The organism is Pseudomonas sp. M47T1 (genome assembly GCF_000263855.1).
In the GTDB taxonomy this organism is placed as follows: Bacteria; Pseudomonadota; Gammaproteobacteria; order Pseudomonadales; family Pseudomonadaceae; genus Aquipseudomonas.
The window spans coordinates 1-115343 of record NZ_AJWX01000012.1; the positions used below are offsets into that span (position 1 = coordinate 1).

The 115343-nt window shown below is 64.3% G+C and carries 89 protein-coding genes and 2 pseudogenes (1 of these 91 running past the window's edge); 49 read left to right on the forward strand and 42 right to left on the reverse strand.

Going from position 1 to position 115343, the window contains the following annotated elements; translation table 11 throughout:
- Nucleotides 1-403: pseudogene (locus PMM47T1_RS14090) on the forward strand (hypothetical protein); the annotation flags it as partial.
- Here PMM47T1_RS14090 and pseH read toward each other — a convergent pair.
- From pseH to PMM47T1_RS14130, 9 genes are all read right to left on the reverse strand, one after another.
- On the reverse strand, nucleotides 372-920 hold the full coding sequence (gene pseH, locus PMM47T1_RS14095) for a UDP-4-amino-4,6-dideoxy-N-acetyl-beta-L-altrosamine N-acetyltransferase (protein ID WP_085989344.1): 549 nt from the start codon (nucleotides 918-920) through the stop codon (nucleotides 372-374). The pseudogene PMM47T1_RS14090 and the gene pseH sit on opposite strands and share 32 nt — an antisense overlap.
- Complete coding sequence (locus tag PMM47T1_RS14100) at nucleotides 920-1498, reverse strand: TetR/AcrR family transcriptional regulator (RefSeq protein ID WP_008369933.1); 579 nt, start codon at nucleotides 1496-1498, stop codon at nucleotides 920-922. The genes pseH and PMM47T1_RS14100 overlap by 1 nt, the downstream gene beginning before the upstream one ends.
- Nucleotides 1499-1535: 37 nt before the next feature.
- Nucleotides 1536-2474, reverse strand: a complete 939-nt coding sequence (gene panE, locus PMM47T1_RS14105; protein ID WP_008369936.1) for a 2-dehydropantoate 2-reductase — start codon at nucleotides 2472-2474, stop codon at nucleotides 1536-1538.
- A gap of 116 nt (nucleotides 2475-2590) precedes the next feature.
- Nucleotides 2591-2815 carry a DUF6555 family protein gene (locus PMM47T1_RS14110; RefSeq protein ID WP_008369939.1) on the reverse strand — a complete coding sequence of 75 codons (225 nt, stop codon included), beginning with the start codon at nucleotides 2813-2815 and terminating at the stop codon, nucleotides 2591-2593.
- A 77-nt stretch (nucleotides 2816-2892) separates the two neighbouring features.
- The gene (locus tag PMM47T1_RS14115) at nucleotides 2893-3450 is read right to left on the reverse strand and encodes an ATP-dependent Clp protease proteolytic subunit (protein WP_043301062.1); all 558 of its coding nucleotides are present in this window, start codon (nucleotides 3448-3450) and stop codon (nucleotides 2893-2895) included.
- 61 nt (nucleotides 3451-3511) lie between these two features.
- Entirely contained in the window at nucleotides 3512-3703 is a 192-nt protein-coding gene (locus PMM47T1_RS29105; RefSeq protein ID WP_081492653.1) for a KGG domain-containing protein, read from the reverse strand.
- A 176-nt stretch (nucleotides 3704-3879) separates the two neighbouring features.
- Nucleotides 3880-6021, reverse strand: a complete 2142-nt coding sequence (gene egtB, locus PMM47T1_RS14120; protein WP_008369943.1) for an ergothioneine biosynthesis protein EgtB — start codon at nucleotides 6019-6021, stop codon at nucleotides 3880-3882.
- A 65-nt stretch (nucleotides 6022-6086) separates the two neighbouring features.
- The gene (locus PMM47T1_RS14125) at nucleotides 6087-6512 is read right to left on the reverse strand and encodes a DUF1810 domain-containing protein (protein ID WP_043301065.1); all 426 of its coding nucleotides are present in this window, start codon (nucleotides 6510-6512) and stop codon (nucleotides 6087-6089) included.
- A 224-nt stretch (nucleotides 6513-6736) separates the two neighbouring features.
- Nucleotides 6737-7372: a histidine kinase dimerization/phospho-acceptor domain-containing protein gene (locus PMM47T1_RS14130; RefSeq protein WP_008369947.1), complete on the reverse strand. Its 636-nt coding sequence runs from the start codon at nucleotides 7370-7372 to the stop codon at nucleotides 6737-6739.
- 387 nt (nucleotides 7373-7759) lie between these two features.
- Here PMM47T1_RS14130 and PMM47T1_RS14135 point away from each other — a divergent pair, with 387 nt between their 5' ends.
- A complete protein-coding gene (locus tag PMM47T1_RS14135; protein WP_008369950.1) occupies nucleotides 7760-9031 on the forward strand; it encodes a serine/threonine transporter in 1272 nt (423 codons plus the stop codon).
- A 181-nt stretch (nucleotides 9032-9212) separates the two neighbouring features.
- Here the strand turns inward: PMM47T1_RS14135 and PMM47T1_RS28680 are convergent, their stop codons facing one another.
- Nucleotides 9213-10313, reverse strand: coding sequence for a GlxA family transcriptional regulator (locus PMM47T1_RS28680; RefSeq protein WP_008369953.1), 1101 nt, complete (start codon nucleotides 10311-10313; stop codon nucleotides 9213-9215).
- A gap of 223 nt (nucleotides 10314-10536) precedes the next feature.
- Between PMM47T1_RS28680 and PMM47T1_RS14145 the strand changes: the two genes are divergently transcribed.
- The 11 genes from PMM47T1_RS14145 to PMM47T1_RS14195 all read left to right on the forward strand — a co-directional run bounded on the left by PMM47T1_RS14145 (nucleotide 10537) and on the right by PMM47T1_RS14195 (nucleotide 21400).
- Nucleotides 10537-11253: an XRE family transcriptional regulator gene (locus tag PMM47T1_RS14145; protein ID WP_008369955.1), complete on the forward strand. Its 717-nt coding sequence runs from the start codon at nucleotides 10537-10539 to the stop codon at nucleotides 11251-11253.
- A 147-nt stretch (nucleotides 11254-11400) separates the two neighbouring features.
- Nucleotides 11401-11901: a Csu type fimbrial protein gene (locus PMM47T1_RS14150; protein WP_008369957.1), complete on the forward strand. Its 501-nt coding sequence runs from the start codon at nucleotides 11401-11403 to the stop codon at nucleotides 11899-11901.
- Nucleotides 11902-11923: 22 nt separating this feature from the next.
- Nucleotides 11924-12649, forward strand: a complete 726-nt coding sequence (locus PMM47T1_RS14155) for a fimbrial biogenesis chaperone (protein ID WP_008369959.1) — start codon at nucleotides 11924-11926, stop codon at nucleotides 12647-12649.
- On the forward strand, nucleotides 12646-14931 hold the full coding sequence (locus PMM47T1_RS14160) for a fimbria/pilus outer membrane usher protein (RefSeq protein ID WP_008369961.1): 2286 nt from the start codon (nucleotides 12646-12648) through the stop codon (nucleotides 14929-14931). Before PMM47T1_RS14155 ends, PMM47T1_RS14160 begins: the two co-directional genes overlap by 4 nt.
- Before the next feature lie 10 nt (nucleotides 14932-14941).
- The gene (locus tag PMM47T1_RS14165) at nucleotides 14942-15382 is read left to right on the forward strand and encodes a spore coat protein U domain-containing protein (protein WP_008369963.1); all 441 of its coding nucleotides are present in this window, start codon (nucleotides 14942-14944) and stop codon (nucleotides 15380-15382) included.
- Between the two features lie 17 nt (nucleotides 15383-15399).
- Complete coding sequence (locus PMM47T1_RS14170) at nucleotides 15400-15903, forward strand: nucleoside 2-deoxyribosyltransferase (RefSeq protein WP_008369965.1); 504 nt, start codon at nucleotides 15400-15402, stop codon at nucleotides 15901-15903.
- A gap of 14 nt (nucleotides 15904-15917) precedes the next feature.
- Nucleotides 15918-16415, forward strand: coding sequence for a hypothetical protein (locus PMM47T1_RS14175; protein ID WP_008369966.1), 498 nt, complete (start codon nucleotides 15918-15920; stop codon nucleotides 16413-16415).
- A gap of 6 nt (nucleotides 16416-16421) precedes the next feature.
- The gene (locus PMM47T1_RS14180; protein WP_008369968.1) at nucleotides 16422-17162 is read left to right on the forward strand and encodes an AraC family transcriptional regulator; all 741 of its coding nucleotides are present in this window, start codon (nucleotides 16422-16424) and stop codon (nucleotides 17160-17162) included.
- A gap of 164 nt (nucleotides 17163-17326) precedes the next feature.
- Nucleotides 17327-18781 carry an efflux transporter outer membrane subunit gene (locus tag PMM47T1_RS14185; protein WP_008369971.1) on the forward strand — a complete coding sequence of 485 codons (1455 nt, stop codon included), beginning with the start codon at nucleotides 17327-17329 and terminating at the stop codon, nucleotides 18779-18781.
- Nucleotides 18778-19908 carry an HlyD family secretion protein gene (locus PMM47T1_RS14190; RefSeq protein WP_008369973.1) on the forward strand — a complete coding sequence of 377 codons (1131 nt, stop codon included), beginning with the start codon at nucleotides 18778-18780 and terminating at the stop codon, nucleotides 19906-19908. Before PMM47T1_RS14185 ends, PMM47T1_RS14190 begins: the two co-directional genes overlap by 4 nt.
- Nucleotides 19898-21400, forward strand: coding sequence for a DHA2 family efflux MFS transporter permease subunit (locus tag PMM47T1_RS14195; RefSeq protein ID WP_008369975.1), 1503 nt, complete (start codon nucleotides 19898-19900; stop codon nucleotides 21398-21400). The genes PMM47T1_RS14190 and PMM47T1_RS14195 overlap by 11 nt, the downstream gene beginning before the upstream one ends.
- An 86-nt stretch (nucleotides 21401-21486) precedes the next feature.
- Here the strand turns inward: PMM47T1_RS14195 and PMM47T1_RS14200 are convergent, their stop codons facing one another.
- On the reverse strand, nucleotides 21487-22377 hold the full coding sequence (locus tag PMM47T1_RS14200) for a LysR substrate-binding domain-containing protein (RefSeq protein WP_008369977.1): 891 nt from the start codon (nucleotides 22375-22377) through the stop codon (nucleotides 21487-21489).
- A gap of 482 nt (nucleotides 22378-22859) precedes the next feature.
- On the opposite strand from PMM47T1_RS14200, the gene PMM47T1_RS14205 reads away from it, so the two are divergent.
- The 4 genes from PMM47T1_RS14205 (at nucleotide 22860) to PMM47T1_RS14220 (ending at nucleotide 26448) form a co-directional block, all read left to right on the forward strand.
- Nucleotides 22860-23726, forward strand: coding sequence for an alpha/beta fold hydrolase (locus PMM47T1_RS14205; protein ID WP_008369982.1), 867 nt, complete (start codon nucleotides 22860-22862; stop codon nucleotides 23724-23726).
- Between the two features lie 26 nt (nucleotides 23727-23752).
- The gene (locus tag PMM47T1_RS14210) at nucleotides 23753-25024 is read left to right on the forward strand and encodes a glycosyltransferase (RefSeq protein ID WP_008369984.1); all 1272 of its coding nucleotides are present in this window, start codon (nucleotides 23753-23755) and stop codon (nucleotides 25022-25024) included.
- 103 nt (nucleotides 25025-25127) lie between these two features.
- On the forward strand, nucleotides 25128-25853 hold the full coding sequence (locus tag PMM47T1_RS14215; RefSeq protein WP_008369986.1) for an autoinducer binding domain-containing protein: 726 nt from the start codon (nucleotides 25128-25130) through the stop codon (nucleotides 25851-25853).
- Between the two features lie 19 nt (nucleotides 25854-25872).
- Nucleotides 25873-26448: an acyl-homoserine-lactone synthase gene (locus tag PMM47T1_RS14220; protein ID WP_008369988.1), complete on the forward strand. Its 576-nt coding sequence runs from the start codon at nucleotides 25873-25875 to the stop codon at nucleotides 26446-26448.
- On the opposite strand, the gene PMM47T1_RS14225 is transcribed toward PMM47T1_RS14220, so the two are convergent.
- Complete coding sequence (locus PMM47T1_RS14225; RefSeq protein ID WP_008369990.1) at nucleotides 26445-27890, reverse strand: flavin-containing monooxygenase; 1446 nt, start codon at nucleotides 27888-27890, stop codon at nucleotides 26445-26447. The genes PMM47T1_RS14220 and PMM47T1_RS14225 overlap by 4 nt on opposite strands.
- A gap of 197 nt (nucleotides 27891-28087) precedes the next feature.
- Between PMM47T1_RS14225 and PMM47T1_RS14230 the strand changes: the two genes are divergently transcribed.
- The gene (locus PMM47T1_RS14230; protein ID WP_008369992.1) at nucleotides 28088-29701 is read left to right on the forward strand and encodes an ArnT family glycosyltransferase; all 1614 of its coding nucleotides are present in this window, start codon (nucleotides 28088-28090) and stop codon (nucleotides 29699-29701) included.
- Between the two features lie 124 nt (nucleotides 29702-29825).
- Here the strand turns inward: PMM47T1_RS14230 and PMM47T1_RS14235 are convergent, their stop codons facing one another.
- From PMM47T1_RS14235 to PMM47T1_RS14245, 3 genes are all read right to left on the reverse strand, one after another.
- Entirely contained in the window at nucleotides 29826-30485 is a 660-nt protein-coding gene (locus tag PMM47T1_RS14235) for a histidine phosphatase family protein (protein WP_008369993.1), read from the reverse strand.
- A gap of 150 nt (nucleotides 30486-30635) precedes the next feature.
- Nucleotides 30636-32003, reverse strand: a complete 1368-nt coding sequence (locus tag PMM47T1_RS14240; RefSeq protein ID WP_008369995.1) for a sensor histidine kinase — start codon at nucleotides 32001-32003, stop codon at nucleotides 30636-30638.
- Nucleotides 31981-32673, reverse strand: coding sequence for a response regulator transcription factor (locus tag PMM47T1_RS14245; protein ID WP_008369997.1), 693 nt, complete (start codon nucleotides 32671-32673; stop codon nucleotides 31981-31983). Before PMM47T1_RS14245 ends, PMM47T1_RS14240 begins: the two co-directional genes overlap by 23 nt.
- A gap of 153 nt (nucleotides 32674-32826) precedes the next feature.
- Between PMM47T1_RS14245 and PMM47T1_RS14250 the strand changes: the two genes are divergently transcribed.
- From PMM47T1_RS14250 to PMM47T1_RS14280, 7 genes and pseudogenes are all read left to right on the forward strand, one after another.
- Nucleotides 32827-33516 carry a response regulator transcription factor gene (locus tag PMM47T1_RS14250; RefSeq protein WP_043301073.1) on the forward strand — a complete coding sequence of 230 codons (690 nt, stop codon included), beginning with the start codon at nucleotides 32827-32829 and terminating at the stop codon, nucleotides 33514-33516.
- A gap of 150 nt (nucleotides 33517-33666) precedes the next feature.
- Nucleotides 33667-35070, forward strand: a complete 1404-nt coding sequence (locus PMM47T1_RS14255; RefSeq protein ID WP_081492655.1) for an efflux transporter outer membrane subunit — start codon at nucleotides 33667-33669, stop codon at nucleotides 35068-35070.
- The gene (locus PMM47T1_RS14260) at nucleotides 35067-36239 is read left to right on the forward strand and encodes an efflux RND transporter periplasmic adaptor subunit (protein ID WP_008370003.1); all 1173 of its coding nucleotides are present in this window, start codon (nucleotides 35067-35069) and stop codon (nucleotides 36237-36239) included. Before PMM47T1_RS14255 ends, PMM47T1_RS14260 begins: the two co-directional genes overlap by 4 nt.
- On the forward strand, nucleotides 36236-39316 hold the full coding sequence (locus PMM47T1_RS14265) for an efflux RND transporter permease subunit (protein ID WP_008370005.1): 3081 nt from the start codon (nucleotides 36236-36238) through the stop codon (nucleotides 39314-39316). Before PMM47T1_RS14260 ends, PMM47T1_RS14265 begins: the two co-directional genes overlap by 4 nt.
- A 23-nt stretch (nucleotides 39317-39339) precedes the next feature.
- A pseudogene (locus PMM47T1_RS14270) lies at nucleotides 39340-40161 on the forward strand (histidine kinase dimerization/phospho-acceptor domain-containing protein); the annotation flags it as partial.
- Nucleotides 40162-40378: 217 nt separating this feature from the next.
- Complete coding sequence (locus tag PMM47T1_RS14275; protein ID WP_008370009.1) at nucleotides 40379-41089, forward strand: response regulator transcription factor; 711 nt, start codon at nucleotides 40379-40381, stop codon at nucleotides 41087-41089.
- Between the two features lie 152 nt (nucleotides 41090-41241).
- Nucleotides 41242-42117, forward strand: a complete 876-nt coding sequence (locus PMM47T1_RS14280) for a Kdo hydroxylase family protein (RefSeq protein WP_008370012.1) — start codon at nucleotides 41242-41244, stop codon at nucleotides 42115-42117.
- Between the two features lie 15 nt (nucleotides 42118-42132).
- Here the strand turns inward: PMM47T1_RS14280 and PMM47T1_RS14285 are convergent, their stop codons facing one another.
- Nucleotides 42133-43311 carry an aminotransferase class V-fold PLP-dependent enzyme gene (locus PMM47T1_RS14285; RefSeq protein WP_008370014.1) on the reverse strand — a complete coding sequence of 393 codons (1179 nt, stop codon included), beginning with the start codon at nucleotides 43309-43311 and terminating at the stop codon, nucleotides 42133-42135.
- Between the two features lie 44 nt (nucleotides 43312-43355).
- The gene (locus PMM47T1_RS14290) at nucleotides 43356-44900 is read right to left on the reverse strand and encodes an ArnT family glycosyltransferase (RefSeq protein WP_043301075.1); all 1545 of its coding nucleotides are present in this window, start codon (nucleotides 44898-44900) and stop codon (nucleotides 43356-43358) included.
- Nucleotides 44901-45143: 243 nt separating this feature from the next.
- Between PMM47T1_RS14290 and PMM47T1_RS14295 the strand changes: the two genes are divergently transcribed.
- Together PMM47T1_RS14295 and PMM47T1_RS14300 are read left to right on the forward strand one after the other, a co-directional pair.
- Complete coding sequence (locus PMM47T1_RS14295; protein ID WP_008370018.1) at nucleotides 45144-45746, forward strand: phosphatase PAP2 family protein; 603 nt, start codon at nucleotides 45144-45146, stop codon at nucleotides 45744-45746.
- Between the two features lie 87 nt (nucleotides 45747-45833).
- Nucleotides 45834-47261: an ArnT family glycosyltransferase gene (locus PMM47T1_RS14300; protein WP_008370020.1), complete on the forward strand. Its 1428-nt coding sequence runs from the start codon at nucleotides 45834-45836 to the stop codon at nucleotides 47259-47261.
- 134 nt (nucleotides 47262-47395) lie between these two features.
- Here the strand turns inward: PMM47T1_RS14300 and PMM47T1_RS14305 are convergent, their stop codons facing one another.
- Genes PMM47T1_RS14305 through arnB form a run of 8 tightly spaced genes read right to left on the reverse strand, consistent with a single transcriptional unit; the run spans nucleotide 47396 to nucleotide 56192 of the window.
- The gene (locus tag PMM47T1_RS14305; protein WP_008370022.1) at nucleotides 47396-48757 is read right to left on the reverse strand and encodes a UDP-glucose dehydrogenase family protein; all 1362 of its coding nucleotides are present in this window, start codon (nucleotides 48755-48757) and stop codon (nucleotides 47396-47398) included.
- Between the two features lie 10 nt (nucleotides 48758-48767).
- Entirely contained in the window at nucleotides 48768-49169 is a 402-nt protein-coding gene (gene arnF / locus PMM47T1_RS14310) for a 4-amino-4-deoxy-L-arabinose-phosphoundecaprenol flippase subunit ArnF (RefSeq protein WP_008370024.1), read from the reverse strand.
- The gene (gene arnE / locus PMM47T1_RS14315) at nucleotides 49166-49510 is read right to left on the reverse strand and encodes a 4-amino-4-deoxy-L-arabinose-phosphoundecaprenol flippase subunit ArnE (protein ID WP_008370026.1); all 345 of its coding nucleotides are present in this window, start codon (nucleotides 49508-49510) and stop codon (nucleotides 49166-49168) included. Before arnE ends, arnF begins: the two co-directional genes overlap by 4 nt.
- Entirely contained in the window at nucleotides 49507-51156 is a 1650-nt protein-coding gene (gene arnT, locus PMM47T1_RS14320; RefSeq protein ID WP_008370029.1) for a lipid IV(A) 4-amino-4-deoxy-L-arabinosyltransferase, read from the reverse strand. Before arnT ends, arnE begins: the two co-directional genes overlap by 4 nt.
- Nucleotides 51153-52037, reverse strand: coding sequence for a 4-deoxy-4-formamido-L-arabinose-phosphoundecaprenol deformylase (gene arnD / locus PMM47T1_RS14325; protein WP_008370031.1), 885 nt, complete (start codon nucleotides 52035-52037; stop codon nucleotides 51153-51155). Before arnD ends, arnT begins: the two co-directional genes overlap by 4 nt.
- Nucleotides 52037-54028, reverse strand: coding sequence for a bifunctional UDP-4-amino-4-deoxy-L-arabinose formyltransferase/UDP-glucuronic acid oxidase ArnA (gene arnA / locus PMM47T1_RS14330; protein WP_008370032.1), 1992 nt, complete (start codon nucleotides 54026-54028; stop codon nucleotides 52037-52039). Before arnA ends, arnD begins: the two co-directional genes overlap by 1 nt.
- Nucleotides 54025-55047, reverse strand: coding sequence for an undecaprenyl-phosphate 4-deoxy-4-formamido-L-arabinose transferase (gene arnC, locus PMM47T1_RS14335; protein ID WP_008370034.1), 1023 nt, complete (start codon nucleotides 55045-55047; stop codon nucleotides 54025-54027). The genes arnA and arnC overlap by 4 nt, the downstream gene beginning before the upstream one ends.
- Nucleotides 55044-56192 (reverse strand): UDP-4-amino-4-deoxy-L-arabinose aminotransferase, encoded by a 1149-nt coding sequence (arnB, locus tag PMM47T1_RS14340; protein ID WP_008370036.1) that lies wholly within the window; start codon nucleotides 56190-56192, stop codon nucleotides 55044-55046. The genes arnC and arnB overlap by 4 nt, the downstream gene beginning before the upstream one ends.
- A gap of 455 nt (nucleotides 56193-56647) precedes the next feature.
- Between arnB and PMM47T1_RS14345 the strand changes: the two genes are divergently transcribed.
- On the forward strand, nucleotides 56648-57952 hold the full coding sequence (locus PMM47T1_RS14345) for a sensor histidine kinase (RefSeq protein ID WP_008370038.1): 1305 nt from the start codon (nucleotides 56648-56650) through the stop codon (nucleotides 57950-57952).
- On the opposite strand, the gene PMM47T1_RS14350 is transcribed toward PMM47T1_RS14345, so the two are convergent.
- A complete protein-coding gene (locus PMM47T1_RS14350; RefSeq protein WP_008370040.1) occupies nucleotides 57949-58614 on the reverse strand; it encodes a histidine phosphatase family protein in 666 nt (221 codons plus the stop codon). The genes PMM47T1_RS14345 and PMM47T1_RS14350 overlap by 4 nt on opposite strands.
- Before the next feature lie 210 nt (nucleotides 58615-58824).
- On the opposite strand from PMM47T1_RS14350, the gene PMM47T1_RS14355 reads away from it, so the two are divergent.
- From PMM47T1_RS14355 to PMM47T1_RS14395, 9 genes are all read left to right on the forward strand, one after another.
- The gene (locus PMM47T1_RS14355) at nucleotides 58825-59091 is read left to right on the forward strand and encodes a DUF1652 domain-containing protein (RefSeq protein WP_008370042.1); all 267 of its coding nucleotides are present in this window, start codon (nucleotides 58825-58827) and stop codon (nucleotides 59089-59091) included.
- 151 nt (nucleotides 59092-59242) lie between these two features.
- Nucleotides 59243-60565 (forward strand): OprD family outer membrane porin, encoded by a 1323-nt coding sequence (locus tag PMM47T1_RS14360; protein ID WP_008370044.1) that lies wholly within the window; start codon nucleotides 59243-59245, stop codon nucleotides 60563-60565.
- Between the two features lie 123 nt (nucleotides 60566-60688).
- Nucleotides 60689-61189, forward strand: coding sequence for a thiol peroxidase (tpx, locus tag PMM47T1_RS14365; RefSeq protein WP_008370045.1), 501 nt, complete (start codon nucleotides 60689-60691; stop codon nucleotides 61187-61189).
- 324 nt (nucleotides 61190-61513) lie between these two features.
- Nucleotides 61514-62818, forward strand: a complete 1305-nt coding sequence (locus PMM47T1_RS14370; protein ID WP_008370047.1) for an MdtA/MuxA family multidrug efflux RND transporter periplasmic adaptor subunit — start codon at nucleotides 61514-61516, stop codon at nucleotides 62816-62818.
- On the forward strand, nucleotides 62815-65988 hold the full coding sequence (locus tag PMM47T1_RS14375; protein WP_008370050.1) for an MdtB/MuxB family multidrug efflux RND transporter permease subunit: 3174 nt from the start codon (nucleotides 62815-62817) through the stop codon (nucleotides 65986-65988). Before PMM47T1_RS14370 ends, PMM47T1_RS14375 begins: the two co-directional genes overlap by 4 nt.
- Nucleotides 65985-69092, forward strand: a complete 3108-nt coding sequence (locus tag PMM47T1_RS14380; protein WP_008370052.1) for an efflux RND transporter permease subunit — start codon at nucleotides 65985-65987, stop codon at nucleotides 69090-69092. Before PMM47T1_RS14375 ends, PMM47T1_RS14380 begins: the two co-directional genes overlap by 4 nt.
- A complete protein-coding gene (locus PMM47T1_RS14385; RefSeq protein ID WP_008370054.1) occupies nucleotides 69089-70588 on the forward strand; it encodes an efflux transporter outer membrane subunit in 1500 nt (499 codons plus the stop codon). The genes PMM47T1_RS14380 and PMM47T1_RS14385 overlap by 4 nt, the downstream gene beginning before the upstream one ends.
- Nucleotides 70589-70806: 218 nt before the next feature.
- On the forward strand, nucleotides 70807-72897 hold the full coding sequence (locus tag PMM47T1_RS14390) for a putative bifunctional diguanylate cyclase/phosphodiesterase (protein ID WP_008370056.1): 2091 nt from the start codon (nucleotides 70807-70809) through the stop codon (nucleotides 72895-72897).
- Nucleotides 72898-72992: 95 nt separating this feature from the next.
- Nucleotides 72993-73739 carry an SDR family oxidoreductase gene (locus tag PMM47T1_RS14395; protein WP_008370057.1) on the forward strand — a complete coding sequence of 249 codons (747 nt, stop codon included), beginning with the start codon at nucleotides 72993-72995 and terminating at the stop codon, nucleotides 73737-73739.
- 257 nt (nucleotides 73740-73996) lie between these two features.
- On the opposite strand, the gene PMM47T1_RS14400 is transcribed toward PMM47T1_RS14395, so the two are convergent.
- Nucleotides 73997-75376: an MFS transporter gene (locus PMM47T1_RS14400; RefSeq protein WP_008370060.1), complete on the reverse strand. Its 1380-nt coding sequence runs from the start codon at nucleotides 75374-75376 to the stop codon at nucleotides 73997-73999.
- A gap of 345 nt (nucleotides 75377-75721) precedes the next feature.
- On the opposite strand from PMM47T1_RS14400, the gene PMM47T1_RS14405 reads away from it, so the two are divergent.
- Nucleotides 75722-78568, forward strand: a complete 2847-nt coding sequence (locus PMM47T1_RS14405; protein ID WP_008370062.1) for a sensor domain-containing phosphodiesterase — start codon at nucleotides 75722-75724, stop codon at nucleotides 78566-78568.
- Nucleotides 78569-78585: 17 nt separating this feature from the next.
- Here the strand turns inward: PMM47T1_RS14405 and PMM47T1_RS14410 are convergent, their stop codons facing one another.
- On the reverse strand, nucleotides 78586-78825 hold the full coding sequence (locus tag PMM47T1_RS14410; protein WP_008370064.1) for a DUF3203 family protein: 240 nt from the start codon (nucleotides 78823-78825) through the stop codon (nucleotides 78586-78588).
- 253 nt (nucleotides 78826-79078) lie between these two features.
- Between PMM47T1_RS14410 and PMM47T1_RS14415 the strand changes: the two genes are divergently transcribed.
- From PMM47T1_RS14415 to PMM47T1_RS14430, 4 genes are all read left to right on the forward strand, one after another.
- Nucleotides 79079-82261, forward strand: a complete 3183-nt coding sequence (locus PMM47T1_RS14415) for an efflux RND transporter permease subunit (protein ID WP_008370065.1) — start codon at nucleotides 79079-79081, stop codon at nucleotides 82259-82261.
- A 1-nt stretch (nucleotide 82262) separates the two neighbouring features.
- Entirely contained in the window at nucleotides 82263-83450 is a 1188-nt protein-coding gene (locus tag PMM47T1_RS14420) for an efflux RND transporter periplasmic adaptor subunit (RefSeq protein WP_008370067.1), read from the forward strand.
- Nucleotides 83443-84864 carry an efflux transporter outer membrane subunit gene (locus PMM47T1_RS14425; protein WP_008370068.1) on the forward strand — a complete coding sequence of 474 codons (1422 nt, stop codon included), beginning with the start codon at nucleotides 83443-83445 and terminating at the stop codon, nucleotides 84862-84864. The genes PMM47T1_RS14420 and PMM47T1_RS14425 overlap by 8 nt, the downstream gene beginning before the upstream one ends.
- Nucleotides 84865-85375: 511 nt before the next feature.
- Nucleotides 85376-85879, forward strand: coding sequence for an MgtC/SapB family protein (locus PMM47T1_RS14430; RefSeq protein WP_008370070.1), 504 nt, complete (start codon nucleotides 85376-85378; stop codon nucleotides 85877-85879).
- A gap of 168 nt (nucleotides 85880-86047) precedes the next feature.
- On the opposite strand, the gene PMM47T1_RS30115 is transcribed toward PMM47T1_RS14430, so the two are convergent.
- A complete protein-coding gene (locus PMM47T1_RS30115) occupies nucleotides 86048-86209 on the reverse strand; it encodes a hypothetical protein (protein WP_008370072.1) in 162 nt (53 codons plus the stop codon).
- Nucleotides 86210-86397: 188 nt separating this feature from the next.
- Between PMM47T1_RS30115 and PMM47T1_RS14435 the strand changes: the two genes are divergently transcribed.
- The 3 genes from PMM47T1_RS14435 to glgB are packed head-to-tail and all read left to right on the forward strand — an operon-like array spanning nucleotide 86398 to nucleotide 93971.
- Entirely contained in the window at nucleotides 86398-88416 is a 2019-nt protein-coding gene (locus PMM47T1_RS14435; protein ID WP_008370074.1) for an alpha-1,4-glucan--maltose-1-phosphate maltosyltransferase, read from the forward strand.
- 14 nt (nucleotides 88417-88430) lie between these two features.
- The gene (gene treS / locus PMM47T1_RS14440) at nucleotides 88431-91748 is read left to right on the forward strand and encodes a maltose alpha-D-glucosyltransferase (RefSeq protein WP_008370077.1); all 3318 of its coding nucleotides are present in this window, start codon (nucleotides 88431-88433) and stop codon (nucleotides 91746-91748) included.
- A 3-nt stretch (nucleotides 91749-91751) separates the two neighbouring features.
- Nucleotides 91752-93971: a 1,4-alpha-glucan branching protein GlgB gene (gene glgB, locus PMM47T1_RS14445; RefSeq protein WP_008370079.1), complete on the forward strand. Its 2220-nt coding sequence runs from the start codon at nucleotides 91752-91754 to the stop codon at nucleotides 93969-93971.
- Between the two features lie 129 nt (nucleotides 93972-94100).
- Here the strand turns inward: glgB and PMM47T1_RS14450 are convergent, their stop codons facing one another.
- From PMM47T1_RS14450 to PMM47T1_RS29110, 13 genes are all read right to left on the reverse strand, one after another.
- Nucleotides 94101-94808 (reverse strand): autotransporter domain-containing protein, encoded by a 708-nt coding sequence (locus tag PMM47T1_RS14450; RefSeq protein WP_008370081.1) that lies wholly within the window; start codon nucleotides 94806-94808, stop codon nucleotides 94101-94103.
- Nucleotides 94809-95109: 301 nt separating this feature from the next.
- Complete coding sequence (locus tag PMM47T1_RS14455; RefSeq protein ID WP_157213020.1) at nucleotides 95110-95841, reverse strand: endonuclease/exonuclease/phosphatase family protein; 732 nt, start codon at nucleotides 95839-95841, stop codon at nucleotides 95110-95112.
- Between the two features lie 323 nt (nucleotides 95842-96164).
- Nucleotides 96165-96764, reverse strand: coding sequence for an SAM-dependent methyltransferase (locus PMM47T1_RS14460; RefSeq protein ID WP_008370085.1), 600 nt, complete (start codon nucleotides 96762-96764; stop codon nucleotides 96165-96167).
- Nucleotides 96761-97519, reverse strand: a complete 759-nt coding sequence (locus tag PMM47T1_RS14465; RefSeq protein ID WP_008370086.1) for a PIG-L deacetylase family protein — start codon at nucleotides 97517-97519, stop codon at nucleotides 96761-96763. The genes PMM47T1_RS14460 and PMM47T1_RS14465 overlap by 4 nt, the downstream gene beginning before the upstream one ends.
- Entirely contained in the window at nucleotides 97516-98523 is a 1008-nt protein-coding gene (locus PMM47T1_RS14470) for an acyl-CoA dehydrogenase family protein (RefSeq protein ID WP_008370088.1), read from the reverse strand. Before PMM47T1_RS14470 ends, PMM47T1_RS14465 begins: the two co-directional genes overlap by 4 nt.
- A complete protein-coding gene (gene glgX / locus PMM47T1_RS14475; protein ID WP_008370089.1) occupies nucleotides 98520-100679 on the reverse strand; it encodes a glycogen debranching protein GlgX in 2160 nt (719 codons plus the stop codon). Before glgX ends, PMM47T1_RS14470 begins: the two co-directional genes overlap by 4 nt.
- Before the next feature lie 145 nt (nucleotides 100680-100824).
- On the reverse strand, nucleotides 100825-101169 hold the full coding sequence (locus tag PMM47T1_RS14480; protein WP_008370091.1) for a DUF2934 domain-containing protein: 345 nt from the start codon (nucleotides 101167-101169) through the stop codon (nucleotides 100825-100827).
- A gap of 14 nt (nucleotides 101170-101183) precedes the next feature.
- Nucleotides 101184-103967 carry a malto-oligosyltrehalose synthase gene (locus tag PMM47T1_RS14485; RefSeq protein WP_008370093.1) on the reverse strand — a complete coding sequence of 928 codons (2784 nt, stop codon included), beginning with the start codon at nucleotides 103965-103967 and terminating at the stop codon, nucleotides 101184-101186.
- Nucleotides 103964-106045, reverse strand: coding sequence for a 4-alpha-glucanotransferase (gene malQ, locus PMM47T1_RS14490; protein WP_008370095.1), 2082 nt, complete (start codon nucleotides 106043-106045; stop codon nucleotides 103964-103966). The genes PMM47T1_RS14485 and malQ overlap by 4 nt, the downstream gene beginning before the upstream one ends.
- The gene (treZ, locus tag PMM47T1_RS14495) at nucleotides 106042-107814 is read right to left on the reverse strand and encodes a malto-oligosyltrehalose trehalohydrolase (protein WP_008370097.1); all 1773 of its coding nucleotides are present in this window, start codon (nucleotides 107812-107814) and stop codon (nucleotides 106042-106044) included. The genes malQ and treZ overlap by 4 nt, the downstream gene beginning before the upstream one ends.
- 17 nt (nucleotides 107815-107831) lie before the next feature.
- Nucleotides 107832-109400, reverse strand: coding sequence for a glycogen synthase GlgA (gene glgA / locus PMM47T1_RS14500; RefSeq protein ID WP_008370099.1), 1569 nt, complete (start codon nucleotides 109398-109400; stop codon nucleotides 107832-107834).
- Between the two features lie 1225 nt (nucleotides 109401-110625).
- A complete protein-coding gene (locus PMM47T1_RS14505; RefSeq protein WP_008370101.1) occupies nucleotides 110626-111069 on the reverse strand; it encodes an SgcJ/EcaC family oxidoreductase in 444 nt (147 codons plus the stop codon).
- A 140-nt stretch (nucleotides 111070-111209) separates the two neighbouring features.
- Nucleotides 111210-111395: a DUF6026 family protein gene (locus PMM47T1_RS29110; protein ID WP_081492657.1), complete on the reverse strand. Its 186-nt coding sequence runs from the start codon at nucleotides 111393-111395 to the stop codon at nucleotides 111210-111212.
- 331 nt (nucleotides 111396-111726) lie between these two features.
- Between PMM47T1_RS29110 and gnd the strand changes: the two genes are divergently transcribed.
- The 4 genes in view from gnd to PMM47T1_RS14535 are tightly spaced (at most 27 nt apart) and all read left to right on the forward strand, a layout consistent with a single transcriptional unit that may run on beyond the window.
- Nucleotides 111727-112704 (forward strand): phosphogluconate dehydrogenase (NAD(+)-dependent, decarboxylating), encoded by a 978-nt coding sequence (gene gnd, locus PMM47T1_RS14520; RefSeq protein ID WP_008370105.1) that lies wholly within the window; start codon nucleotides 111727-111729, stop codon nucleotides 112702-112704.
- Nucleotides 112701-114209 (forward strand): glucose-6-phosphate dehydrogenase, encoded by a 1509-nt coding sequence (zwf, locus tag PMM47T1_RS14525; RefSeq protein ID WP_008370106.1) that lies wholly within the window; start codon nucleotides 112701-112703, stop codon nucleotides 114207-114209. The genes gnd and zwf overlap by 4 nt, the downstream gene beginning before the upstream one ends.
- Nucleotides 114206-115039, forward strand: a complete 834-nt coding sequence (locus PMM47T1_RS14530; protein ID WP_008370108.1) for a Cof-type HAD-IIB family hydrolase — start codon at nucleotides 114206-114208, stop codon at nucleotides 115037-115039. Before zwf ends, PMM47T1_RS14530 begins: the two co-directional genes overlap by 4 nt.
- A gap of 27 nt (nucleotides 115040-115066) precedes the next feature.
- Nucleotides 115067-115343 carry the beginning of a glycoside hydrolase family 15 protein gene (locus tag PMM47T1_RS14535; RefSeq protein ID WP_008370110.1) on the forward strand. 1517 nt of this gene lie beyond the right edge of the window, so the window shows 277 of its 1794 coding nt (coding positions 1-277); its start codon is at nucleotides 115067-115069; its stop codon lies off the right edge, out of view.

Below are 115343 nucleotides of genomic sequence, written 5' to 3' on the forward strand. Positions count from 1 at the left end.
GGGCCAGCAACGCGAGGCCGGCCCCGAGGCGCTTCGCGATGCGGCGCATCAGGCGCTGGAGTGGGCGTCCCTGCCTGCCAGTGCCATCGAACGAGTGTGGCAGACGGGTGTGGACCCGCGTCGTAGCCTGTGCCTGGCCACTGTGCTCAGTGACGCCGGGCTACCGCAGGCCCATAAGGGTGAAATGTGCAAACTCAATGCGCTGCTTGGCCAGGTAGGGAACGCGTCGCCGTGGCTGGGGATCGCTGCTGCGTCGCAAAAAATCAAGGAGGGGGCCGGGCCGCAGTTCATGTTCAGCGGCGACGGCGGCGTTGAGGACGGGCTTTGGTGCACGGTGCTGACGCCGGCTCCGCCGCTGTTGAAACAGGGGGTCAGCGCGGCAGGCGCGCCAGACGTTCGATGATCTGTGGGCGGTGGGCGTGCCATTCTTCGGCGGTGATGCCCAGCAGCATCACGCCCAGGCGCTGGCCGTCCTTGAGCACGTTCTGCCGTCGCACGCCTTCCAGGGTGAAGCCGAACTTCTGATGCAACCGCACCACGGCCGGGTTGCTGGCCAGTACTTCGCAGTTGAGCTTGGCCAGCCCCACGTCGTTGAAGGCATGGTCCAGCAGCCAGCATTCCACCTGGCTGCCCAGGCCCTTGCCCTGCAACTCGCTGTCCAGGTAGAAGGCCCAGTCGGCGCTGCCATGCTGCAGGTTGATGGCGTTGAGCGAGACCAGGCCGCAGGCGATGCCGTCGACCATGACCACGTACACCGCCTGACGCGCGTTGCCTTCCAGGCTGGCGAGCCAGGCCTGGTGCTCCTGGGGGCTGATTTCGTGGTCGGTGTACATGAAACGCCGCACCTGGGGCTGGTTGCGCAGTTGGCGCACGCGCTCGCGGGTTTCGGCGCTGGTGGCCAGGATGGGCTCGAAGGCGATCATGTCAGGTGCTCCCGCACCGCGTGCAGTATTTCGTCGGACAAAGGGTCGCCCTCGGTGGCGCGGGCCAGGGTGATGGCGCCGACCATCAAGGTGTACTCCACCAGCGCGGCCTGCCGGCGTTGCTCGGCCTGTGGCGGGTCCATGACCGCTTCGTAGTCGTCGAGCAATGCATGCACGCCTTCACGGTAGGCCTTGCGCAAGGGACTGTCGGCAGGCTCGCGGCACACATCGCCGGCAAAGCCCACGGTGGGGCAGCCTTCGCCTGGCAGGTCACGGTTGTTGTCGGCCAGGTAATTGTCGATCAGCGCCTGCCGCGCACCCTTGCGGTCGCGGGTGGGTGCGGTGCGCTCGGCCCAGCGTTGCACCGACTGCGCGAAGGCTTGGCGGCACGCTTGTGCGGCCAAGGCTTCCTTGGAATCGAAATGGCCGTAGAAGCCACCGTGGGTGAGGCCGGCGGCGCTCATCACGTCGGCGACGCTAAGGCCCTTTAGACCGCGCTCGCGGAACAGCCGGGTGGCCACTTCCAGAATGATTTCGCGGTTGCGTTCGGTTTGCTGGCGGGATACGCGGGGCATGATCGATCTCGGTGTCACAGGGTCGAAAAAGGGCGGTTCACTGGTGCTCGCGCTTGCGGCGCGCGGCGTAGGCACGCAGATGCGTGTAGGCCAGGCGCAGCACTGAACGGTCCGGGGTTTCCACTTCTTCGGGCAGGCGCCGCTCCAGCAGGTCGCCCACTACATGGTCGGCCTCGGCAGGGTCGCCGCGTTCCACGTCACGCAACATCGAGGCGGTCAGCGCCGAGCCTGGCTGGGTCAGTACTTGCAGGAACGCCTCGCGGGCTGGCTCGCGCGGGGGGTAACCGGCCTGGCGGGCGATGGCCGAGCATTCTTCGTACAAGTCGCAGATCAGGTCTACGCCATCGGCCGCCACCACGTCACCCACGCTGGCACGCATTAGGCAGGTGATACCGCCGGCGGTGGCGATGAAGGTCCATTTTTCCCACATTTCCTGGGTGATGTCTGGGCTCAGTTGCGCGGCAAAGCCGGCATTGTCCAGGGCCTGGGCCACTGCCTGCAGGCGCCCGCTGTCCTGGCCAACTCGCGCGCCGAAGGCGAGGTCGTCACGCTCGTTGAAGTGCACGATGGTGCCGTCGTCGAGCTTGTCCAAAGACACAAAGCACTTGCCGCCCAGCACCTTGTCGGCACCAAAGCGCTCGTCCAGCCGGTCCAGGTGGCGCATGCCGTTGAGCAGGGGCAGGATCAGCGTATGCGCACCCACGGCGTGGCGCAGGTCGTCCATGACCGTGTCCAGTTGGCCGGCCTTGCAGCTCAACAGGATCAGGTCGAAGGGGCGGTCGATGGCCGAGGCCTGTACCCAGGGCACGGCGGGCAGGTTGATGTCCCCCAGCGGGCTGCGTACGTGCAGGCCGTGTTCGTCCAGTTGCCGGCCGCGACCGGCGCGTACCAGAAAGGTCACGTCCCGCCCGGCGGCCAGCAGGCGGCCGCCGAAATAACCGCCGACCGCGCCGGCCCCCACGATCAAAATCCGCATGATCTCGCTACTCCCTGAATGATGAAGGGCCGTGACCGCAGCCGGGCGGCAGCGGGTACACGCTGAAAATATAGGCTGTTTCCCACGATTGTAATAGAGGTTGATTAACCTTTATTTTATGCCAGTCGCCAACTCACTCCCTCGATACCGAATTTCTCTGCCAGGGGTTTGCTGGTCTTCTTGACCCGTTCACGGCCAAACCGGCCGATCCTCCCCACGCCTGCATCACAACTTGCCCAATGCCACGCCTCACCGTTGTCCATGGTGTCTGCGCGGATGATGAACGACTTCGCTTCGCCATGAAGGGTGTAGTCAATGACGTAGAGTTTTGCACTGTTCATAAAGCTGAATATCCTCCCTGTGACCTGTAACTGATCCTGGCCCCGGAAAAAAATTCAGTTGGATTGTCGGACAGGGTCTACTCGCCGCTGACGGTCCAGTGCACGGCGTCCTTGGGGAACACCACTTGCTCGAGACGGTGGGCGATGCCACAGGTGAGGGAGTCGTCGGCGGCGATGACTTTCTCTTCGGCCGACAGGCACTTGAAGATGTCCAGTTTCTGTTCCGCGTCCGTGGTTTCATCCTTGAAGATGGTGACGTAGCGTTCCAGGTCATTGTTCAGGCTGGAGAGGTATTCGCGCAGGCGTGAATGGTCGACGGAGCTCTGGCTGAAGTACCAGTTCATGGGGTGGATCAGGAAGCGTGATTGTGGCGCGGCGATGCGTTCGGTGCCGGCCAGGTAAACAATGATGCCCATGGATTCGATGTTGCCTGAATTGATGGTGCGTACCGGAATGCCCAGCGACTTGATGAACGTATAGATGGTGAACCCGAAATTGGTACTGCCGCCCGACGACGACATGTTCAGCCACAACGACTGGGCCCCCGCCTTCAATGCCTCCAGGCAGCGGTCGCGCAAGCGCTCGTGGGTGCTTTGGTCAATCTGGCAATGGAAATGAACAATGTGTTGGGTCACCGTCATGTCCTTGGGGTCGTGTATGCAGGCCGGGGACGCCGCCCCGGCCCTGACTCAGCGATTAGCTGCGGCCGCCACCGTGGCTGCCTTGACCGCCTTTTTTACTGCTGTCGGGGGTTGCTTTGCTCCGCTCATTTGGCATTTTGCCTGCAGTCGAGCCGGAGGATGCCTGACCGCCTTTTTTCCCGGCGTCAGATGCCTTTTCACGATCATTGGAGAAGTTTCCTGGGTTCGACTTGCCTGTGTTAGCCATGATTCTCTTCCTCTGTTTTATCGGATGTGCAAGGCCAGTGACCCTGCACTAACTGTGAAAGGCAAAGCCGATAAAAGTTTATTGATTATAGAAAGCCGAGACGGGCGGTCTTAGTGTTTTTGGTTTGAATATTTAGCACCAAAACGACTGTCGCCCCGGCCTTCGTCACCCCCGTGTCAGCACAGGCAGAACAACGCCACCTGCGGTGCAGCGCTGAGCCACTGGTGGCAGACGCGCCAGCCGCCGAGGGCGGCCATTTCAGTGAACGACTCCACGGTGAACTTGTGCGAGTTCTCGGTGTGCAGGCGTTCGCCCTCGGCAAAATGGAAGGCTTGGCCTGCAACCTGTACCACCTGTTCACGGCGGCTCACCAAGTGCATTTCCATGCGTTGCAGCTCGGCGTTCCAGAGCGCCAGGTGGCTGAAGTCATCGATCACGAAATTGCCCCCCAGCTCGCGGTTCATGCGCTTGAGCAGGTTGAGGTTGAAGGCAGCGGTCACCCCCTGGGCGTCATCGTAGGCAGCTTCCAGCAGCGCCGGCTCCTTGACCATGTCGACGCCGACAACAAAGAAGGCGTTGCGCCCCAGCAGCGTGTGGGCCGAGCGCAAAAACTGCACGGCTTGTGGCCGGGTGAAGTTGCCGATGGTGGAACCCGGGAAGAAGCCCACCCGGGGCCGGCCCTTGACGGCCGCCGGAAGGTGCAGGGCACGGGTGAAGTCGTCTACCTGGGGCGCGATCTCAAGGTGTGGGTAGCGCTCGCGCAGGCTACTGGCGGCGGTGTCCAGGGCGTCCTGGCAGATGTCGATGGGCACGTACACGCCGATCTGCGGCGCTGCGTCCAGTAACAGGCCGATTTTGTCGCTGGCACCGCTGCCGAATTCCACCAGTGCCGCGTCATTTGGAATCACGGCGGCGATCTGGGCAGCCACGTCGACCAGCAGGCTGGTTTCGGCGCGGGTAGGGTAGTACTCGGGCAGGGTGCAGATGTCTTCAAACAGCTGGGAACCGGCGGCGTCGTAGAAGTACTTGGGTGACAGGCTTTTGTGCGGTGCCGACAGACCTGCGATTACGTCGCGGGCAAACTCGCTGTTATGCGCGCCTTGCTGGCAGGCATCACGCGCCAGGCGCAGGCCGCTGAACATCCAGCGCAGGCCCGGGGTGAAGAAGTTGCGATAGCTGGGCCGGCAGTGGTCGGGGCTGCTGATGCTGGCGCCGCCGCGCAACACCATCTGGTTGACCATGAATTTGCCGTTGTACTCGCCCACCGCCGACGGTGCCGGGTGGAAGCCTGGGTACGCGCAATAGGCGCTCTGAGTCCATTGCCACGCCACATCGTCCACCTGTTCAAGCAGGCCTGTGGTGGCCGCCAGCTCCCATTCGGCTTCGGTGGGCAGGCGCGCCTCGGCCCAGGCGGCAAAGGCGCAGGCCTCGTAATAGCTGATGTGGGTAACCGGAGCGTCCGGGTCCACCGGCTTGAGCCCGGCCAGGGTCATGACCTGCCATTGCTCGCCGTGCTGTTGCCAGTAAAGCGGCGCCTGCCAGTCCTGATCGCGGGCCATGGCCCAGCCGTCGGACAACCACAGGCCCACGGTCGAATAGCCCCCGGCGGCCATGAAACGCAGCCATTGGCCGTTGGTCACCAGGCGATCGCTGATCTCGAAGGGCGCCAGGTATACCTTGTGCCGCGGGCCTTCGTTGTCGAAGGCAAAGCCATCGCCGTCATGGCCAATGTCCACCAGGCCGCCGTCCAGCGCCTTGAGCTGGCCCTCGCGGCCCGGCGCATCGGCCGGCCAGGCTGGGTCGTAAGCTGGTTTGAGCGCCGACAGGCTGAACAGGTGCAGGATATCCATGAGCAGCAGTTCCTGGTGCTGTTGCTCATGGGCCAGGCCCAGTTCCACCAGCGCCAAGGTGGCGGCGTCCAGGTCCATGGCCAGCAGGCTGCCCATGTGCAGGTCCACGTATTGCCGGTAGGCCATGACCTGGTCCAGCGCCGGGCGGGTCATCAGCCCGCGCTGGGGGCGTGGCTGGCGCGGGCCCATGGCCTCGTAGTAGGAATTGAACAGGTAGGCGAAGTCGGCATCGAACGGCCGGTATTCGGGCAGGTTGGGCGCCAGCAGGAAGGTTTCAAAGAACCAAGTGATGTGCGCCAGGTGCCACTTGCCGGGGCTGGCGTCGGGCATCGACTGCACCACCATGTCCTCGGGGCTCAGCGGGCTTGCCAGCCGTTCGCTGTGGCGACGAACCTGGCGGTAGCGTTGCAAGCGTTCATCGGCCAGGGTGGGCAGGGTTTCCAGTGCGTGGCGTGGCATAAGGTTCATCAGTCATGGCTCCGCGGCTTCGTCGTTGGCGACGGCAGTTGGCGAGTTGACTGCCCGGCAATGGCCTATAGGCCCAGGGCGTCGAGTGTCTTGGCATCTGGCTGGCCGTCGAAAAACGCGTCCAGCACCTGGTTGAATGGCAGTGGGTCATCGGCGACATTGGCAAATAAGGTCATGCACGAGCGTAGCTTGAGGTCATCGGGTGGGGCGAGAATCTGGCTGATCGGTCGCCCCTGAAACCTCGCCACGGCTTCGGTGGCTTGCAGCAAGCGCGGTCCCAGCGTGGAGTGTTGCAGGTAGGCCAAGGCCTCGCCGGCGCCACTTATGGCGAAGTGGCGTGCGGTCTCGGTGCGGCCCAGGCCCTGGATCTGCGGAAAGATGAACCACATCCAGTGGGTGCGTTTCTGCCCGTCTTGCAGTTCGTGCAAGGCCTGGTCAAAGACCGGTCGCTGCGCTTCCACGAAACGCTGGAGGTTGTAGGTGTCCATGATGCTCACCGAGAGGGGCGGTCTTCTGATGACCGCCCTGCGCGCGGTGAGTTCTATTGGCGGGATGACCGTGACGCGGACTGGCGGCGCTGCTACAGAAATCCGGTCCCCTGTAGCTTGCCGCCAGGCTGCGAAAAGATCCGCAGGACCTTCGGCGTTGTCATGTCGATCGCGGGGCCGCTGTGCGGGCCTTCGCAGCCTGCGGCTGCTGCGGGGCTGCGTCAGGCTTACAGGGTTGGCGGGCCGCCTGGGCGCTCGTGGACCAGTGCCAGGGTGGCGTCCAGCAGCTTGACCATTTCGTCGATGTCCTGGCGCATGTCCATGTGCTCCCGGGCTTCGTCGTACAGCTCCAGGCGCAGTTTGAGACGCGACAGTGGCGTGCGCAGGTCGTGGGACACGGCGCCCAGCAGGTAGCCGCGCTGGCGCAGTTGCTCGCGGATGCGCCACTGCATGTGATTGAAGGTCTGGGTGGCCTGGCGTGCTTCCAGCAGCCCGTACTCGAGCACCGGCAGGGGCGGGCTGTCGAGGTCGTCGCTGAGGCGTTCGGCGGCGGCGCTGAAACGCTGTATTGGCCGTGACAGGAGCTTGGCGCCATACCAGGCCGCCGCCACCAGGCACGCCATCTGAATCACCAGCGGTACCACCGGCCCGCCAAACAAAGTGTGGGGCGGCGGTTGCAGGGGCTCGCCCGCTTGCAGTTCGCGCAGGTGTTCCACCTGCATCCTGGCATCGTCATGAGCCTTGCCGTACGCCTGGAACCACACGAACGCCAGGCAATGGGCCAGCACAATGGATATCACCGAAATGCCAAACAGGCGAGCGAACAGGGAGTGGGCGAAACGCGGCAGGCGAAGGCTGGGCATGCAGGAGGCTCTTGGGCCGGATGGTTCTGAAGGGGCAGCATCGCGCCGGGTTGTGTCGCGTTGATTTCACGAATGTATCGGCGAATATGTCGCATTTGGCGAGTGCGCGTCGCCGCTGCCACCAGGCTGCCGTCGCTGTGAAGCGTGCTGAACGCAGTCCCCGAGAAAAAGCCCGACTGCCGGTAGCGCAGGTCGAAACTGACCGGGTTGCGGCAAACTGCCACGCTGAAAACTCTGCGTATTGGCGACCGTTGCTCAGCTAAGTCTTTGCTTCTGAAGCACAATCCCGGACAATCGCCCCCCCTTTTATGGCCGGGGCGCTGCCTGCTTCATGTTTCATCCCGTCTCGGCCACGTATGAATAACCGGCAAGCGGAGATTCGACCGGATGAATGAACAGGCCAACAGCCTCGACCAACACTATGCGGCGCCACAAGCGACGCTGAGCCGTTGGAACCGTCACGACACTACCTGGATGCTGGGCCTGTTTGGCACAGCCATCGGCGCCGGAACCCTGTTCCTGCCGATCAATGCGGGTCTGGGCGGTTTCTGGCCCCTGCTGATCCTGGCCGTGCTGGCCTTTCCGATGACCTTCTATGCGCACCGCGGCCTGACCCGCTTCGTGTTGTCGGGCCGTGAAGGCGCCGACATCACCGAGGTGGTCGAACAGCACTTCGGCGCCCGCGCCGGTGCCTTGATCACCCTGCTGTATTTCTTCGCCATCTTCCCCATCCTGCTGATCTACAGCGTGGCGCTGACCAACACCGTGGGCAGCTTCATCGAACACCAACTGCACCTGCAACCGCCACCACGTGCCTTGCTGGCGCTGGTGCTGATTGTCGGCCTGCTGGGCGTGGTGCGCTGCGGCGAGCGGGTGATCGTCAAGGCCATGAGCCTGATGGTGTACCCCTTCATCGTCGCTCTGTTGCTGCTGGCATTGTTCCTGGTGCCGCACTGGACCGGCGGCATCCTTACCACCGTGCACGACGTGCCCGAGCCTTCGGCCTTCCTGCGCACCTTGTGGCTGGCCATTCCGGTGATGGTGTTTTCGTTCAACCATTCGCCGATCATTTCCGCGTTTGCCGTCGACCAAAAGCGTCGCTACGGGGCCAACGCCGAGCAGCGCAGCTCGCAGATCCTGGCGCGCGCCCACGGCCTGATGGTGGTTATGGTGCTGTTCTTCGTGTTCAGCTGCGTGCTGACCCTGTCGCCGGCACAACTGGCTGAAGCGAAGGCGCAGAACCTGTCGATCCTGTCGTACCTGGCCAACCACTTCAGCAACCCGACCATCGCCTTCGCCGCCCCGCTGATCGCGTTCGTGGCCATTGCCAAGTCGTTCCTGGGCCACTACATCGGCGCCAGCGAAGGCCTCAAGGGCCTGATCGTCAAGAGCGGTCGCCGCCCGGCTGCCAAGACCATGGACCGTGTGGTCGCCGCCTTCATGCTGGTGGTGTGCTGGCTGGTGGCAACGCTCAACCCGAGCATCCTGGGCATGATCGAAACCCTGGGCGGCCCAGTGATCGCGGCCATCCTGTTCCTGATGCCTATGTACGCCATCCGCCGCGTGCCGGCCATGCGCGCGTATGCGGGCAAGCTGTCCAACGTGTTTGTGGTGATTGTTGGCCTGGTGGCCATTTCGGCGCTGGTCTACACCCTGTAAGCGGCGCCCCTGACGCGGCCTGCGGCTGCTACGAACTCCGTAGATGCCGTCAGGCTGCGAAGTTCCGCAGGACCTTCATCGGTGTCATGCCGATCGCGGGCACCCTGCGCGCGCCTTCGCAGCCTGGCGGCCGCTCGGCCTTTGGGCAGCTACGGCTTGGCGGCTGCTCGGGGCTTCAGCTCTATTGCGTCACGCGCTCTGCGTGACGCAGTTGCAGCAGCCACCCCGGCTGGGCAATTCCATCAAACAAACGTGCGTAATCGGCGTGCAACCGCGCCGGCGTTCGCGTGCGCCGGTATTCGCCCGGTGCCAGCCCCAGGTACTTGCGAAACGAACGTGCCAGTTGCTGGCCGTCGCCAAACCCGCCCCGCCGGCCAATCTTGTCCACTGGCAGGTCGCTGTCCAGCAGCGCCTGGCGCGCCATGTCCAGGCGCAACAACACCAGCAGCCCGTGGGGCGAGCAGCCGCAGTCCTGGCGCAGTTGCCGCCGCAGGTTGCGTTCGCTGGTGTGCAGGTACGCGGCGGCCTGGGCCACGTTGAGGGGGTGGTCCAGGCGCTGTAGCCACCAGCGGCACAGACGCAGGGCAGGGCCGTCCGGGCTGGGCGGCTGCGGTGAGGTGGCCAGGGGGGGGCAGGGCAGGCCGCGTACGGCGGCGCAGTGGTCGCGCAGCAACAGCAGCGCCATGTCGCTGGCGCTCATGCGTTCATTGGTGGTGTAGAACGGGCCATCGATCTGCACGCTGCCGCCGGATTGCACGGCCAGGGCGGGAAAGCGTAGCGCCAGCAAGGTTCGCAGGGCGCTGTGGGTGGTCACCTGGCGGCCGTCGAGCAAATGCGCCGCCGCCAGCCAGAACACCCCGGCACCCAAGGCCACCACGCGTCGGGCACGCGGCTGCACCGCTTGCAACCACCGCAGCAGTGGTGTGGCGGCCGTGTCCAGGGCCTGCGCCGGGCCGTGGGCGATGATCAGCGTGTCGGGCGCATCGGGCCCGGGCGGGTCCAGGGGGTGGGTTTGCACACTCACCCAGGGCATGGCCGGGGAGCGCAGCGGCGCGCCGTCCAGCGAATACACCCGGGCCTGCAGGCTGGCACCACGGCGCAGGCTGCAGCAGGGGCGCAGGTCCAGGGCGTGCAGGGTTTCCAGCAGCTTGATCACATCCCCTACGTAGCAGCCGGGGTAGCTGAGAATCGCGATATCACGCACGGCACCGGGCGTACTGTCCAGCACGGGCGCGGAGGGCGTGGGCGTAGGGTTGAGCGTCGCGGTGTGCAAAAAAATCAAGCCCCCGCCAGATGTGCCGTTAATAGCTATACGAGCGATGCGCAGCGGGCAGAAATATTTTCTGACGCGCTGACAAATTATGGCCAGTGGCTGTCATCTACAGGTCGCGCTTTAGCCGTCGACACGGGATATTGACGCGTCGCCAAAAGACAGACGTCAAAATATAGTCAGTTAGCTATAGGTGGTCAAGCCTTAAAGCTATGCACTTCGAGAGTTCAACAGCATGAAGATGGAGCAGTCGACCCGCGCCGCGTCCCTGGAGGATGCCAAAGGATTGACAGTCGTGGAGGCGTTCGCCCCCTCGCTCGACGGCCTGGGTCAGAGAATCGCCGACATGGCTGAGTCGCTAGGCGGTAAGCGCAACCTGGCGCGCCAGGCCGGCGTGCACGAAACCCAGTTGTACAAATACATTCGTGGCGGCAGTGCCCCCAGCCTGGCGGTGTGCCTGGCCATGGCGCGCGCGGCCGGGGTCAGCCTGGACTGGCTGATCGCCGGCAGCGAGGCGCCCCCTGCCGGTGACGAGCACACGGTGTGGGTGCCCGCTTACCCGGCGCAGGCCTGCGCCGCCGGGCTGGCGTGGCCGGGCAGCGTGGCGGCCGGCGAACCTTTGGCCCTGAGCCGAGTCGAACTGCAGCAGCGCGGCCTGGCCGAGCGCAACGTGCTGGCGGTGCGTGTGCCCCGGGGGCAAGGCTGCGTGCCGCTGGCCGAGGGCGGCATCGTGCTGCTCGATCGCAGTGCACCGGGCCTGGCGGGCGACGGCCTGTACCTGCTGGAACTGGCCGGTACCGTGCGCGTGCAACGCCTGCAACACCAGTGCGACGGCACGTTGACGGTACTGGCCATCAACGAGCAGTTTCGCGACCTGCACCTGCCGGCCAAACGCCGGGCAGAACTGAGCGTGATCGGCCGCATTCTGTGGATCTGTAGCTGGCAAGGCTGAGGTGGCCGGATGTGCAGCGGTTATGGCCGGATGTGCAACGGTTTCGCTGCGCCTGCAAAAGTCATGGGACGTAAGCTTTAAAAGGTCACCGGGCGGCATTCAGACCCCTGGGGCTCACACTTACCCAACGCTTCTGCAGGAACTCACATGTCCACTCGCACTTTCTTCAAGGCCGGGGCCGTTGCCCTGATCGGCCTGGGCGTCGCTTTGTCCGGCAACGCCAACGCATCCACCGCCAACATGAGCGTCAGCGCCACCGTGGTTGCCACCTGTTCAGTGTCGGCCGGCGCGCTGGCCTTCGGTTCCTATTCGGGGACGGCGGTGACCGCGTCCGCCGACCTGTCGGTGACCTGCACCAATGATGCGCCTTACACCATCGCCCTGGGCGCCGGTGCTGGCACGGACGCCACCACTTCGGCGCGCCTGCTGACCAACGCCTCGGACAGCACCTCCACCCTGAGCTATGGCCTTTATCAGGACAGCAGCTACGCCACCACCTGGGGCAATACCACGGGTACCGACACCCTGGCCGATACCGGCACTGGCGCTGCGCAAACCATCAGCGTGTACGGCAAGATCGCCGCCGACCAACTGACCGCCAGCACCGGTAGCTACGCCGACACCGTCGTCGTCACCGTCAACTACTGATCCACCCCACAGAGTCCCCGTCATGAACCTTGCCACACGCCTTTACGGGGCCTGTGCACTGGCCGGCCTGTGCGCGCTTGCGCCACAGGCCTGGGCCCAGGCACTGGACATCATCCCCATTGCCCAGGCCCTGGAGGCCGGCCAGCGCACGGCCAGTTTCACCCTCACCAACCGCGCCGACCACGAAACCCGTGTGCAGGTGCGCAGTTTTCAATGGCGCCAGGCGAATAACCAGGACGAACTGGAGCCGACCCAGGCCCTGCTGGTCAGCCCGCCCTTTGCCAGCATTGCCCCCGGACAGTCTCAGACCGTGCGTATCCTGTTGCGCCAGGCGCCCGCCGCTGGCGAGCAGGCCTACCGGGTGATCTTCGACCAGTTGCCCGACGCCGACCCGAGCAAGGTGGCCCTGGACTTCCGCCTGACGGTGCCGGTTTTTGCCAGCGCCCCCGCGCGGGCCAAGGCTGACGTGCAGTGGCACGCAGCGCAGGAAAACGGCCAGTGGTACCTGCTGGCGCATAATGCCGGCCAGGCCCATGCGCAACTGGCCAACCTGACACTGGCCACCGCCGATGGCCATAAGCTTAAGCTGTCACGCCCGGCATTGCCTTATTTGCTGGCCGGCCAGGATGGCCGCTGGTTGATCACCCCGTCCGCCTCGGGGCTTCAGGGCGGCGCACGCCTGCACCTGACCACGGTGGGCCGCGGCACTGCAATGGACAGCTGGCTGACCCTTGATCAAGGCCGTTGAACGGGCGGTTTCACCAGGGCCTGCTGTTGCTGCTGGCACTGGCTACTCCGTTGATGGCGCAGGCCGATACCCTGCTGCTGGAGGTTTTGGTCAACGGCCGCAGCCGCGCTGCGGCCCAGGAAGTAGACGAGCAGCTAAGCCACTTGTGGGTGGCCGCCGACCAGTTGCCCCAGTTGGGCATTCGCAGCCCCGACGGCGCCGGCCCGGTTGACCTGGCGGCGCTGCCCGGTGGCCATTTTCGCTATGACCGTGGTGCCCAGCGCCTATACCTGGACCTGCCCGACCGCGACCTGGTGGCCCAGGAACTGCGCCATGACCCGGCGCGCAGTGCCAGCCAGCAGGTGACCAGCGACTTGGCTGCCGTGCTCAACTACGACACCCAGTACACCCGCGCCGACGGCCAGGACAGCACCAGCACCCTGGCCACCCTGCGCCTGCTGGGCGGCCCCGGCGTGCTGGAAACCAGTAGTCTACACAGCAAAACCGCCACGGTGGACAACACCGTGCGCCTGGATACCACGTGGAGCCGCGCCGACCTCGACCACCTGCGCAGCTGGAAAGTCGGTGACTTCGTCAACGGCGGCCTTGCCTGGACCCGCCCGGTGCGCCTGGCCGGCGTGCAGATGGCGACCAATTTCGGCCTGCGCCCTGACCTTGTCACCTACCCGCGCCCCGGCATCAGCTCCAGCGTGGCGGTGCCCTCGTCCGTGGACATCTACGTCAATGGCCTGCACCAACTGTCCGGCCAGGTCGACCCGGGCCCCTTCGAAGCCAGCCAGTTGCCGGTGGCCACCGGAAGCGGTGACATTGCCGTGGTGGTCAAGGACGCCAGCGGCCGGCAGACCACCCAGACCCTGCCGTTCTATACCAGCAGCCTGCTGCTGAGCCCGGGCCTGGATGCACTTTGCGTGGAAGCGGGCAGCGTGCGCACGCATTACGCCAGCCAGTCCGACGATTACACCCAGGGCGCCGCTTCCTTCAGTTGGCGCCACGGCGTCAATGAACGGTTCACCTGGGAATCGCACCTGGAAGGCAGCGACACCCTGGCCATGGGCGGGGCAGGGCTTGACTGGCTGCTGGGCCAGGTCGGCGTGCTCAACCTGTCGCTTGCCGGCAGCCAGTACCATGGGCAGGGTGGCAAACAGTATGGGGTGGGCTTCAGCCATGCCAGCCACTTCTTCAATGCTGGCGTCAGCCTATTGCGCGCCGATCACGCCTTCAACGACCTGGCTTCGGCCAACGGCGACGACCGCCCCGGCACGGCCCTGAGCGCCAATCTGGGCTGGTCGCTGCCAGGGCTGGGTTCGCTGGGCGTGGTGTTCACCAAGAAGCGCGTGAACATCTATGACGAATACGCCCTGACCTCCAGCAGCGTACAGACCACTGCGCTGTCAGTCAGCTATTCCCGGCCGTTGCCCTGGGGTGCCTACGGCTCCGTCACGGCAGTGCATGATTACACCGGCACCACCGGCAGCGGCCTGTTCCTGGGCCTGTCGATACCCCTCGGCGACGACACTACCCTCAGTGCCACCAGCAGCCGCAGCGGCGGTGCCGCCTACCAGACCGTGCAGGCCGAGCGCCCGGCCGTGGAGCGCGGCGACCTGGGCTGGCGCGTGGCCCGCGAGACCGGTGACATTGACCGTGATGACCTGGCCCTGAGCTACAAGTCGGCCTATGGCCTGTTCGGTGGCGAGGCCGAACGCAGCGCCACTGAAACCGACTTGCGCGCCAGCGCCCAGGGCGCGGTGACCTTGCTGGGCAGCCACCTGTTCGCCTCCAACACCATCGATGACGCCTTCGCCGTGGTGGACACCGACGGCCTGGCGGGCGTCACCGTGCGCCAGGAAAACCGCGATCTGGGGCGTACCAACGGCAATGGCTTGCTGTTTGTCGACCACCTGCGTGCCTATGAAGACAACCACCTGTCCATCGACCCGGGCGATGTGCCGCTGGACGTGGACCTGGACTCTGACCAGTTGCACCTGACCCCCGGCGACCGCAGTGGGGTACGTGCGCATTTCGCCGTGCATCACCAGCGCAGCGCCACCCTGTACCTGGTCGATACCGCGCACCACCCGCTGCCCGTGGGCGCCAGCGCTACCCTGATGGGCAGCGGCGAGCAGGCACTGCTGGGTTACGACGGCGCTGCGTTTTTCCAGCAACTGGCGGCCCACGACCAGGTTCGCGTGCAGGCCCCTGGGCATGCGGGCTGCACCGTCACGTTCGACTATCACGCCGAGCCGGGGCGTATCCCCGACATCGGCCCCTTGACCTGCCAATGAGGACCCACCCATGCGCCCGTTGCTTCTGCTGATATTGCTACCCTTGAGCCCGGCAGCACTGGCCTACCGCTGCTCAGTTGCTTCCACGCCCCTGCTTTTTGGCCAGGTGGCCGGCGTGGCCGACCGGGTGCAAAGCAGCACCGCCAGCGTCACCGTGACCTGCGAGGCCGGTGCCAGTGCCGCAAGTGTTGGCTACAGCCTGTACATGGACAGTGCCGACAGTACTGAGCACGCCTTGCGCAATGGCAGCGGTACGGCCCAGTATCAGTTGTTCATGGCCAACGGTCGCCAGCCGATTCTGCACGGTCAGGCGTTTGCCGGTGATCGCTACACCCTGGCGGCCTACACCAGTGCCACCCGTACCTACACCGTGTATGCGCGCATGCAGGCGGGGCAGGCAGGCACGCCCGGCACCTACCAGGCGATGAACGCCATTCGGTTGCTGTACTGATGTTCAGGAGACGCTTCATGACCGCGCATACCCCGGTTTACCTCGCCGGTTTCGATGTGTTTCGCCGCGACGCCTTGGTCTACGGGCAATACCTCAAGGTGCTGTGCGCCGAACAGGGCCTGGAAGGCCTGTACCCATTCGACAACGAATTGCCGGTGGGTGTCGAAGGCTTGGCAGCGGCGCGGCTGATCTGCCAGCAGAACATCGCCATGATCCGCCGATGCGACGCTGTGCTGGCCAACCTCAATGTGTTCCGCGGCCAGGAACCGGACTCCGGCACCGCTTTCGAAGTGGGCCTGGCGGTGGCCCTGGGCAAGCCGGTGTGGGCCTACTTCGCCCCGGACCGCAGCCTGCGCGAGCAGGTCCATCACGACGCCCAGGGCTACGATCCCCAGGGTTTTGCCGTGGAAGATTTCAACCTGCCGCGCAATTTGATGTTGGCCGCCAGCTGGGCAGGGTACAGTGCTACGGTCGAACAGGCGGTTGGCGATTTGCGCCGGCACCTGGCATCGGCCTCTTGAGGAGACAGGCGGCAATGGATGAAGTCCAGCAACTGGGCGAGATGCTCAAGCAATACGCCCTGAGCGAAGAACACAAGAAACAGCAGTTCGAGGCCCAGTGCAGTCACTGGACCCTGAGCATCAGTACCTTGTACGAACAGATCGAGCACTGGTTGCAACCCCTCAAGGACAGCGGCCTGTTGGACGTCACCCGTGAGCCGTTCCTGGCCGCTAACGCCAGCTTCCCGGCGCCGGTATCGCCGTTCGCCAGTCACAAGCTGACCATCACCCTGGCACTGCGCAGCGTTGAATTCGTGCCCGAAGTCATGGGGGCCAAGGGCGTGGTGTCGTTGTCGGTGATGGGCCTGACCTCCGATCGTTTCGGCAGCATCAGCCTCAATTGCACCCCGCCGTCCACTGACTGGCAGTGGCGCAAGGACCGTGGCGCCAAGGAGCCGGAAGTGCACCTGCTGACCGCCGACTACCTGGCGCAGCAACTGCAGGCGCTGATTCCCCGGCAGCATCGGGACTGACCCCGCATGTTCGACCGGTACCCCGTGCTGGCCTGTGCCGATGATTACGTCAGCGGCGAGGTCATTGCTGCGCACTGTCATGCCCAGGTCCAACTGATCCATGCCACGGCCGGGGTCATGCGCGTGACCACCGCCCAGGGCAGTTGGGTAGTGCCTCCGGGTCATGCGCTGTGGTTGCCGGCCGCTATGGAGCACGAGATCCGCATGACCGGCGATGTGCAGATGCGCACACTGTTCATCGACCCGTCGGCGCTGGGGTTTGCCGTATCGTCGTGCCAGGTGGTACAGGTGTCGACGCTGGTGCGTGAATTGATCCTGGCGGCCATCGGTGGCCTGGGCGCGGCGCACCGTGAGGGGCGTGACCAATTCTTGCTGGGCCTGCTGTTCGCCGAACTGCAGGTGGCGCCGCCGGTGGCCACTCACGTGCCACTGCCCAGCCAGCCGCGGCTCAAGGCGCTGTGCGAAGCCTTTGTCGCCGACCCCTCGCAGGAATCCACTCTGCAGCACTGGGCTGATCACAGCAGCATGAGTTCGCGCACCCTGGCGCGGCTGTTTCAGCGCGAACTGGGCATGACTTTCGGCGAATGGCGCACCCGCACGCGCTTGATCCTCAGCCTGCAGCGCCTGGTGTCCGGGGCCAGCATCCTCGAAGTGGCGTTGGAACACGGCTACCAGAGCCCCAGCGCGTTCAGCGCCATGTTCAAGCGCCAGTTGGGCCATGCGCCCAGCCACTACGCCCCCCTGTAACGGCCGCAGGCCGTGTCTTGCGCCGCGGTGCGCCAGGCGTCGGGCGGCGACCGAGATGCGGCCTGATTGTCCATATCGAAACGACGGTTGTCCTTAACGCGTGGGCGTCTACTATATAGGATCCAATAACCTGCACGCCTTGTTCGTCGTGATGTAGGCCTGTGATGCCCTTTCCCTGTCCCGCTTTTTCAAAGCTGTTGCCCTGGCTGCTGATCGCCGCGTTGCCGGCTTGCAGCCAATGGGCCACTCACGCGCCGCCGCGTTCGTCTTTGACGCCCGTCAATCCGCTGCAGCAATTGCCTGCTCAGGTCAGCGCGCAGCCCCTGCCCGCGCAGTGGTGGCGTTTGTACCGCGCCCCGCAACTCGACCAACTGGTGCAGCAGGCGCTGAACCACAACCGCGACCTGGCGGCCGCCCAGGCCCACGTGCAGGCGTTGCTGGGCGGGCTGCATGAAGCCGATGCCCAGCGCGGGGCCGCCACCGCGCTGCAACTGGGGGCCAGCTATGGCAAGACCGCGGACGACCAGACCCTGGCCAAGGCCACCGACAGCCATGCCCCCGCGCAATGGGAGTTCAACCCGGGGCTGGAGCTGGCCTACCAGGTGGACGTGTGGGGCCAGGTGCAACATGCCATCGAGCGCGCCCAGGCTAACGCCGAGGCGGCCGCAGCGGCCGAAGATCAATTGCGCGTGAGCGTGGCGGCGCAGACCACCCGCGCCTATGTCGACACCTGCGCCCTGACGGCGCGGGCCGATGTGCAGCGTCAATCATTGGCGGTGCTGGCCGACAGCGTGCGGCTGCTGGAACGGCAACGCCAGGCCGGGCTGGTGACTGATTTCGAAGTGTCGCGCATGCAGGCGTTGCAAGGGCAGACGTTGGCCCAGGTGCCCATGCTCGACGCTCGGCGTCAGGCTGCCGTGTTTGAACTGGCGACCCTGACCGGCACCGCCAGCCCCGAGCCCCTGACCTGCACCCAGGTGCCCCGTCTCGACGCCCAACTGCCAACAGGCGACGGCTGGCAGTGGCTGGCCCGGCGACCGGACATCCGCCAGGCCAGCCGGGAGTTACAGGCCGCCAGCCTGCACGTGGACGTCACCCAGGCCGACCTGTACCCCAAGGTCAGTTTCGGCGCCTCGCTGACCTCGTCCAGCCATGCCACCAACGACTTGAGCGGCAGCCAGGCGGTGACGTTTGGCATTGGCCCCTTGATCAGTTGGCAGTTCCCCAACCGGGCCGCCAACCGCGCCCGGGTCGAGCAGGCCAAATCCCTGGAGCAAGGCGCCCTGGCGCGCTTCGATGGCCAGGTGCTGGCGGCCTTGCAGCAGGTGCGCCAGGCCCTGGTGCTGTATGACGGCGAGCGCCAACGCCACGGTGCGCTGGCCCAGGCCCTGGCGGCCAGCCAGCGCGCCTTTGACCTGGCACAGCGCAATTACCAGGCCGGGGCGCTGGACTTTCTCGATGTGCTCGACAGTGAGCGCGAATTGATCAGCCTCAAGGCCCGGCTTGCCGACGCCGACGGTCAGTTGTTGCAACGCCAGATCAACCTGTTTGCCGCCCTGGGGGGCGGCTGGCAGCACCCCGACACCCTTTCTGCCACTGCCGACGGAACCGCCCCATGAACATTGCCGCCGATGACATTGACCACAGCGCACAGCTGGCCAAGGCCCGACGCTTGCGGCGCAAGCGCCAATTGCAGGTCAGCGCCGCCGTGCTGGGCCTGTGCGCCGCCGTGGGCTGGGGCGCGGACTGGTGGCTGAACGAGCGCTTCCTGGAAAGCACTGACGATGCCTATGTGCGCGCCGACTGGGTACCCGTCAGCGCCCGGATAAGCGGCTACGTGGCCCAGGTGCTGGTGGCCGATGACCAACCGGTGAAGGCCGGGCAGGTGCTGGTGCGTATCGATGACCGCGACTACCAGGCGCGCCGGGCACAGGCCCAGGCCGCGCTGGCCGAGGCCGATGCCGCAGTGCTGGGCGGCAACGCCAGCCTGGCGGTGGCGCATGACCGGGTGGCCGCGCAGCAGGCCGCCATTGCCCAGGCGGCGGCTCAGGCCGACGGAGCCCGCGCCGAATGGCAGCGCGCCAGCCTCGACCGCCAGCGCTATCAGGGCCTGGTCCATGACCAGGCGGCCAGTGCCCAGCGCCTGGAAAGTGCGCAATCAAGCTTCGCCCAAGCCCGCGCCACCCTGGACGCCGCCGTGGCCCATCAGCACCAACAGGACCTGGCCCTGACCATCGCCCGCGGCCGCGAGCAACTGGCCCAGGCCACGTTGCAGGGCAGTATCGCGCGCCAGGCCCAGGCCCGGGCGCTGCTGACCCTGGCCGACAATGCCCTGCAGGACACGTTGATTCGTGCGCCCATGGATGGCGTGGTCGGCCAGCGCAAGGTGCGCGAGCGCCAGTACCTGGCCCCCGGCCTGCCACTGCTGGCCGTGGTGCCGGTGCAGCAGGCGTACGTGGTGGCCAACTTCAAGGAAACCCAATTGCAGCATATGCACCCGGGCCAGCCGGTGGAGGTGCGTGTGGACAGTTTTGGCGGCCAGCGCCTGCACGGTCACCTGGCCAGTTTCTCGCCGGGCTCGGGGGCGGTGTTCGCGCTGTTGCCGTCGGACAATGCCACGGGCAACTTCACCAAGATTGTCCAGCGCTTTGCGGTGCGCGTCTTGCTGGACCAGCCGCTCGACGCGGCGCCTATCCTGCCAGGCATGTCGGTGGTGGCTACCGTGGACACCCGCGATGAACGCTGAAGCACCGGTTTCCCTGCGCGCCTGGGTGGCGGTGATCGGTGGTCTGTTTGGCTGCTTCATGGCGGGCATGAACGTGCACGTGACCAGCGCCGCCTTGCCGGAAATCGAGGGTGCCCTGGGCGCCACGTTCCAGGAGGGGTCGTGGATTTCCACGGCCTACCTGGTGGCCGAGATCGTCATGATCCCGTTGACGGCCTGGCTGGTGGAAGTGTTCTCGCTCCGGCGGGTGATGCTGGTGGGCGCCTCGGTGTTTCTGGTGGCGTCGGTGGCCTGTTCGCTGGCGCCCAACCTGTCAGCCATGATCGCCATTCGTGTGGTGCAGGGGGCGGCCGGGGCCGTGTTGATTCCGTTGTCTTTCCAACTGATCATCACCCAACTGCCCGCCAGCAAGGTGCCCATGGGCATGGCCCTGTTCAGCCTGGCCAACAGCGTCGCGCAGGCGGCGGGGCCGTCCATTGGTGGCTGGTTGACCGATGCCTACAGCTGGCGCTGGATCTTCTACCTGCAATGGGCGCCCGGTGTGCTGTTACTCATGGCTATTGCCTGGGCCATCGAGCCGGGGCCGCTGAAACTGGGGTTGCTCAAGCGTGGCGATTGGCTTGGCATCACGGCGATGATCGTCGGCCTGGGCGGGTTGCAGATCGTGCTGGAGGAGGGTGGTCGCGAAGACTGGTTCGGCTCCGATTTCATTGTGACCATGAGCGTGGTGTCGTGCCTGGCGCTGGTGTATTTCGTGTGGTCGCAGTTGTACGGCAGCCGTGCGTTCATCAACCTGCGGCTGCTCAAGGGCTACAACTTCGGCGTCGCCAGCGTGGCGATGTTCGTGTTTGGCGGCATGACCTTCGGCCTGGTGTTCCTGGTGCCCAACTACCTGTCCCAGCAGCAGGGCTACAACGCCCGCGAGATCGGCGTCAGCCTGATCCTGTATGGCGTGGTGCAACTGGTGCTGGCGCCGTTGATGCCGGCCTTGATGAGGCGCCTGAACCCCAAGCTGATGGTCGCCAGCGGCTTTTTGATCATGGCGCTGGGCTGCTACCTCGGGGCATTCCTGGACGCCGATAGCGCGGCCAATGTCATCGTGCCGTCAGTGGTGGTGCGCGGTATTGGCCAGCCGCTGATCATGGTGGCGTTGTCGGTGCTGGCGGTGGCCGGGTTGAGCAAGGCCGAGGCGGGCTCGGCATCGGCGCTGTTCTCGATGCTGCGCAACCTGGGCGGCGCCGTGGTGACCGCTGCCCTGGCCCAGGCCGTGGACGTGCGTGAACGGGTGCACAGCGAGCGGATTGGCGAAAGCGTCAACCTGTTCATGCCCGGTGTTCAGGAACGCCTGAGTGGCATGCTCGACCCGGCGCTGCCCGAGCAACAGCAGACCCTGGCGCTGATGATGGGCACTGTACGCCACCAGGCCTACCTGATGGCGTACAGCGATGCTTTCTACATTGCCTTCCTGGCGCTGGCCGGCTGTGCTGTCGCGGCCCTGATGATGCGCCGTTGAATCGGTACCACCTCCCTGCGTAGCCACTGCCGCCAGGCTGCGCTGGCCCTCATATTCACTCTGGATCTTCAGCGAAGCACGGTTGCTCAGGCGGGTGCGGACACACTGCGTGCCTGGGCCAGCAGCCAGTCGCGTAAAGCAATGACGCGGCTGTCACAGTCATGGCGGTGTACCACCAGGTACTGGCGCTCGGTGTTGGCGCTGATCGGTGACAGCACCTTGAGCAGGCCCAGGCGCAGGTCCTGCTGGATCAGTGCCACCGGGCACAGGGCCACGCCATGCCCGGCGATGGCGGCGGTGCTCATCAGGTTGAAGTCTCTGAAAATCAACCCGCCCCCAGGCGGCTGGGTGACGCCGGCGTGCGCGAACCATTGCTGCCAGCCGCTGGCATCGGCGTCGTGCAGCAGTTGCGCGCCCAGCAGGTCTTCAGGGTGTTGCAGGGCCTGGCCCCGTGTAATCAGTGCCGGGCTGCACACGGGCAGGGTGGCGCCGCTGAACAGCGGCCAGGCCTGCAAATCGCCCTGGTAGGCGCCGTCGCAATCGATGATGGCCAGGTCCATGTCCCCGGCCAGGGTGTCACTGTGGCGGGTGGCGTACACCAGCCGCAATGGCACGCCCGGGTTGGCATCGGTGAACTGGGGCAAGTGCGCAATCAGCCAGCGCGAGGCCACCGAGGCAATGCATGCCAGCACCAGCGGCGGCTGGGCTCGTTGGGCGTTCACCCGGGCGCAGGCCCTGTCGATACGGCCGAAGGCATCGGTCAATGAAACTGACAGTTGCTCGCCGGTTTCGGTCAGGCGGATGCCGCGCCCCTCACGCGTCAGCAACGGCGTGTCGAACCAGGCCTCCAGTTGCCGCAGTTGATGGCTGATGGCTGGGTGCGTTACGTTCAGCGCGGTGGCGGCCTTGCCGACGCTGTTGAAGCGCGCTGTGGCTTCGAAGGCGCGCAGGGCGATCAGTGGGGGCAGGCGGACCATGGCAAGTCACTCGACGGAAAAGGTCAATATAACTGACTATTTCGTAGAATTTTGTTCAATCGGCCAGGTTGTGCAGCACAGGGTGGGTTTCAATCCATCTTTCGGTGGCACTGTCATGTGCAGCCACGCCACAGCACACCTTGCAGCAGGCTGTCGTGAGTAATGCGCAAGCCATCATGCAAGCGCCTGATCATGCGCAGGCTCAGTGGGCGCTTGCCGTTCAGCACTTTCGAAAACGCTGGGCGTGCACCCCGAAAGTTCCATTTTTCTACCCGCACCTACCTGATCAGGTAGTTGTTCCATTGCGCCATCACGCCGAGAATCACGTCCATTGGCCGCCAGTTCTTGCGCTGCCTCGCCTGCTGTGCAAAGCCCTCAGCCGTCTCACAACAACAAGGACGAACCTATGGCCTGCTGTGCCTGTTAGTGGGCGCCGCATGCTTGCATGCACGTATATGGATGATTCAAGTGGGAGGTGTGACATGCGACACGACAACTTCGTGGTCGATGGGCTGTACAACGATTACCGGGTGTATGTCGAACGAATCGGCAATGACCCGCGCAGGAAAAACGTGCTGTGCGTCAACGGCGCCATGGCCACCACAACCTCGTTCGCCCGGGCCAGCAAGACCATGGCCGAGCACTTCAACGTCTATATGTTCGACCTGCCGTTCGCGGGCCGCTCGCGTGAGCACAACTGCCAGCAGCAGTTGGTGACCAAGGACGACGAAGTGCAGCTTCTGCTGGCGCTGATCGGGCGTTTCGACATCAACCACCTGGTGTCTGCTTCCTGGGGCGGTATCTCGACCTTGCTGGCGCTCAGTCATAACCCGGAGTCCATCGACAGTTCGGTAGTGATGGCCTTCGCCCCCAGCCTGAACACGGCCATGTCCGAGTACGTGCAAAAGGCCCAGTTGCTGATCGAAAGCGACCGCAAATCCGACATCGGCCACCTGCTCAACGACACGGTCGGCCAGTACCTGCCGCCACGCCTCAAGGCCAGCAACCACCAGCACATGGCTTCGCTGGCCACCGGTGAGTACCGCCAGGCCAAGTTTCACATCGAGCAGGTGCTGCAACTGGGTACCGGCAATTATTTGCACCGGTTGCAGACCATCAACAGCCACGTGCACTTCATCAACGGCCTGTGGGACGACTACACCAGCCCTGCCGATGCGTTGAACTTCGCCCAGCATGTGCCCAGTTGCAGTTTCGCGGTGCTGGAAGGTACCGGGCACTTTCTTGACCTGGAATCGCGCCTGGCCGCAGCCCGCGTACATCGCGCGTTGATGGGCCACCTGTTGTCGGTGCCTTGGAAACCTGCGGTTACCCAGGCCCGGTATGCCTGAGTGACGCCAATCAGTGAGGTAATCCCATGCAGGTAATCATGGTGGCCATCGGTTCGGCCGGTGACGTCTATCCCTTTATTGGCCTGGGCAAGGCCCTGGTCGAGCAGGGCCACGGGGTGACCTTGTGCAGCATGCCGGCGTTTCAGTCGGCCATCGAGCAGCAGGGCCTGGAGTTCGTGCCAGTGTGCGACGAGCAAACCTATCGCCAGGCCATGAACGACCCGCGCCTGTGGGAGCCCAAGACCTCGTTCGGTACCTTGTGGCAAGCCATTGCCGGGATGCTGGAGCCGGTGTACCGCTACGTGGCGTCGCGGCGTTTCGAGGATATCGTGGTGGTGGGTTCGCTGTGGGCGCTGGGCGCACGCATTGCCCATGAGCGCTATGGCATCCCCTACCTGTCGGTGCAGGTGTCGCCCTCGACGCTGTTGTCGGCCCACGTGCCGCCGGTGCACCCCAAGTTCAATGTTTCGCCGCGCATGCCGTTGCCGCTGCGCAAATGGCTGTGGCGTGGCATCGAGTACCTGAGCCTGGACCGCACCTGTGCGCCGGCCATTGACGCCCTGCGCCACAAGATCGGCCTGACCGGTACCGTGCAGCGCATCTTCAGCCAGTGGCTGCATGCGCCCCAGGGTGTGTTGTGCCTGTTTCCCGACTGGTTCGCGGCGCCACAACCCGATTGGCCACGGCCGCTGAGCATGGTCGGCTTCCCGATGTTCGACGGCAGCCAGGGCGGTGAGTTGGAACCACGGTTACAGGCGTTTCTGGACGCGGGCAGCGCCCCGGTGGTGTTCACCCAGGGTTCGACCACGCACTTTGACCAGCGCTTCTACCGCCTGGCTGTCAGCGCCCTGGCCAAGCTGGGTGCGCGGGGTATTTTCCTTGCGGGAGACCGCGATCCCATCGTCGACCTGCCGGCCAGCGTAATGCAGTGCACTTATGCGCCTATGTCCACGCTGTTGCCCCATTGCGCCGCATTGGTCCACCCGGCGGGCGTGGGGGCCATGAGCCTGGCCCTGGCAGCGGGCATACCGCAAGTGGTGATGCCGGTGGCCCATGACCAGTTCGACAATGCCGAGCGCCTGGTACGCCTGGGCGCGGGCGTGCGGTTGCGTCTGCCGCTGGGCGAGCATGACCTGCTGGAAGCGCTGGTGCATGTGCGCAGTGACCCTGGCGTCCGCCAGGCGTGCGCCCTGGCGCACCAGCGCTCGGTGGCCCGTGATGCCTGTGCACAGGCGGTGGAGCTGGTCAAGGAATGCCATGCTCGCCATGGCAGCCGTGCGCTGTCGCGTGCAGGGTGAGGAAAAAAGTCATGATTTTGACGCACTGCCCGCAGACATTTCATTGACACACAGCGGCTGTGCGTTAGATTCCCCCGACGGATGGGAAATCGAGAGCAGAGTCATGGGCAAGGACAGCGATCTGGTGCAGTGGGCCAACGATCTGCGCGCCGAGATGCTTGCGCAGCAGCACATTTGGCAGGTGCTGGTGGTGCTGGACCGTGAGGTGCATCGATTGGGCTTCGACTATTACGCCTGCGGCATCCGCCATCTGGTGCCGTTCACACGCCCCACCACCGAGGTGATCGGCTCCTACCCGGACGACTGGCTGGAGCATTACCAGGCGCAGGATTACGCGCGCGTCGATCCGTCGATTCTCAACGGGCTGCGCTCCAGCGACATGGTGGTGTGGGACGACGTGCTGTTTCGCGAATGCCGCCAGCTGTGGGGCGAAGCCCGCGACAACGGCCTGCGGGTGGGCGCGACGTTACCGTTGCGCACCACCAACCAGACCCTGAGCGTGTTGTCGGTGGCGCGTCACGACGAGAAAATCGGTCAGCTGGAAAGCGAAGTGGTGCGCCTGCACCTGCGCTACCTGATCGAGCAGACCATGCAGCGCCTGGCCGAATTGGGTCATCCCATGTTGTCGCAGCCCTCCATCAGCCTCAGCCAGCGCGAGCGCGAAATCCTGCAATGGACCGCCGACGGCAAGAGCTCCGGCGAGATTGCGCTGATCCTCGACATCTCCATCAACACCGTCAATTTTCACCTCAAGGCCATCCTCAGAAAATTCAAGGCGACCAGCAAGACCCTGGCCGCGGCCCACGCCGCCATGTTGGGGTTGCTGTAAGAAAAGGAAATCAAACCTGATGGTCCAGATAGTCAGCAAACGCTACAGCGAACTGTCGGCGCCGCTGCGCGACGCCTTGGGGCGCTACCGCCATGCCGTGTTCATCGAACAGATGGGCTGGGACGTGCGCAGCACCTCGCCGTTGCCGGGCCGCGAGTTCGACCAGTTCGACCACCCGGGCACGCGCTACATCGTTGCCCTGGACAGCCATGGCCGAGTGCAGGGCTGCGCGCGCCTGCTGCCCACGGTGGAGCCTTACCTGTTGGGCGAGGTGTTCGACTACCTGTGCGACCAGCCACCTCCGGCCAGCCGCCACACCTGGGAGATATCGCGCTTCGCCGCCCAGGCCGATCAAGACCCGCGCCTGGCCATGCGAGTGTTCTGGACCGCCCTGCACACCGCCTGGGAACTGGGCGCCAGTGCGGTGGTGGCGGTGACCACTGCCTCGCTGGAACGCTATTTCCAGCGCAACGGTGTGTTGCAGCAACGCCTGGGCGAGGCGCAAAAAATCAAGGGCGAGCGCCTGGTGGCGCTGCACTTCGAAGCCTGGCAGCCCAACGGCGTGAGGGAACTGGGGCTGGGCGAAGTCGCCTAACTGAACGTCAGTGCCCGGTGCCTGATACGGCCCAGGCGATACGCCAGGTAGTCCAGCAGGTAGTTCTGGCGCAGCAGCCAAGGTGTCCGCGTGCCTTGCTTGGGCAAGCCATCCAGGGCCCGCAGCACGTAGCCGGCGCGGATGTCCAGCAGCGGTCGGCGCTCGCCTCCCGGCTCGTCCAGGCGTGCCCGGCATTGGCGATAACCGTGACGCTGCATGTAATTGAGCAGGCGGCACACATGGCGCGAGGACAGGTCGGCGCGCAGGGTCCACGAGGCGTTGGTGTAGCCGATGCAGAACGCCAGGTTCGGCACGCCGTCCAGCAACAGGCCCTGGTACGCCAGGCGCTCACCCAGGTCCACCGCCTGGCCGTCGACGCTCAGGGCCATGGCGCCGCAGGCCTGCAACTTCAGCCCCGTGGCGGTGATGATGACATCGGCGGCCAGCTGTGCACCTGAAACCAGGCGCAGGCCACGGGGCTCCACGGCGGCGATGGTGTCGGTGACCACCTGCGCCTTGCCGCTGGTGATGGCACTGAACAGGTCGCCATCAGGCACGATGCACAGGCGCTGGTCCCAGGGCGCGTAACCGGGATTGAAGTGGGTGTCCACCGGGTAACCTGCCGGCAGCGCGCGCTTTACCCCCAGGCGCAGCAGGCGGCGTGACAGTGTCGGCAGGCGCCGGCATAGCTGGTACAGCGCCAGGCTGCCCAAGGCGTTTTTCCATCGCGCCAGGCCGCCGGCCACACGTGCTGGAAGGTGGCGGCGCAGGGCATTGGCGAACCCGTCGCGGGCCGGCAGGGCCAGTACATAGCTAGGTGAGCGCTGCAACAAGGTGACGCGACGGGCCGTGCTGGCCAGTGCTGGCACCAGGGTCACGGCGGTGGCACCGCTGCCGATCACCACCACGTCGAGGCCGCTGCAATCCAGGTCGCCAGGCCAGTGCTGCGGGTGCACCCAGCGTCCCTCGAAGCGTTGTTCATCGGGGAACGCCGGGCGGTGGCCCTGGGCGTAATCGTAGTAACCACAGCATAGGTAGAGAAAGGCGCACTGGTATTGGCGCTGCTCGCCGTCGACGTCCACCTGCAATTGCCAGGTGGCTTGCCCTGAGTCCCAGGCGGCACCGACCACTCGGTGGCGAAAGCGGATGTGGCGGTCTATGCCACCTTCGCGGGCGGTGTCGCGCAGGTAGCCGGCAATGGACGCACCATCGGCGATGGACGCCTGCCCCTGCCACGGGCGGAAGGGGTAGCTGAGGGTGAACATGTCGGAGTCCGAGCGGATGCCCGGGTAGCGGAACAGGTCCCAGGTGCCCCCCAGGTCATCGCGCGCTTCCAGCACGGCGTAGCGCCGGCCCGGGCATTGGCTTTGCAGGCGCCACGCGGCACCGATGCCGGACAGCCCGGCACCAACGATCAATACGTCAAAGGCCTCGATTGTCATGATCTTCCTTGTATTAACCTGCAATGATTGCCGCCGTGGCGAATGTCACCAATGACATAAATTTGATAACTGTTCGCTGATAATGTGCGCGCTCCCAACAATAAACGGAATTGCTTCGATGGGTACCCGATTCGTCCAATTGCTGTCTTTTATCACCATCACCGGCCTTGTATTCCTGACCCTGACAGGAATCGCCAATGCTTGAGCTGCCCGTCAACGCTTCCCGTGGTGTTTCCCGCCAGGCCTGGCTTGCCGGCCTGGTGGCGCTGGTGTTGTTCATGGTCGGCGCCTGGGGCCAGGCCCCTATCGGCTTCGATTCGCGCTTCTTCCTGTTTGCCCAGGAAATGCTGCGCCATGGGCCGACGTTCTTCCCCACCACGTACGGTGAGCCTTACGCCGACTACTCGGCCACCTCGACCTTTTTCATCTACCTGTTCTCGCTGCCGTTCGGCCAGGTGAACAGTTTCAGCGCCTGGTTGCCCAGTGGTATGGCCGGCGCGGTCATCGTGGCCCTGATGTACCGCCTGGTGGCACCCTACTCGCGGGGCTGGGCGCTGATCAGCGTAGCCTTGCTGGCGCTCAGCGGCACCTTCGTCATGGAAACCCGGGCCGTGTCCCAGGACCTGATGCTGGCGGCGGTGAGCCTGGCGGTGTTCTACCTGGGCTACGCCTGCGACCATTTCCATACCCCGCGGCGCCTGTGGGCACTGTTGGCGCTGGTGGTGCTGGGCTTTGCCATTCGCGGGCCCATCGGCCTAGTGGTGCCTACCGGCATGCTGTGCGGCTACTACCTGGTGAACGGCCAATGGAAACGCCTGTTCGCCTTCGGCATCAGCGCGCTGGTGCTGCTGGGCCTGTGCATCGGCCTCTTGCTGTGGCTGGCGCGCCTGAGCGGCGGTGACGTGTTTGTCACCGACGTCATCCACATGCAGGTCACCGGGCGCATGGACGGCAGTGAAGGGGCCAGTGGCCCGCTGTATTACTTCATCAGCTCGTTGGGCAACTACGCGCTGGCCTACCCGCTGGCGCTGCTGGTACTGGCGGGCGCCTGGTTTGCCGGGCCGGCCCGCCAAGGCCCTGGCCTGCAATTGCTCAAGTGCTGCGCGGTGGCGGGGCTGATCGTGTTGCTGGGGTTGTCGGTGCCGCAGGCCAAGAAGGCGCGCTATGTGCTGCCAATGCTGCCCATGGCCGCGATCATCGCTGGCTACCCTTTCCATCGCCTGGGCGGGCGGGTGTTCGCCTGGCTGCGGGGCATCATGCAGGCCCTGTGGCTGGTCATGCCGGCGCTGCTGATGATTGGCCTGCTGGTGGCCCACCACCGGTTCGGCCAATGGCTGCCCCACATTGCGTTCCCGGTGGCAGTGCTGGCGCTGATCCAGGTGGTGGCCCTGGCGCTGCTGTTGCGCGGCAAGGGGCGTGCGGTGGGCCTGGCGTTTTGTGCGGTGTTGGCCTTGTGGTCCAGTTATATCCTGGTGTTCGAGCCGGTGGAGCGGGTGATGTATGACACCCGGCAGTTCAGCCAGGCCGTGGACCAGGCCGTGCAACAGGCGCCCGGTGCGCTGGTGCTGCACGGCATGGGCAAGGACGCCAAGGCGATCAAGTTCATGGTCAACCTGGATCACGACCTGCTGCCGCAGTTCACCGACAGCCCGGCCCAACTGGTCGCGCTACCCGCCGGTAGCTGGGTGATGATGGACGCCAAGGACCGCGAAGTGCTCAAGGGCACGGCGCTGGGTGCCGTGGAACCCACGGTGCACGGGATGTTCGACAAGGACGACTACGTGCTGCTGCGAGTGCCGCCGGCCCCTTGATATCCCAGCCGCTGGCGTCGGATGGCGGCCCCAGCGGCTACCCCCCAAGGAGCTGCCGCCAGGCTGCGAAGGCACGCGCAGCGGGCCCACGATCGGCATGGCACTGCTGTTACAAGGGCGATGTTTAGAGGGTATTGCCCTTCAAGGCCGTTTCCCAGCCTTCGGGGTTCATCAGGCCCAGGGAGCTGGGCTTGGCGTGGCGGTGGACGCGAATGAAGAACGCGGTGCCGTATTCGCTGGCCGCCGCATGTTCGTAGTCCAACTGGGCTTCCAGCTTGCTGATGCAGTCACTGTGGGCCACCAGCACGAGGTTGCGGTGCGGTTGTTTGTGCGCCATGGCATCCTGCAGCAGGGTGGCTTTGTCGCAGTTCCACAGCCATTGCTGGGGCTGGCTGGCGGTGCCGAACATGAACTGGCCGGTTTGCACCGTACGCGTGGCAGGGCTGGTCATGACGTCGGTGTTGCCCATGCCCAGTGCCTTGAAGCCTTCGCCGATGCGCGTGGCCATCTGGCTGCCATCGTGGGTGATGCCGTCGGCTTCCGTCAGGCAAGTGGCGTCGGAGCGATCACAGCGTTCCACATGCCGCACTACCACGATCACATCACCTTGGGCCCAGTGTTCGCGCATTCCGGATTTGCCCAGGTTAACGCCATCACCCAAGTCCAGCGGCGAGCGCGGCCACACCACGAAGCCGGCGATCAGCGCGGGCAATACCAAGGCGGCGGTGCCGATCAACACTTTCTTCAACAGGCTGAGGGGAGGGCGGCGTACAGGTACCGTCATGGCGGGTTTCCGAGGGGGCATTAGCCTGCGACACTATGTCTGTAAAAGTGTGGTTGCGGTGAAAGCGATGTGAAAATTTCGTAAACCTACCGGTATCTGCTTGATTGTCAGCTGCTGTTCAGCACAGGCCTACCACTCAGTATTCGCGCGTCAAACCACCAGGCGCCTGCCGGTCAATTCAATGAGACAGCCGGGGCCGGCATCGCGCACTTGCAACTGCAAATCATGCAGCCGCGCCACGGCCGCCACCATGCTCAGGCCCAGGCCATTGCCCACCGTGTGCCGGCTGCTTTCAGAGCGATAAAGGCGGCGAAACACCGCTTCGCGCTCGGCTTCGGGAATGCCCGGCCCGGTATCGCTGACACGCAGGCTGACGTGCTGCTCGTCGCGCCCCAGGGCCACCAGCACACGGGCACCGTCGGGCGAAAACTTGATGGCGTTGTCCAGCAGGTTGCACGTGGCGTCGAACAGCAACTGTGCATCGCCGGCCAGCATGGCCGGACCGTCGCTGGCCAGCAAAGTGAGCTCGATACCGCGCTCCTCGGCCAGCGGCTCGAAAAACTCCACGGCGTCGGCACCGATGCGGTTCAGGTCCACCGGGGCAAAATGGCTGCGGCGAGCACTGTCCTCGATTTCGGAGATACGCAGCAACGCACGGAAGGTCATCAACAGGCCCTTGGCTTCGCCCAGCGCCGCGTCAATGGTGTGGGCGTAGTCTTCCTCGCGCAGGCCGCGTCGCTGGGCGCGCTCCAGCCCGGCGATGAGGCGGGTGAGGGGGGTGCGCAAGTCGTGGGCGATGTCGTCGCACACGCCCTTGACCTCGCTCATCAGGCGCTCCAATTCGTCCAGCATGCCGTTGACGACACGGGCAATGCGGTCGATGTCGTCGTGGCTGCCACGCACCGGCAGGCGGCGGCTGAGGTCACCGTCAACGATGCTTTTAATGGCGTTGCTCAGGGCGTTGAGGCGTAAGCGGGTGGAGTTGCCCAGCCAGATCGCGCCCAGCAGCCCTACCACCAGCAACAGCACACCGCCCGACACCAGGGCGTTGACCAGCAGTTCGTCGAACTCGTGGATGTCGTGAACGTCCTGGGCCACCAGCAACTGTGTGCCGTCCTCCAGCCGGTGCACGATGAACCGCACCGGGCGGTGATGCCCATTGGCTTTCAGCCAGCGGAACTCCTGCGGGGTATCGAAGCCGCTCATGGGCGGCAGGCGATGGATGGCCCCGGCGATGTAGGCGCCGTTGGCATCGAACAGCGCATGGGGCAGCCGCCCTTCGGCGTCCTGCACGGCATGCTTGCGGATTTCCTCGATACGCAACGCGGGCGGCTGCTGGCTTCGGTTTTCAACCTGGCGGTAGAGGTTGGTGTCGGCTTCGGCCTTCAGGTACACCGCCGTCTGCCAGTACAGGTAGCCGAACAGTGCCAGGAATGAGCAGCCGAACAGCGCCAGGAACAGCACCCCAATCCGAAAACCGCTGGTTCGCGGTATCTCACTCAGGCGCACGGAGGACATAGCCGGCTCCCCGTATGGTGTGCAGCATGGGCGGTTCGCCGTCGCCGTCGATCTTGCGGCGCAGGCGGCCAATGTGTACCTCGATGACATTGGTGCGTTCGTCGTAGCTGTAGTTCCACACCGCCTCGAACAGCATGGTGCGGGTCACTACCTCGCCAGCGTGGCGTGCCAGGTGTTCCAGCAACGCGTATTCGCGCGGCAGCAGTTCCACGTCGCGGGCGCCGCGCTGCACGCTGCGGCGCAGCAGGTCGATGGCCAGGTCACCCACTTGCAGGCGGTTGGACTGCTCGCTGGCCAACGGCGCGCCGCCGCGGCGCAGCAAGGCATCCAGGCGCGCGGTCAGCTCAATGAACTCGAAGGGCTTGGTCAGGTAATCATCGCCGCCGGCACGCAGGCCACGCACGCGCTCGTCCAGTGCGCCCAGTGCGCTGAGGATCAGCACCGGCGTGGTCACCCCGGCGCTGCGCAGGGCCGTGAGCACGCCCAGGCCATCGGTGCTGCCGGGCAGCATGCGGTCCAGCACGATCAGGTCGAACGTGCTGCTCAGTGCCTGGACAATGCCCTGGCGGCCGTCGCCGGCGTGGGTCACGGTAAAACCGTGGTCATGCAGCGCCGCTTCGATTTCTCGGGCGGTGGTGGGGTCGTCCTCGACGACCAGTACGTGGGTCATGGGCAGTGTCGCTCCGGGCAGCAGTGGGCGAGGGCGGGGACAATACCGGCCTCCGACTGGCATAGTGTGCCCATGCTCGGGCGAACGGCAGGTCGCCGCCAGCTAAATTTTAGTTTAAGTAACCGGTGTTCAGGTTCACGGGGAGTGATGGCAGTGCGCATTCTGGTGATCGAGGACGACGCCACCGCCGCCGGCTACCTGGCTCGCGGGCTGGCTGAGAGTGGCCACGTGGCCGATATCGCCGACAACGGTCGTGACGGCCTGGAGATGGCCCTCGAAGGCATCTACGACGCGCTGATCGTCGACCGCAAGCTGCCGCAGCTCGATGGCCTGGCGCTGGTGCGTGAACTGCGCGCAGAGGGGGTGCAGTTACCGATCCTGATGCTCAGCGCCCTGGCCTCCACCCAGCAGCGCGTTGAGGGCTTGCAGGCCGGGTGCGACGACTACCTGGTCAAGCCGTACGCCTTCGTCGAGGTGATGGCCCGGCTTTACGCGCTGTTGCGCACCGTGGGCCAGGCGCCGTCCAGTGGCGAACGCCTGAAGGTGGGCGAACTGGAGCTCGACTGCGCGGCCCGCACCGCCCGCCGCCAGGGCCGCGAAATTCGTTTGCAGTACCGTGAATCGCTGTTGCTGGCCAAACTGATGCGTCACAGCGGCGAAGTGGTGACCCGCGACATGCTGCTGGAAAGCGCCTGGGACTACGAATTCGACCCCAACGACAACGTCATCGACAAGCATATCTACCGGCTGCGCAGGAAGCTGGACGAAGGGTTCCAGACCTCGTTGATTCGCACGGTGATGGGGGCGGGGTATGTGTTGGAGGAGGGAAGCGCGCGATCCTGACCGCGCTATTGACCCAACGGCATACCGCAACCAAACCCACCCTAAATAAAAGTTTATTTCCCGGCGAACGCCCTGCCAGCCCCACCCGGTTACCGTCGCACCATTCGTGGACCCTTCGTCCACCCAAGGCTTGACGGAGTAACCGCACCCATGCCCGCTGCTGTACCCACCCTTTCACGCCTCTGGTTATCCTGCGTCGCCGCGCTGTTGCTTGGCGGGTGTTCGCGGGTGCCGGCGTATCACACGCCCACGGCACCCACCGCCGGGCCCTGGAATGCCCGCCAGCCGTTGTCCGCCGCGCCAGCAGCAGGCGGGGCCTGGTGGCAGGAGTTTCACAGTGCCGAACTGGACGCGTTGATCCAGCGCGGGCTGGCCGGCAACTACACGCTGCAGGCGGCCGTGCGACGCATCGACGAGGCCCGGGCCACGGCCCGGGTGGCCGGTGCCCTGCAGTATCCGCAACTGTCGTTGGACGGCAATTTCCAGCGTGAGAACAACTACGGCACCACCGCCAAGCGCAGCGTGGCGCTGGGTGCCAGTTACGAGATCGACTTCTGGGGCAAGCAACGGGCCACCGCCGATTCGGCCAGCGCCCTGGTCGATGCCTCGGCATTCGACGCGCAAACCCTGCGCATGACCCTGGGCGCGAACATCGCCAACAGCTATTTCCAGGTGCTGTCGCTGGAAGAGCGGCTGAAGCTGGCGCAATCCATTGCCGACGATGCCCGCCAGGTGCTGAACCTGGTGGAGGTGCAGGCCAGCCAGGGCGCGGTGTCCAACCTGGAAGTGGCGCAGCAGCGCAACGCCCTGCAAACCTTCGAGGCGGCTATGCCGCCCTTGCGCCAACAGCGCGACCAGGCCCTGTACCAATTGGCGGTGCTGGTGGGTGCCGCGCCCCAGGGCTTCACCTTGCAGTCGGCGGCCCTGGACGGCATCACGGTGCCAGCGCCCAGTGCTGGGCTGCCGGTGGGCCTGTTGCGCCAACGGCCCGACATCCAGGCCGCCGAAGCGCGGCTGCGTTCGGCCAATTTTGATGTAGGCGTCGCCCGCGCGGCGTTCCTGCCCAACCTGTCGCTGAACCTGTTGGGCGGCATCGACACCCTGGGCACAGGCCAGATCTGGAGCGCCATCGGCACCGTCAGCCAGCCGCTGTTCCAGGGCGGTCAGCTCGAGGGCCAACTGGCCTTCGACAAGGCCCATGTCCAGGAAGGCATCGCCACGTACCGCGAGTCGGTGATCGAAGCCTTGCAGGACGTGCAGACCCAACTGAGCGCCAGCCGCGAACTGGACAAAAGCTATGCCCTGAACCAGGCCGCCGTCGATTCGGCCCGCGAGGCCGCGCGCCTGGCCCAGGTGCGCTACCGCCTGGGCTCCACCGACTTTCAGACGCTGCTGATCGTCGAACGCACCCAGTACCAGGCCGAAGACACGCTGTTGCAGGTGCGCTTGCAGCACTTGCAGGCGGCGGTAGGGCTGTTCCGTGCCTTGGGCGGTGACTTCACCCCATCTGCCACCCTTGCCTCCAACTCTGTTACCCAGGATGCCCAGCCATGAGCCGCTCGTCTTCTCCCCGTCGCCTGCGCCTGGCTGCCCTGGCCGTTGCCGTCATGGCCCTGGCCGGTGTTGGCCGCTACAGCTGGATAGCCCATGTTCAGGCCGCAATGCCTAAAGCCGCGCCCGCGGCGGTGCCGGTGCACGTGTCCCAGGCCAGCCAGATGGACGTACCGGTGTGGCTGTCGGCCATCGGCAATGTGCAACCGCTCAATAGCGTCAACGTGCGTGTGCGCGCCGACGGCGAGCTGACCCAGGTGCTGTTCAACGAAGGCCAGATGGTCACCGCCGGCAGCCTGCTGGCGCAGATTGACCCGCGCACCTACCAGGCCCAGGTGGCTCAAGCCCAGGCGTTGGTCACCAAGGACCAGGCGCAACTGGCCAACCTGCGGGTCAACTTGCAGCGCGCCAGCAAACTGGCCGAGGCCAAGGCCGGCCCGACCCAGGACGTGGACACCTACACCGCGCAACTGGCTGCCCAGCACGCTGCCGTGCAGGCCGACCAGGCGGCGCTGGACAACGCGCGCCTGCAACTGGGCTTCACCCAAGTGCGCGCGCCGTTCACCGGGCGTACCGGCCAGCGCCTGCTGGACGTGGGCTCGATTGTGCACGGCGCCGAGGCCACCGGCCTGGTCACCCTGACGCAGATGGACCCGATTTCGGTGGCGTTCGCGGTGTCCCAGGACGACCTGGCGCAAATCCTTCAACAGAACAGCCAGCAGCCTCTGGAAGTGGTTGCCATGAGCCGCGACGGCCGCCAGGAAATCGCGCGCGGCACACTGACCTTCATCGACAGCCAGGTGGCCACTGCCAGCGGCCAGGTCCAGCTCAAGGCGCAGTTCGACAACGGCAAGCAGCAGTTGTGGCCCGGCGAGCTGGTCAGTGCGCGGTTGCTGATCAATACCCAGCGCGCGGCCACCGTGGTGCCGGCCAGCGCCGTGCAATTGGGGCGTGACGGCGACTATGTGTACGTGGTCAACGCCCAGCAGCAAGTGGAGCCGCGCCAGGTGAAGGCCTCGCCCATTGTGGTCGACGGCAAGCAATGGATTCGTGACGGCCTGGCCCCGGGTGAAACCGTGGTCACCGTGGGCCAGTCGCGAGTGGCGCCCGGGGTCCAGGTGTCGACCGTCAACGAGCAGGCCGTGGCCACGGCCGCCGGGGTGCAGCCATGAACGCCCTGGCCAGCCTGATTCCACGCCGCGTGGGCCTGAGCATGCTTGCCCTGGGGGTGATGCTGCTGGGCGTGTTCGCCTACTTCAAGTTGCCGGTGGCGGCCTTGCCGACCGTGGACTTCCCCACCATCCAGGTCACCGCCTTGCTGTCAGGCGCCAACGCCGAGACCATGGCCAGCGCCGTGGCCACGCCGCTGGAGCGGGCCTTCGCGGCCGTGCCCCAGGTGACCTCGATGACTTCCTCCAGTGCGGCCGGCAAGACCCAGATCGTCTTGCAGTTCGACCTGTCGCGCAACATCGATGGCGCCGCCCAGGACGTGCAGACCGCCATCAACGCGGCGGCCTCAAACCTGCCCAAGACCATGACCAGTCAGCCGACTTTCAACAAGGTCAACCCGGCCGAGGCCACGGTGCTGTCGATTGCCCTGACGTCGCCGGTGCGCACGCTGCCCGAGCTGAACCAGTACGTGGACAACTACATGGCCCAGCAGCTGTCGCAGATGCCAGGCGTGGGCATGATCGACTTCCACGGCCAGCAGAAACCGGCCATGCGCATTCGCATCGACCCCGACCGCCTGGCCGCGCGCGGCCTGACCCTGGAGGACGTGCGCAGCATCATCGGCATCAGCACCCTGGACCAACCCAAAGGCAACCTCGACGGCCCCAACCGCACCATCACCCTGGGCGCCACCGACCAGTTGCTGGACGCGGCCGATTACCGTGACCAGGTGGTGGCCTACAAGAGTGGCGTGCCCATCAAGGTCAGTGACATTGGTGATGTGGTGGCCGGTGCCGAAGACACCGAACAGGCGGCCGCCCTCAACGGCCAGCCCACGGTAATCGCCGACATTCACAAGCAACCCGGCTACAACGTGCTGGACACCATCAACCACATCAAGGCGCGGCTGCCGGCGTTGATGGCGCAGCTGCCGGCCGATGTGCAGGTGCACATCGTCGGCGACCGCACGCAAACCATCAGCGCTTCCATCGACGACGTGCAGTTCACCCTGTTGCTGGCCATCGGCCTGGTGGTGGTAGTGATCTTCCTGTTCCTGCGCAAGGCCACGGCCACGCTGATCCCGGCCATGACCATTCCGCTGTCGCTGGTGGCCACGTTCGCGGTGATGTACGTGCTGGGCTACAGCCTGGACAACCTGTCGATCATGGGCCTGGCCATTGCCGTGGGCTTTGTGGTGGACGATGCCATCGTGGTGATGGAAAACATTGTGCGCCACCTGGAAATGGGCAAGTCACGGTTGCAGGCGGCGGTGGAGGGGCTGCGCGAAGTGGGCTTCACCATCATATCGATGACGGTGTCGCTGATTGCCGTGTTCCTGCCCATCCTGCTGATGAGCGGCATTGTCGGGCGCCTGATGCGCGAGTTCGCGGTCACGGTCAGCGTGGCCATCATCATGTCGTGCATCGTTTCGCTGACCATCACGCCGATGCTGTGTGCCTGGCTGCTCAAGCCCCACGCCGACGACGAGCCCGAGGGGCGCTTTGCCCAGGCCTGCGAGCGAGCCTTCATGGCCGTGCACAATGGCTACCAGCGCAGCCTGGACTGGGTGCTGGGCCACCAGCGCCTGACCCTGGCGGCGGCCATTGCCACCGTGGTGGCCACGGGGCTGCTGTACGCCAGCATTCCCAAGGGCTTCTTTGCGCAGCAGGACACCGGCCTGATTACCGCCGTGGCGGAAGCGGCGCCAGACATTTCGCCCCTGGCCATGCGTGCCCAGGTGAGCAAGCTGGCCGCCATCGTTGGCCAAGACCCGGCCGTGGACAAGGTGTACTACTGGGTGGGCCCCAACCCCACCATCAGCCAGGCAAAAATGATGATTGCGCTCAAGCCCTTTGCCCAGCGCAGTGTCAGTGCCGGCCAGGTGATCGCACGGTTGCAGGCACCGCTGGCGAAAGTGCCGGCGATCAAGCTGTTCATGCAGCCCAACCAGGACATTGTCATTGGTGGGCGTGCCGCCAAGACCCAATACCAGTACACCCTGCAAGACCCCAACACTGTCGAGTTGAACCAGTGGGCCGAGGTGCTGCTCAAGCGCCTGCAGGCACTGCCGCAGTTGCAGCACGTGACCTCGGACCAGCAGAACGCCGTGCCCCAGGCCACCCTGGACATCGACCGCGAATCGGCTGCGCGCCTGGGCGTGTCGGTGCAGGCCATCGATGACGTGCTGTACGACGCCTTTGGCCAGCGCCAGGTGGCGACCATGTTCACCCAACTCGACCAGAACCACGTGATCCTTGAACTGGACCCTTCCTGGCAGGTGTCGCTGGCCACCCTTGAACACCTGTACGTGCGCTCCAGTGCAGGCGGTATGGTGCCGTTGAACATGCTCACCCACCTCAAGCGCGAGCTAGTGCCGATTGCCATCAACCACCAGGGCATCTTCCCGGCCATTACCCTGTCGTTCGACCTGGCCCCCGGCATGGCTTTGAGCGACGCGGTCAACGCCATCAACCAGAACACCCTGGCCGCTGGCATGCCGGACAGTGTGCAGGGCAGCTTCCAGGGCACGGCCCAGGCATTCCAGGACTCGCTGAAGTCGCAGCCCTGGCTGATTCTGGCCGCCATCGTCACGGTGTACATCGTGCTGGGCGTGCTGTACGAAAACGCCATTCATCCGCTCACCATCATTTCCACCCTGCCGTCGGCCGGTTTCGGTGCGCTGGTGGCGTTGCTGCTCGGTGGCCTGGACCTCTCGGTGCTGGGCATGATCGGCATCATATTGCTGATCGGCATCGTCAAGAAAAACGCCATCATGATTGTCGACTTCACCCTGCAGGCCCAGGCCGAGGGGCGCAGGCCCCAGGAGGCGGTGCGCGAGGCGTGCCTGCTGCGCCTGCGGCCCATTCTGATGACGTCGCTGGCCGCGTTGCTGGGCGCCGTTCCGTTGGCGTTCGGCCATGGTCCGGGCTCGGAGTTGCGGCAGCCGCTGGGCGTCGCCATTGTCGGCGGGTTGCTGGTGTCTCAGGTGTTGACGCTGTATACCACCCCAGTGGTCTATCTTTGGTTTGAGCGTCTGCGTATGCGCAAGGCGGCCACCGCCCACACCGTGACCCCGTGAACGATCAGCCAGGCCACAAGCACATGGAATATCGACACAGCCTTACACAACGGATTGTCATTGTATTTGCCTTGATGACCACCTTGGTGGCCGGGGTGTTTGCCGTCGGCATCGTCGCCACCGTGCACGTGGTGGAGAAACGCCTGGTGACCGATAGCCTGGGTGGCAGCCTGCAGCGCATCCTGCTGATGGACGACATGAGCGCCTGGCGTCCGCGGCCGGAACGCGATGAACAGTTCTTCGCCCAGGAGGCGCCCGGCGACCTGGCCCTGCCAGCCAACCTGCAGGCCCTGCCGCCGGGGTTCAGTGAACTGATGCGCGACGGCACGGCGTGGTATGCGATGGTGCAGGTGCTTAACGGGCGCAAGTACGTGCTGCTGCGCAATCAGCAGGGCTTCGATGCGCGCGAGCGCGTGTTGTTCGCGGTGGTGATCAGCGGCTTCGTGCTCAGCGTTGGCGTGGCCCTGCTGCTGGGCTGGGTACTGGCGCGGCGGGTGATGGCGCCGGTCACGCGCCTGGCCCGGCAAGTGCACCACCGTGATCGACTGCTGGAAGTGGCGCCGCCCCTGGCGCCCGATTACGCCAAGGATGAAGTGGGTGAACTGGCGCGCTCGTTCGACCAGACACTGGGGCGCCTGCGCCTGGCGCTGGGGCGGGAAAAGCTGTTCACCAGCGACGTCAGCCACGAACTGCGCACCCCCCTGATGGTGGTGGCCACCTCCGGTGAACTCTTGCAGGAGAACCCCCGCCTGGCGCCGCACGACCAGCAGCAGGTGGCCAACATTGTGCGTGCTGGCCAGGAGATGAGCGAACTGGTGGATACCTTGCTTCAGCGTGCTCGCGCCGACGGTGTGCATGGCCCGGGCAAATGATCGAACGCGCGCGCCAAAGTCGCTATGAGATTGAGCAGGCTGGGGTAATACTGCCCGCACAATGCGCGTCACGCGTTTTTGACGGTCGTCATGCTATAGACCTTCCGAAATTCAGCGAAGCGTCAGCGCCACGACACAAAGCGGCGCGGCGGGCGCACAGAAAGTACAAGAAAGAAGTGGGGGCGGATGTATGCAAATTCTGGTGGTTGAGGACAATCGCGATATCCTCGATAACGTGACCGAGTACCTGCAATTGCGCGGCTGTGAAGTCACCCGCGCGGAAGATGGCCTGAGTGGCCTGCACCTGGCGGCCACGCGTTCGTTCGATATGGTGATCCTTGACGTAATGCTGCCGGGCATGACCGGTACGCAGGTGTGCCAGCGCCTGCGCGAAAGCTCGCGGGCCGACACGCCGGTGATCATGCTCACCGCCCGCGATGCGTTGACCGACCGCCTGGACGGCTTCAAGGCCGGTGCCGACGACTACCTGATCAAGCCGTTCGCGCTGTCGGAACTGATGGCGCGTATCGAAGCGTTGGTGTGGCGTTTCAAGCGCAAGAGCTCGCGGATTCTCAAGGTGCATGACTTGCACTACGACCTGGACACCTTGCAGATCACACGGGCGGACATGCCGCTGCGGCTCAACCCCACCAACCTGAAAATGCTCGAGCTGTTGATGCGCCGCAGCCCGGCCGTGGTGACCCGTCGCGAGCTGGAGGAAAACGTATGGGGCGAATACACCCCCAACAGCGACAGCTTGCGCAGCAACCTGCACCTGTTGCGGCGCATGGTCGACAAACCGTTCGGCGCGCCGTTGATCCACACGATTCACGGCATCGGGTATCAGTTGGTGTACAAGGGCGCTGAGACCGAGCCGCAGGCACGCGACGATATTGTCTGATGCAACCCATGTTTCGACGAAATTTTCATGTTGTTACAAGTTCGATGGGCTATAAATGGAAATATTTTGTAAATATTTCAACAGATGCCCATTTACCGCAGGAAGCGGGCATCTTTGCACATGCTGCACATGGATCTGCGAAGGCGAATTTTATGACTGAAGTTGTCAGCTTGCCCCTCACTGCCTGGAAAGACACGATCGAGGCAGGGGTTCAAGCCCGTGGTATTGCAGCGCTGGAGGCCGGCAACGTACTGGCCTTCCCGGACCTGCGTTTTGAAATCGACGAACTGGAGCTCGACCTGCTGGCCCCGCGGGTGGGCGGCAAGAGCAAGAACATCAGCTTGTCCCCGCGCGGCGACGCGCTGAAGGGCGTGGAGGGCGATGAAGCCCGTGCCCGGCAGATGCAGGCCATGGTCGGGCGTTTTGCCGATTTCGCCGAAACCCTTACCCGCAATTTGCTGCAGCCCTATGCCGGTTCGTTGCAGCGCGCACGCACCAGTTTTCGCCCCGAGGAAATCGCCGGCCGCCAGTCGTCCTGGCGCAAGGATGACACACGCCTGCACGTGGACAACTTCCCGTCCTCGCCCACGCGCGGCAAGCGCATCCTGCGCGTGTTCGCCAACATCAATCCCCAGGGCGAACCACGCTGCTGGCGCCTGGGCGAACCCTTCGAACAGCTGGCCCACCGCTACGCCAAGGCGTTGCCCAAGCCCGTGTGGGGCTCGGCCACGGTGCTCAATGCCCTGGGCATTACCAAGGCGCCGCGCAGTGCCTATGACCACTACATGTTGCACCTGCACGACCACATGAAGGCTGACCAGGCCTATCAGGACACGGCGCCGCAGAGTGTATACGAGTTCCAGGCCGGCACCACGTGGATGGTCTTCACCGACCAGGTGTCCCACGCTGCCACCGGTGGCAGATGCGCTCTGGAGCAGACCTTCCTGCTGCCGATAGACGCTATGCAGGACATTGAACGCGCGCCGCTGCGCGTGCTTGAGCGGCTGATGGAACGCAAGCTGGCGTAGCCATACCTGTACGCCTCAGAGGTCGCGCAGTGCCGTCACCAGCGCGTCCAGCTCTGCTTCGGTGTTGTAGGCGTGCACCGAGGCGCGAACGACCTCGGGGAGGCCGCGTCGCTGCATGTCCAGCCAGGTCGAGCCAGCACCTGCCACGGTGACGTTGATGCGGGTGGCCAAGGCGGCCAGGCGCTGCCTGATTTCGCCGGGCGCGTGCCGGTCGCTGGTGAAGGTCACCAGCCCTGTCAGGGGGCGGCCTGCGTCCTGGCAGTGCACGCCGGGCAGTTCCGCCAGCGCCTGGCGCAGGTAGGCGCCCAAGTGCTGGATGCGGGCCCACAGGTGGTCCACGCCGCAGTCCAGCGCGTAATCCACGGCCGCACCAAAGCCCAGCGTTGCCGCCACGTTGTGTTCCCAACTTTCGAAGCGTCGGGCATCGGCGCGTATCTCGAATCGGTCGGCGCTGACCAGCGATGCAGCGTGCAGGTCCAGGAAGGGTGGCTCCAGGCGTTCGCACAGCGCCTGTTCGATGTACAGGAAACCGACCCCGCGCGGCCCTCGAAGGTATTTGCGACTGGTGCCGGTCAGCATGTGGCAGCCGATGGCCTTGACGTCCAGAGGTATCTGGCCGGCCGCCTGGCAGGCATCCAGCAGGAACACGACGTCCGCCGCACGGCATAGCGCACCAATGTCATGCACCGGCTGCACGGCGCCGCCGTTGCTGGCAATCATCGGCAACGACACCAGGGCCACCCCCGGACGCGCTAGCCGCGCCTGCAAGGCGGGCAGCGATACCTGGCCGTGGGCATCATTGGGCAGCACTTCGATCTCGATGCCGCGGCGTTGCTTGAGTTGCAGGTAAGGAATGTAGTTGCCGGCGTACTCGCTGATCGAGGTCAGCACCACATCGCCGGGCTTGAACGGCAGGGCGTAGAACAGCATGTCCCAGGCGCGGGTGGCGTTGTCGAGGATGGCGATTTCCGTGGGCTGGCCATTGAGCAAGCGGGCGACTGAGGTGTACACGGCAGCCACCTCGGCATGGGCCGCGTCGCCTGCCTCGTAGCCACCCAGTAGCACCTCTTGATGCAGGTGGTGGCTGACCGTCTTCAGCACCACCCGGGGCGTCAGGGACGCGCCGGCATTATTGAGGTGGATCAGCTGTTCGCAGTGAGCGGTGTCGGCACGCAGCCGGTCAAGGTCGAGCATGGGGCCTCATCGAATGGCAGATGCATGAGGCCCCACCATAGCAGTCACGGCTGGCGTTGGACTACCGCCGTGGAAGTGGCGCTGGGGATGAAGGCAATGCTCTGATTGTCGTGGGCACGGAACAGTCGCGCACCGTTGTTGGGCTGAGTCATGACCATGTCATGGTCTTCGGCCAGGTAACGCAAGGGCAGCTGCTTAAACGTCGGGTATTGGGCGAAGATGATGGTGCGCGCCGGGTCCCATGTCTGTCCTGTGCGCTTGGCCAGCCAGGCCATGAAGTCAGCGCTGGTGCCTTCGCGGGGATAGTCCTCGTTGGCGGCGATGTAAGTAAAAGGCGCACCGTGATTCTGCACGTACATCGGCAGCTTGTTGTCCACTTCCAGCATCACCAGGTGCCACTGGTCCCAAGGCGCCTGCTCGCTGGCGCGGGTCTGCACGTCCTGGCCAAAACGCATGATGCCACCATTGCCGTTGGTCCAGGGGTAGATAACCCCCACGATCAGGATCATCAGCACGGCGCTGATGCCAATGCCCCGTTGCCAACGCCGGGCGCTGGCCGGGCGGTTGGCCAGGTACTGGGTCAGCCATGCAGCACCCAGCAGTTGGGCAAAGGGCACCAGCGGCAGCACGTAGTAGCTGCGGCGGCTGCCACAGGCGGTGAAGAACGCAAACATCAGGCCCAGGCCCAGCACCAGCCAGCGCGTGCTGGCATCGGTGGTGCGCCAGTTACGCACGGCCAGCCACAGGCCGATCATCCAGCACGGAGCCCAGGGCAGGGTGTACACCGGCAGGTACAGGAAGTAGGTATAGAGGGGGCCGAAGTTATCGAACGGCTTGAAGAAACGCACCACGTTTTCGCGGATCACCAGCGCCAGGCCGCTCTCACCATAGGTGGGCTGGCCGTACAGGTGCGACAGCACGAACGGCACCATGTACACCAGCCCGGCCACCACCAGGGTCGCGAGCAGGCGCAGGTTCAAATGACGCTTCCAGCGGCTCTCGCCAAGCAGATGCGGCAGCAGCATCAACCCCGGCAGAATGAAGCCGATCAGCCCCTTGAGCAGCGACGTCAGTGCCAGCATGAGGAAAAACGCCGCGTAGCGGGAAAAGCTCGTGTCCAGCGGGTCGCGCCAGTACCACCACACGGCCGCCAGCACACCGAACACGGTCAGTACGTCGGCAGTGGCCACCCGCGACCACACCAGGAAGTAGAAGGTGGTTGCCAGCAGCCAGCCGGCGATCAACCCGGTGCCCTTGCGGAACAGTTGTTCGCCGATCAGGTACACCAGCCAGATGCTCAGCCACGCGGCGATCACCGAGGGCAGGCGCAGCGACCAGTGCCCCAGGCCACCCAGCAGCCCGGCGGTGGCCGTGATCAGCCAGTAGGAGGGCAGTGGCTTGTCGTAGTAGGGCGCGCCCTTGAGGTAGGGGTCGAAATAATCGCCGCTTTGCAGCATCTGCAGGGCGATATTGGCCCAGCGGGTTTCGGCCCCCCACAGCTCCCGTTGGCCCAGGCCCAGCAACAGGGCAATGGCGGATACGCCCAGCAGCAGGATAAGCGCTCCGCGCTCGGTCTTGAGAAAACCCATCAAGGTGTCTTTCATCGGTCAATCAACGCCTGGCCAGAAGTGTACGAATGCTGGTCGCTCATGGACCAGGGCAAGGAAGGCTAGGCGACGGGGCGTTGCGATTGCGTGACTGAAATGAGAAAAAACCGTTGAGGGGACTTTGCAGGAAATCGCTGTTCGTTGACCGCCATTTCACCTCGTTTTGACTGATGGCCTTTCACACTGGCGACGCATTCATCCCCCCTGACCGTGCCGGAGACCCCGATGCTGGAAGCTTTGAACCGTTCCCTGTTCTTGTCACTCAATGCCAGTGATCATCCGTCCGCTGTGCTGCTGGCTTTGGCTCTGGGCATGGGGCAATGGCTGATCTACGCCATTCCGGCACTGTTGCTGGGGTTGTGGCTCTGGGATGCGCGGGGCAGCCGTGGCACCGTACTGGTGGCGGCATTGGCGCTGTTGGTGGCGCTGTGCGGCAACCAGTTGATCGATCTGGTGGCCTTCCACCCCAGGCCGTTCATGATTCCCTTGGGGCACACCTTCCTGGACCATGCGGCCGAGACGTCCTTTCCCAGCGACCACGCCACGGTGTTCTTTGCCCTTGGAGTGGCGTTCTGTTGCCAGCACCGGCGCAGGCTGGGAATGTTGCTGGTGGGGACAGGGGTGCTAGTGGGCGCTTCGAGGATTTACTTGGGCGTGCATTTTCCCTTTGATATCGTTGGTGCGTTGCTGGTGTCGGTCGCCAGCGTCTGGGGGTTGCTGGCGGTGCTGGGCAAGGCGCCCGTGCACGTGGGGCTGCTTGAGCGTCTGGAGCGCCTGTATCGGCGGCTGTTTGCCTTGCCTATCCAGCGTGGCTGGGTGCATGGCTGAATATTGGCTGTCGGGTTGCGCAAGATTCACCCCACTGCCATGGCAGTCCCGTACAGTCTTCGTTCTCTCATCTCGGACCCCCCGGACATGACGTCGAAACGCCCTTTTTTGCTGTTGCTGGTGATCACCTGCCTGCTGTTTTTCGTGGCCCTGGGCAGCTATCAACTGCAGGGTTCCACCGAAACGCGGGTGGGCGGTATTGCCATGGAAATGCACCTGCTGCAGGACTGGGTGACACCGCGCCTCAATGGTGAGCCGTTCCTGGAAAAACCCCCCTTGAGCCTGTGGCTCGATAGCGTGGCCCTGAGCGTGTTCGGCCCGCGCACCCTGTCAGTCCGTTTGGCCTCGGCACTGGCCGGGTTGTGCAGCGTGCTGCTGCTGTTCGGCTTCCTGCGCCGTATAGGCCGCCCTGCCACCGTGGCGATGACGGCGGGGTTGATGCTGGCCACCAGCGCCAGTTACTGGGCCAATGTGCGCCAGGTGGGCGAGGACTCGCTGCTCAGCCTGGGCGTGACCCTGGCCTTGCTGGCGTTCTACCAGGCCAGCCAGCGCCGCAGCGTCGGCAGTGCCCTTTTGTTCGTCGTGGGCATTGCCATTGCCACCCTGAGCAAGGGCATGTTGGGCCTGGCCATGCCCGGCGTGGTGATCTTCGCCTGGCTGGTGGCCGAAACGGTACAGCAACGCCGCCTGCAAGTGGGGCGCTGGCTCTGGCCTGCCGGGTTGACGGTGGTGGGGCTTGTTCCCTTGATGGTGTGGCTGGGGTTCCTGTATCAGCAGGGCGGCTTCCAGGCGCTCAAGGAATTGCTGTGGGCCAACAGTGTGGGGCGTTTCGATGGCTCGTTCACCGATGCGGGGCATTTCGAGCCGTTCTACTACTACCTGGGCAAACTGCCCCAGGCGTTCCTGCCATGGAACCTGCTGGTGTACGTGGGGCTTTGGCATTTGCGCAAGCAGTGGCGAGTGCAACCGCATCTGATGTTTTTCAGCCTGTGGGTGCTGGCGCAGTTCACCCTGCTGACCCTGGCGTCGAGCAAACGCATGGTTTATCTGACTTCGCTGGCGCCTGCGGCAGCGGTGATCGGCACCGAATACGCCATGGTGCTATTGGCGCGTTTGCAGGCCTGGCGCGGCAATGTGCAGTGGCATCGGGCGGCGGCAGCGGTCATGGGTGTTGTGGTGGTGGCTTTCCTGGGGGTGGCGATCTGGGTGGTGCCACGGGCTGACCACGAAGAGTCGTTTCTGCCGGTGACCGATCAGATTCATGCCTACCAGGCGCAAGGGCGCCACGTGGCGCTGGCCATGCCCAGCGAGCGCCTGGCGGGGGCAGGGGTGTTTTATAGCCGGAGCCTATTGCCCGCGTTGCCCACCGATGAGGCGGTGACGCAGTTTTTGGCGCAGGCGCCGAGCAACGTGGCGGTGATGGAAATGAGCGATGAACCGCAGGTGGGCGTTACGGTGCTGAACAAGGTGATGGTGGGGGGCAGGGCGTTCTACTTCCTGACCGGCCGGGACTGAGCCGGAGCGGCCCCTGGCCGCGAACCAGGCGCCGCAGTTCGGGCACGCCGTGCGTGCCTTCGCAGCCTGCGGCGGCTTCTACGAGGCGGCGTCTTGCGACGCGGTGTGTCAGGCACACCGCGTCGCCAGGGGGGTCACTGCCACTTCTGGTGCGGAATGGGCAGGTTGCACGACTCGCCACGGCCGATGGGGAAGTAGGTGATGCCTTTCTGCGCCAGGCGCTCCACGTCGTACAGGTTACGACCGTCGAAGATCACCGGGTTGGCCAGGCGCTTCTGGATCAGGTCGAAGTCCGGGGCCTTGAACTGTTGCCATTCGGTGCAGATGATCAGCGCGTCGGCGCCGGCCAGGGTGGCTTCCGGGGTGCCCATCAGCATCAGGTCGGGCTGCTCGCCGTACAGCAGTTGGGTCTGTTGCATGGCTTCAGGGTCGAACGCGCGCACCTGGGCACCGGCCGCCCACAGCGCTTCCATCAGCTCACGGCTCGGCGCGTCGCGCATGTCGTCGGTGTTGGGCTTGAAGGCCAGGCCCCAGACGGCGAAGGTGCGGCCCTTGAGGTCGCCCTTGAAGTAGGCTTTCACCCGCTCGAACAGCTTGTGCTTCTGGCGCTCGTTGATGGCTTCCACGGCCTGCAGCAGGTCGTTGGAGCAGTTGGCGGCCTCGGCGGTGTGGATCAGCGCGCGCATGTCCTTGGGGAAGCACGAACCGCCATAGCCGCAACCGGCGTAGATGAAGTCGTAGCCGATGCGCGGGTCGGCGCCCATGCCCAGGCGGATGGCCTCGATGTCGGCACCCAGGTGCTCGGCCAGCTCGGCGATCTGGTTGATGAAGCTGATCTTGGTGGCCAACATGCAGTTGGCGGCGTACTTGGTCAGCTCGGCGCTGCGCAGGTCCATGAACAGGATGCGGTCGTGGTTGCGGTTGAACGGCGCGTACAGGTCGCGCATCACGTCGCGCACTTCCTGGCGTTCGCAGCCGATGACGATACGGTCCGGGCGACGGCAGTCCCGTACCGCCGAGCCTTCCTTCAGGAATTCGGGGTTGGAGACGATATCGAATTGCAGGGTACGGCCGGCTTCGGCCAAGCGTTCGTTGATGTGCTTCTGCAGGGCGTCACCGGTGCCCACCGGCACGGTGGATTTTTCCGCGATGATCAGCGGCTCCACGCGGTGACGGGCAATGGCGTCGCCCACCGAGAACACGTATTTCAGGTCGGCGGAGCCGTCGTCGCCAGACGGCGTGCCCACGGCGATGAACAGCACTTCACCGTGTTCAATGGCCATTTTTTCGTCGCTGGTGAAATGCAGGCGACCGCTGTCCAGATTCTCGCGCACCAGCGCTGAAAGGCCGGGTTCGAAGATGGTGACATGGCCCTTGGACAATTGGTCGACCTTATGCTGGTCGACGTCCATGCAGATCACGTCGTGACCCACTTCGGCCAATACGGTGGCTTGCACCAGACCTACGTAACCACTACCGATAACACTGATTTTCATTGCGCAGATCCTATGACTTGTTGCCGTGTGTACGTCGCGAGTTGATGGTCAGCACACCGAGGATAACCAGCGTCACCCCCAAGCTTTTCAACAGCGAAAAATGTTCATTGAACGCCGGCAGGCTCGCCGCCAGCAGGTAAACCAGTGCATAGCTGACGCTCAGCAGCGAATACGCCCGGCCCAGCGGCAGGTGCTGCAACGCACCCAGCCAGCACAACATCGACAGGGCGTAGGCGAATATCGCTGCCATCACCACCCCCAGTGCCAGCCATGGCACAGGCCCGTTAAGGAGTGTGTCCCACCACTGCGCCGGTACCGGCAGGCGCGTCATGCTCCAGCGCATGCCCAGTTGTGCGGCGCTGACCAGCAGCACACTGCCGCTCGCCAGGGCAAACCCCTGTGCGCGGCTCATGCCTGCCACCCCAGCAACAGCACGCCGGCCATCACCACACCGACGCCCAGCCAATGGCGGGCATCCACGGGTTCCTTGAAAACAAACTTGGCCACCAGCGTAATCAGCACAAAGTTGAGGCTGAGCATGGGGTAGGCAATGCCCACCTCCAGGTGCTGCAACACCAGCAGCCACAACAGCAGGCCCAGGCCCAGGCACACCAAGGCCAGCCACAGCCACGGCGTGGCCAGCTTGGCCATGGCGCCGCCAGGGGCGTCACGCCAGGACTCCACCGCCAGTTTCTGCGCGATCTGGCCCAGGCAGGTGAGGGTGCAGGCCGCCAGCAGCAGAAGGAAAATCATGGCGCAGCCTGGTCGAAGATGAAGATCTTCAGGTTGCCCTGTTCGAAGCGTTTGCCGTCCTTGGGCAGCAACTCGACTTCGTGCACTTCATCATCGCTCTTCACGCGCATCACCACGCCCACCGAGCCCTTGCGGCGTGCCTCGGTCATCCAGGCCTGCACCTGGTCCAGTTCCACCTGGCGACCGCTGGCGTCCGGGTAGCTTTGACCATACTTGGTCTCGCCTACCGTGTTGTACAAGTACACGGTAGGGCGGGCCACGTGCCAGGCCAGCGCCGAGGCGGCGCCCAGGTCGTTGCTGAGCAACGTCTGCACCTGGCGCAGTTCATCGGTGTGCCGGGCGATAAACGCATCCGGGGTCTTGTTGTTGACAATGGTGTCGGGCAACGCCGACGGCAGCATTGCCACCAGCAGGCCCATGCCCACGGCCGGTGCGGCCCAGAATCGCAGCGGCCTGGCCCAGGCCAGCAGATTGACGACGGCCACGCTGGCCAAGGCCACGAGGGCCAGCGCCAGGTGTTGCGGTTCGTCCACGAATACCGGCTTTTTCATCTGCAGCCAGGCGATGGCAGACAGGCCAATGAGGGCGATGGCCAGGTTGAGAAGGGCGTTGGCGCGCAGCATCCGCGTCTTGCCGTCGGCCATCGCCTTGTTCAGCGCATGGCCCACCAGCAGCGCCAACGGCAGCATGCACGGCAGAATATAAGTAGGCAGCTTGCCGCGGCTCAGGCTCAGGAACGCCAGCGGCAGCAATAGCCACAACAGCACGAACATCACCTTGTGGTTGCTGCGGGCCTGCCAGGCGTGGCGCGCGGTGGCCGGCAGCAACAGCGCCCACGGCAAGCTGGAGGCGGCCAGCAACGGCAGGTAGAACCAGAAAGGCTGGGAGTGCTGCGCGTCATCGCCGGCAAAGCGGCGGATGTGCTCGTGCCAGAAGAAGAACGACCAGAAATCCGACTCCTGGGCATTGACCATCAGCGCCCAGGGCGCCGAGACCAGCACGGCAACCAGCACACCGAACAGCCCGTAGCGCACCAGTTCGCCGAAGCGTTTCTGCCACATCATGTAAGGGGCGGCGATCAGCACTGGGAACACCCAGGCCAGGAAGCCCTTGGTCATGAAGCCCATGCCGCAGGCAAACCCCAGCAGCCCCCAGTTGACCAGGCGTGCACGCGTGGTGTGGCTGTCAACCGCAAACCACAACGCCACCAGGCTCAGGTTCACCCACAGGGTAAACTGCGGGTCCAGGTTGGCATAGCCGGCCTGGCCGGCCACCAGGCCGAAGCTCATGTACAGCACGGCGCAGATCAGGCTCTTGCGCTTGTCGCCCCACAGGCGGTTGGCCGCAAGATAGGTCAGCACCACGCTCAGGCCCAGGCTCAAGGCTGAGGCCACGCGCACGCCGAACAGGTTCTGGCCGAACAGCCACTGGCCGATGGCGATGAACCAGTAGCCGGCGGCCGGCTTTTCAAAATAGCGAAAACCCATGAAATGCGGCGCGGCCCATTTGCCGGTCAGCAGCATTTCCTGGCTCATTTGCGCGTAGCGGGTTTCGTCGGGAATCCACAGGCCATGGAAGGGCAGGGGCAGCAGGTAGAAAAGCCCGAATGCCAACAGCAAGACGGGCAGGGTCCAGCGCTGGCTCATGGTCGTTGAACCCCGAGCCAACCCTCGCGGCCTTCCAGCACGCCGCGTGTCAATTGTTCCACCGGCAGGCTGCCGGTGTCCTGGGGCAACAGGTTGCCCAGCGGTTGGAACTGTATCTGTCGCTCGCGTGCCGTTGCCAGCAAGCGGCGGAAATCGTCAGCCATCAGAATCCCTTCAACCTCGGCGTGAATGGTGTAGTTGTTCAAGCCTCCAGGCTTGAAGCGGTCCAGGATAAAATCATTGAAACCGGCAGCACTGACCGTCGGCCCCACCACCTCGTCAAAGGTGGGCAGGTCCACCGGCACTTGCACGGTGCCCGGCGAGCCATCGGCCAGGCGCGGTTGGAACAGGTGGCTACCTCGGCAATCGCTGTTGTAGCGAAAGCCGAAGTCTTCCTTGGCCTGCACCACGCGCTCGTCGGCGCGCCAGCCGGCGGCGGCGGAGCAGTCGATGCGCTGCCCGAGGATATCGTTCAGGGTTTCAACGCCCTGGCGGATCTGCTCGTGCAATTGCGCGTCGCTCCAGGTCCCGGCGTTGGCCTGCCAGCCATGGTGATCCCAGGCGTGCAGCCCCACTTCGTGACCGGCATCGCGGGCCTGGCGCATCAGGTGCCCCAGGTCTCGACCGATGGGCTTGCCGGGCCAGGCGGTGCCGGCCAGCAAGATATCCCAGCCGTAGAGACCGGCGGCATTGGAGCGCAGCATTTTCCACAGGAATTGCGGGCGGATCAGGCGCCACAAGTGGCGCCCCATGTTGTCCGGCCCGACGCTGAAGAAAAACGTGGCTTTTACCTTGGCTTCGTCGAGCAGTTCCAGCAACCGCGGCACCCCTTCACGGGTGCCTCGGTAGGTGTCGACGTCGATGCGCAGACCTGCCTGCATTAACGCTTGCTCTCGATTTCAACCATGGCTTCGCGCAGGAAGAAGTCCAAGGTTTTGCCGATGGTTTCGCTCAGCTCGATGGTTGGGGTCCAGTCGATCAGGCGACGGGCGTTCTCGATGCTCGGGGTGCGGTGGGTCACGTCCTGGTAGCCATTGCCGTAGAACGCCTTGCTTTCGATTTCACGGAAGCCTGCGAATGGAGGGAAGTTGCCGCGCAGTGGGTGGGCTTCGAACTGACGCAGCAGCTCTTCGCCCAATTGGCGAATGCTGGCTTCGTTAGTCGGGTTACCAATGTTGATGATCTCGCCGTCGCACTTGCCGTCGCGGTTTTCGATGATGCGCGCCAGTGCTTCGATGCCGTCGTCGACGTCGGTGAAGGTACGCTTCTGTTCGCCACCGTCCACCAGGCGGATCGGGGTGCCTTCCACCAGGTGCAGGATCAGCTGGGTAATGGCGCGCGAGCTGCCGATACGCGCCGAGTCCAGGCGGTCCAGGCGCGGGCCCATCCAGTTGAATGGACGGAACAGGGTGAACTTCAGGCCTTTGTCGCCGTAGGCCCAGATCACGCGGTCCAGCAGTTGCTTGGAGACCGAGTAGATCCAGCGCTGCTTGTTGATAGGGCCGACGATCAGGTTCGACGTGTTCTCGTCAAAGTGGCTGTCCTGGCACATGCCATAGACTTCCGACGTGGACGGGAAGATCACGCGCTTGTTGTACTTCACGCAGTGACGAACGATTTTCAGGTTTTCTTCGAAGTCCAGTTCGAATACGCGCAGCGGGTTACGGGTGTATTCGATCGGGGTGGCGATGGCCACCAGCGGCAGTACCACGTCGCACTTCTTGATGTGGTATTCGATCCACTCGGAGTGGATGCTGATGTCGCCTTCCACAAAGTGGAAACGCGGGTTGCCGCGCAGGTGCTCAATGGCGTCGGAACCGATGTCCAGGCCGTAGATTTCATAGCGGTCGTCGCGCAGCAGGCGCTCGGACAGGTGGTTGCCGATGAAACCGTTGACGCCCAGGATCAGTACGCGGGTGCGGCGCACAGGGCGGCCGGCGGCCTTGCCGATCAGTTTGGAGCCGTCTACCAGGCCCAGTTCGCGAGCCAGTTGCGGGCCGCTCAGGTACAGGCCGTCATTGTTGCGCTGGCCAGCGGTGATTTGCAGGGCGTCGGTGCCGCAGGCGATGCGCAGCGGTTCAACGCTGATCACGTGGCCAGGCTCGAAGCCCTGGTTGCCGGCGACGACTTCAGCGCCCCAGACAATCAGCTTGTGCTCGCCCACGGCGCAGAAGGCGCCTGGGTAAGGTTGGGTCACGGCGCGGACCAGGTTGAACAGCTCTTCAGCCGGGCGGCTCCAGTCCAGCAGGCCGTCGGCCGGGGTGCGGCGGCCGAACACGGTGGCTTGGCTTTCGTCTTGGGCGGTTTCGCTGACTTCGCCTTTGGCCAGCAGGGGCAGGGTTTCGTTCAGCAGGACGCTGGCCGCTTCACGCAGTTTGGCGTGCAGGCTCAGGGCGGTGTCGGAGCGTTCGATGGCCACGCGTTGCTGGGCAATGATGGCGCCGGCGTCGGCACGCTTGACCATGCGGTGCAGGGTAACGCCGGTTTCGGTTTCGCCTTTTACCAGCACCCAGTTGGCTGGAGCGCGGCCGCGGTAGCGGGGCAGCAGCGAACCGTGCAGGTTGAACGCGCCTTGCTTGGCGCAGGCCAGCACGGCTTCGCTCAGCAAGTTGCGGTAGTAGAACGAGAAGATGAAGTCGGCGTCGAGCTTGGCGATGCGCTCGATCCAGATCGGGTGGTTGGCGTCTTCCGGTGCGTGTACCGGGATACCCTTGCGGGCGCACAACTGGGCAACCGAGCCGTAGAAGTTGTTTTCCTTGGGATCGTCGGCGTGGGTGAAGACGGCGGCGATGTCATAGCCTGCCTCGAGCAGGGCATTGATGCCGGCGCAACCGATATCGTGATAGGCGAAGACAACAGCTTTCTGGTTCATGAGGCAGCCTTGCTGGAAGAAATGGAAATCGAGGATTCAGGGTGAGGCTCGGTGTTGCCGCCAGCAGGTTCGTTGCTGCGCAGCACCTTTTCGATAAAGAAGCGCGGGCGGGCACGCACGTCGCTGTACATGCGGCCCAGGTATTCACCCAGCAGGCCCATGCCGATGAATTGCGCACCGGTGAACACGAACAGCACGGCGAACAGTACGAAGGTACCGTGGCCCGACCAGGCGGCGCCGTAAATCATGCGCAGGGCAATCAGCGCCACGGCGAACAGCATGCCCAGGGCCGCCATGCCGATGCCGACCACGCTCAGCAAGCGCAGGGGCGTGGTGGTCATGCAGGTGACCAGGTCGAACATCAGGCTGATCAGGCGCATGGGGCTGTACTTGGAGTCGCCATGCTCGCGTTCGGCGTGCTGCACCAGCACCTCGGTGGTGTGGCGGGCGAAGCTGTTGGCCAGGATCGGGATGAAGGTGCTGCGCTCGCGGCAGGCCAGCATCGCGTCGATGACGCTGCGGCGGTAGGCGCGCAGCATGCAGCCGTAGTCGCTCATGGCCACGCCGGTGGAACGTTGCACGGCCAGGTTGATCAGCTTCGACGGCCAGCGGCGCAGGGCCGAGTCCTGGCGGTTGTTGCGCACGGTGCCGACCACGTCGTAGCCCAGCGCGGCCTGCTCGACCAGGCGCGGAATTTCTTCCGGCGGGTTTTGCAGGTCGGCGTCCAGGGTAATCACCAGGTCGCCGATGCACTGTTCGAAACCGGCCATGATCGCCGCGTGCTGACCGTAGTTACGGTTCAGGATCACCGCCACTACAGGGCTGCCCGGGCGCTCGGCGGCGTCCTGCAGGATGTCGGCCGAGGCGTCGCGGCTGCCGTCGTCCACCAGCACGATCTCGTACTTCTGGGTCAACTGGGCGCAGGCCGCTTCAGTGCGGCGCAACAGCTCCGGCAGGCTCTGTTCTTCGTTGTACACCGGTATCACGATGGACACGGTGTTGATCGGATAAGGTCTCACGGGCGGTGGTCCAGGGTTTTTTCAATGGCGCAGGCAACGCGCTCGATGTCATCGAGGGTCATGTCGGGGAACAGCGGGATGGAGCACAGGCGGGCCGAGTTCCATTCAGTGTTGGGCAGGTGCACGTCCGGGAATTTCTGCCGGTACCAGGTGTGCAAGTGCGTGGCAATGAAGTGGATGCCGGTGCCAATGCCTTGATCTTGAAGCCCTTTCATGAAGGTTTCGCGATCCATGCCACAACGTTCCGGGTCGATGCGCAGGATGAACAGGTGCCAGGCGTGCTGCTGCGGCCAGGTGGGCTGGGTCAGCGGCAGCACCGGCAGGTGCTTGAGACGTTCCAGGTAGGCCTGGGCCAGTTGCGCGCGCTTGGCGTTGATAGCGTCCACGCGCTCCAGTTGCACCAGGGCAATGGCGGCGTTGATGTCGGCCAGGTTGTACTTGAAACCTGGTTCCTGAACCATCGCCTGCGGCTTGCGGCCATGGGTCATGCGGTCATAGGCGTCCACGCCCAGGCCGTGGAATTTGAGCATGCGCACGCGGTTGGCAAAGGCTTCATCATCGCTGACGAACATGCCGCCTTCGGCGCAGGTCATGTTCTTGATGGCGTGGAACGAGAAGATTGCCGTGCCCTGGGCACCGATCTCGCGCCCGCGGTAGTGGGTACCCACGGCGTGGGCGGCGTCTTCGATCACACGGATGCCGTGGCGCTCGGCCAGGCTGTACAACGGATCCAGGTCGAAGGCGGCGCCGGCGTAATGCACCGGGATGATGGCCTTGGTGCGCGGGGTGATGGCCGCCTCGATGGCGCTGACATCCGCCATCAGGGTGTCGCGATCAACGTCGACGAACACCGGCGTGGCGCCCAGCAGGCAGATCATGTTGGCGGTGGACACCCAGGTCTGGGACGGGGTGATGACCTCGTCGCCCGGGCCGATGCCCATGGCCAGCAATGCGATGTGCATGGCGCCGGTGGCGGAGGACAATGCCACGGCATGGGCACAACCGACGCGGCGAGCAAATGCCTGTTCGAGTTCCTGGGCCTTGGGGCCTGTGGTGATCCAACCGCTGCGCAATACCTGCTCTACTGCAGCGATCTCCTGGTCACCCATGCTCGGACGGGAAAAGGGGAGAAAACTTTGATTCATGGCATCCTCGGAATCTGACAGGCTTATGCGCTTCATGCGTCATACATGTCCCACTTTAGTCGCAGGACGATCCGTTATAGAGAGAGATTATTACCGCCGCAAGCTGAACGAACGCTTGCTGAACGAATCATTAAGAAATCTGATACATCTTTACTGGACGTCTGTATTTCCTTGGGGATTGAAAGGGAATTTTACCCAGGCGTATGTAGGAAATGTCTGAAGCTGAAGGTGGGAAAAGGCCCACACTGAACAGATCGTCATTCTTGCTGCCAAAGGTGCCTTTTGATGTGTCAAAAAAGAGTGAGTGACAGATGAAAATGCTGTCTCGGTGCCAGCTCTTGCGTTTATGAACAACTCTTTGACAACTGCTGCGGTAAAAGGAGGCTGGTAAACTGCCCTCCCACGTGTGTACTGCCTGCCCGGACCCCTAGCATGATGCTGAGCCCCCTCTCCCTATGACGTCGATCCTGTCTCGCTGGCGAACCAAACGCTCTCGACAAAGCCTGGCCCAACGCATCGTTGTCGTCTTTGCCCTGATGACCACCCTGGTGGCCGGCGTGTTTGCCGTGGGTATCGTGGCCACGGTGCACGTGGTCGAGAAAAAGCTCACCACCGTGGGCCTGGGCGGCAACTTGCATCGCATGTTGATGATGGAAAACCGCGACGAGTGGAACCATCGCCCGGAGAAGGACGAGCTGTTCTTTGCCGACGACGGCCAGGGCGACATGCTCATGCCCCCGGACCTGGCGGCGCTGGAGCCTGGGTTTCACGAGGTACGGCGCCTGGAGCGCAGCTGGTACGCCATGGTGCGGGTGATCAATGGTCGCAAGTACGTGCTGTTGCGTGACCAGCAAGGGTTCGAAGAGCGCGAGCGCCTGCTGTTCGGCGTGGTGATCACCGGTTTCGCGCTCAGCCTGCTGGGTTCGATCCTGCTGGGCTGGCTGCTGTCGCGCAAGGTCATGGCGCCGGTGATCCGCCTGGCAGGCCAGGTGCGCCACCGCGACCAGTTGCTGGACCTGGCGCCGCCCTTGGCTCCGGACTACGCCGCTGATGAGGTGGGCACCCTGGCCAAATCCTTCGACGACACCTTGGGCCGCCTGCGTTCGGCGTTGGTGCGCGAGAAGCTGTTCACCGGCGATGTCAGCCATGAACTGCGCACACCGTTGATGGTGCTGGCCAGTTCCAGCGAGTTGCTGCTGGAAAACCCCGGCCTCGACCCGCGCGCCCGCGAACAGGTGTCGCGCATTGCCCGGGCCAGCAGCGCCATGCGCCAGTTGGTGGATACCTTCCTGTTGTTGGCTCGAGCGGAAAACGCCGAAGGCGGCCAGGGGCAGGGCGCCAGCATCGAGCAGGTGGCACAGGAGCTCATCGAGACCTGGCGCACGCCAATCGAGGAAAAAGGCCTGGAGCTGGTTTACCTGCCGCAAGAGGCGGGTGAGGGAGCCTTCAACCAGACGTTCCTGGGTGCGGTGATGGGCAACCTGCTGCGCAATGCCTGGCACTACACCGATGAAGGCTTCATTCGCCTGACCCTGCTGCCGGGCGGCTTCAAGGTGGAGGACAGTGGTATCGGCATTCCGGAAGAAAAGCGCCTGGAGATGTTCCGTCCCTTCGTGCGGGGCGATGAACAGCGTGGCGAGGGGCTGGGGCTGGGGTTGTCGCTGGTGCAGCGGATCTGTGTCAACGAAGGCTGGTCAGTGACGCTGACCAGCCGCGAGCCACACGGCTGCTGTTTCGAGGTGCGCCTGGCGCTGGTTTAACCCTTGAAGTGGCGCAGCAAGCGCGGCCACTCGGAGGCGTTCAGGTCACCCAGTACCTTGGGTGTGCCGGTAACGGGGTCGATGGAGACAAACAGCGCGCTGGCATAGCCAGGCCCGTCGCTACCGTGAATGCCGGCCTGCTGCTCGAGGGCATTCATGCACTCGCTGTGGGTCACCAGCACCATGTTGTGGCCGGGCTGCTTGTGCGCCACCACGTCCTTGAGCATGGTCTTGCGGCAGTTCATCAGCCAATCCTGAGGCGTGGCGGCGGCGCCGAACATGAACATGGCCGTCTGTTGGGTGCGGGTCAGCGGGCTGGTGAGCACCTGGGCATTGCCCATGCCCAAGGCCTGCAGGCCGTCGCCGACATTGCTGGCCACGCGGCTGCCGGCCAGGGTGATGCCGTCGGCGTCGCCCAGGCAGGCGTTGTTGGAGCGGTCACAGCGTTCGCCGTGGCGAACCAGTACGGCCACGTTGCCGGCCTGCCAGGCGGCCTTCAACCCCGAGTGACGCATGGCCTTGCCATCGGCAAGGTCAACCGCGCCCGTGGGGTGCAGCGCCCAGGCGGCCACTGCCGCCGCCACCAGCCCCGTGGCAATGACACGGCGGCGCAGGGTGAACCACCGCAAGGGCAGGGTCTGGACGGCTGAACGTACCGGCATGTGGGCTCCAGGGAGCTGTTAAGGTGGCGGCACTATAGGGAGCGGGGGGTTAACATCCGGTGAACGGAATGTGAAAATTTTAATGAGTGGCTGAAACGATTTCCCTCCCACTCTCGTCGCCTGCCCGTTGCAGCCTCGAAAAACTGGGTATATACACTGGATTTACAGCGCATCTTGCGCGCCGAAACTGCCTGAACGAGGATGCCGAAGATGATGACACTGGGACTCTGTTCACTGGAACTTCGCAACATAATCGAGTGTGCTTTCCTGCCGGCCCGTTGCACTTGCACCGTGGCGCCGGACCAGTCACTGACCGTTCAGGTCACCGACCCGGTCACGGGGCACGTGGAGCTGATGGTTACCGGTATTTCGACCGATCGTCTTAGCAGCAGTCGGGCCATTTCCGACCTGATTGCCGAGCTACGCTACGATGTAGAGCACAATCGCCACACATTCCCTCGTGCCCTGGCGGGTTGAGGGCTAACCCGGTGCCGCCCGGCGGCACCGGGGCTAACGCGGATTTCTAAATTTAGTTTCATGTGGTTTCATGGAACTTGTCTCTGAACTGTCATGTGTCCGATTCGTAATGGCGTCAGTTTTTTAACTGACCTGTTAATCGAGACCCGTGATGATCAAGAAGATAGTCCGTCCCCTGCTAGGCGCGATGTTGGGCAGTGCCGCCCTGGCCGCCCACGCCGATTTCATCGACGACAGCCATGCCGACCTGACGCTGCTCAACCGCTACCTGAACCAGCAAGGCAGCGACGTGGTGGGCAGTAACAAAAAGGCCAACAGCGTACGTGACTGGGGCCAGGGCTTCGAATTCAACTTCAAGTCCGGTTACACCGAAGGCACCATCGGCTTCGGCCTGGATCTGCAGGCCTTTTATGGCGTCAAGCTGGACTCCAACTCGCAGCAGGGCAGCATGTTCCCGCTGCAGGACGGCAAGTCGGCCGATGACTTCGGCGTGCTGAGCCCGACGTTCAAAATGCGCTTCCTTAAAGATGAGTTGCGCATCGGTACCCTGACCCAGAACAACCCGATGCTGGCGAACACCGACGGTCGTCTGTATCAACAGACCAACACCGGCGCGCAACTGGTGTCCAAGGACTTGGACAACTACGTCTTTACCCTGGGCAACATCACCCAGACCAAGATTCGCAACGAAACCGGCGACCAGAACATGATCACCGGTGGCGGCGCCAGGGACAGCAACCGCTTCAGCTACGGCGGCGCGGACTACACCGGCATCAAGAACACCACGCTGAGCGGCTGGTACTCGAACCTGGCAGACTACTACCAGCAGTTCTACCTGGGCCTCAAGCACACCGATGAGCTGCCAGTGGGCAGCCTGGCCACCGACCTGCGCGCGTACCGCAGCCTGGGCACCGGCGGCAACGGCGACGGCGACAGCGAATACGGCGCAGCCGGTTACTACGGTGGCACCACCACCAAGGGCCGTATCAACCAGTCGACGTTCAGCCTGATGGAGAGCTACAGCCTGATGGGCCACACCATCGGTCTGGGCGCACAGAAGAACACCGGTGACAGCGACTTCCCGTACCTGGACTCGGGCCTCAACAGCGGCGATTCGCGCCAGGGCCCTGGCAGCGGCGCCGACACCCCAGCGCTCACCAACCTGCAACTGAACAAGTTCCAGCACGCCGGCGAACGTACCTTCCTGGCCTTGTACAAGTATGACTTCGGCCAGTTGGGCCTCAAGGGCCTGGGCTTTTCGGCCCTGTACGCCCACGGTGACCAGATCAAGGTCGCCAGCGGTGGCGACAGCGAATGGGAACGTGACCTGGCGCTCAGCTACGTGGTGCCGGACGGCAAGCTCAAGGGCCTTGGCGTGACCTGGAAGAACGCCCAGGCCAACCCTGAGATGACGGGCCAGACCCACCAGGATGAAAACCGCTTCTACGTCAGCTACGTGATGCCACTCTGGTAACAGGCTGCCGCACCCTGTAGCCGCCCCCAGCGGCTACAGGCCGTTACTTTTTTGCGGTTTTGCGCTGGAACGGATTCGTGGTTAACTTCGGCTCTTTCAAAACCCCATAAAAGGATTCCGTTCATGGCTCAAGTGACTCTCAAAGGCAACCCGGTTCAGGTCAAGGGCGAACTGCCGAAAGTCGGCGCCAAGGCCCCTGCTTTTTCACTGGTCAGCGGTGCGCTGGCCGACGTGACCCTGGCAAGCTTTGCCGGCAAGCGCAAAATCCTCAACATCTTCCCAAGCGTTGATACCCCGACCTGCGCCACTTCCGTGCGCACGTTCAACGCCCAGGCCAACGAACTGGCCAACACCGTGGTGCTGTGCATTTCCGCTGACCTGCCTTTCGCCCAGGCACGCTTCTGCGGCGCCGAAGGCCTGGAAAACGTGCAGAACCTGTCCACCCTGCGTGGCGCCGAGTTCAAGGAAGCCTACGGTGTTGCCCTGGCAGACGGCCCCCTGGCTGGCCTGACTGCCCGTGCCGTAGTGGTGCTGGATGAGAACGACAACGTCCTGCACACCGAGCTGGTCGGCGAAATTGCCGAAGAGCCTAACTACGATGCAGCCCTGGCTGTATTGAAGTAACCCCCCCAAAAGCAACTTCCTCTGGTGGTTGCGACTGTCTTTTTTGGGGGCGGGTTCTACCCGCAAAGAGGCCACCGCCGTGTTTCAGTTTCTTCGCGGTGTCCGTTTCGCGGGTACAACCCGCTTCCATAGGGGCGGGGTTTACACGCTGTAACAAAGAACGGCCTGGAAAACTCCAGGCCGTTCTTGTTTGTGTGGTCTGCTTTTGGGTGTACTGCCCAGTAAAGTAAATAGCCGGTAAAGGCGCTTTGCATTATTCGCAACAATGATTATCGTTCCAGCCTTCCTGAATTGTACCTACTCCAACAAATGGTCGATCATTCCATGCAACCTGCCGGTTCCCGAAAATTCCCCCGCTGGCTGTTCGGCCTGCTCATCCTGATTCTGCTGGCGGCGGCCGCTGTCTATTGGCGTTCGCAGCACTCCATGGCCTCGCATGAAGCCGGGCCCCCGGAGAAGGGGCGGCCCCACGGCGGTCGACCCGGCGGCAACCCCATGCGTCCCGGTTTCGGCCCCAGCACCGGGCCGACCCCGGTGCGGGTGGCCCCGGCGACCGTGGGCGACTTCCCGGTCTATTCCAAGGCGCTAGGCACGGTGACCGCCACCAATACCATCAGCGTGCGCAGCCGCGTGGCCGGGGAACTGGTGAAAGTGGCGTTTCAGGAAGGGCAGATGGTCAAGGCGGGGGACTTGTTGGCGGTGATCGACCCACGGCCCTACGAGATCGCCCTGCAGCAGGCACAAGGCACCTTGGCCCAGGACCAGGCGCAACTGAAGAACGCGCAAATGGACCTGCAGCGTTATAAAGAACTGTTCGCCCAGGACAGCATTGCCAAGCAGACTCTGGACACCTCGGTGGCGCTGGTTGGCCAGTACCAGGGCACTTTGCTCACCGATCAGGCCAACGTCAACAACGCCAAGCTGAACCTGGAGTTCACCCAGATCCGCGCACCCATCAGCGGCCGCGTGGGCCTGCGCCAACTGGACGTGGGCAACCTGGTGGCGGCCAATGACACCACTGCCCTGGCGGTGATTACCCAGGTGCAACCGATCAGCGTGATCTTCACCCTGCCGGAGACCACCCTGGACCCGGTGCTGGCCCGCGTGCGCAGTGGCGCAATCCTGCCCGTGGAAGCCTGGGACCGCGGCGACCGCGCCCTGCAGGCCAGCGGCGTGCTGCACAGCATCGACAACCAGATCGACACCACCACCGGCACCCTGAAGTTCAAGGCGTATTTCGATAACAAGGACCTGGCGCTGTTCCCCAACCAGTTCGTCAACGTTCACTTGCTGTCCGATACCCTCAAAAACGTGGTGCTGGCACCGTCCGCCGCCGTGCAGTTCGGCACCAACGGCACTTTCGTCTATGCCATGGACGGCGACAACAAGGTGCGTATCCGTACCTTGAAAATCGGCGCCTCGGACGGCAGCGTCACGGTGATCGAAGAGGGCCTGGCCAAAGGCGACCGCGTGGTGCTGGAAGGCACCGACCGCCTGCGCGACGGCAGCAGCGTGGAAGTGGTCAACGACCCGGCCCAGGTGCCGACCACCCCCGGTGAGCACCTGAAGGGTGAAGACGCGGCGGGCAAACAAGCCGGCAGCGGCCACCGGAGCAAGGCGGGCGTATGAATCTGTCGCGGCTGTTCATCCTGCGTCCGGTAGCCACCACCCTGAGCATGCTGGCCATTGTCCTGGCCGGCCTGATCGCCTACCGCCTGCTGCCGGTCTCGGCGCTGCCACAGGTCGATTACCCGACCATCCGGGTCATGACCCTGTACCCCGGCGCCAGTCCGCAAGTGATGACCAGTGCCGTGACCGCGCCGCTGGAACGCCAGTTCGGGCAAATGCCCGGCCTGACCCAGATGGCGTCCACCAGCTCGGGCGGCGCCTCGGTGCTGACCCTGCGCTTCAGCCTTGACATCAACATGGACGTGGCCGAGCAACAGGTGCAGGCGGCCATCAATGCCGCCACCAACCTGCTGCCCACCGATTTGCCGGCGCCGCCGGTGTACAACAAGGTCAACCCGGCGGACACCCCGGTGCTTACCTTGGCGGTCAGCTCGAAAACCATGCTGCTGCCCAAGCTCAACGACCTGGTCGACACGCGCATGGCGCAGAAGATCGCGCAGATCACCGGCGTGGGCATGGTCTCCATTGCCGGCGGCCAGCGCCAGGCCGTGCGCATCAAGGTCAACCCCGAGGCCCTGGCCGCCGCCGGCCTGAACCTGGCCGACGTGCGTACACTGATCGCCGCCTCCAACGTCAACCAGCCCAAAGGCAACTTCGACGGCCCCACGCGGGTGTCGATGCTCGACGCCAACGACCAGATGGTTTCGCCTGAGGAGTACGCCAACCTCATTCTCAGCTACCGCAATGGCGCGCCCCTGCGCCTCAAGGATGTTTCGACCATTGTCGACGGCGCCGAGAACGAGCGCCTGGCCGCCTGGGCCAACGAGAACCAGGCCGTGCTGCTGAACATCCAGCGCCAGCCAGGGGCCAACGTCATTGAAGTGGTGGACCGGATCAAGGCGGTGCTGCCGTCGATCACCAGCAACCTGCCCGCCGGCCTGGACGTGGCGGTGCTCACCGACCGCACCCAGACCATCCGCGCCTCGGTCACCGACGTGCAGCACGAACTGCTGTTCTCCGTAGCCCTGGTGGTGTTGGTGACCTTCCTGTTCCTGCGCCGCTTCAGCGCCACCATCATTCCCTCGGTGGCCGTGCCGCTGTCGCTGATCGGCACGTTCGGCATCATGTACCTGGCCGGTTTCTCCATCAACAACCTGACCCTGATGGCCATGACCATCGCCACCGGCTTCGTGGTGGACGATGCCATCGTCATGCTGGAGAACATCTCCCGGCACATCGAGGAGGGCGAGACACCATTGCAGGCCGCCCTCAAGGGTGCCCGACAGATCGGCTTCACCCTGCTGTCACTGACCTTCTCGCTGATTGCCGTGCTGATTCCGCTGCTGTTCATGGCCGATGTGGTGGGGCGCCTGTTCCGCGAGTTTGCCATTACCCTGGCGGTGGCCATCCTGATTTCCCTGGTGGTGTCCCTGACCCTGACGCCCATGATGTGCGCACGGCTGCTCAAGCGCGAACCCAAGCCGCAAGACCAGACCCGCTTCTACCGGGCCAGCGGCGCCTGGATCGACTGGCTGATCGAGGCCTATGGTCGCAAGCTGCAATGGGTGCTGCGTCACCAGCCGCTGACCCTGCTGGTGGCAGTGGCTACCCTGGGCCTCACCGTGGTCCTTTACATGGTGGTGCCCAAGGGCTTCTTCCCAGTGCAGGATACTGGGGTCATCCAGGGCATCACCGAGGCGCCGCAGTCTATTTCCTTCAGCGCCATGAGCCAGCGTCAGCAGGAATTGGCCAAAGTGGTGTTGCAAGACCCCGACGTGGAGAGCCTGTCGTCCTACATTGGCGTGGACGGCGACAACGCCACGCTCAACAGCGGGCGCATGCTCATCAACCTCAAGCCATTGGGCCAGCGCCGGCTCACCGCCAGCCAGGTCATCGAGCGTATCCAGCCCGAAGCCGACAAGCTGGTGGGCATGCGCCTGTTCATGCAGCCGGTGCAGGACCTGACCATTGAAGACCGGGTCAGCCGCACCCAGTACCAGTTCAGCCTTTCTTCGCCCGACGCCGAACTGCTGAGCCAGTGGAGCGGCAAGCTGGTGGATGCCCTGCGCCAGCACCCGCAACTGACCGACGTGGCCAGCGACCTGCAGGATAAGGGGCTGCAGGTTTACCTGGTGATCGACCGCGACCAGGCCAAGCGCCTGGGCGTCAACGTGTCCGACATCACCAACGCCTTGTACGATGCCTTCGGCCAGCGGCAGATTTCCACCATCTACACCCAGGCCAGCCAGTACCGGGTGGTGTTGCAGGCCGCCAACGCTTCGGTGATCGGCCCGCAGGCGCTGGAACAGATCTACGTCAAGAGCACGCCCAGCGACAGTGCCATCAACCAGACGGTGTCCACCACGCTCACCGGCAGCGCCTCGTCCTTGCCGGTAACCAACAGTACCCAGGTGCGCCTGTCCAGCCTGGCGCACATCGAGCAGCGCCAGGCGCAGTTGGCGATCTCCCACATCGGCCAGTTCCCGGCGGTGATGATGTCGTTCAACCTGGCGCCGGGCGTGGCCCTGGGCCAGGCGGTGGAGCTGATCCAGCAAGTGCAGAAGGACATTGGCATGCCGATTGGCGTGCAGACTCAATTCCAGGGCGCGGCCCAGGCGTTCCAGGCGTCGCTGTCCAGTACCTTGCTGCTGATTCTGGCGGCGGTGGTGACCATGTACATCGTGTTGGGCATTCTCTACGAGAGCTACATCCACCCCATCACCATCCTCTCCACCCTGCCGTCGGCGGCGGTGGGCGCCTTGTTGGCGTTGCTGCTGAGCGGCAATGACCTGGGCATGATCGCCATCATCGGCATCATCCTGCTGATCGGCATCGTCAAGAAGAACGCGATCATGATGATCGACTTCGCCCTGGACGCCGAGCGCAACCAGGGCCTGGACCCGCAGACCGCCATCTACCAGGCGGCGCTGCTGCGCTTCCGGCCCATCCTGATGACCACCATGGCGGCGCTGTTCGGCGCCGTGCCGCTGATGCTGGCCGGTGGCTCCGGCGCCGAACTGCGCCAGCCCCTGGGCCTGGTGATGGTGGGCGGGCTGCTGGTGAGCCAGGTGCTGACTCTGTTCACCACGCCAGTGATCTACCTGTACTTCGATCGCCTGGCCCGGCGCTGGCGCAAGGCCCAGAGCGCGACGCAGGAAACCTCGGCATGAACCTGTCGGGCCCGTTCATTCGCCGCTCGGTGGCGACCATGCTGCTCAGCGTCGCGGTGATGTTGCTGGGCGGCGTCAGCTTCGGCCTGTTGCCGGTGTCACCGTTGCCGCAGATGGACTTCCCGGTGATCGTGGTGTCGGCCAACCTGGCCGGCGCCAGCCCCGAGGTCATGGCGTCTACCGTGGCTACCCCGCTGGAGCGCGCCTTCGGCAGCATCTCCGGGGTCACCACCATGAGCAGCCGCTCCAGCCAGGGCTCGACGCGGGTGATTCTGCAGTTCGACATGGACCGCGACATCAATGGCGCGGCGCGCGAGGTGCAGGCCGCCATCAATGCGTCGCGGCCGTTGCTGCCCAGTGGCATGCGCAGCATGCCCACCTACAAGAAGGTCAACCCGGCCCAGGCGCCGATCATGGTGCTGTCGCTGACCTCGGATGTGCTTGAGAAAGGCCAGCTGTATGACCTGGCCTCCACCATCCTGTCCCAGAGCCTGTCCCAGGTGGACGGGGTAGGGGAGGTGCAGATCGGCGGCAGTTCGCTGCCGGCGGTGCGCATCGAAGTGGAGCCCAACCTGCTCAACCAGTACGGCGTGTCCCTGGACGAGGTGCGCACCACCATCGCCAACGCCAACGTGCGCCGGCCCAAGGGTTTCGTCGAGAACAGCGAGCACAACTGGCAGGTGCAGGCCAACGATCAGCTGGAAAAGGCCAAGGATTACGGCCCGTTGATCATCCGCTACCAGAACGGCTCGGCGCTGCGCCTGAGTGACGTCGCGCACCTGGCCGATGGCGTGGAAGACCGCTACAACGCCGGTTTCTTCAACGATGATTCGGCGGTGCTGCTGGTGATCAACCGCCAGGCCGGTGCCAACATCATCAAGACCGTGGCGCAGATCAAGGCGCAATTGCCGGCCCTGGAAGCGGTGCTGCCGGCAAGCGTGCGGCTCAACGTGGCCATGGACCGCTCGCCGGTGATCAGCGCCACCCTGCATGAAGCCGAGCGCACGCTGCTGATCGCCGTGGCCTTGGTGGTGCTGGTGGTGTACCTGTTCCTGGGCAACTGGCGTGCTTCGCTGATTCCCACCCTGGCGGTGCCGGTGTCGCTGGTAGGTACCTTCGCCATCATGTACCTGTGGGGCTTTTCCCTGAACAACCTGTCGCTGATGGCGCTGATTCTGGCCACGGGGCTGGTGGTGGATGACGCCATCGTGGTGCTGGAGAACATATCCCGGCACATCGACGACGGCATGGCGCCCATGAAGGCCGCCTACAAGGGCGCCCAGGAAGTGGGCTTCACCCTGCTGGCCATGAATGCCTCGCTGGTGGCGGTGTTCATGTCGATCCTGTTCATGGGCGGCATCATCGAGAAGCTGTTCCGCGAGTTTTCCATCACCCTGTCGGCGGCCATCGTCGTGTCGCTGTTGGTGTCGCTGACGCTGACGCCTATGCTCTGCGCGCGTTGGCTCAAGCCCCATGTGCCAGGCCGCGAAAACTGCCTGCAACGCTGGAGCAACCGCACCCACGACGCCATGGTGCGCGGTTATGACCGCACTCTGGGCTGGGCCCTGGCGCATCGTCGGCTGACCCTGATCAGCCTGTTGCTGACCATCGGCGTCAACATCGCCCTTTACGTGGTGGTGCCCAAGACCTTCATGCCCCAGCAGGACACCGGCCAACTGATGGGTTTCGTGCGCGGTGATGACGGCCTGTCGTTCACGGTCATGCAGCCGAAAATGGAAGCCTTCCGCCGAGCCATCATTGCCGACCCGGCGGTGCTCAGCGTCGCCGGCTTCATCGGCGGCAACAACGGCACCAACAACGCCACCATCCTGGTGCGCCTCAAGCCCATCAAGGAGCGCGACATCAACGCCCAGCAAGTCATCGAGCGCTTGCGCAGAAACCTGCCCAAGGTGCCCGGCGCGCGGCTGATGCTGATGGCCGACCAAGACCTGCAGTTCGGTGGTGCCCGCGACCAGACCACCAACCAGTACCAGTACATCATTCAGAGCGGCGACCTGGCCGCTTTGCGCACCTGGTACCCGAAAATCACCGAAGCCTTCAAGAAATTGCCCGAGCTGACCTCCCTGGACGCCCGCGAGGGCCGCGGTGCGCCCCAGGTGACGCTGGTGGTGGACCGCGACCAGGCCAAGCGCCTGGGCATAGACATGAGCACCGTCACCGCGGTGCTCAACAACGCCTACAGCCAGCGGCAGATTTCCACCATCTACGACAGCCTCAATCAGTACGAAGTGGTGATGGAGATCAACCCCAAATACGCCCAGGACCCGGTCACCCTCGACCAGGTGCAGGTGATCAACTCGGCGGGGGCGCGGGTGCCGCTGTCCAGCATTGCCCACTACGTGAACAGCCTGGCCGACGACAGCGTCAGCCACGAGGGCCAGTTCGCCTCGGAAAGCATTTCCTTCGACCTGGCCGAAGGCGTGCCGCTGGACCGCGCCACCGCCGCCATCGAGCGGGCCATTGCTTCGCTGGGGTTGCCCGAGGACATCATCGTCAAGGTGGCGGGTACCGGCGACGCCTTCGCTGCCGCGCAGAAAAGCCAGCCCTGGATGATCCTTGGCTCGCTGGTGCTGGTGTACCTGGTGCTGGGCATTCTCTATGAGAGCTACGTGCACCCGCTCACCATCCTCTCGACCCTGCCGTCGGCGGGGGTGGGCGCGCTGTTGAGCATTTACGTGACCGGCGGCGAGTTCAGTCTGATCTCGCTGCTGGGCTTGTTCCTGCTGATTGGCGTGGTGAAAAAGAACGCCATCCTGATGATTGACCTGGCGCTGCAACTGGAGCGCGAGCACGGCATGGGCCCGCTGGACTCGATTCGCCAGGCCTGCCTGCAACGCCTGCGGCCAATCCTGATGACGACGTTGGCGGCGATCCTCGGCGCGCTGCCGCTGCTGATGGGCGGCACCGAAGGCGCCGAAATGCGCCAGCCGCTGGGCCTGACCATCATCGGCGGGCTGGTTTTCAGCCAGATCCTGACCCTGTACACCACGCCGGTGGTGTACCTCTACCTTGACCGCTTGCGCCACCGCGTCAACCACTGGCGCGGCGTACGTACCGATGCATCCCTGGAAACCCCGCTATGACCAAGCTGATCGTGCCGCGCCCCCTGACCTGCCAGATGGCCACCGCCCGTGGTTCGTGGGTGCTCAACCTGGGCCTGAGCACGATGATGCTCGCAGGCCTGCTGCTGGGCGGTTGCGCCGTGGGCCCCGACTACAAGCGCCCGGATGTGGCGGCGCCGGCGCAGTTCAAGCAAGCCCAGGGCTGGCGCCAGGCGCAGCCCAGCGATGCCCTGGCGCGGGGTGCCTGGTGGGAGGTTTACGGCGACGTGCAGCTTAACGGCCTGGTGGAGCGCCTGAACCACTCCAACCAGACCGTGGCGCAATATGAAGCGCAGTACCGGCAGTCCCAGGCGCTGGTGAAAAGCGCCCGGGGTGCGTTTTTCCCCACCGTGGACCTCAGCGCCAGCAAAAGCCGCTCAAGCCAAGGCACCGGCAGCAGCAACTCCAGCCTGGGCAGCGCCAGCAGCGGCATTCGCAACACCTACAACGCCCAGGCCAACGTCAGCTGGGAGGCCGACGTGTGGGGCAAGTTGCGCCGTGGCCTGGAAGCCGACAAGGGCAGCGCCCAGGCCAGCCTCGCCGACCTGGCTGCCATGCGCCTGAGCCTGCAGTCGGAGCTGGTGCAGAACTACCTGCAGCTGCGCGTGATCGATGAACAGAAGCGCTTGCTGCAGGCTACGGTGGAAACCTACCAGCGCTCGCTGACCATGACGCAGAACCAGTACCGGGTTGGCGTTTCTGGCGCCGATGCAGTGGCCCAGGCGCAAACCCAGCTGCGCACCACCCAGGCCGACCTGGTGGACCTGGCCTGGCAGCGCGCCCAGTACGAAAATGCCATTGCCGTGCTAATGGGCGTGCCGCCGGCCGACTTCAACCTGGCCGAAACCAAGGCCATCCCGGCCTTGCCGGCAATCCCGGTGCAGGTCCCGTCCCAGTGGTTGGAGCGGCGCCCCGACATCGCGGCCGCCGAACGTTCGGTGATGGCGGCCAATGCCAACATCGGCGTGGCCAAGAGTGCCTACTTCCCGGACCTGACCCTGAGCCTGTCAGGCGGGTACAGCAGCAGTACCTTCGCCAACTGGCTGACCCTGCCCAACCGCTTCTGGTCGGTGGGCCCGCAATTGGCCGGCACCCTGTTTGATGGCGGCCAGCGTTCGGCGGAAGTGGAGCGTACCGAGGCGGTCTACGACCAGACCGTTGCCCAGTACCGCCAGACCGTGCTCAACGGTTTCCAGGAAGTGGAAAACTACATGGTCCAGCTCAAGGTCTACGAGGACGAGGCCCAGGTGCGCCAACAGGCGCTGGAATCGGCGCGGGAGTCCTTGCGCCTGACCACCAACCAATACAAGGCGGGGCTGATTGCCTATCTTGATGTGGTGACCGTTCAAGCCACTGCCCTGGGCAACGAGCGCAGTGTCCTGAACGTGCTGCAAAGCCGCCTGGTGGCCAGCGTGCAGTTGATCGCCGCGCTGGGCGGTGGCTGGGACGGGCAAATGGATTTAACGCGCAGTCCTTGAAGCCGTCCGTCTGAAAGGTTAAGGTCTGTCTTGCCCTTGTACAAGGCTGTACAGGGGCTAGACCCTTGTAGAAGCTGGGCTCGGTAGTGGCATAGCGATATCGCGCCAGCCCCCGACAGTCACGCGCTCTTCCCAAGCAAACAAGCGTTTAATTGCGTACAATCCTGCGCCATTCATTAGGCAGGGAACGCGTCGGATTTGCAGGTTCAGAGTGTCGCATGCTGATTGGTAGCTATTCCCCCTCCCTGGTAATCATCTCGCTGTGCGTGGCCATGCTGGCCTCGTACACGGCGCTGGATCTGGTTGGCCGCATCGCCACCGCCAGGGGCCGGGCAGTGTACTTCTGGATGGGGGGTGGTTCGCTGTCGATGGGGGTGGGCATCTGGTCGATGCACTTTATCGGCATGCTCGCCTTCAGTCTGCCCATCGACGTGGGCTACGACCTGAAGCTCACAGGGCTGTCCTTGCTGATTGCCATTTTGTCATCGGGCTTTGCCCTGTGGCTGGTCAGCCAGCCGCGCCTGCCCTTGAGCCAGTTGGCCTTGGGGGCGCTGATCATGGGTGGCGGTATTGCCAGCATGCACTACACCGGCATGGCCGCCATGCGCATGACCCCGGGCATTCAATACGACACGCTGCTGTTCATCGACTCGCTGATCATCGCCATCGGTGCCTCGGCGGCGGCCCTGTACATCGCCTTTCGCCTGCGCCATGCCGCGCCCCACGTGGTGCTGGCGCGCGGCGTGGCGTCGGTGGTGATGGGCATTGCCATCGTCGGCATGCACTACACCGGCATGGCCGCGGCAATGTTCCCCGAAGGCAGTGTCTGTGGCGCGGCCGGCGGCGGGCTGACCGGCAAGGGCCTGGACTACCTGGTGCTGATCACCAGCCTGGCGGTGCTGGGCATTACCTTGCTGACCTCGGTGCTGGACGCGCGCATGGAAGCGCGCACCGCGGACCTGGCCAACTCGTTGCGCCTGGCGAACCGCGAACTCACCCAATTGGCCCTGCATGACAACCTCACCGGCCTGCCCAACCGCGTGCTGCTGGCCGACCGTATTGACCAGGCCATGCAGATGGTCGACGAAAACGGCGGCTGCTTCGCACTGATGTTCATTGACCTGGACGGCTTCAAACCGGTCAACGACGCCTTTGGTCACCACATGGGCGACGAACTGTTGCGCGCCGTGGGCCTGCGCCTGCGCGGCAACCTGCATGGCCAGGACACGCTGGCGCGTATCGGCGGCGATGAATTCGTGTTGCTGGTGGCCTTGCCCGAGCCTAACGATGCGCCCACCGTGGCGGCGCGTCAGGTCGGCCTGATCAGCCAGCCGTTCCGTCTGGCCGAGCAAAGCCTGCAGATATCAGCCAGCATCGGTATTGCCCTGTACCCCGGCAACGGTACTGACCAGCATGCCTTGCTGATGAATGCCGACGCGGCCATGTACCACGCCAAGAGCGCGGGCAAGAACGGCTACAGCTTCTTCGACGGTTCCATGAACACCAATGCCCGCAAGCAGCTGCAACTATTGCAAGACCTGCGCATGGCGGTGGAAAAGGATCAGTTGCGCCTGCATTACCAGCCCAAGTTCGACGCCGGTACCGGCCTGCCGGTGGGCGCCGAGGCGCTGCTGCGCTGGCAGCATCCGGAGATGGGATTGCTGGGTCCCGACTGCTTCATCGAGCTGGCGGAAAAGACCGGGCTGATCATCAGCATGGGCGAGTGGGTGCTGGACGAAGCCTGCCGGCAAATGCACGCATGGGTTCAGCAGGGCTATGGCCACTGGCGCGTCGCGGTCAACCTGTCGGCGCTGCAGTTCTGCCACGTGGGCCTGGTGGCCAGCGTGTCGGCGGCGCTTGCGCGCCATCAGTTGTCAGCCAATAACCTGACCCTGGAAATCACCGAATCCACGGCCATGAACGATGCCGATGCGAGCATGAGCGTGCTGCGCCAGCTGTCGGACATGGGCGTGGACCTGTCCATCGACGACTTTGGTACCGGCTATTCGAGCCTGATGTACCTCAAGCGCCTGCCGGCCAACGAATTGAAAATTGACCGTGGCTTTGTCCGTGACCTGGAGCAGGACAGTGATGATGCTGCGATCGTCTCGGCCATTGTCGCCCTGGGCCAGGCCCTGGGCTTGCGCATTGTGGCCGAAGGTGTGGAAACCGATAACCAGCAGGACTTCCTCACCCGCCTGGGCTGCGATTCGCTGCAAGGCTTCCTGCTGGGGCACCCGTTGCCGGCCGAGCATTTCATGGCCGACATTCACGCCGCCGAACAACAGCAGCGCGCTTCGGGAACCTGAGCGCTTGCACTGGCGGGGCGGGCCGCTCCTGCGGTAATGTCCCACTGCTTTTTTTCACCTTGCTCAAGTCCCCCATGAGGAGCGCACCGAGGTCCATGGATAAAGTCATCGTCATCACCGGCGGCAGCCGCGGCATTGGCGCTGCCACGGCGCGGCTGGCCGCCCGCCAGGGTTATCGCGTGTGCATCAACTATCTGTCCGACGAGCAGGCCGCCCAGGCTACCTTGGCCGAGGTCCGCGAACTGGGGGCCCAGGCCATCGCTGTGCGTGCCGATGTCAGCGTCGAGGACGAAGTGGTGCACCTGTTCAACCGGGTCGATGCGGAACTGGGCACCGTCACCGCGCTGATCAACAACGCCGCCACTGTGGGCCACACCTCGCGGGTGGACGAGATGTCGGAATTTCGCCTGCTCAAGTTGCTCAAGAGCAACGTGGCCGGGCCGATACTGTGCGCCAAGCACGCGATCCTGCGCATGTCCACGCGCCACGGCGGCCAGGGCGGCAGCATCGTCAACGTCTCCTCGGTGGCTGCGCGCCTGGGCTCACCCGGCGAATACGTGGACTACGCCGCCTCCAAGGGCGCCCTGGACACCTTCACCATTGGCCTGGCCAAGGAGCTGGCGGGGGAGAGCGTGCGTGTGAACGCGGTGCGCCCGGGGTACATCTATACCGAGTTCCATGCATTGAGCGGTGACCCGGACCGGGTCAGCAAGCTGGAGCCGGGGATTCCCATGGGACGGGGTGGGCAGCCTCATGAGGTGGCGGAGGCGATTTTGTGGTTGGCTTCCGAGAGTGCCAGTTATACCACTGGGAGCTTTCTGGACCTGGGTGGCGGCCGTTGAGGCACGATACCCGGGCACTGTAGCCTCTGCCGCCAGGCTGCGCTGGCCCTTGGCCCGCTGGAGATCTGCAGCGGGTTGAGATCGAGCGCCGCGGGCGGCGTGCGATTTCATGGGCGGCGCAAAAACATCTTTTGGCCCACCGCGGCACCCCCAAAACCCAACGCTGCGGCCGGCCTGATGTTGGCAGTTCGTGGTGTCCATAAAAAAGCCCCGGGCTCGAAGAGAGCCCAGGGCTTTTTCAAATCACACCAAATCCCTTACTTCACCGCCTGAGTCCGCATCTGCAGGTACTCACTGCGCTCCACTTCCTTCGCATCACGCTTGCCCAGGTCGGCCATCGGAATGCGGTAGGTTTCCTTGGCCGCGTAGGCGGCGAGGGCGGCGATCACGGTGATGCCGAACGCCATGGCGCCCACGGTGACCGGGATGTTGTCCGAACCGGGCGGGGCCACGGCGGCGAACAAGGCCGGCAGCAGGGCGGTGATCATGGTGCCCACGTTCTGCGAGATGGCCATGGCCGACACGCGGTAGCGGGTCTGGAACAGCTCCGGGTAGAAGCTGGGGAAAATCGCGTTGTAGCCCTGGTAGATCACGCCCCACATCAGCAGCGACATGGCAAACGCCATGGGCACGCTGTGGATGCTGATGGCGTACAAGTAACCGAAGGCCAGCAGCCCGGACCCCAGCGCACCACCAATGATCATCGGGCGGCGGCCGACCTTGTCCGACCAGTTGCCCACGAACGGGATCACCACCACGGCGACGATGTTGCCGATCACCGGGATCCACAGGTACACGCTCTTCGAAAAGCCGATGCCGTAGGCCGGCTGCACCGCGTAGGCCGCGCCGAAGATGGTGGCGATTACCGGGATCACGTTCATCAGCGCCATGCAGGTCACCAGGCACATGTTGCGCCAGTTGTTCTGGAAGGCTTCGACGATAGGGGCCTTGGGCAGTTGGGTGCTGGCTTCTTCGTTGACGAAGGCCGGGGTCTCATGGACCTCTTTACGGATAATGTAGCCGGCGATCAGCACGATGGCGCTAAGCAGGAACGGAATGCGCCAGCCCCAGGCGTTGAACGCGTCATCGGGCATGAAGTAGGCCAGGGGCAGGAAGATCGCCGCAGCGAAGATTTGCCCCGCCTGCACACCTTGCAGCGTGTAGCTGGCGAAGTAGCCCCTTCTGCCGAAGGGCGCATGCTCCATAATCATGGAGCTGGCGCCGGAGATCTCCCCGGCTACTGCGAAGCCCTGTATCAGGCGCAGTACTACCAGCAGGGCGGGCGCCCACAGGCCCACTTGCGAGTAGGTTGGCAGCAGGCCCACGGCCATGGTGGCGAAGCCCATCAGGAACATGCACAGCAGCAGTACGTTTTTACGACCGCGGGTATCACCCCAGTGGCCGAGGAACGCGGCACCGATCGGACGGGCGATGTAACCCACGCCATAAGTTGCCAGCGAGGCGACGATAGCGATCTTGGGGTCGGTGGACGGGAAGAAGATTTGCGGGAATATCAACGCCGCAGCCTGGGCGTAGATAAAGAAGTCATAATATTCGAGCGCCGAGCCAATCCAGCCGCTGGCGGTCGCTTTTTGGGTCTGTTTTGAGCCGTGGGACTCGGTGGATACTTGATCCATGGGTGTCTCCGTTGTTTTTATTATAGAGCAATATCTTTTTGGGTAACGCTGACAGCCAGTGGCCAAGGCCAAAACTAACTGGATAGTTAACAAATATCAGCCACCATGGCGTGTGTCAATATAGCGACAGGCTGATCAGTGCGAACCTGTGCGATTGCCGGTCATTATTATGCCACCAGTAGAAATATTTGTGCAGGCGAAACCGACGTGGGGGCGTCTGGCCCAAGGGTTTGCGCACCAGATGTCCGTCCGGTACTTGCATTCAATGCTGGCACCGAGCTATATCTTCGTCCAGCCCTGCCGATACTGAGGGCATGCGACTGTCCGTTCTGCTGGAGTTCCTTCTTGAATTTCCCCCATTTGCCCGATGATTCACGCGTGCCGCCCGGCGACCCGGCGGCCGCCTCGATCGATGCGGTTCTGGCAGCGGCACGCGCGTGGCCAAAAGGCTGCGCGTGGGTGTGGTATCGCAATGGCGAACCCTTGCATCGCGTCGCCCAGGGTGGCGCGTTCTGCCAATGGCCCAGCAACCTGGCAAAACGTGATTTCGACGGCTTTTGCCGGGCCGAAGGGCTGCACCGCTGGGCCACCGGCGAGGGTGAACATGCGCTGGGCTGGATACTGGCCGCGCGCAACGAAGCCGACAACCCGTTGCTGGCACAACTGGCGTGCGACCTGGGCGTGCGAATTCAGAGCGAAGCGCTGGCACGGGCGCAGATCACCCAACGGGTGCTGTACGAGATCACCTACCTGGCGAGCTCCACCCGTGACCGCGCCGAGTTTCTGGAAGGGGTGCACCGCCACCTCGCCACCTTGATAGATGCCGAGAACTTCTACCTGGCGCTGTACGACAGCCAGACCGGCAAGATTGCCTACCCTTATTACGTCGACATCATCGACACCGACGCCATCGAGGCCGAAACCTGCGAGTTCCTCGACCCTGACAACCTGTCGCTGACCGGGCACGTGCTCAGCAGCGGTCAGCCACTGATGGTCGATGCCAGCGGCATGCGCCGGGCCGAGCAGGAAGGGCGTTTCGCCCCGGTCGGCCACCGGCCCGAGTTCTGGATGGGTGCGCCGCTGAAGAATGCCTCGGACGAGGTGTTCGGCATGCTGGCCATGCAGGTCTACGAAGTGTCGCGCATCTACAGCGCCGAGGACCGAGAACTGTTCCTGGTGGTGGCCCGGCACGTGGCCATGGCCCTGGACCGCATGCTGCACCGCGTGGACCTGGAAGAAACCGTGTCGCGGCGCACCCAGGAGCTGTCCGAACTCAACGACGCCCTGCGCCTGGAAGTGATCGAGCGCGAGCGCGCCGAGCACTTGCACAGCGCGCTGTTCCAGATTGCCGAGCTGTCCAGCCAGCAGGGCGACATGGCCGAGCTGTTCCAGAGCCTGCACATGATTGTTGGCGACCTGCTGTTCGCCCGCAACTTCTACATCGCGCTGTTCGAGGTGATGACCGGCGAGGTGACCTTCCCGTATTACATCGACGAACAGAGCGCTGCCAGCCCGGCGCCGCGCCGTGGCCAGCGTGGCCTGACCGAGTACGTGATTCGCCAGCGCCGCCCGTGCCTGATTGACTACGACGCAGCCAGCGAGCTGATGGCCAGCGGCGAGATCGCCAACAACCCCGAGCCCATCCGCTCGCAATCCTGGCTGGGCATTCCGCTGTTCGAGGGCAGCCAGGTGCGCGGCGTGCTGGTGGTCCAAAGCTATTCGCCGATGATCCGCTACAGCCAGCGTGACCAGGAATTGCTGACCTTTGTCTCGCGGCACATTGACACCGCCTTGTCGCGCCGCAGCGCCGCCGAAGCGGTACAGGCGGCCAACCTGATGCTCGAAGCCCGGGTACAGAGCCGCACCCGCGAGCTGGACCACGCCAACGCCAAGTTGCAGCATGAAAACGCCCACGACGCCTTGACCGGGTTGCCCAACCGCAGCCAGTTGCAGCAACGGCTGCACTCGGCGTGGGGGCAGTTCTGCACCCAGGACCGGCCGCTGGTGGTCATGTTCATTGACCTGGACCGCTTCAAGATGGTCAACGACAGCCTTGGTCACCACTCCGGCGACCTGCTGTTGACCCAGGCGGCCACGCGTCTGTGCAACTGCCTGCGCAGCGGTGATTTGCTGGCGCGCCTGGGCGGCGATGAGTTTGCGGTGCTGGCCCCGGATGCTGACCTGGACGCGGCAGTGGAGATCGCCCAGCGGATCCTGCAGGCGTTCGACGTGCCCTTCACCATCGACGGCCATGGCGTGTTTTCCTCCTGTAGCATCGGCATTGTCAGTGCCGACGCACAATTTCACGTTGAACCCGCCGATTTGCTGCGTGATGCCGACACCGCCATGTACCGGGTCAAGAATGCCGGGCGCGACAGTTTCGCGGTGTTCAACCAGCAGGTACGTCGCGAGGTCAGCGACCAGATGGAGCGCGAAGGTGCCTTGCGCAATGCGCTCAAGCGCGATGATGAGCTGCTGGCCTATTTCCAGCCCATTGTCAGCGTCGAGACCGGCGCGGTGGTGGCCCTGGAGGCCTTGATCCGCTGGCGCCAGGCCGACGGCCGCATCACCGCCCCGGGCGAGTTCCTGCCAGCGCTGGAAGGCTTGCGCCTGATCGGCCGGCTGGACTTGTACATGCTCAACCGCATCGCCGAAATCCTCGCCCGGCCCGAGCACGCGCACTGGCCGCCGGTGCACGTCAACTGTTCAAGCTACAGCATCACCCGCCCCGAGTTTGCCAGCGAAGTGCTGGCCCTGCTCAAGCGTCACGGTATTGGTGCCCAGCGCCTGTGCCTGGAGTTGACCGAAGGCGGCCTGGTGGCCGAGCCTGAGCGTGCGCGGCAGACCATGCAGCAATTGGCCGAGCATGGCCTGAGCGTGATGCTGGATGACTTCGGTGCCGGCTTCTCTTCGCTCAGCTACGTGCACCAGTACACCTTCAGCGGTTTGAAGATCGACAAGTCCTTTATCCTCGAACTGACGGCCAGCGAGCGCAGCCGCGCCATCGTCCGCGCCATTGTGCGCATGGCCGATTCGCTGGGGTTACCGGTGGTGGCCGAAGGGGTGGAGGACGAAGCGACCTTGCAGCTGCTGCGGGAAATGGGCGCGGCCCAGGCGCAGGGCTACTATTTCGCCCGGCCGATGGCGATGGAACAGTTGAATTTGATGCGCACACCCGCCCCCATCCCGTAGGGCCTGCGGGGGGGCGGTCAAATCACCGACCCCGACACGCTGGCCTTCACATGGTGGCGGTCATCCACCGCGCCAGCCACGGTCAGGGCATCGGCTTCGGCTTCGGTGATGGGCACGCGGTGGCCGTTGAGCTCGGCGATGGACATCCGCAGTTGATCGTCGGTGCTGATACGCACATCGGTGGCCGCGCCTTCGCAGCGCATGTCCTGCTCGATGAGTGTGCAGCGTTGGGTCTGGGCATTGATTTCCACGGGCATGGCTCCTCTCCCTTGCAGCTTGGTTACCTTCAGGGTTAGACAACAGGCGCAGGCCTGCCGGCCAACTGTCGGATCAGCGGTCAACTGATTAAAGGTTCTTCAGGAACCACGCAGTGGCCCTTGGCGCTGCCTACACTGATCGGTGTGCCGATGACTGTCAGCGGGGGGATTGCGCTGGCCGGGGAAATTCGCGGTACCTGCCTGGTGGTGGCGCTCCTCAAGCGTTTGTCTGTCTTGTGCACGGATAAAACCCATGCTTGGAATTGTGCGTGTCGCGCTGAATCGGCCCTATACCTTCGTGGTTCTGGCTATCTTCATTCTTATCGTCGGCCCCCTGGCGGCCTGGCGTACCCCTACGGACATTTTTCCGGAAATTCGCATACCGGTCATCGCCGTGATCTGGCAATACACCGGCTTGCCGCCGGACCAGATGGCCGGGCGCATCACCTCGCCGTTCGAGCGGGTGCTCACCACCACCGTGAACGATGTGCGCCACATCGATGCGCAGTCGCTCAACGGCTTCGGCATCGTCAAGGTGTACTTCCAGCCCAACGTCAACATCAGTACCGCCAATGCCCAGCTGACCTCGGTGGCCCAGGTGATCCTGCGCCAATTGCCGCCGGGCACCACGCCACCGCTGATCCTCAACTACAGCGCCTCCACCGTGCCCATCGTGCAACTGGCGCTGTCGGGCCAGGGCCTGAGCGAGCAGCGCCTGGGCGACCTGGGTCTCAACAGCGTGCGCCTGCTGCTGACGTCGGTGGCGGGTGCGGCCATGCCGTATCCGTTCGGCGGCAAAAGCCGCCAGGTGCAGATCGACATCGACTCGGCAGCGCTGCAGGCCCGCGGGCTGTCGGCCCAGGATGTGGCCAACGCCCTGGCCGGGCAGAACCTGATCACCCCGGTGGGCACGGAAAAGATCGGCCGCTACGAATACGTCATGCAACTGAACAACGCCCCCTCGGCCATCGCCGACCTGGAAACCCTGCCCATCAAGGCCGTCGACGGCACCACGGTGCTGATGCGCGACGTGGCCAGCGTGCGTGACGGTGCGCCGCCGCAGACCAACATTGTCCACGTCAATGGCAGCCGCTCGGTGCTCATCACCGTGCTCAAGACCGGCTCGGCGTCCACCCTGGGGGTGATCGCCGGCATCAAGGACAAGTTGGCCGAGTCCAAGGCGGCGTTGCCCGACAACCTCAAGATCGACTTCATTGGTGACCAGTCACTGTTTGTGCGCGCGGCCATCAACAGTGTGGCCCGCGAGGCGGTGATCGCCGCGGCGCTGACCAGCCTGATGATTCTGCTGTTCCTGGGCAGTTGGCGCTCCACGGTGATCATTGCCATCTCCATTCCCCTGGCCATTCTGGCCTCCATCGCCACCCTGGCGGCCCTGGGCGAAACCCTGAATATCATGACCCTGGGCGGCCTGGCCCTGGCGGTGGGCATCCTGGTGGACGACGCCACGGTGACCATCGAGAACATCAACTGGCACCTGGAACAAGGCAAGCAGGTGCGCGAAGCCATCCTCGATGGCGCCGCGCAGATCGTCACCCCGGCCTTCGTGTCGCTGCTGTGCATCTGCATCGTGTTCGTGCCGATGTTCTTCCTCGATGGCATCGCGCGCTTTCTGTTCGTGCCCATGGCTGAAGCCGTGATGTTCGCCATGATTGCCTCGTTCATCCTGTCGCGCACCCTGGTGCCAACCATGGCCAACTTCCTGCTCAAGCCCCATGAGCACAAGGAAGGGGAGCACAAGCCGGCGTCGCGCAACCCGCTGGTCCGCTTCCAGAAGGGCTTTGAAGCGCGCTTCGAGCGGGCACGCGAGGGCTATCACGGCCTGCTCGAAGCGGTACTGCGCCGGCGCGTGCTGTTCTTGGTGGTGTTCTTTGCCTTTGTGTTGCTGTCCTTTGGCCTGGCGCCGTTCCTGGGCCGTGATTTCTTTCCCAGCGTCGACTCCGGGCAGATCCTGATGCACGTGCGGGTGCCCGTGGGCACCCGCATCGAAGACACCGCCCAGGTGATCTACCGGGTCGAGCAGGCAGTGCGCGGCATCGTCCCGGCCGAGGAGCTGGGGGCGGTGGTGGACAACATTGGCCTGTCCATCAGCGGCATCAACACGGCCTACAACAACACCGGTACCGTGGGTTCACAGGACAGCGACGTGCAAATCTCGCTGAACGAGGGCCATCGGGCCACGGGCGACTACATCCGGCAGATGCGCGAGCAACTGCCGCAGGATTTCCCCGGGGTGGTGTTCTCCTTCCCGCCGTCGGACATCGTCGGCCAGATTCTCAATTTCGGCTCTGCCGCGCCCATTGACCTGCAAGTCTCGGGCGCCAACCTGGCCGCCAACTTTGCCTACGCCAACGGCCTGTTGCGCGAGATTCGTCGGGTGCCGGGCGTGGTGGACGCCCGCCTGCAACAGTCACGGCAACTGCCCAGCTTCAAGATCAACGTGGACCGCACCCGGGCGCAGTTGGTGGGTATCACCGAGCGCGACATCACCAACAGCCTGGTGGTCAACCTGGCCGGTTCCAGCCAAGTGGCGCCCACTTACTGGCTCAATAACGCCAATGGCATTTCCTACCCCATCGTGCTGCAAACCCCGCAGTACAAGCTGGACAGCCTGGGTGCCCTGCATGACTTGCCATTGAGCGCCAGTGGTGCCGGTGCCAACGGCCAGTTGCTGGGCGGCCTGGCGACTTTCGAGCGCAGCCAGAGCAACTCGGTGCTGACCCAGTCCGATATCCAGCCGGTGGTGGAGGTCTACGCCTCCCTCCAGGGCCGTGACCTGGGGGCCGTGGCGGCTGACATCCAGGGCATCATCGACGCCCACGCCAAGGACCTGCCCAAAGGCTCCAAGGCCACCCTTCAAGGCCAGGTGCAAACCATGAACAGTGCCTTCAACGGTATGTTCTTCGGCCTGTTGGGGGCTGTGGTGCTGATCTACCTGCTGATCGTGGTCAACTTCCAGTCCTGGCTGGACCCCTTCGTGATCATCACTGCGTTGCCGGCGGCGCTGGCGGGTATCGTGTGGATGCTCTTTGCCACCCACACCACGCTGTCGGTGCCGGCGCTGACCGGGGCCATCATGTGCATGGGCGTGGCTACCGCCAACTCGATCCTGGTGGTGAGCTTCTGCCGCGAGCGCCTGCAGGAACATGGCGATTCGGTGAAGGCCGCGCTGGAGGCCGGCTACACCCGTTTCCGGCCGGTGCTGATGACGGCACTGTCGATGATCATCGGCATGGCGCCCATGGCCCTGAGCCTGGGCGAGGGCGGCGAGCAGAATGCGCCGCTGGGCCGCGCGGTGATCGGCGGCCTGGCTTTCGCCACCTGTGCCACGCTGTTCCTGGTACCGGCGATTTTCAGCATTGTCCATGCCCGAGACGGGCGCGAAACCGTTGCCGAACGCAGCGGCCAGGAGGCCTGACATGTCAGCGCACAGTTCCGGACGGCCACGGCGCGGCCGCCTGGCCCTTATCATCGGCGTGGTGCTGCTGATCCTCGTGGTGGTGGCCGGGGTCACCACCCGCGCCACCGAGTCGCGCAACCTCAAGACCTGGACCGATACCCAGGCCATGCCCACCGTGGTGCTGGTGGCGCCCAGCCGCCCGGACAAGGGCCCGGTCCTGAGCTTGCCAGGCCGGTTGGAGGCATGGTCGCGCGCGTCGATCTTCGCCCGGGTCAGCGGCTACCTGAAGTCCTGGACCGTGGACATTGGCGGCAGGGTCAAGGCCGGCCAACTACTGGCCGAGATAGATGCCCCTGAACTGGACCAGCAACTGCTGCAGGCCCGCGCGCAACTGGCCACCAGCCAGGCCAACGCGCAGCTGGCCGCCACCACCGCGCACCGCTGGCAAGTGATGCTGGCCTCCGACTCGGTGTCACGCCAGGACGTTGACCAGCGCGTGGGCGACCTGGCCGCCAAGCAGGCAGAAGTGGCCTCGGCCAAGGCCAACGTCGATCGCCTGGTGGCCACCAAAGGCTTCCAGCACCTGGTGGCGCCCTTCGACGGCGTGGTGACCGCGCGGGCTACCGATGTCGGTGCACTGATCAACGCCGGCAGCGGCGGTACCGGGCCGGAGCTGTTTGCGGTGTCGGACATCAGTCGCCTGCGCGTGTACGTGCAGGTGCCCCAGGCGTTCGCCGCGCAGGTACGCGAAGGTACCGGTGCCAGCCTCACGGTGCCGGAGTACCCCAAGGACAGTTTCTCGGCCAAGGTGGTCGCCCGCGCAGACTCCATCAACCCGGCCTCCGGCGCCACACTGGTGCAACTGATGGTCGACAACAAGGCCGCGCGGCTCATGCCAGGTGCCTTCGCCAACGTGCAGTTCAACCTGCCGACCCAGCCCGATGCGTTACGCCTGCCCGCCAGTGCCTTGCTGTTTGACGACAAAGGCCTGCGCGTGGCCACCCTGGATGGCAATGACAAGGTCAAGTTCAAGACCGTGACCATCGCCCGCGACTTTGGCGACAGCGTGGAGATCGGTTCGGGCCTGGCGCCCTCCGACCGGGTAATCGACACCCCACCCGATGGCCTGGCCGACGACGATGCGGTGAAAATCAGCCCGCCTTCGCAGGGCAACAACGCTGCGCCCCAGGGCAACAACCATGGTTAGGGCGCTGACACCCCTGGCCCTGGCCCTGCTGAGCGCCTGCTCACTGGCGCCTGCGTACCAGGTCCCGCCCATCGAGACGGCGGCCCAATACCGTAATGTCGGCCCATGGACGCCGGCGCAACCGGCTGACCAGATGAGCCGTGATGGTTGGTGGGCCATCTACCACGACAGCCGCCTGAACGCCTTGCAGCAACAACTGGCCGCCAACAACCCCGACCTCAGTGCCGCCCTGGCCCATTATGCCCAGGCCCAGGCTTATCTGGCCCAGGTGCGGTCCGACCTGTTTCCGCTGCTCAAGGGCTTCGCCAACCCGCAGCGCATTCGCCAGTCCGACACCCGGCCACTGCGCGCCACGGGTGGCCCCAGTGACTACAACTCGGTGACCGTTGGCGTGGAAGTGGACTACGAAGTGGACCTGTGGGGGCGGGTGCGCAACTCGGTCAATGCCGGCACCGATGAAGCCCAGGCCGCCGCCGCCGACCTGGCCTCGGCGCGCCTGAGCCTGCAAACGCAACTGACCGACAATTACATCCGCCTGCGTGGCCTGGACCAGCAGACCCAACTGCTGACCGCCACCACCGAGGCGTTCGGCAAGGCCCTGAGCCTGACCGAGGGCCTGCACGGTGGCGGCATTGTGTCCGGCCTGGATGTAGCGCGGGCGCGTACGCAGTTGTCGTCGGCCAAGTCGCAACTGTCGCAGAACCAGACCCAGCGAGCGCTGATGGAACACGCCATTGCCGCCCTGGTGGGGGCGCAACCGGCGCAGTTCAGCCTGCCCATGGACACCGCGCGCATCGAGTTGCCGGTGGTGCCCACCGGCGTGCCCTCGGCGTTGTTGCAACGGCGCCCAGACATCGCCGCCGCCGAACGCCGCGTGGCCGAGGCCAACGCCAAAATCGGCATCGCCCGTGCCGCCTATTTCCCCACCATCACCCTCAGCCCGCAAATCGGCTACCAGAGCGACCAGTACGCCGGCCTGCTGGCGGCGCCCAACCTGTTCTGGTCCATTGGCCCGTCGCTGGTGGCGACGTTGCTGGACGGCGGCAAGCGCAAGGCCGGCGTCGACGCCGCCCGCGCCGCCACCGACGAAGCCGCCGGCCACTACCGCAGCGTCGTGCTGGGCGCTTTCCAGCAAGTGGAAGACAACCTCACCCTGATCGCCGGCCTGGGCAACGCCCTGCAAGACCAGCGCGACGCCGCCAGCGCCGCCCACGACTCGGAAAGCCTGGCGCTGTCGCGGTACAAGGATGGCGCGGTGGGCTACCTGGACGTGGTGGAAGCGCAGACGGCTTCCCTGCAAGCCCAAAGCGGCGTGCTGGACCTGCAGACCCGCCAGCTCAGCGCCAACGTGCAATTGGTCAAGTCGCTGGGGGGCGGGTGGTCCACCGAGCAAAATGCCCAGGCCGAGCGCTGACGCTGAAGCCTTGCCGCGCGGTGTGTCAGACTCGCCGCCGCTGCGAACGTTGCAGCAATACCCAAACGCTTACACCCGCTACCCGCCATCTCCTCTGTTGCGCAGAAGGGCACAGGCCTAATCTAGCTACACAGGTGAAGCGCAGGAAGCGCTTCGACAGGATGCTGGAAGGCCATCAAAGAACCCGCGTCGGCGGTTTTTTCGAACGCAGAGCGCACCATACCGTCCTGGCTGTGCCGCGCGCTCAAGCTACAGGCTTGGCTCGCCAGCAAGCGCGCCGCATGGGCAACGTCATGACAATTGCAGCGTGTGCGCCTGCCCGTTTCAATCAATGGCCGCATGGCGAGTGATTCCGTTCAGGTGCGATGAATGGGGCAGGTTAGAAACCCGGGTAAGGCCGCGATAGCGGCCGTTTCTTTTTCTATTGTGGGAAAACTCCGGAGCTGGACGGGGTCGGCACTCTCCAGCACCGCCAGTGTCCATAGCTCATCCCCGAGCGAAGGACCGAGCCATGAACGCCTGGTGGCAAGAAGCCTGGACCACCCTGCAAGACGAATTCGCCGACATCACCGACGCTTCGCAACTCACCCGCGTGGCCGTGCGCCTGCTGATGGCGGCGGTGCTGGGCGCCATTCTCGGTTTCGAGCGTGAGCACAAGGGCAAGGCCGCCGGGGTGCGCACACACATGCTGGTGTCCCTGGGCGCGGCGCTGTTCGTGCTGGTACCGCAGATGGCCGGCGCCGATCCGGCAGCCATCAGCCGGGTGGTGCAGGGGCTGGTGGCCGGGATCGGGTTTCTGGGGGCGGGCACGATTCTCAAGGGCAATGCCCAGGACGCGCACCACGTGAAAGGCCTGACCACCGCCGCCGGGCTATGGATGACCGCGGCCATCGGCGTGGCGGCCGGCATGGGGCGCGAGGCAACGGCGGTGTTCAGCACCGTGCTGGCACTGCTAGTGCTGGGTGTGATGCCGTTGATTGTGGGGCGCTTGGAGCGCGACGGGGACAGCGACTGATGAATGCTCTGTAGCCGGGCACCTGTGGGCGCGGGCTCTGCCCGCTCCCACAGGAAGACAGTTGCGGTAAGAGCGGTTCGCACGCCGGCGCAAATATTTAATGACCCAGCAGTCACGCTTATTCCCGGCGCATCTATGCTCACTACGCACTATCGCGAATAAATCGATTCACAACTGCACCGGCGGCTCCTGGCTGGGCGGGTCGCCCACGGTGGGCGGCACGGTGGGTTTCACTGGCAGCTCGTCGGGGTCCACGTTCGGATCGGGCGGCGGCAGGGTCGGATCGTCAATGTTCGGGTCCGGTGTTTCGGCGGGGATAGGGATATTCATCAGGGTTCCTCGCAAAGGTGGGGACAGTCAGTGATCTGGACAGCAACCGACGGCCGATGATTCCCGAGCGTCAATTCTGATGAACTTTCACACCCCCCATGGCTCGGAACTTAAAGCAGGCGCCGGCACCTCTTTGTCGGTGTATCAGGTATTGGATGAGCGTCCTTGGGGCGTGAAGGAGATGCTCGATGACCGCGGATCAACCTTTCGAAACCGGCCAGGCGGCCGAACAGAGCAATGAACAGGCACTTAGCCTGTCCCAGGCGCTGTTATTGCCACGCATCGTGATCGAAGACGTGGCGCCTGCCATTGATGGCGGCCAGTTCGCGGTCAAGGCGGTGGTGGGCCAGAGCCTGACCGTGGACAGCAAGGTGTTCGCCGATGGCCACGACAAGCTGGCCGTGGTGCTGCGCTGGCGCGCGCTGGGCTCGGACAGCTGGCACAGCGTGGGCATGAAGGATCTGGGCAACGACGCCTGGCAGGGCCAGCTCAGTGTGAGCGAGGTAGGGCGCCATGTGTTCTGCATCGAAGCCTGGATCGACCAGTTCGCCACCTACCGTTACGAGCTGGAAAAGAAATACGCCGCTGGCGTGCCCATTGGCCTGGAGCTGGAAGAGGGCCGCTTGCACTTGGTGAACAGCGCCGAGAAAAGTGAAGAAAGCCTGCGCCGCCAGTTGCTGCACCTGCACGATGAGTTCAAGGCTCTGGATGCGGAGGGCCAGGTGGCGCTGCTGTTGCAGAAAGACACGGCGGCGCTGATGAACCTGGCCGACGCGCGCGCCTACCTGAGCAAGAGCGCGTTGTTTCCCGTGGAAGTGGAGCGCGAACGCGCGCAGTTCGCGAGTTGGTATGAGCTGTTCCCCCGCTCGATCACCGACGACCCCGCGCGCCATGGCACCTTCAATGACGTGCATGAACGCCTGCCGATGATCCGCGACATGGGCTTCGACGTGCTGTATTTCCCGCCCATCCACCCCATCGGTCGCAAGCATCGCAAGGGCCCGAACAATGCCCTCGAGGCTGGCCCCGACGACCCCGGCAGCCCCTATGCCATCGGCAGCGCCGACGGCGGCCACGACGCCATTCACCCGCAGTTGGGCAGCCGCGAAGACTTCCGCCGGCTGGTGGCGGCAGCGGCCGAGCATGGCCTGGAAATTGCCCTGGATTTCGCCATCCAGTGCTCCCAGGACCACCCCTGGCTGGTGGAGCACCCGGGCTGGTTCAGCTGGCGCCCGGACGGCACCATTCGCTACGCGGAAAACCCGCCGAAGAAATACCAGGATATCGTCAACGTCGACTTCTACGCCGCCGACGCCATCCCCAGCCTGTGGCTGGCCCTGCGCGACGTGGTGGTGGGCTGGGTGCAGGCCGGCGTGAAGATCTTCCGCGTCGACAACCCACACACCAAGCCACTGCCGTTCTGGCAATGGATGATCGAGGACGTGCGCCGCGACTACCCTGAGGTCATGTTCCTGGCCGAGGCGTTCACCAAGCCGGCCATGATGGCCAGGCTGGGCAAGGTCGGTTACTCCCAGAGCTATACCTATTTCACCTGGCGCAACACCAAGGCCGAGCTGACCGAGTATTTCACCCAGCTCAACCAGCCGCCGTGGTCGCACTGCTACCGCCCTAATTTCTTCGTCAATACACCGGACATCAACCCCTTTTTCCTGCATGAGTCGGGGCGCGCGGGCTTTCTGATCCGCGCCGCGCTGGCCACCATGGGCTCGGGACTGTGGGGCATGTATTCGGGCTTCGAGCTGTGCGAAGCGGCGCCCATTCCGGGCAAGGAAGAATACCTGGACTCGGAGAAGTATCAGATCCGTACCCGGGACTTCACTGCGCCCGGCAACATCATTGCCGAGATTGCCCAGCTCAATCGCATCCGCCGGCAGAACCCGGCGTTGCAGACCCACCTGGGCCTGGCCATGTTCCAGTGCTGGAACGACAACATCCTCTACTTTGGCAAGCGCACCGCCGACCGCAAGAACTTCATCTTGGTGGCGGTCAGCCTTGACCCGTACAACGTCCAGGAGGCGAACTTCGAGCTGCCCTTGTGGGAACTGGGCCTGGACGACAACGCCGCCACCACCGGTGAGGACCTGATGACCGGCCACACCTGGACCTGGTACGGCAAGGCCCAGTGGATGCGCATCGACCCTGGCTACCAACCGTTCGGCATCTGGCGCATCAGCGCAGCGCTCTGAAAAGGACCTGACCCATGGCGAAGAAACCTCGCAGCGCCGCGTTTATCAAAGACCCCCTGTGGTACAAGGACGCGGTGATCTACCAGGTGCACGTGAAGTCGTTCTTCGACTCCAACAACGACGGTATCGGTGACTTTCCCGGCCTGATCGACAAGCTCGACTACATTGCCGAGCTGGGCGTGAATACCATCTGGCTGCTGCCGTTCTACCCGTCACCGCGCCGCGATGACGGCTACGACATTGCCGAGTACAAGGCTGTGAGCCCTGACTACGGGACCATGGCCGACGTGCGCCGCTTCATCACCGAGGCGCACCAGCGTGGCCTGCGGGTGATCACCGAGCTGGTCATCAACCACACCTCCGACCAGCACCCCTGGTTTCAGCGTGCGCGCCGCGCCAAACCCGGCTCAAGGGCGCGGGACTTCTACGTGTGGTCCGATACCGACCAGAAGTACGACGGCACGCGGATCATCTTCCTCGATACCGAAAAGTCTAACTGGACCTGGGACCCGGTGGCCGGCCAGTACTTCTGGCACCGCTTCTACTCCCACCAGCCGGACCTCAACTTCGACAACCCGCAGGTGATGAAGGCGGTGCTGGGGGTGATGCGCTACTGGCTGGACATGGGCATCGACGGCCTGCGCCTGGACGCCATCCCCTACCTGATAGAGCGCGACGGCACCAACAACGAGAACTTGCCCGAGACCCACCAGGTGCTCAAGCAGATCCGCGCCGAGATCGACGCCAACTACCCCGACCGCATGCTGTTGGCCGAAGCCAACCAGTGGCCAGAGGACACCCAGCTGTACTTTGGCGACACCCATGGTGATGATGGCGACGAATGCCACATGGCTTTTCACTTCCCGTTGATGCCGCGCATGTACATGGCCGTGGCCCAGGAAGACCGCTTTCCGATCACCGACATTCTGCGCCAGACCCCGGAAATTCCCGCGAATTGCCAGTGGGCGATTTTCCTGCGCAACCACGATGAGCTGACGCTGGAGATGGTCACCGACCGCGAGCGCGACTACCTGTGGAACTACTACGCGGCCGACCGTCGCGCGCGCATCAACCTGGGCATTCGTCGGCGCCTGGCGCCGCTGCTGGAGCGTGACCGTCGGCGTATTGAACTGCTCAACAGCCTGCTGCTGTCCATGCCGGGCACGCCCACCCTGTACTACGGCGACGAGATCGGCATGGGGGACAACATCTACCTGGGCGACCGCGACGGTGTGCGCACGCCCATGCAGTGGTCCATCGACCGTAACGGAGGCTTCTCCCGCGCCGACCCGGCCAGCCTGGTGCTTCCGCCGATCATGGACCCGCTGTACGGCTACTTGTCGGTGAACGTGGAAACCCAGTCCAACGACCCGCACTCGCTGCTCAACTGGACACGCCGGCTGCTGGCCGTGCGCAAGCAACAGAAAGCCTTCGGCCGCGGCACACTGAAGATGCTGTCGCCCAGCAACCGGCGCATCCTGGCGTACATCCGAGAGTACACCGCAGCCGATGGCAAGACCGAGCTGGTGCTGTGCGTGGCCAACGTGTCGCGCGCCGCCCAGGCCGCCGAACTGGACCTGTCCCAGTACGCCGGCATGGTGCCGGTGGAAATGCTGGGGGGCAGTGCCTTCCCGCCCATTGGCCAACTGAACTTTTTGCTCACGCTGCCACCCTATGGATTCTATTGGTTCCTGTTGGCCACCGAAGCGCAGATGCCCAGCTGGCACGTGGAACCGGCGCAGCCGCTGCCCGATTTCCTCACCCTGGTGCTGAAAAAACGTATGGAAGAGCTACTGGAAGAACCGTCGCGCAGCAGCCTTGAGAACAGCGCGCTGCTGCAATACTTGCCCAAACGCCGCTGGTTCGCCGGCAAGGATAGCGCCATCGATCAGGTTCGCATTGCCTACGGCGTGCGCTTCGGCACGCCCACCAGCCCTGTTTTGCTCAGCGAGATTGAAGTGCGCAGCGGTGGGCAGGTCAGTCGCTACCAGTTTCCCTTTGGCCTGCTGGGCGAGGACCAGCAAACCGGTGCTTTGCCGCATCAATTGGCGCTGTCGCGGGTGCGGCGCAATCGACAGGTGGGCCTGATCACCGACGCCTTCGTGCTGGAGAGCTTCATCCGCGCCGTGGTGCAGGGCCTCAAGGCCAACACCGTGCTCACCTGCGAAGAAGGCGAGATACGCTTTGTGCCCACGCCGCAGCTTGCGCGCCTGAACCTGAGCGCCGAGCCCGAGGTGCGCTACTTGTCGGCCGAACAGTCCAACAGTTCGGTGGTGATTGGCGGCAGCATGGTGCTGAAGATGATTCGCAAGGTCAGCGGCGGCGTGCACCCGGAACTGGAAATGGGCGCCTACCTGACCGCGGCCGGCTTCGCCAACATATCGCCGTTGCTGGGCTCGGTGAGCCGGGTCGACGGCCAGGGCTTGCCGCACCTGTTGATGATAGCCCAGGGCTACCTGAACAATCAGGGCGACGCCTGGGCCTGGACCCAGAACAACCTGGAACGCGCCATCCGCGACGAGTTGGAGCTGGGGCGTTCCGAGCAGGAACAGCATTACAACGCGTTGGGCGAACTGGCTGATTTTGCCGGCCTGCTGGGCCAGCGCCTGGGCGAAATGCACCAGGTGCTGGCGGCGCCCACCGACAATCCCGACTTCAAGGCCAGCCCCAGCAGCAAAAAAGAAGGCCAGGCGTGGAGCCAGAGCATCAGTGCGCAATTGGAACGCGCCCTGCAATTGCTGGAACAGCATTATGAGCATCTGGCCGACGAGGATCGCGGCCTGGTGGACGACCTGCTCGAACAGCGCTCGTCGTTGTTGACGCATATCGACCACCTCAGTAAGCAGGCGGTGGGTGGCCTGGTGATGCGCGTGCATGGTGACCTGCACCTGGGCCAGGTGCTGGTGGTGCAGGGCGACGCCTATTTGATCGACTTTGAAGGTGAGCCGGCGCGGCCACTGGAAGAGCGGCGGGGCAAGTACAGCCCCTACAAGGACGTCAGTGGCGTGTTGCGTTCCTTCGACTACGCTGCCGCGATGGCGGTGCGCAACGCTCAGGGTGTGGACGACTCGCCTGAGGCCGACCAGGCCCGTGAACGGATCGGCCGGCGTTACCTGCACGAGGCCCGCCACGCCTTTATCGAAGCCTACGGGCTGGCCACAGCCAGTCTCGCCCACGCTTGGCAGCACGCCGATGGCGAGCGTGCGGCACTGGAGCTGTTCAGCCTGGAGAAGGCCTGCTACGAAATCGCATACGAAGCCGAAAATCGCCCGAGCTGGCTGGCCGTGCCTTTGCATGGGCTATTCGGGTTACTGAGTACCAGGGGAGAGTAGTCAATGAACGCGCACAAGGAACAGGGCAAGGTCGGGGCTTTTCCGCCCAAGGCGGACATCGAGGCGCTGATCCGTGCCGACCACCGCGACCCGTTCGCGGTACTGGGCCCGCACCCGGACGGTGCAGGCGGCCAATACATTCGTGCCTACCTGCCAAATGCCCTCAACGTGCAAGTGCTCGACAAGGACAGCCAGGACGTTCGCGGCACGCTGGAACAGGGCGAGGTGCCCGGTCTTTTCGTGGGGCAGTTCGCCGACCAGCGCCCGTACCTGCTGAAGGTGCAGTGGGCGGGTGGCGAGCAGGTCAGCGAAGACCCCTACAGCTATGGCGAGCTGCTCGGCGAAATGGACCTGTACCTGTTTGCCGAAGGCAACCACCGCGACTTGAGTGGCGCCCTGGGCGCGCAATGCGTGACCGTCGACGGTGTGCAGGGCGTACGCTTTGCGGTGTGGGCGCCCAATGCGCGACGGGTATCGGTGGTGGGCGACTTTAACATTTGGGACGGTCGTCGCCACCCTATGCGCCTGCGCCACCCTTCGGGGGTATGGGAGATCTTCGTGCCGCGCCTGCAGCCGGGCGAAACCTACAAGTACGAAGTGCTCGGCCATGAGGGCGTGCTGCCGCTCAAGGCCGACCCAGTGGCGCTGCGTACCGAATTGCCGCCGTCCACCGCGTCGAAAGTCGCCAGCCCGCTGAGTCATTCATGGGGCGACGAGGCCTGGATGCAGGCCCGCGGCGAACATCACGGCATCAACAAACCGTTGTCGATCTATGAGCTGCACGCTGGTTCCTGGCAGTGCGAGGTGAGCGAAGAGGGCGAGGTGCGCAACTACAACTGGCATGAACTGGCTGAGCGCCTGGTGCCTTATGTGCAGCAGTTGGGCTTCACCCACATCGAGCTGATGCCGATCATGGAACACCCCTTTGGTGGCTCGTGGGGTTACCAGCCGTTGTCGCAGTTCGCGCCATCGGCACGCTACGGCTCGCCTGATGACTTCGCCGCCTTTATCGACGCCTGCCACAAGGGCGGCATCGGCGTGATTCTCGACTGGGTGCCGGCGCATTTCCCTACCGATACCCACGGCCTGGCGCGCTTCGATGGCACGGCATTGTACGAGTACGACAACCCGCTGGAAGGCTTTCACCAGGACTGGGACACGCTGATTTACAACCTGGGCCGCACCGAAGTGCATGGCTTCATGCTGGCCTCGGCCCTGCATTGGCTCAAGCACTTCCACATCGACGGCTTGCGCGTGGATGCGGTGGCGTCGATGCTGTACCGGGATTATTCGCGCAAGGCCGGCGAATGGATTCCCAACCGCTACGGCGGTCGCGAGAACCTGGAAGCCATCGATTTCCTTCGTCACCTCAACGACGTGGTGGCACTGGAGGCGCCTGGCGCCCTGGTGATTGCCGAGGAGTCCACGGCCTGGCCTGGCGTGAGTCAACCTACCCAGCAGGGCGGCTTGGGGTTTGCCTACAAGTGGAACATGGGCTGGATGCACGACACCCTGCATTACATCCAGAACGACCCGATCCACCGTACCCATCACCACAACGAAATGAGCTTCGGGCTAATCTACGCCTACTCCGAGCATTTCATTCTGCCCATTTCCCATGATGAGGTGGTGCACGGCAAGCATTCGCTGATCGACAAGATGCCTGGCGACCGCTGGCAGAAGTTCGCCAACCTGCGTGCCTACCTGACGTTCATGTGGGCGCACCCGGGCAAGAAACTGCTGTTCATGGGCTGTGAGTTCGGCCAGTGGCGCGAGTGGAACCACGACAGTGAGCTGGACTGGTACCTGCTCAAGTACACCGAGCACTTGGGTGTGCAAAAGCTGGTGAGTGACCTGAATGCGGTGTACCGCAACTACCCGGCGTTGCACGAACAGGACTGCCAGCCCCAGGGCTTCCAGTGGCTGATCGGCGACGACGCGGCCAATAGCGTGTTTGCCTGGTTGCGCTGGAGCAAGTCGGGCGAGCCGTTGCTGGTGGTGGCCAACTTCACCCCGGTGCCGCGCGAGGGGTATCGCATTGGCGTGCCGTTTGCCGAACGCTGGGAGGAAGTGCTTAACAGCGATGCCGAGATCTACGCCGGGTCCAACTACGGCAACGGGGGTGGCGTGCCTACCGAGGAAGTGCAAAGCCATGGCCAGCCGTTGTCGCTGTCGCTGAACCTGCCGCCGCTGGCGGTGCTCATTCTGCGTCCTCAGGCGTAAGGTTCTGGTGGGCGCGCTGCGCGCGCCTCGCAGCTTGTCGGCAGCTCCTGGCGGGTGGCGCAATGTTCCGCGAGCTGCCGCCAGGCTGCGAAGGCGTGCGCGGCGCTTCCAGGATCACACACGCTACGGCTACCACAGCATCTTCACGCCCAGGTCGCCGATCAGGCCGTTGAGATCGTTCTGGTCACTGGGGCTGCTGTAGTCGGCGGTGACGAACAGGCTCACCGTGGGCGTCATGCGCGCCACCAGGCCCAGGCCCACTTCGATGGTGGATGAATTGCGGCTGCTGGTGATCTTGTCCACCGGCGCCAAGGCGATGGCGCTATCGTTGCTGAAGCTGTAGGTCAGGCTGGTGCGCAGGAAAGGCTCCAGCGGCGTGCCGGCCAACTCGTAATGTCCCGCCAGCCGCGCGCCCACCCGGCCGCTCCAGCTTGGCTCACTGTCCTGGCTGAGCAGGCGCGGCCCTTGGCCGGCCGTCCCGGGCAGCAACCGTTGGTTGATCAGTTGCGCCTGCGGCTCGAACGACCAGTTCTCACCCAGCACGATCGCCACCGTCCCGCCCAGGGCCACGGCCATGGAGCGGGCGTTGTCCGGGCGCCCGCTGTCCTGCACCTGGGAGCTGACACTCCAGGCTACGCCGAGGCTGCGGGCGAATAGGATGAATTGGTCATTATTGCTGGCCGGGTTGGACGCCCCGGTACTGGTGTAGGCGCGGTTGCTCATGTCCAGCGGGCCGAGCGGGTCATCCATCCCTTCGGCGGCCACCGCGCGGGTGGGCACAGCCAGCAGCAGCGAGGTGCAGGCAGCGTAGAAGAAACAGTACTGGGCAGTGTTCATGGCGTGGCTCCCGTGTTGTAGACCTGGCAAGGAGTGCGCCGTGTGCGTCGCAGCGAGGGCGGCCGAAGCCAGCGGCCCAGGCATGGCAAAGGCGCTGAAAGGCGCGAGCCAGAGGCTTGGGTCGGTGTTTTTTGTTGTGTTGTGTTACTTGTAGCTAAGGAGAGCCAGTGCTCGGCGTCAAGAATACGTAGCCTGACAACGACCGTGTTAACGGCGTCCGCAAGTGATTGAAAGAATACCGCAATCGCGTTTTTAAGCAGTCAAGTCTCTATGCCGGCATCGGGCTATTCCAAAACAATCGCTACAGGTGCACTTCCACCGTGAGTGGCAAGTGGTCGGAGAGGTGGGTCCAGGGTTTGTTGCCCAGGATGGTGGGGGCGTGGCTGGTGGCATTGCGCAGGTACACCCGGTCCAGACGCAATAGCGGGAAGCGTGCCGGGTAAGTGCGGGCCAACGCGCCGTGGTGGTGTTCAAATGCCTCGTGCAGGTCGCGGGCGCTGGTCAGGGTGGTGTTGCCGCGCAGTTTCCAGTCGTTGAAGTCGCCGGCAATGATCACCGGGGCATCGTCGGCCAGGGAATCGAGCAATTGCCGCAATAGGGCCAATTGCTGCTGGCGATGGCTTTCCAGCAGCGACAAGTGCACGCAGATGGCGTGCACCTCGTCATGCCCCGGCACCTGCAACACGCAATGCAGCAGCCCGCGGCGCTCGGGGCCGGTGATTGACACATCGAGGTTGCGGTAGCGCAATATCGGGTACTTGGACAGCAACGCATTGCCATGGTGACCGTCGGGGTACACCGCGTTGCGCCCGTAGGCGTAATCGCTCCACATGCTGTCGGCCAGAAACTCATACTGCGAGGTCTGCGGCCAGTTGTGGTGGCGTTCGGCATGGCCGTCGTGTTCGCCCAGTACTTCCTGCAGAAATACCAGGTCAGCGCCGGTGGCACGCACCGCCTCGCGCAGCTCGGGCAGGATGAAACGGCGGTTGAAGGCAGTAAAGCCCTTGTGCGTATTGACGGTCAGGATGCGCATGCGATGCACCGCCAGTGGGTGCTCCGGAGGGTGGCTGCGGCTGGCCTGGCCGGTGGGGTCGGGGGTCACGATCACTCCTTGAAACGGTAGGGCTTATTGGTTCGGACTGGTGGCGTACCCGCTCGGTTCCCCTGGGGGGCTAGATCTACTGCGCCGCTGCTACGCACCCGGAGCTGCTGGGCGGCCATCCGCCGCCCGGCTGCGAAGGCCCGCGATCGACATGACGCCGCCGAAGATCCTGCAGACCTTTCGCAGCCAGGCGGCAGCACCAGCAGCGGCTACAAAAATACCTGTGTGGCAACTGCCGAAGGTACAGCTATTGTTCACCGCAGGCCTTCGTGTTCGGCGACCGACAGCGGGTCGCGGCTCCAGAGGTCCAGGACGAAATCTTTTTCGCGGTGCTGCAACAGCGACGCCATACCCAACTCGTCAGTCAACTTCTGATGCACGGCTTCGCCATCCAGGGTGCAGCCCTCGATGGGCGCACGCCAATGGCAGGCCAGTAATTGGCCGTCAAGGGTGAGGCTTTGCCGGCAGGCGCGGATCAGGGTGCTGAGCTCGCCTTGGTCCAGGTAGTAACACAGCTCATTGAGCACAATCAGGTCGAAACGCTGTGCCGGCCATTGGGCCGGCAGGCGCCATTGCTCGACCTGGACATGGGGTGAGTCGGCCAGTTGCTGGCGGGTAAGCGCCACGGCGCGCTCCGCGGTGTCGCAGCACAACAGGCGGTCGCAGCGCGCGGCCAGCACTGCGCTGGTGGCACCGTTGGCGCAACCGGGCTCGAAAATGCTTGGGTAGTGAGCACGGGGCAGGCAGGCCAGCAACAGCGCGCGCTTGCGCTGTTCGTACCAGCGACGGTGCATGGCCCAGGGGTCGTCGCTGCCCTGGAACATCTGCTCGAATACGGCATTATCAACGCTCACAGGAACACCACTTCGAACGGTTGCAGCAGGCGCTCCATGACATCCGGCGGCAATACCGGCGCCAGGCCGGCCTTGGCGTCGCCTTCCAGTTGGCTGGTAAACGCCAACACGGCATCACGCTTGCGCGCCAGCATGGCCGGGCTCAGGGTGATCTTGCGCGCGCGTTGCCACGGCACGCGCGGATCCTGGGGGCTTGCCCAGTGCCAGGTCCAGATCGGCAGTTCGTGCACGCAGGCGCCCACGGCCTCGGCGGCAGCGCGGCTGGCGTGGCCCACGGCGTCATGGTCGCAGTGGCCGTCTTCGCTCCAGGTGGCGAACACTACGTCAGTGGGCTGCAGGTGGGCCTGCAGAAAGGCTTGCAACTGGGCCTGGGCCGCCGGCACCTGGCTGTCGGCCAGACCCACGCGCAGCCATTCCATGCGGGTCGGGTCAGCGGCCAGGCGGCGCAACGCTTCGGCGCTTTCACGCGGCCGTTCGCTGCGCAGTCGGCTCACCGGCCAGCGCCGCGAACCGGGATGGCTGGCGGTGCCGTCGGTCACGGAAATCAGCAGCAGTGGCCGGCCCAAGGCAACCAGGTGCTGCAACAGGCCGCCGCAGCCCAGCACCTCATCATCCGGGTGTGGGGCTACAATCACCGCTCGCGCACCGGTGGGCACCAGGTGGTCAACGGCAATGTGCGGCAGGCGGGCCAGCAGCGGGCATGCCTGCCAGGCTTGGAGCGAGGTGCCATTGCCGACAATCGGATTGGCTTTCACAGGTTCCACTCACTGGGCAGGGCATGCCGGGCCACGTCGCCCAGGGCCGCCAAGTCACGCTCGGCATGGCTTTGGCGCAGGAACACCGGCAGGTCGGCGGCCAGTTGGGCGAAGTGCGCGTCCTTGCAATACGGGCCGGCGCCCAGAGCGTGGCCGACGTGGCTGAGCACCTGCTCGCAGGTGTTTTCGACCACAGCACGCACCCGGCGGGCCAGGGCCTGGCAGTCGCCGCCGGGATTCAGGTCAAGGGTGGCAGCCGCTTGCTGCAATACCGCCCGCGACGCTGCCAGGGTGGCGTCAACGGCGCCCAGGTGAGCCAGCGCATGGGGCTCGTCGTGCAACAGGCAATGGCCGTGCAGGCGCTGCGCCACTTGTTGCGCGGCGCCGTACCAGCAGGCGGCGATGCCCATGCCGCCCTGCCAGAAGCCGGGGCGCGACAAATAGCTGCCCGACCCGCCCACGGCGGTGCCCTCCGCCTGTTCGAACACCACCTCGACACTGGCCGTTACGCCCATACCTACAGCGCTCCAGCCCTGGTCCGTGACAGTCACGCCGGGTTGGCGCAGGTCCACGGCCACCAGTTGCTGTTGGCCCTGTTCATCCCAGGCGGTCAGCAACGCGTGGCTGAGCTGGCTGGCCCCCGAGCACCAGGCCTTGCGCCCGTCCAGCCAGCAGGCGCCCTGATCCTGGCGCACACTGACGCGCGCGCTGGGCGGTTCAGCCGCCCACATGCCCCACGTGCTGTCGGCGGGCGGACGCACGGCGGCCAACTCGGCCATGATGGCCAAGGCGTCGGTATGCCCTTCGTAGAGCTTGCACAACCCCAGGTCATGGCCGCCCACCACTGCCAGTGCCCGCCAGCGCTCCAGCGTGCGGCCGCTGCCGGGCAAGGGCAGGTGGTCCAGGTCATCGGCCACCAGTGCCTGCAAGGCCGCATGCACAGCGGCCAGGTCCGGGTAGCCGGCAGCCGGACGCTTGAGCGTGGCGGCCAACACCCGGTTCATTCCTCCACTTCCCGGTGCAGTTCGAATAGCAGCAGCGAGCGGCCGGTGACCAGGAAGTCACTGCCGAAGGGCAGTTGTTCGCGGTCGCGCAGCTCGGGGCGGTTGGTGTCGATCAGGCAGGTCCAGTATTCGCCCTCGGGCACTTCGGGCAGCACGAAGTTGACCACGTCGTGGTGCGCGTTGACGATCAGCAGCAAGGTGGCGTCGGCCCCCGGCTTGCGAATGCCGCTGGGCTGCGCGCGGCCGTCCAGCAGCATGCCCAGGCAGCGGCCGTGGCCGTCGTGCCACTGCTCGGTGGTCATTTCGCTGGCATTGGGCGCCAGCCAGGTGACGTCCTTGACGCCGATGTCCTCGTTGTAGGTACCCACCAGGAACCGGTTGCGACGCAGGATGGGGTACGACATGCGCAGGCGGATCAGCCGGCGCACGAAGCGCAACAGGCCCTTGCCGTCCTCGTCCAGGTCCCAGTTCACCCAGCCGATTTCGCTGTCCTGGCAGTAGGCGTTGTTGTTGCCGTTCTGAGTGCGCGCGAATTCGTCACCGGCGACAATCATCGGCGTACCCTGGGAGAACAGCAGGGTGGCCATGAAGTTACGCATCTGCCGCAGGCGCAGTTCGACGATCTCGCGGTCATCGGTGGGGCCTTCGACACCGTGGTTCCAGGACAGGTTGTTGTTGCTGCCGTCCTGGTTGTTTTCGTCGTTGTCCTCGTTGTGCTTGTCGTTGTAGGACACCAGGTCCCTGAGGGTGAAACCGTCATGGGCGGTGATGAAGTTCACCGAGGTGTAAGGGCGACGACCGCGCTGGTTGAACAGCTCACCGGAGCCGGTCAGGCGCCCGGCGAAATCGGCCAGTTGGCCGTCGTCACCCTTCCAGAACGCCCGCGTGGTGTCGCGGAAACGGTCGTTCCATTCCGCCCAGCCGGGGGCGAAACCTCCGACCTGGTAGCCGCCGGGACCGCAGTCCCAGGGCTCGGCAATCAGCTTGACCTGGCGCAGCACCGGGTCCTGGCGGCAGGCCACGAGGAAGCTGTGACGCTCGTCGAAGCCCTCGTGGTAGCGACCCAGGATGGTGGCCAGGTCGAAGCGAAACCCGTCCACGTGCATTTCAGTGGCCCAATAGCGCAGCGAATCGGTGACCATTTGCAGCACGCAGGGGTGGCTCAGGTCCAGTGTGTTGCCGGTGCCCGAATCGTTGATGTAGAAGCGTTTGTTATCGGGCATCAGCCGGTAATAGCTGGCGTTGTCGATGCCGCGCATGGACAGCGTGGGGCCTTGCTCGTTGCCTTCGGCGGTATGGTTGTAGACCACGTCCAGAATCACTTCCAGGCCGGCGTCGTGCAGGTGCGCCACCATCTCCTTGAACTCGGCGATTTTGCCGTTGGCCAGATAGCGCGGGTGGGGGGCGAAAAAAGTGATGCTGTTGTAGCCCCAATAATTGTTCAGGCCCTTTTGCAACAGGTGCTGGTCGTTGACGAAGCCATGAATGGGCAGCAGTTCGATGGACGTCACACCCAGTTTGCGGATGTGCTCCACCACGTCCGGCACCATCAGCCCGGCGAAGGTGCCGCGTACGTCCTCCGGCACCGAGGGGTGGCGCATGCTGATGCCGCGCACGTGGGTTTCATAGAAGATGGTCTTGTCCCACGGCACGTTGACGCGCTGATCTCGGCCCCAAGTGTAGGCGGGGTCGATGACCCGGCACTTGGGCACGAAGGGGGCGCTGTCGCGCTCATCGAAACTGAGGTCGCCGTCCTTGTGGCCGATGGTGTAGCCGAACAGTGATTCGGACCATTTCAACTGGCCGACCATCTGCTTGGCGTAGGGGTCGATCAGCAGTTTGTTGTGGTTGAAGCGGTGGCCGTTTTCCGGGTCATACGGGCCATACACGCGATAGCCGTAGGTGAGGCCTGGGTGGGCGTCGGGCAAGTAGCCGTGAAAGATTTCGTCGGTGTACTCCGGCAGCTCGATGCGCTCAAGTTCGGTTTCGCCGCTGGAGTCGAACAGGCACAGCTCGACCTTGGTGGCGTTGGCGGAAAACAGTGCAAAGTTGACCCCCAAACCGTCCCAGGTGGCGCCGAGCGGGAAGGGCAAGCCTTCGCGAATGCGCGATGGATCGGTACCGGGGGCGGGGGTGAATTTCTTTTGGCGGGTCATGAAGAGTTCCTTGCACTGCTAAATCAGGGCGAAAACGGTCCGTCCCGGCGTAGGCAGCCGGTAATGGGGGCGTTGGAGTGTCGAACGCACGGTCCCCCCTGACAGCGCAATGCACGCTGTCAGGCGGCCGGGAGCGTCACGGCGGTCAGCTGGCCGCAGGTTTCTTTGCGCTTGGGCGCGGCGGCTTTTTCTCGGCGGCAGGCTTGGGCGCGGTGGCCACCTTGGGCTTTGGAGCTGCGGCCGCGGCCGGCTTGGGTGGCGCAGACTTGGCGACCGGCGCAGGTTTTTCCTTGGTGGGAAGGGGGGCCGTGCTGGCGCCTTTCGGTTTGGCGGCGGCCTTGGCCTTGCCCGGCTTGCTGGGGGCCAGCGCCTCGGCTTCGGCGAGCTTGCGGGCCATCTCCCAATGGCGGTCCTCATGCCCTTCCGGTTTGCCCTCCGATTCCCAGATCTGGTAGGCGAATTCGCGTATACGTTTGTCGTCGGCACTCATTTCAACGCTCCTGATCACAAGTCACTTTGTACTAAGAGATTGACGGGGAAATCCTTCAGCGCAGCGTTCAGCCACAGTTCCTTATTGGGTGTGACTGCTACGTCTGAAAAAAGTCCCTTAAATGTAGGCAGAGTGTGTCTTGAAGTTAGCACAACGCGGGTGTCTCCCCACTTGGGTGCGCCGATAAGCGGGCTGGGGGCATCCCCCAGCAGGTCGCTGGCCAGTCGTGGCACGATGACGACGGCCAATTCGTCACCATGGGTTCGGGCAAACGCCAACACACGGTCGGCTTGTTCGCCCAGCACGGGCAAGGGTTCGTAGGTGCCACGGGCAAACAGCGCGACATGCTCGGCGCGGCGGCGCAGGGTGCGGGCAATCAATTGCTGCTTGATGTGCCCGTCCTGCCAGCTGGCCAGCAGTTCGGCAGGGCTTCGCGGCGTGTTCAGGGCCTGCTCTCGGGCAGCGTAGTCCACGGGGCGGCGGTTGTCCGGGTCTACCAGGCTCAAGTCCCAGAATTCGGCGCCCTGGTACAGGTCGGGAATACCCGGCACTGTCATGCGCAGCAGGCTCTGCACCAGGCTGTTGAGCGCACCGGCGACGCTGATGCGCTGCACGGCAGCCACCAGCGAGGCGCGCAGCTGCTGGCACTGCGGGTCCAGCAAGAGCTTTTCCAGGTAGGCCTTGCAGGCTTGTTCGTAAGGCTCGTTGGGCGCGCTCCAGCTGCTGGCCAGCTTGGCCTCGCGCAAGGCTTTTTGTTGCCATTGGTACAGGCGTTCGGCATAAGCCTGCAGGCCTGCGGCATCCTCGCCGGCAAGGTTCAGCGGCCAGCTGCCGAGCAGGGCCTGGAACAGGATGAGTTCATCGCCTGGCGACGGTGCCACGCTGTCGCCGACGCTGCCACGCAGGGGCTCGGCCAGTTCCAGCCAGTGGTTGACGCGCCCCGGGTACCAACTGCTGCGCTCGCTGAGCACCGCCAGGCGCGCACGGGTGTCTTCTCCGCGCTTGTGGTCGTGGGTGGCGGTGGCCAGCAGGTTATCGGGAAAGTACTGCAAGCGCTGCTCGCACGCGTCGTGGAAAACCTGGGGGGGGGCGTTGAAGTGCTCGGCGTCGAAGCCCACGTCATTGCGCGACAGCAGCACCGCGCTGCGGTAGAACGCGGTGTCTTCGATGGCCTTGGCGGCAGTGGGCGAAGTCAGCTGCTGAAAGCGCACGCAGGCGTGGCGCAGCAGCTTGCGCGGGCGCCCCGGGGGCAACCGGCGCCAGGCTTCACCACCCAGCCAGCGGGCCAGGTAATCGAGCACCGGCCAGTCTGCTTCGCCCAGGCTGGCGCGTGCGCCCTCCAGGGCCTGCTGGAAGAAGCCTTCGTCCTCGGCCGGGCGGCCGCAGGGGCTGACGTACGTGCGGTACACCGGGAAGTGCACCACCAGCGCCTGCAAGGCGCGGCGGATGGCGCCCAGGGTCAGGTCGCGGCTCATCACGTCGCCGCGTGCCACTTGCAACAGGGCCTGGGCCACGGACTCGAAGTCGCCGGCCAGGGTGCCATTGATCACCAGGTGGCGCGCCGCCAGGGCCTCTTCTTCGAACACCGCAGGGCGTCCGCTGAGGCTGCTCCACAGTTCGGCCAGGGGCTGGGCACCGGCAGGGTCGTGTTGCAGGCGCGAGACCTGGTTCATGAACTCGTAACCCGTGGTGCCATCCACCTGCCAGTCGCGGTGCAACTGCTCGTGGGCGCCGAGAATCTTTTCCACGTAGATCGGGAAATGGTCGAGGGCAGCGCTGGCCGGGCGCGCTTTGAGCAGCCGGTCCACGCGTCGGCGCAGCTTGCGGCAGTAGCCGCGCGGGTCGGCCAGGCCGTCCACGTGGTCGATGCGCAGGCCATCGATCAGGCCTTGCTCTACCAGCTCGAAGATCTTCGCGTGGGTGGCTTCGAACACGGCGGCGCGCTCCACGCGCAGGCCACCCAGTTCGTTGACGTCGAAGAAGCGCCGCCAGTTGATGTCATCGGCGGCGGTGCGCCAGCTGGCCAGGCGGTAGTGCTGCTTTTCCAGCAAGCGGTGCAGGCGCTGGAAGCCTTCGGGGGTGGTGGAGTCAAAGCGTTGCAGCAAGGCGGCCAGGGTCTCTTTGTGGCTGTGGCTCAGGGCCGCCAGTTCGGCGCGCAGTTCGGCGGCTTTTTCGTAGGCGTGAGGGTCCTGCTCCAGGCTGCCGAAACGGCCGCCCAGCCTGCTCAGCACCGGGTCGTCGGCAGGGCTCAGGAGGTCGGCGTAGTCGGGCGCAGACACCGGGAAGCGGTGCTCGTAATGCTCGATGTAGAACTGCCCGCTGGCCGTGTCCAGGCGCACCGGGATTTCCCCGGCGGCCAGGCAGGCGCCGTAGTCGTTGCCCAGGAACGGCAGCAGCAACTGGCCTTCGAGGAGCGGGTCGGGGGAGTGCCACTGAATGTCGAAGAACTCCGAATAGGGGCTGCGTCGCCCCCATTCCAGCAGGTCCAGCCACCAGGGGTTATGGCCACCGCCCACGGCCATGTGGTTGGAGACGATGTCCAGCACCAGGCCCATGTCGTGTTCGCGCAAGCTGCTGACCAGGCGCCGCAACGCAGGTTCGCCGCCAAGCTCGGGGTTGATGCGCGTGGGGTCGACCACGTCGTAGCCGTGCATCGAGCCGGGCCGGGCCTTGAGGATGGGCGAGGCATAAATGTGGCTGATGCCCAGCGCCTTGAAATACGGCACCCGCGCCACCGCATCGTCCAGGGTGAAACCCTTGTGAAACTGCAGCCGCACGCTGCCGGTCATGGCCTTCATAGGTCACGCTCGCTGGCCTGTTGGCGCGCGCACGCCAGCAGTTCCAGGCGCCGGGCGGCGTCTTCGTCGTCCAGCAGCGCCTGGCTGCTGCCATTGAAGCGGCGTCGCCAGTTGGGGTGGCTATCAATGGTGCCGGGCAGGTTGGGTTGTTCTTCCACGCCCAGGGCGTCTTCCAGCGGCAGCAACATCAGCGGCGCACGGGTATGGCCCAGGAAACGCACGCAGGCATCAATCAACTGATCGGTTTCCTCCTGCGGGCCGGTAAAGTTCTGGCTGTCCTGGGCCAGCACATGACGCAGGCCGCGCCGCTCGTGTTCACGGGTTTCGCGCCAATGGTGTTCGGTGTGCTCGTCAATCAGCCCCAGCTTGTGGCTCCAGTCAATGTCGCGGGCTTTCCACCAGCCGTGCAGGGTGGGCAAGTCGTGGGTGGTGCTGGTGGCCAGGGCGTTGTCGGGCCAGTGCAGCACGGGGTGGAATTGCCCGGGGTGAGCTTGTTCGAACAACAGCACGCGCATGCCCAGCATGTGTCGCGCCACCAGTTTCTCGCGCAGGCCATCGGGCACTGTGCCCAGGTCTTCGCCCAGCACGATGGCCTGGTGGCGATGGGACTCCAGGGTCAGCAGGCGCAGCATGTCGTCGATGGGGTAATGCAGGTAGGCGCCCTCGCTGGGCGGCGAGCCCATGGGGATTACCCACAGCCGTTGCAGGCCCATCACATGGTCGATGCGCAGGCCGCCGGCATGGGCGAAATTGGCGCGCAGCATTTCAATGAAAGCCCGAAAACCGTTGCGCACCAGGCCTTCGGGGGCGAAGGCGGAAATGCCCCAGCCTTGCCCGGCGCGGTTGAGAATGTCGGGCGGTGCGCCCACGGTGAGGTCGGCCAGCAGTTCGTCCTGACGACTCCAGGCCTGGCTGCCGGCGCCGTCAGCGCCCACGGCCAGGTCGGCGATCAGGCCAATGCGCATGCCACTGCCCTTGGCGGCGTTTTGCGCGCGCTCCAGGCTGCGCGCCACCAGCCATTGGCAGAAGGCATAGAAACCGACCTGCTCGGCGTGCGCTTGCGCGAAGGCGGCAATGGCGGGACTGCGCGGGTCGTGCCATTCGGCCGGCCACTGGCGCCAGTCCTGGCTGTCGCCACGGGTGGCGCAGTCGGCCTGCAGGGCTTCGAAGCGGCAATGGTTTTCCAGCGCCTCGCCGCCGGCATGGCGGAAGCTGGCGAAGTCGGCGGTGAGCGGGTGGTCACCCTGGCTGAAACCGTTGTACAGCGATTGCAGCAGGCGATACTTGGCGTCCGACGCGGCCGGCCAGTCAATCAGCGGTAGTTGCTCCAGGTGCGCCAGGGTCTCGCCCAAGCCAATGTCATCGAGCGCCACGCGCAGCGCACGCTCGCCAAGGATGGCGCCAGGGGCGGCGTACAGGCAATTGAGAAACAGCCGGCTGGACGGTGAGTAAGGGCTGTAGCGATGCGGGTCATTGCTGAACATGGCATGCATGGGGCTGATGGCCAGGGCGTCACAGCCGCGTTCGCCGGCGCTGCGGGCGAAGGCCTCCAGTGCCAGGGTGTCACCGAAGCCGCCATCGCCGGGGCGGCGCAGGCTGTACAACTGCACGCTCAGGCCCCAGGCCCGCGGCGCCGCTTCGCCCACGGCATCGCCCACGCTGTAGCAGCGCGGCGGCGCCACGGCCAGGGTGAACTGCTGGCCTTCGATGTGCACGTCCTGATAACCCGTGGGCAGCAGGCCGGGCAGGGCGCCATGAGCGTCCAGGCGCAGGTCCAGCGTGGCGCCGTCTTCCAGGTGAACCTGACAAGGGGTATGGGCAGGGAAGTAGTGCCCCAGGCTCAGCGGCTGACCCTGGTCTGCGGTCAGCAGGGGCGGCAAGTGGGTATCGCGGCGAACCCGGTTCAGGTCCTCAAGGCTGGCCTCCACCTGTTCGCTGTCGTCAGCAGGGTGGCCCAGGCCGGCCAGTACCTTGCGTAGCACGGGGTCGGGCACAGTCTGTGGCCGGCCATTGGCGTCGGTCCAGTGCACGGCCAGGCCGGCGTGTTGCGCCAATGTCCGCAGTCGCTCATCAGTCATGCATCATCTCCGGCAGGGGTCAGGCTGACCAGGGCGCTATAAGGGGGCAAGGTATTTGCAGGCCGATCGCCGGTGGCGTCAAGGCGGCTGTCGAACAGGCAGTACTGAACCGGCGGCACGCTGGATTCCACGGCGTGGGCGCTGAGGTTGAGGTCGATGCGCAACTCGCTGCCGTCGTTGAGCTGCCAGCGCGCGTACAGGGCGCCGTCAGCCAATACCTGGGCGCCCAGCGAGCGGCTGCCCGTCAGGTGTTCGGTCAAGTGCTGATGGCGCAGGTGCAACAGCGTGGCGTACAGCCGTGCCCACGGGGAATCGGCTTGGGGAAAGTGCGGGCGCGAAGCCGTGAAGGTTTGCGCGTCGTTGGGGTCGGGAATGCGCGCCCGTTGCTCGGCATCGGCAAACGCGGCAAACGCAGCGAACTCGCCACGCCGGCCCTGGCGCACCGCTTCGGCCAGTTCGCCGTGAAAGTCGGTGAAGAACAGGAACGGCTCGTTAGCCGCGCCTTCGTCACCCATGAACAGCAGAGGCACCATGGGCGACAGCAGCAGCAAAGTGGTGGCCGCGCGCAGGGCATCGGTGCTGCACAGTGCAGATAGCCGCTCGCCAAAGGCGCGGTTGCCGATCTGGTCGTGGTTCTGCAAAAACAGCACAAAGGCATTGGGCGGCAGGTGGCCACTGGGTTCGCCGCGCAGCTCACCGTGGCGATTGCGCTCGCCCTGATAAATGAAGCCTTCGCTCAGGCAGCGCGCCAGTTTCTCGGTGGGCCGTTCGGCGAAGTCGTTGTAATAGGCCTCGGTTTCGCCGGTCAGCAGCACATGCAAAGCATTGTGGCCGTCGTCGTTCCATTGGGCATCGAAGCCTTCTTCCAGCAGGTGGGCCTGGTTGAGTTCGTTCTCCAGGGTCAGCCACACATGGCGCGGGCCGTCCACTTGCTGGCGGATGCGCGCGGCCATCTGCTTGAGAAAGTCGGGGTCTTCAATGGCGTGCACGGCGTCGAAGCGCAGGCCGTCGAAACGGTACTCCAGCAGCCACATCAGCGCGTTGTCGATAAAGAAGTCGCGTACCTGGGGGCGGCGAAAGTCGATGGCGTCGCCCCAGGGGGTTTTCAGGTCCTGGCGGAAGAAACCCTTGGCGTAGCGCCCCAGGTAATTACCGTCGGGGCCGAAGTGGTTGTATACCACGTCGAGGATCACCATCAGGCCGTGACCATGGGCGCAGTCGATCAGGTGCTTGAGTTGTTCCGGGGTGCCGTAGGACGACTGCGGGGCGTAAGGCAATACGCCGTCGTAGCCCCAGTTACGCTCGCCGGGGAACTGCGCCAGGGGCATCAGTTCGATGGCAGTGATGCCCAGCTCGGCCAGGCGCGCCAGGTGTTTTTCCACGGCGGCGAAGCCACCCAGCACGCCCACGTGCAGTTCGTAGATGACCGCCTCATGCCACGGACGGCCTTGCCACTGGGGGAATTGCCACTGATAGGCGTTGGGGTCGGTTACCAGGCTGGGGCCGTGGACATCGCCTTGCTGGGCGCGCGACGCGGGGTCGGGTACCAGCATTTCGCCATCTATCTGGTAACGGTAGGCGGTACCGGCCGGGCAATGGGACTTGATGACGAACCAGCCGTCATCCTGGGCCAGCATGGGCAATGACTGGCCGTCCTCAAGTTCCACACTGACATGAAAGGCGTCCGGCGCCCACAACGCAAAGCGTGTGAGCCCCGAATCCAGCAGTTGTGCACCATGTGGCCAGGTTTCAGGTGTCGGTAGCGGCATCGATGAAACCTCTTCCGTTAGTGTCTACCTGATACGGCCACCGATTTGCTCACGAGTTCCTCGTAGAGTTTTGCGTAGGGTTCAACGGCCTGGCTCCAGTTGAACGGCTGGGTCATGGACAGGCAGCGCATGGCGTTCAGCAGGCTTGGCTTGCTGAACACGTAGAAGGCCCGGCGCAGGGCTTCTTCATAGCTGGCCACGGTGGACTCGTTGAACAGGAAGCCGGTGACGCCATCCTCGATGGTGTCAGCCAGGCCGCCGGTGTTGCGGGCCACGGGCAGTGAGCCGTAGCGCTGGGCGTACATTTGGCTCAGGCCGCAGGGCTCGTAGCGCGACGGCATGAGCAGGAAGTCGCTGCCGGCGAACATGCGGCGTGCGTCGGTTTCGTTAAAGCCGATGCGCACACCGATCTGGCCGGGGAAGCGCAGGGCCAGTTCGCGCATGGCCTGTTCTTCCTCGGGCTCGCCGCGGCCGATGATCGCGATCTGCCCGCCGTTTTCAACAATGAACTCGGCTACGCCCTGGGTCAGGTCCAGGCCTTTCTGGTACACCAGCCGCGACACCACGGCAAACAACGGGCCTTGCGAATCGTCCAGGCCGAACAGGGTGCGCACGTGCTCGGCGTTCACTTGTTTGCCTTCCCAGTCATTGAGGCTGAAAGGGCACACCAGGTGCGAGTCGGTGGCCGAGTCCCAGCTGTCGTCGATGCCGTTGGGGATGCCGCTGAGCAGGCCCTGGTAGGCCTTGCTGCCCAGGAAGCCGTCCAGCCCGCAGCCGAATTGCGGCGTGGTGATTTCATCGGCATAGGTGGCGCTGACCGTGGTGATGTGGCTGGAGTAGGCCATACCGGCCTTGAGGAACGACAGCTTGCCGTAGAACTCCATGCCTTCCTGTTGCAGGGCATGTTCAGGCACGCCCAGTTCCGGGCAGCAGGCGCGGCTGACTACGCCCTGATAGGCCAGGTTGTGGATAGTGAACAGGGTCGGCGTGCTCAGTCCGCGCCAGTGCATGTAGGCGGGCGCCATGCCGGCCGGCCAGTCGTGGGCATGTACCAGGTCGGGTTTCCAGTGCACCATGCCCAGGCCGGCAGCGATGTCGGCAGCGGCCAGCCCCAGGCGGGCGAAGCGGATGTGGTTGTCGGGCCAGTCGCGACCGTTGTTGGCGCCGTAGGGGGTACCGTCGCGCTCGTACAGTTCGGGGCAGATCAACACATAGATGACCAGGCCGTCCTTGAGGTCCATGCGTCCAATCTTGCACGGCGGCAGTGCGGCGTGACCGCCCAGGTCGCCGACGATGTGGATCGGGTTCTCGCTGTTGAGCACCTGGGGGTAACCGGGAATCAGGATGCGTACGTCGTGCAGCGGGCTCATGGCGCGCGGTAGCGCCTGTGAAACGTCACCCAGGCCACCGGTCTTGACCAGGTCGGCGATCTCGGAGGTGACAAACAACACTTTCTGGCGGTTGGGATTAATGCGTGCGTCGGCCTGCAGTACCTTGCCCGTCGAAGCGATTTCCACCAACTCGGTTGGCTCGCTCTCCTGCTTGTTAAAACGCTCTCCATGGGTCTCGACAGCGGCACTGATCATTGTTCTCTCCCGTGCATTAATGCATGTGTGGCAAGCACCTGATTTTTGATCCAGCGACCCCACGGTCAAGCGCGCAAGCGCGACGCCATGCGGCTCCTGCCGACGGCGAATTGACAGAGTGGGGTGGTCCAGCCGCTTGAATGAACTTCATATCCACGGCCTACCTTTAACCTGACCTGCCGCCTTTTCAGAAGTTTCGACTTTTTGCAGACGAACCTCCCGGGCGGTGTGCGGGCTGAGTTTTGAGTGTAGGAAAAATTTCAGACTCTGTGGTCACGGCGCGACTGACGGACGGTCATGATGAGGGACAGGGCGGAAGTGGGGGCGCTGCAGGCCTTGAAATATGGGTGTTCAAGGATGGGGTCGAGTTAGAATGAAATTTCTAGAAACACCCTCACCTCCGCTATTACGCCGTGCACCAAGGCTAACGCCGCGGCCCTTCAAGCCATTGTGCGTTGCACCCCATGCAGGACCGTGCCATGGCCTGAAATAGGCTTCAGCTTTTGGCGCAGGCAACCGATCGCAATGAGCAATGCGGCATCCCGACGAATGATGGCTCCGTTCTCCCGACCCTAAGACAGATAGTGACACTGTTTGCGCTATCGAACCTTTGGATGGCCCGGAGACATTTACTGAGCAGCGCAGGACAGGTGCGCCTGTGATGCAGAAAATGCCTGCTGCGGTAGGCTTCGAACAGCCGCTGGCGTGACACTGACGACGAATCTGAGCATATTTTCAGCGAGGCTCTCGTTTTTGAGACCTGGGTGCGAGGCTGATAGAAAATGTCGGCCTACCTCAGAGCATCCCTGAGGCTTTATGAGTTTCCTGAGGGCGAGGATGGCGGGCAGTGAGGCTCCATAGCAGCAACTGTCTTGTGGAGGTACACTCTCTGGGAGATTCCAGGGTGTGGAGGAGCCTGTGGGAGCGGGTTCTACCCGCGAAAAGAACGCCGCGAAATATCTGAAACACCACGGCGCTCTCTTCGCGGGCAGAGCCCGCTCCCACAGTGTGTACCCCGCCGACGCAGCAAACTGCCGCGAGGCTGTTGCGGTTGTCTCGAGAGGTCCATGTCTCGGGTTTTGGGGCGCTTTTTAGATCACGCACCGCCCGACGGCGCTTCCCGGGTAGACCGGATGCCCGGACCCCCCGGTCCTACATTTGTTGCAGCGTGCCATGGCCTGATGGACCGAGTTCTTAGCCTTTGGCGCAGGGCGCTCGATTGTGGTTACCCCTGCGGCATCACCGATGAATGATGGCTGCCGATCAACCATCGTTCCCCATCCCAGTTCCAGGTGTAGCTATATCGGGCCCGCACCGTCTCGCCGGTGGCCGCGAAGGTGAATTCATAGAGGCCGGCATCCACTGCACTGTCGCAGCGGCTGTGGATGGTGCGGCTGACGATTCGCCCGCTCGGTTGGTTGGCCAGGAAATGGGCGAAGTAGTCTTCCCGTTCGGCGGTGGTCAGGCGCACCTGGTTGGACAGCGTGGGCAACAGCACCGCATCGGGCTGATAGATCGCCGCCACTTGGGCTGGGTCGCGCGTTTGCAACGCGCCATTCCACTGCTCGAACAGGTTGGCAACGTCCGCTTCGGAGGGGCTGTTACACGCTGGTTTCGCATTGACTGCCAGGGGCGCAGCCAGTAGGGCAAGCACGATGATTGCTTTCACGATACTTCTCCATCACGGGCGCCGACGGCTGTGGCGCTCAGGCCTGGCACTCTAGGAGGCGGATGGCGGGGAAGGTATCGGGAAAGGTTTCCGGCGTCAGCCGGCAGGACGAGCCTGCCGGTACGGGAAGGGACAGCGGATCAGGCGATCTTCGCCTGGGCGCCACCGGTAAGGCCGGTGTCCTGCTGGGACTGCAAGAGCATCATGGTCAAGTGGGCGACCTTTTTCTGCAACTGGTCGCGTTCTTCTTTCAATTCGCGCAGTTCGTCACGACGGACCGTGACATAGAGGGTTTGGGTGGGTGTTGCTGGCAGTAAAGTTCCCATTGCTCACCTCGCAAATGGCATGTCTCACAGTGAGGATAGCCGACCTTGAGCGTTTGCCACTCCGGTCTGACCCTCTGTCGGCGCGGATTCTGATTTCTTTTTTCAGCCAATGGAACTTTTTTATTTTTCACGGTCCGTGTGTCTTTTTCTTCATGTGCCAGCAAGTGCCCGCCAGCGTTGAAGAAGCTTTGATGACAGGCCTCCTGATGAAAAAATACGCGCGACGAACGGCTAAAGTCGAAACTAACTCTGGCAACCCTGTACTAAGCTTTGAGACCATTAGCGTTTTCAAGGTGTGACACACCTATTTACGCATCTGTGGAGCACCGGCATGCAATTGGGAATCGTGGGACTGGGCCGCATGGGCGGCAATATTTCGAGAAGACTGATGCGCGGCGGCCACCAGACGGTGGTCTGGGACCGTGATCAGTCCTCCGTGGCGAAACTGGGTGAAGAGGGCGCCGTGACGGCGACTGACCTCGCCGACCTGGTGCGTCAGATGGACGCACCTCGTGCTGTGTGGGTGATGCTGCCCGCTGGCGCGCCAACCGAGGACACCATCCAGCAACTGGCCGACCTGCTTGAAGCCGATGACGTGATCATCGATGGCGGCAACACCTTCTACAAGGACGACATCCGTCGTGCCAAGGAACTGAGCGAGCGCAAGCTGCACTACGTTGACGTCGGCACCTCCGGCGGCGTGTGGGGCCTTGACCGCGGTTTCTGCATGATGATCGGTGGCGAAGCCGCGGTGTTCGAGCGCCTGGACCCGCTGTTTGCTTGCCTGGCCCCCGGCGTGGGCGACATTCTGCGCACCAAGGGCCGCGACGGTGAGCACGACCGTGCCGAGCATGGCTACATCCACGCAGGCCCGGCAGGTTCTGGCCACTTCGTGAAGATGATCCACAACGGCATCGAGTACGGCATGATGCAGGCCTTCGCCGAAGGCTTCGACATCCTCAAGACCAAGAACAGCACCGCGCTGCCGGAAGACCAGCGCTTTGACCTGAACCTGGCCGAGATCGCCGAAGTATGGCGCCGCGGCAGCGTGGTATCGTCCTGGCTGCTGGACCTGACCGCCGATGCGCTGGTGGGTGACCCCGCGCTGGATAGCTATTCGGGTTCGGTGTCCGACAGCGGTGAAGGTCGCTGGACCATTGACGCGGCGGTGGAGCAGGCAGTACCGGTACCGGTGCTGGCAGGCTCGCTGTTCGCACGTTTCCGTTCCCGCCAGGAAAGCACCTACGGCGACAAATTGCTGTCGGCGATGCGCTTTGGCTTCGGCGGCCATATCGAGGTTCCTAAATGACACGGGCGAAGTCCAAGGTAGACGCAGCACCCCCCACAACGCTGTTTCTCTTTGGCGCCCATGGCGACCTGGTGAAGCGCCTGCTCATGCCGGCGCTGTACAACCTGAGTCGCGACGGTTTGCTGGACAATGGTCTGCATATCGTCGGTGTCGACCACAACGAGGTCAGCGATGCTGACTTCGCTGCCAAACTGCACGATTTCATCATCGAGCAGGCGCGCAGCAAGAACCCGGAGGGGGCTGAGAAGGCCCTCGACCCGGCCTTGTGGGCCAAGCTGGCAAAGCGTATCAGCTACATCAGTGGCGACTTTCTCGACGATGGCACCTACCAGGCGATTGGCGAACGCATCACCGCCAACCGCACCGGCAATGCCGTGTTCTACCTGGCCACCTCGCCGCGCTTCTTCAGTGAAGTGGCGCAGCGCCTGGGCCATGCCGGGTTGCTCCAGGAGCAGCCCGACGCCTTCCGCCGCGTAGTGATCGAAAAACCCTTCGGTTCCGACCTGCCGACCGCCGAGGCCCTCAACGCGTGCCTGTTGAGCGTCATGAGCGAGAAGCAGATCTACCGGATCGACCACTACCTGGGCAAGGAAACCGTTCAGAACATCCTCATCAGCCGGTTTTCCAACGGCATCTTCGAGGCGTTCTGGAACAATCATTACATTGACCACGTGCAGATCACCGCCGCCGAAACCGTCGGCGTGGAAACACGGGGCAATTTCTACGACAGCACCGGCGCCCTGCGCGACATGGTGCCCAACCACTTGTTCCAGTTGCTGGCCATGGTTGCCATGGAGCCGCCAGCCGCCTTTGGCGCCGACGCCGTGCGTGGCGAAAAGGCCAAGGTGGTGGGGGCCATTCGCCCCTGGTCCAAGGCCGACGCCCTGAAAAACTCAGTGCGCGGCCAGTACACGGCAGGCGGCGGCGACAAGCCTGGCTACCGCGAAGAGCCGAAGGTGGCGCCCGACAGCCGCACCGAGACGTTCGTGGCGCTGAAGGTGATGATCGATAACTGGCGCTGGGTGGGCGTGCCGTTCTACCTGCGCACCGGCAAGCGCATGAGCGTGCGCGACACCGAGATCGCCATCTGCTTCAAGCAGGCGCCCTACGCGCAGTTCCGCGACACCGAGGTGGAGCGCTTGCAGCCCAACTACCTGCGCATCCAGATCCAGCCCAACGAGGGCATGTGGTTCGACTTGATGGCCAAGCGGCCCGGGCCGGCCTTAGTGATGGAAAACGTAGAGCTGGGCTTTGCCTACAAAGACTTCTTCCAGATGCAGCCCTCCACCGGCTACGAGACGCTGATCTACGACTGCCTCACCGGTGATCAGACGCTGTTCCAGCGCGCCGACAACATCGAGAACGGCTGGCGCGCGGTGCAGCCGTTCCTGGATGCCTGGCGCGACGGTGGCAAGATCGACAGCTACGCGGCAGGCGAAGACGGCCCCGAGTCCGCCGAAGAGTTGCTGGCCCGAGACGGTCGCTCTTGGCACAGCCTGGGATGAGTGATCAGCCGCACGACCTCATCCGCTTGGTGCTCAGCGACATGGACGGCACGTTGCTGATGCCCGACCACAGTATTGGCGAGCGCGTGCGCGACGCCGTGGTGCGGCTGCGCGAGGCCGGTGTGGCCTTCAGCCTGGCCAGCGCGCGGCCGCCGCGGGCCATGCTGGGTATCATCAAAGAGCTGGGCATCGACGTGCCGTTTGCCGCTTTCAACGGCGGCATCCTGGCCAACCCCGACGGCAGCGTGATGGCGCGCCATTGCGTTGATCGCCGCGCGGTCGATGCTGCCCTGTCGCTGTTTGCCAGGCACCCGGTGGCTATCTGGCTATTTGCCGATGACCAGTGGTACCTCACCAACCCCGACACCCAATACCTGGGCAAGGAACTGGATGCCCTGGGTTACGGCTACGTGCAGGTTGATGACTTTGGCCCGTACCTGGACCGCGTCGACAAGATCGTCGCCACCTGCGCCGATTTCGATCTGTTGGCGCAACTGGAAAAACAATTGAGCCAGCAGATCAAGGGCCAGGCCCTGGCCGCCCGCTCGCAGAACTACTACCTGGACGTGACCGCGCTGCTGGCCAACAAGGGCGATGCCCTGGCCGAACTGGCCGGCCACCTGGGCGTGCCGCTGGCGCAGGCCGCAGTGCTGGGCGACGGTGGCAATGACGTGGCCATGTTCCGCCGCGCCGGGTTATCGATCGCCATGGGCCAGGCCGATGCCTCGGTCAAAGCCCATGCCGACCATGTTACCGCCAGCAACCGTGAGCAGGGCGTGGCCGATGCCATTGACGCCTTGATCCTGCCGAGGGCGCCGCACACTCGCTGAATTCTTCTGCACAAGGTAAACCGCACCATGGCCGCATTGATTGAAGACTATGCCTTGCTCGGCAACTGCAGAACTGCCGCGCTGGTCGACAAGCAAGGTTCACTGGATTGGTTGTGTTTCCCCCGTTTCGACGCACCCGCCTGTTTTGCCGCCCTGTTGGGTGATGAACACAACGGCCGCTGGCGCCTGGCGCCACGCGAGCCGTTCGAGGCCAGCCGCTGCTACCGCGACGGCACGCTGATCCTGGAAACCACCTTCACCACCGCCAGCGGCCAGGCCCTGTTGATCGACTTCATGCCGCCGG

Bases quoted from the DNA above. Each gene is read 5' to 3' on its own strand.
- PMM47T1_RS14100 (WP_008369933.1), bottom strand. From the start codon at position 1,498: ATGCCCCGCGTATCCCGCCAGCAAACCGAACGCAACCGCGAAATCATT.
- panE (WP_008369936.1), bottom strand. From the start codon at position 2,474: ATGCGGATTTTGATCGTGGGGGCCGGCGCGGTCGGCGGTTATTTCGGC.
- PMM47T1_RS14110 (WP_008369939.1), bottom strand. From the start codon at position 2,815: ATGAACAGTGCAAAACTCTACGTCATTGACTACACCCTTCATGGCGAA.
- PMM47T1_RS29105 (WP_081492653.1), bottom strand. From the start codon at position 3,703: ATGGCTAACACAGGCAAGTCGAACCCAGGAAACTTCTCCAATGATCGT.
- egtB (WP_008369943.1), bottom strand. From the start codon at position 6,021: ATGAACCTTATGCCACGCCACGCACTGGAAACCCTGCCCACCCTGGCC.
- PMM47T1_RS14130 (WP_008369947.1), bottom strand. From the start codon at position 7,372: ATGCCCAGCCTTCGCCTGCCGCGTTTCGCCCACTCCCTGTTCGCTCGC.
- PMM47T1_RS14135 (WP_008369950.1), top strand. From the start codon at position 7,760: ATGAATGAACAGGCCAACAGCCTCGACCAACACTATGCGGCGCCACAA.
- PMM47T1_RS14145 (WP_008369955.1), top strand. From the start codon at position 10,537: ATGAAGATGGAGCAGTCGACCCGCGCCGCGTCCCTGGAGGATGCCAAA.
- PMM47T1_RS14150 (WP_008369957.1), top strand. From the start codon at position 11,401: ATGTCCACTCGCACTTTCTTCAAGGCCGGGGCCGTTGCCCTGATCGGC.
- PMM47T1_RS14155 (WP_008369959.1), top strand. From the start codon at position 11,924: ATGAACCTTGCCACACGCCTTTACGGGGCCTGTGCACTGGCCGGCCTG.
- PMM47T1_RS14165 (WP_008369963.1), top strand. From the start codon at position 14,942: ATGCGCCCGTTGCTTCTGCTGATATTGCTACCCTTGAGCCCGGCAGCA.
- PMM47T1_RS14170 (WP_008369965.1), top strand. From the start codon at position 15,400: ATGACCGCGCATACCCCGGTTTACCTCGCCGGTTTCGATGTGTTTCGC.
- PMM47T1_RS14175 (WP_008369966.1), top strand. From the start codon at position 15,918: ATGGATGAAGTCCAGCAACTGGGCGAGATGCTCAAGCAATACGCCCTG.
- PMM47T1_RS14180 (WP_008369968.1), top strand. From the start codon at position 16,422: ATGTTCGACCGGTACCCCGTGCTGGCCTGTGCCGATGATTACGTCAGC.
- PMM47T1_RS14185 (WP_008369971.1), top strand. From the start codon at position 17,327: ATGCCCTTTCCCTGTCCCGCTTTTTCAAAGCTGTTGCCCTGGCTGCTG.
- PMM47T1_RS14190 (WP_008369973.1), top strand. From the start codon at position 18,778: ATGAACATTGCCGCCGATGACATTGACCACAGCGCACAGCTGGCCAAG.
- PMM47T1_RS14195 (WP_008369975.1), top strand. From the start codon at position 19,898: ATGAACGCTGAAGCACCGGTTTCCCTGCGCGCCTGGGTGGCGGTGATC.
- PMM47T1_RS14200 (WP_008369977.1), bottom strand. From the start codon at position 22,377: ATGGTCCGCCTGCCCCCACTGATCGCCCTGCGCGCCTTCGAAGCCACA.
- PMM47T1_RS14205 (WP_008369982.1), top strand. From the start codon at position 22,860: ATGCGACACGACAACTTCGTGGTCGATGGGCTGTACAACGATTACCGG.
- PMM47T1_RS14210 (WP_008369984.1), top strand. From the start codon at position 23,753: ATGCAGGTAATCATGGTGGCCATCGGTTCGGCCGGTGACGTCTATCCC.
- PMM47T1_RS14215 (WP_008369986.1), top strand. From the start codon at position 25,128: ATGGGCAAGGACAGCGATCTGGTGCAGTGGGCCAACGATCTGCGCGCC.
- PMM47T1_RS14220 (WP_008369988.1), top strand. From the start codon at position 25,873: ATGGTCCAGATAGTCAGCAAACGCTACAGCGAACTGTCGGCGCCGCTG.
- PMM47T1_RS14225 (WP_008369990.1), bottom strand. From the start codon at position 27,890: ATGACAATCGAGGCCTTTGACGTATTGATCGTTGGTGCCGGGCTGTCC.
- PMM47T1_RS14230 (WP_008369992.1), top strand. From the start codon at position 28,088: ATGCTTGAGCTGCCCGTCAACGCTTCCCGTGGTGTTTCCCGCCAGGCC.
- PMM47T1_RS14235 (WP_008369993.1), bottom strand. From the start codon at position 30,485: ATGACGGTACCTGTACGCCGCCCTCCCCTCAGCCTGTTGAAGAAAGTG.
- PMM47T1_RS14240 (WP_008369995.1), bottom strand. From the start codon at position 32,003: ATGTCCTCCGTGCGCCTGAGTGAGATACCGCGAACCAGCGGTTTTCGG.
- PMM47T1_RS14245 (WP_008369997.1), bottom strand. From the start codon at position 32,673: ATGACCCACGTACTGGTCGTCGAGGACGACCCCACCACCGCCCGAGAA.
- PMM47T1_RS14255 (WP_081492655.1), top strand. From the start codon at position 33,667: ATGCCCGCTGCTGTACCCACCCTTTCACGCCTCTGGTTATCCTGCGTC.
- PMM47T1_RS14260 (WP_008370003.1), top strand. From the start codon at position 35,067: ATGAGCCGCTCGTCTTCTCCCCGTCGCCTGCGCCTGGCTGCCCTGGCC.
- PMM47T1_RS14265 (WP_008370005.1), top strand. From the start codon at position 36,236: ATGAACGCCCTGGCCAGCCTGATTCCACGCCGCGTGGGCCTGAGCATG.
- PMM47T1_RS14275 (WP_008370009.1), top strand. From the start codon at position 40,379: ATGCAAATTCTGGTGGTTGAGGACAATCGCGATATCCTCGATAACGTG.
- PMM47T1_RS14280 (WP_008370012.1), top strand. From the start codon at position 41,242: ATGACTGAAGTTGTCAGCTTGCCCCTCACTGCCTGGAAAGACACGATC.
- PMM47T1_RS14285 (WP_008370014.1), bottom strand. From the start codon at position 43,311: ATGCTCGACCTTGACCGGCTGCGTGCCGACACCGCTCACTGCGAACAG.
- PMM47T1_RS14290 (WP_043301075.1), bottom strand. From the start codon at position 44,900: ATGGGTTTTCTCAAGACCGAGCGCGGAGCGCTTATCCTGCTGCTGGGC.
- PMM47T1_RS14295 (WP_008370018.1), top strand. From the start codon at position 45,144: ATGCTGGAAGCTTTGAACCGTTCCCTGTTCTTGTCACTCAATGCCAGT.
- PMM47T1_RS14300 (WP_008370020.1), top strand. From the start codon at position 45,834: ATGACGTCGAAACGCCCTTTTTTGCTGTTGCTGGTGATCACCTGCCTG.
- PMM47T1_RS14305 (WP_008370022.1), bottom strand. From the start codon at position 48,757: ATGAAAATCAGTGTTATCGGTAGTGGTTACGTAGGTCTGGTGCAAGCC.
- arnF (WP_008370024.1), bottom strand. From the start codon at position 49,169: ATGAGCCGCGCACAGGGGTTTGCCCTGGCGAGCGGCAGTGTGCTGCTG.
- arnE (WP_008370026.1), bottom strand. From the start codon at position 49,510: ATGATTTTCCTTCTGCTGCTGGCGGCCTGCACCCTCACCTGCCTGGGC.
- arnT (WP_008370029.1), bottom strand. From the start codon at position 51,156: ATGAGCCAGCGCTGGACCCTGCCCGTCTTGCTGTTGGCATTCGGGCTT.
- arnD (WP_008370031.1), bottom strand. From the start codon at position 52,037: ATGCAGGCAGGTCTGCGCATCGACGTCGACACCTACCGAGGCACCCGT.
- arnA (WP_008370032.1), bottom strand. From the start codon at position 54,028: ATGAACCAGAAAGCTGTTGTCTTCGCCTATCACGATATCGGTTGCGCC.
- arnB (WP_008370036.1), bottom strand. From the start codon at position 56,192: ATGAATCAAAGTTTTCTCCCCTTTTCCCGTCCGAGCATGGGTGACCAG.
- PMM47T1_RS14345 (WP_008370038.1), top strand. From the start codon at position 56,648: ATGACGTCGATCCTGTCTCGCTGGCGAACCAAACGCTCTCGACAAAGC.
- PMM47T1_RS14350 (WP_008370040.1), bottom strand. From the start codon at position 58,614: ATGCCGGTACGTTCAGCCGTCCAGACCCTGCCCTTGCGGTGGTTCACC.
- PMM47T1_RS14355 (WP_008370042.1), top strand. From the start codon at position 58,825: ATGATGACACTGGGACTCTGTTCACTGGAACTTCGCAACATAATCGAG.
- PMM47T1_RS14360 (WP_008370044.1), top strand. From the start codon at position 59,243: ATGATCAAGAAGATAGTCCGTCCCCTGCTAGGCGCGATGTTGGGCAGT.
- tpx (WP_008370045.1), top strand. From the start codon at position 60,689: ATGGCTCAAGTGACTCTCAAAGGCAACCCGGTTCAGGTCAAGGGCGAA.
- PMM47T1_RS14370 (WP_008370047.1), top strand. From the start codon at position 61,514: ATGCAACCTGCCGGTTCCCGAAAATTCCCCCGCTGGCTGTTCGGCCTG.
- PMM47T1_RS14375 (WP_008370050.1), top strand. From the start codon at position 62,815: ATGAATCTGTCGCGGCTGTTCATCCTGCGTCCGGTAGCCACCACCCTG.
- PMM47T1_RS14380 (WP_008370052.1), top strand. From the start codon at position 65,985: ATGAACCTGTCGGGCCCGTTCATTCGCCGCTCGGTGGCGACCATGCTG.
- PMM47T1_RS14385 (WP_008370054.1), top strand. From the start codon at position 69,089: ATGACCAAGCTGATCGTGCCGCGCCCCCTGACCTGCCAGATGGCCACC.
- PMM47T1_RS14390 (WP_008370056.1), top strand. From the start codon at position 70,807: ATGCTGATTGGTAGCTATTCCCCCTCCCTGGTAATCATCTCGCTGTGC.
- PMM47T1_RS14395 (WP_008370057.1), top strand. From the start codon at position 72,993: ATGGATAAAGTCATCGTCATCACCGGCGGCAGCCGCGGCATTGGCGCT.
- PMM47T1_RS14400 (WP_008370060.1), bottom strand. From the start codon at position 75,376: ATGGATCAAGTATCCACCGAGTCCCACGGCTCAAAACAGACCCAAAAA.
- PMM47T1_RS14410 (WP_008370064.1), bottom strand. From the start codon at position 78,825: ATGCCCGTGGAAATCAATGCCCAGACCCAACGCTGCACACTCATCGAG.
- PMM47T1_RS14415 (WP_008370065.1), top strand. From the start codon at position 79,079: ATGCTTGGAATTGTGCGTGTCGCGCTGAATCGGCCCTATACCTTCGTG.
- PMM47T1_RS14420 (WP_008370067.1), top strand. From the start codon at position 82,263: ATGTCAGCGCACAGTTCCGGACGGCCACGGCGCGGCCGCCTGGCCCTT.
- PMM47T1_RS14425 (WP_008370068.1), top strand. From the start codon at position 83,443: ATGGTTAGGGCGCTGACACCCCTGGCCCTGGCCCTGCTGAGCGCCTGC.
- PMM47T1_RS14430 (WP_008370070.1), top strand. From the start codon at position 85,376: ATGAACGCCTGGTGGCAAGAAGCCTGGACCACCCTGCAAGACGAATTC.
- PMM47T1_RS30115 (WP_008370072.1), bottom strand. From the start codon at position 86,209: ATGAATATCCCTATCCCCGCCGAAACACCGGACCCGAACATTGACGAT.
- PMM47T1_RS14435 (WP_008370074.1), top strand. From the start codon at position 86,398: ATGACCGCGGATCAACCTTTCGAAACCGGCCAGGCGGCCGAACAGAGC.
- treS (WP_008370077.1), top strand. From the start codon at position 88,431: ATGGCGAAGAAACCTCGCAGCGCCGCGTTTATCAAAGACCCCCTGTGG.
- glgB (WP_008370079.1), top strand. From the start codon at position 91,752: ATGAACGCGCACAAGGAACAGGGCAAGGTCGGGGCTTTTCCGCCCAAG.
- PMM47T1_RS14450 (WP_008370081.1), bottom strand. From the start codon at position 94,808: ATGAACACTGCCCAGTACTGTTTCTTCTACGCTGCCTGCACCTCGCTG.
- PMM47T1_RS14455 (WP_157213020.1), bottom strand. From the start codon at position 95,841: ATGCGCATCCTGACCGTCAATACGCACAAGGGCTTTACTGCCTTCAAC.
- PMM47T1_RS14470 (WP_008370088.1), bottom strand. From the start codon at position 98,523: ATGAACCGGGTGTTGGCCGCCACGCTCAAGCGTCCGGCTGCCGGCTAC.
- glgX (WP_008370089.1), bottom strand. From the start codon at position 100,679: ATGACCCGCCAAAAGAAATTCACCCCCGCCCCCGGTACCGATCCATCG.
- PMM47T1_RS14480 (WP_008370091.1), bottom strand. From the start codon at position 101,169: ATGAGTGCCGACGACAAACGTATACGCGAATTCGCCTACCAGATCTGG.
- PMM47T1_RS14485 (WP_008370093.1), bottom strand. From the start codon at position 103,967: ATGAAGGCCATGACCGGCAGCGTGCGGCTGCAGTTTCACAAGGGTTTC.
- malQ (WP_008370095.1), bottom strand. From the start codon at position 106,045: ATGACTGATGAGCGACTGCGGACATTGGCGCAACACGCCGGCCTGGCC.
- treZ (WP_008370097.1), bottom strand. From the start codon at position 107,814: ATGCCGCTACCGACACCTGAAACCTGGCCACATGGTGCACAACTGCTG.
- glgA (WP_008370099.1), bottom strand. From the start codon at position 109,400: ATGATCAGTGCCGCTGTCGAGACCCATGGAGAGCGTTTTAACAAGCAG.
- PMM47T1_RS29110 (WP_081492657.1), bottom strand. From the start codon at position 111,395: ATGGGAACTTTACTGCCAGCAACACCCACCCAAACCCTCTATGTCACG.
- gnd (WP_008370105.1), top strand. From the start codon at position 111,727: ATGCAATTGGGAATCGTGGGACTGGGCCGCATGGGCGGCAATATTTCG.
- zwf (WP_008370106.1), top strand. From the start codon at position 112,701: ATGACACGGGCGAAGTCCAAGGTAGACGCAGCACCCCCCACAACGCTG.
- PMM47T1_RS14530 (WP_008370108.1), top strand. From the start codon at position 114,206: ATGAGTGATCAGCCGCACGACCTCATCCGCTTGGTGCTCAGCGACATG.